The sequence below is a fragment of the Pseudomonas sp. GV085 genome (assembly GCF_003050925.1).
Classification (GTDB): domain Bacteria; phylum Pseudomonadota; class Gammaproteobacteria; order Pseudomonadales; family Pseudomonadaceae; genus Aquipseudomonas.
Genome location: NZ_QAOV01000006.1, coordinates 1 through 114,973, shown reverse-complemented (window position 1 = coordinate 114,973; position 114,973 = coordinate 1). Strand labels below are relative to the sequence as shown.

The window sequence follows — 114,973 nt, the reverse complement described above, 5'->3', positions numbered from 1 at the left end:
CATAAGCAATCGCCGCTTCGTCAGTGGTGTTCGGCCCGTCGAGGATGGCCATGGCCCGCATCTTGTCGCCCAACGCGACCAGCTCGGTCGCCACCGCCAGCGTCGCCGAGTGCCCCGGCGTCACCAACAGTCGCGGCTGGGCGTTGAACTTGCTTTTACCGTTGAGCAACGCCTGCATGCCGGTACGGCTGCCATCGGCCCAAACCCCGCCGATAATCGCGGACAGCTGCTCGGCCGGGTCTTCCAGCAGCGGCACGCCGACGGCGACAATCACCGCCTTGGACCGTTTGAAAATGGCTTTGCAGTCCTGGGTGATTGCGGCGTCCGGGCCCCAGGCCGCCACCGCTTCGCTTTCGCGGGTGATCAGCAGCAATTCGTTGGCCGCCGCAGTCGCCGGCAGCTCCACGGTGAAGGTGTTGCACAGGCCGATGATCGACGCGGACGGGGTGGCGATGTGTCGTGCCCCGGTGTCCACCAGGGTCACGGTAACGCCGTGAAAGAAACTCATAGAGTGATGCTCCAGAAACGAAAAAGCCCCGCATAAGCGAGGCTGTGAGTGACGTGACGCTTAACGGAAAAGAAAACGCCCCGGCAATGCGGGGCGTCAGGACGCGGTGTTGGTCGATCCGTCCGGCTTTAGCGGCCGTTTATCACTGGCCGGAAAGTCCGGCGATCCAGGCCAGGCTCGCAGCTCGTTACGGTAGGTGCGCCAGGCCAGCTCCGTGTTGAGCGCGGTCGGGTCCGCATCCAGATGCTTGTCGATCTCTCTGCCCGCCCAATGCAGTTCATTTTCGATCCATGACCGTTCTCGCTGGCTTTGAATCGCCAGATCGCGCGCGGCATCCAGTACCCAAACAAGACCATTCCAGACATAGGCCGCACTCGGTCGCGGCATGGTCGTCAGCTCGGCCGGTAACTCGCCAGGTATCGAATGCGTCACCTCGGCACCATCGGTGGTGCGGTAAGCCACGCCTCGGTAGTCGGGCACCACCAGCCACGTGCCATCCCTCCAGACCACCACCTCCCCGTCCCCGGCTTCGGGCGGTACTTCCAACGTGGCGCCCGCTGGCAGACCGCAGCCACAGCTGACATAGGTTTCGTGTTGGCCGAGGTATTCGGTGGTGGTTTCACTGAACGTGTAAACGTCGATACACCCACTCTCATCAAAAAAACCATTCACTAAAGTCGTCATCAATACATCCTGCAGATGTAGTTGTACGCCACGTTGCGCATACGGGTTTCCGTGCTCACACGGGCAACCGCCGATGGATTGAAAGTTACAGACATGTTGCCCGTTGTACTGACTCGTGGTGCAGCGGGTATATCACCCGTCATGTAACCAGTAGCCGTAAATACGCCGGTCGCGGTATTCACCAGCAACATCGAATCATCGTCCTGTAGCCTGAGTTCACCCGTCATGTTTTGTAGCGTGTCGAGTTGAAGGCTCAACACGGGCCGCCCAGAGTCGGGGTCTATTCCGCGCCCGCCATCCAAACCACGAATCGACTCGGCGCGCATGTCTGGCAGGAAGCCGCTGGGATACACGGCTGCCAATGCCGGGTACCACTCGACATTGAACGGCTGCCCCCCCATCAAAACGCATTTGTCGGGTGGTGTAGCGGTTGGCCATGGAAACGGCACGCCGACGGGAAGCGAAAATATGGAAGCAGGATCAAAATTGCTTTCGGTCCAGATCCCCCCGAAATCCTGCGCATCAACTTGTATTTTTATTTTGCCCGAGGCGTTTGCATAGCCAATGTAGATTTTATTGGCGTCCTGACCCGCCACTCCGCCTTGCTGTACGGGCGTGAAGCCCAACGCAGGTTGGTACGCAGCAGGGTCAAAGTTACTCGTGTCCCAACCCGTTACCCACGCACTGAATACGTATCCCTCTGGGGTCTGAACACCGCCACGAGTAAGCGTTGTACCGGTGTCATAGCCGATGATTTGTTGCCAGAGGGTGTCTTGACTGACCGCAACCAGCATGGGGGAGAATTGACCGCCCTCTGGAACGTTCGGGCCCGGGTTCACCCGGTAAATACCCACGGTGGTGACTGTATTTAGATCGGTGCCGTCGGGAAGGACAATCCCCCCGTGACCTATGCCATAAGCACCCGTGAGCAATACACGGCCTGGCGTGTCATCTTGGGGGTAGATTTGTTTAACCAGATTGCTGGAATCCCACAGGCTCTGCCAGTCACCCCAGGTTCCGGTGGCAAAGTCCCCGGTTCGGTAACGGTAGGCGCTCGCTCTGTTCGCCACCCGCGCCTCTTGATAGGCCAGGTTGCCAAACGATCGTTCGATGTGGACCACCAGCCCATGATCACTGCCGGAGATGTTCGGACGGTTCAGGGTGTCGGCCGTATAGGTATAGGTGCCACCAACCTGCGCGGCGTTGAAGTCATCGCCCGGTAAATTGGGGGCTACTCCTCCGACGCCAAATGCACCGTTGAGCAATACGCGTCCCGCCGTGGAGTCCCAGGCGTTCGACTGTTTAACCAGTGAGCCACTGTCCCACTGGGTTTTCCAGGCGGACCAGGTCGCGCCGGAAGCACTGCCACCGCGGGTGAACAACACCCCGGTGCTGTATTGAATGATCAACTGCAGCGTCACGTCGCGGCCCAACCCGACGATCATGACGGAGTTGGTTAGGCCTGTGGGACCATGTGTTGGAGAGCCTTCAATGCGATAAAAGCCGGCGGTGCGAATGGTGTTGAGGTCGGTACCGGCCACCAGGCTGATGCCCGCCCCGCCCAACCCGAAGGCCCCGACCTTCATCAACACATCCACCGTAACGTCATCCAGATCGGTCTGCACATCAGAGGTCGCGGCGGTTCCCAGCCCAAGGTTGTCGCGAGCCTCAGCCACATCCTCGACATCGGCGAGATTTTCACTCACTGCCAGGGCATCGGTGATGCCGTAGCCGTCCAGGGTGGTCGGGTTGGTGCCAGCGATCACACGCCCAAGGGCATCGACGGTGACACTGCGAAACGTGCCCACACCACCCCCACTGCCGCCCGCGATCATTTCAAACTGCAAACCGGTGGTGCCGAGGGTGATCGGCGCGTCGGTGACCAACTGCCAGAGGCTGTCGCCGTTGGTCGTGCCCTGCTCGACGTGGATAAACAACCCCGGTGTCACTTCCAGGCTGTTGTCGGCATCGGCGGCCCGCGTCCAGCCTTCGGCGCTGACCACATACAGGCCGTTGTCCTGGGCTTCTGTCTGGGCGGTCACCAGCACCCGGTCACCGACGACCACGGCCACGTCATCGATGGTCTGCACGTTGCTCAGGGTGATGGCGGCCGTGGCCGTCACCCGCGCTGACTGTTTGTGGTCCAGTTTGGCCAGTTCTTCCTGGATCTTAAGGTCCACGTATTCGCGCGTGGCCAGCACGACAGCCGGGTCGATCTTCAGCACGATGTTTGCCGAGCTGCTGACGATGAAATTCATCCGCACCACTTGGGTCTTGCCACTGCCTTGGTCCAGCAACGGTTTATAGCTCGGCGCGCAGTTGGCCACCGCCACCAGGTCGCCGTCGACATCGTAGAGGCCGATCTCGCGAATCCACTCACCACCCACCTCGGGCGGAATGATCTGTTCTGTGATCACGGTATTGGGATTGGCCGGATCGACGCGGATCTGGTTGATCGGCGCCCGACGCCATTCGTGGATCAGCTGGGTCTGCAGGCGATCGGGAATCGGGTCGGTGCCGTTGGCATCGCCCAGGCCCATCTCGGTGAACATCCAGTCCAGGCCCATGGCGATGGCATTGGCGTGTTTGGCTTCACCAACCGCTGTGAGAATGGCAAAAAACTGACTGGTTTTATCAATCATGGGGATAAACGTCCAAAGTATCGGTTTCATCGACGCAGAGCGTCGGGCCAAAAGTGCCGGTCACGTCGATGTCTTTCGGGGCCGGCGGGTACACGTCGATCTCTTCACCTTCTTGCACGCACACGGCAATGCCCAACACCCCCTCGGTCTGCAGGCTGAGCGCCAGATTGGTCATGTGCCGGCTGACCGGACGGGCGTCGTCGATCAACCACGCCAGTTCCTCGTACAGTTCCTCGGTGATGCCGGCGTCATTCAGCCCCACCTCCAGGGTGAACGTACCGGGCACGCCTTCCGGCACGGTGTCGAACCATTCCACAACGTCGATCAGGTAGCCCAAGGGCTCGACCACCCGACGCAGCGCACCGATGGTGCCTTTGCGTGCATGCACGTCGTACGCCGAACGGATCGCCGTGCGCTTGGCCTCCTGTGTCCAGTTGTTGTTCCAGCGGTCTACCGACCAGGCCGACGCCAGATACGGCAACAGGTGTTCCGGGCAGGTGTCGGCGTTGTACAAACTGCGCAGCGGAATGAGCGTGTTTTCATAGTTGGCCGCCTCGACGGCCAGCTCTAGCGGCGTGCTGTTGAGGGGCAGCTGACTGCTCATGTCAGACTGTCTCCCAATACCACGTTGTAGCTCGTGCAGTACGCCGCCTCGGCCTTGCTCGGTCTGACGTCCGTCCAGTCGAGCAGCTCAACCCGGGCGATGCCGGGAACGTGCAATTGCGCATCGATCCCCGAGCGCGCCACTTCCAGACCCAGGCGACGGCGCGGGTTGATCCACTCGCTCAGGCGTTTCTGGCTTTCGGCCAGATAGGCTTCGTTCTCCGGGCCGGGTGCCTGCGGATACAGCACCGCTTGAATGTTGTAGTCGATGACCACGGCACTCTGCACCGTAAGGCGGTCGGCCACCGGCCGCACGTCCTCGTCATTGAGGTGCAACCGGACCTGCTCCAGCAGTTCAGGCGAAGCCGCACCACTGCCTTCGAGGCTGAGCACGGTGACCATTACCACGGCCGGCGACGGGCTTTCCGCTGTGGCATCGGCCACCAAACCCGAGGCGTTACGTGCATGCAGGATGTAGCTATTGCGCGGCCCCGCGGTGGTCAGTCCCTCATACGACATCTGCACCCGCTCGCGCAGGGCATCGTCCTCTTCGAGCACCTGCGGCGTCGGCGGCACCGTGCTTGGATCTCCGGCCTGAATCACCAGGCGCTGCAGGTTGACGTTGGCGGCCAGGTGATCGAGGTCGGCCCGCTCGGCGTGCGCCAACAGCAAGGCCTTGCCCGCGTCGTTGACCCGCGCCCGGTTCTGTAAGGCACCATACGCCGCCTGCTCGATCAGCTTGAGCACCGGGTCGCTTTCCAGCTCCGCGCTCCAGTTGTCGCCCATGCTCAGGCGGAAGGCTTCCAGCTTCTCCTGGTAGACCGCTTCAAAGTTGAGGTCCTCCAGCACTTGCGGCGGCGGCAGGGCCGCCAGTTCCATGGTCATGCGGACACCTCCAAAGTCACGTCGCTGCCCAGGTACTGCCCGGTCAGCTCGAACGTGATACGCCCGTCGAGGATGGCCACGGCGCGCACCCGGCCCAGCTTCAGGCGTGGCTCCCAACGCCCCAGCGTGCTGGCCACCTCGGCCTGCACGGCGCTTTTCCAGCCGTCATTGACCGGCAGATCGACAAAGCGCCGCAGCTTGCTGCCGTACTCCGGGCGCATGCGTCGGCTGCCCAAGGGCGTGGACAAGATGTCCTCGATGGACTGGCGCAGGTGATCGAGGCCGGAAATGAGCTGGCCGGTGCGGCGATCCAGTCCGATCATCCCGATCATGGGATCAGCCCTCGACCGCGACAAAGTCCTTACGGCCGCGCAAATACTCGAGCGCGACCGTGTCATCCGAGGCCACCGCGACCTGGCCTTTTTCCACTTTCAAGGTGCGCTCGGCCTCCAGCAGAATCAGCACCCGCGAGGTATACAGCGTGTCGCGAAAGAGGCTCAGCGTGGCCGGCGCGGGCGCCTCACTGGCGGCTGATACTTCCTTGGTTTTGCTTGTCATGGATTTACTCCAGGTATAAAAAAACCCACACGCGGCGGGCTGAAGGTGAATGTTTCACTCAATGCGAGTGGTTGCTGCTGTTGCCCCCGGCGTCCATGATCGTGCCGGCGCCGGTAATGTCGCCGGATACACTCAGCGCACCGTCGATGCTCACCTCACCCGACAGCGTGATCTGGCTGGCCGTCACCCGGATTTGCTCCGGCGTCACTTCAAACTGCGAGCCACCGACCGTGATCGTCGCGCGGCTGCCGTCGGGTAACGCGATGCTGTAACTGCCGGCTTGCCAGTCGTAGACCATTGAGCCGCCATCGTCGAAGTACCAGGCCTCGACGTGATCGCGGTTGTCCGGCGGAGCCCCGGCATTGCCATACAGTCCCGGGATAAAGGTACCCATGGCCGGATCACCGCTCGGGCTGAACAGCGCGCCCTGCTCATTCAGGCTTGGCGCGCGCCAATGACGGGCCTTACCGGCTGCCAGACTGTGCCAACGCACCCAGGCACTGACCCAGGTTCCGGCCTTAACCCGCACCCGGCCGGCCATCAGATCGATGCCGACCACAACGCAAGGCATCAGCATCGCGGCAATCATCCGGTCGTGTTCGGCGCTGGCGTATCCCATGCCAGATCCTCCGGCTGAAAGTAGTGATCTTCATTGCCGGTACCGGTGCAGCCATCGACGTTCAGGTACAGGGTGCCCGGGGGCTCGACAGGCCAAAGCCACTCAACCTCACCGAGGTAGATCTGCTGGGTCCACTCCACCGTCCACACGGTGTAGCCATCCAGTTCCGGTTTGGTCCAATCCTGACGCGACGCCACAAACTGCGCCTGCTCCACGTTGTCCAGTCCCCAGGTTTGTGCCCGCAACAGAATGGCAAGTTGTGCGGCCAACTGGGCGCCGAGTTGCTGATGACGGGTCAACTCGGGCGCGACAATGACCCGCGCTTCAAAGCGCTGGATCAGCACGGTTTCACCGGTGCCGATATCGGGCCCGGGCTCAAACTCAACCGGCTCGAGAAATACCGCCGGCAACGCTATCCGGTCCTGAATGTCCGGACAGGTCGCCACAAACCGCACCGAGGGCAGTGCCTGGCGGATGTGGTCCTCGATGGCGGCGTACAACGCATCCAGCGAAAAGGCAGGATCAGACACTGGCGCTCCCCTTCAGGTATTTATGAAGTTCAAAGTTCATCTCTTGTTTGAACACGACCAGTAGTCGCTCATCGGCCTTGTTGGCCCAGGTGTAAAACGGACCTTCAACGTCTTCGAGCGAGACCTTGGCCTTGGCCAGCGGAAAGCGGTTGTCGTTTTCCGCGATCCAGCCCGAACTTGTGCCTCCACCCGCGGACGCGCTGCTGCCGGGATAGTCATCCGGGTTGAAATGTTTGCTGGAGGTGCGAATCCAGATATCCGCCTTGTTGCCATAGACGCGTTTATAAAACGCCCCCTGATAACGCCGCCCCGCCACTGAGACACCGGCCTTGCCCTGACGTGGATTCCCTATCCGGCTGGCCTCCATCGGGTTGGTGCCGAACCAGAGTTTGCCCAACTGCCCTTGGCCTTTGATGGGATAGCTGCGCAGGCGCTGGCGCACTGCCCGCACGGCAATCCGCTCCTGCTTGCTGACATCCCGCGCCATGTGCGTGGCCAGCCAGCCCAAGGTCTTGTTGATCGCCCGCCGTTGCGCCGCAGCAGCGGCCTTGGGCATCACCTTGGCCAGCTGTTTAAAAGCCTGCAAATCGTCTGCGGAAAACTGCAGCGAAACCGGCACGGCACTCATGCTTTTAACCTCAACGACAAGGCCACCAGACCATCACCCGCCGGTTCCAGGTGAATCAGGGTGTACTCGCCACCACCGTCCAGGACGGGCAACTCGATCTGTACCGTCTGCGTTTTTTCAACGCCCGCGGCGTCGGCCACCCGAATGTGAAAACACGGCTCGCGCAAGCCGGTGTTCAAGCGTCCGATTTTGGGCTGCAACCAAGGCGCCGAGAACATGCCCAGCACGCGCCGACCTTCAATGAAGCCAACATCGGCCAGGGTGTCGAACACCACGCTGTCGATCTCCGCGACCAGGTCTCGAAAGGCCATGGTCAGAGCGTCAGCAGGATCTGTGCCCGTGGACGCGTGCACAGGTGCAACGGGTTGGATTGGGCTTCACCGGCCATGCCCTTGTTGAACGGCAGTGGTTCCAGCTTGCTGTAATACGGCAGGCCTTGGGTGTTGGCCGTTTCCATGTAATCCGCCGGAGCAAAACAGGAGATGTACAATTCTGGTACGCCTTCCGGGATCAACAGGGCTGTATCGTCATGGATAAACGACACCCCGGCGATGCGCCCACGGTAACGCTCCCAGACGATGCCGCCCAGCTCGAAGCTGTCCCGCGCATCACCACGCAATTCCGCGGCCTGGATCGTATTAAGGTAGGTTTCTTCAACCGATTTGTGCGTGACCAGCTTGTTCCAGAAATTCTTGCCACAAAAGGCCCGCGCGCCCGAGCTGGTGACGCTACCCAGTTCATCGTCCTGCATGTCCAGCGCTTCGGCGCACTTGACCCGAACCTTGGTGGCTGAGTCATTCAGGCCCATGGACAAGCTTTGTTGTTCCACACCAAAAGCCTGATAGATATTCAGCAGGACCGTCGAGCCGTCCGCGTCCAGCACCAGGCCGTTGAGCGCGCCCATGCGCTGGAATTCATGGGTGGCGTCGAGCTGACGCTTGGCTTTGCTCAGACGGGTGTTCACTACGCTCTGTACAGCCTGCAGTTCGGTCGTTGTACCAAAGGCGCGAATGCCCTGAATCTCGTCGGCCTTGATGGTGAAACGCTGCGGCAGGTGCACGGTGTTGAACGGAATCATCTGTCGCTTGCTTGCACCCACGACCAGACCCGAGGTGCCGCGCTCACCCGCCGGCACTAGGGCCAGGGTGTTGCCGTCCTTTTCGATCTGCACGGTCAGGGTACTGATCCCTTCCTCGCGAAACAGGCCAAGGCTGCTGATGCGGCCCGGCAGGTATTCCTGCTCATTGATCGCCGCGGTCAGCGAAGATACGGAAAAAACATCGTCGGTAAAAATGCCAATGTCGGCCATGAAGGGACTCTCCAGAAAAGCAAAACCCCGCTCAAGGCGGGGTTGGGATATAGGGGACTGACTTAGCGGGCAATCACAAACTGAGCCGCCAAGGCACCCTCGGCCTCAACATCGAAACCGGTCAAATGCACCTCGCTGACCTCGGCCAGCCGCACCACGGCACTGGCGCGACGCTCTTCGGTCGATTCACCCAGTGGCCCGTAGAGGATGCAGGTCGCCACTTCGGTGCCGTCAGTAGCGGCGGGATCGTAGGGGGCAAACTCATTGGTCGCCGTGACCAGCCCCAGTACCTGACCAGCATTCAGTGCGGCACCAGCGGCCACCAGAATGGATTCACGAGAGATCTTCCCGGCCCCTTCGGAGAGCAGAAACTCGCCGGCGTGTAGCGTTTCGTACTTTACGGTCATGCTCGTGCTCCTTTTGCACTGTTGGATTGCCCCGCATGGACGGCCTGACGGGCTGCCCAGATCGAAGACGGATTCGGTTGTTTCGCCTGCACCTTCGGTGCTGGGTCCTCGTCGAGGGGCACGCTGTTGTCGATTTCGAAACCGTTGCCGCTACTGACGATCTTGTCGAACAGCCGCGCGCGTACCGCCGGCTCATCCAGCCCCGCTGCCACGTATTCGGCGCCCAGTTCTGGCAGCCTTGCCGCGACACACAGGTCATGCACCGCCTTGGCCCGGGTCAGTCCCGCCAAGACAATCTCTTCGCTTTCAAGTTGGGTCGAACTGAGCAACGGCGCGACCAGGTTGCTGATCCCCGCCTCCGCGCAACGTTGAGTTATCAGTAGCGCCAGCTTGGCCGAGTCGACCACGGGTGCGGGTGGATCGTTTGGCGCCGGCTCCGACTCCGGATCTGGGTCAGGCAACTCATCGAGCTGGGCCAGCAATTCAGCCGGGGTGTGCTGGTAACGCTGCATCACCCCGCCCTGCCCCAGACACGCTTTGACCTGCACCCCATCGCCCACCTCATCGGCCAGCCCCAAGGCAACCGCCTCACTGGCGGTCAACCATGTTTCGGCAGCCACCAAACCCCGTAACTCCACCTCATCAATGTTCGGTGCCTTGGCTTTGTAGGCCGCGATGATCGCCTCCATGGTTTGGTCGAGGACATCGGCCACTTTGCGAAAGCTATCGGCGTCGCCGGCCGCGTAGGTCCATGGGTTATGAATCATCAGCATGGCGTTGGACGCGATCACCACCTTGTGGGCACCACACACCGCGACACTGGCCGCGCTCGCGGCCAAGGCATCGATTCGTGCCGTGCAACGCTCGCCCAGCCGTGACAACGTGTTGTGCATGGCCAACCCGTCAAACAGGTCGCCGCCGATGCTGTTGAACGCCGCGATCACCGGCGACACGCCATCATCGACGGCGCGCAGATCCTGCATAAACTGACTGGCCGTAATGCCCCAGGTGCCGATCTCGCCGTACACAAAGACTTCAATCAGCCGCTCGGTGGCTTCACCGCTGGCATGCACGGCGTACCAGCTTTTGTCCTGCACCGGCACCCGCTGGCCGGCCTTGTTGTAAATGCGCGGCGGCGTTTTCTTGCTCATGTCTGCTCCTTGTCGTCGAACGCCTGGAGCAGTTCGACGAGCGTGCTGTAATTAAGACCTTTACCGCGAGCGCGCTCGGCATCGGCGGCGTTTTCTTCGTCCACCGTTTCGGCGTCATAACCGGTGCGCAGGACCATTTCGCTACGCGAGGCAAAGCCGGCGTTCACTTCCATCGTGCGTGACTGAACATCCTGAACCGGATGGATATACGCCCAGCCTTGTGGCACCCAGCGTGTACGCAGGTACTCACGGCGGCGTTTGGCGTAGTCCGGCAACAACACGGCGCCGCTGAGCACTGCCATGTCCATCCACGCGGCCCGCACCGGGCGACACAACTGGTGCACATACACACCAAATTGCAGCTGCTCCAGTCGACGCCGGAACTCAGTGAGCACCACCCGCAGCGCTCGGTCATTCACTTCGCGCATGTCGCCGGTGAGGATCTCGTACGGCATTCCGGCGCCGGCCGCCGCCGCCATCAATTGCTGACGCATGAAATCCGGGTAGTTGTTGCCGGCATCTGGCGGCGAGGAAAACTCGACCTCCTCGCCCGGCAGCAACTCCTGCATGGTCCCGGGTTCCAACGCCACCATGGGCGTGAAACCATCCGAAGCGAGGTTCAGCGGCGCACCGGTCACCGGGTCTACCGGGGTCTGGATGTCATCCGGTGAAGGTTTTTTAATAAAACCGGCGAACAGGTTGGCCACCTCCTGGCGGAACAACACCGCATCGTCATAGTTGTCCAGGCTGCGCAGGCGTTTGAGCACCGGTGATAAACGCGGCAGACCACGCAGCTGACCCGGTTCGACCGGCTCAAAAATGTGCAGCACTTGGCTGGCCGGTACGCGCACCAACTGGTTGTAGCCGCTGTTCAACGACGCGGCATCGCCGGGATGCGAGCGATACATCCAGTACGCCACCCGGCGACTGTCCGTGCTGAACTCAATGCCGGCGCGAATGACGTTGCCGTTACGGGCCATTTCGGATTTGTCGTGTGGCACAAACTCCGGTGCCAGCACCTGGAGTTGCAGCGGCACCACCAGCCCCTCATCGAGGCTGCGCGGGCGCAGGCGGACAAAACACTCACCGGCTGTTTCCACTGTCCGGGCAATCAGCGCCTGCTGTCCGTAAAAGTCGGTGAGACCATCGGCGTCGGATTCTTCGGTCCAGTCGGCCCAAAGTTCCTGCAGCAAATGCCGAAGCTCGTCATCCTGGGTTTTCGGCCGCGGCGTGATACCGGTGCCGATCAGGTTGCTGACCCGCTTGTCGATGATGTTGAAGGCGTACGGGTCGTTGCGCACCGCCGCGCGGGAACGTGAGCGCAGGTTGCGCAGCGCCGGAATGGCAATGCTGTTGAAGCCGGCGTCGGGCGCATCCCAGCTGGCGGAACGACGCCCTTCGGCCGCGCCTTCATAGCTGGCCTTGATGTTCGAGGGAATCAAGAATCCGCTGCGGCCCAAGGTGGGAAAGTGACGAGCCATTACAGTCCCTTGCCTCCATGGTAAAGCCGCACGATGCGCGAACGAGGTCCGGCCGCCGCGATCAACGAGCTACGAATTTCGTCGCGTGCCCTGAGCAATTCGTCGATGTCGCGGTACTCGACGTTGCGATCGGCGTAACGCACGATTTTTTCGCCACGCGCAATTGCCTTCTCGACCGCATCGAGTTGCTGTTGGGTAAAGGCCATGGGGATCGCTCTAAAGTAATAAGACAACGTGGGTTGCAACGGTGCGCCTTCACTCAGCGTCGTTTTTTGAGGTAGCCGCTGCTGGAGCTTCGACGCTGTGGCGGCCGTGCAATCGGCAGCGGTGCTATTACCGGCTTGGCCGGTGGAGACACGGGATCAGGCGGTTGCTGCGGAGATGGTGCCGGAGCGCGGACACGTTCGACTGCAATGACTTTTTCACCCGCAGGCGCCGCCTGCAACAGGGCGCTTCTCACTCGTTCCCAGTCGTGTTCCTTGTAGCGATTCAGGCCCAGGTAATGCGCCATCGCCAAGCTGTACACCATCAAGTCGAGGGCTTCGTTGCGCTCCGCCTTGCCCTTGACCCATTCGATTTTTTTGTAGCCTTTGATGTACCGAGTCACCTTGCGCTCGGCGACGCACTGGGCGAAGAAATCATCCGGCAGGTCGTTAGCAAAGTGCAGCGCACCGGGACCGTCCTCCACCGGATAGCGGTTGTAAATCCAGTCCTTGGCCGTGTCGGTACCGATGAACCACAGCTCGACACCTTTGCGTTCGGTCAAGCCTTTCCAGGTGACATCCATCATCGATGGCCGTTGTGCAATCACTGGCCGACCCGACTTGCTCGCGCCCTTGACGGCAAAGATGTTGCGCCAGCGCCGCAGCCGGCAGAACTGGTACACCTCGTCGGTGTGGTTGCCGCCGGAGTCAATGCCGGCTGCGCGGATTGTCAGGTCTGCGCCACACGGATGCGGATAACGCGCCTTGAGTTTGTCATCGAGCACCGACCAGGTGCGTTCGTCGGAAGGATCACCCCAAATCACCTGGTAATCGATGATCCAGCGCTCCATGCCGGCGCCCCAGCCCACCACCATGAACTCCAGCCGATTGGCTTGAACATCGACCGAGGCCGTGAGCATCAGCACGGCGAACGGCATCGAACCCAATCCATAAGTTTCCAGGCGGGCCCGAGCCATCAGCACATCGGCTTTGGTTTGCTCTTGGGCGCTGTCCCAAACCTTGGCCAGACGGGTGTTGTAGAACACCTGCATCGGCTCCAGATCACCGCGGGACATGGCGGTCTTGGCCTTCTCGAACTGTTTGGCCAGAGCGGCCCAACCGGTCCAGCCGGGCGGCGAGTACAACGCATTGAGGTTGAAGCCAACGGTTTCACCATCGCCCTGGGCATGGGCGCGCCATTCGCCCTTGGCCAACATCTCACCCTTGTGGTGTTCCTCGATCAGCACATCACAGTCAGACCCGGCGCACTCGTAGTGTGCCCGTTGGCAATCTGCCGAGTAATGCAGGCGTTCCCATTCCAGGACTTGCATGTGCCCGCAATTCGGGCACGGCACGTAGTAAAAACGCTGGTCGCTGGTCTCGAACAAATCGGCAATGCGCGAGGCACCCCGGATCGTCGGCGAACTGGAAAAGTAGAACTTGGCGTTGCGGCCAAACGTACTGCCCCGGGTTTCCGCCAGCTCAATCGGGTCACCCTCCTCGCCCACGTCCACCACCCAGCGATCCACTTCATCACCATAGATGTACCGGGCCGACAACTCCGACAGATTCGCTGCCGAACCGGCGGTGGTGACATACAGCGAACCACCTTCAAACTCTTTGGTGTCCATGGTGTTGCGCGCATCCCGCGAACGGTTCGCGGCCACTCGTTCGCGCAGCACCGGGGTGGCCTTGATGGTCTTGCCGATGCGCGACGAGACTCGTTTGGCCAACCCCAAGCTGGGCAACAGCGTGAGAATGTTGGACGGTGCCATATGGATCAGGCCGCCGATCCAGTTCAAGGCAATTTGGGTTTTCATTAACTGCGAGGCCACCATGGTCACCACGCGCTTACACGGATGTGCCGGCGACAGGCAACGCATGGGCTCGCGGGCATACGGTGTTCGTGCAGTGCGGTACTGTCCTGGCTCGGCAGCCCCTGCATCCCGCGGGATGCGCATGAACTCGTCAGCCCACTGATCGATCCAGACATCCGGCTCTGGCCTCAGCCCGCGGAAATAAGCCTCCCGGTACACCGCTGCACCGTCGGGCATTTCCGCTGACATGGATTAGCTCGCTGCAGTCAAAGAATGGATGAGATCTGTCGAGGACATCCGTTCGGCATCGTCCAACACCCGGCGCAATGCGGCAGTGAGGTGCTTCTCGATTTGCCAGTGATCACTCATGGCGGCCAATTCGGGAGCCAACTGTGGCGGCATACCCAGCAACAGATCCCGTAACATCCGCCCGGTCGTGTATGCCGCCGTTTTAACGGCCTCCAACTCGACGTGGGCGCCGCGATTTTTGTGAAATTCGCTCTCGGTCAGGCGTGACTCATAAAACTCGCGGTAGGCACGAGACTCCTGAAAGTCTGGAATACCCTCGATAGTCATTGGCGCCTGCTGCGAAAAAACGGCTGAAGGCTCGCATTCGATCTGGGGTGCCGGGGAATTTCCTTCCGGCCTACGCTGTAGTCGTTCGCGCTCGTGCCGCGCCGCCACGCTGGCTTTGCTCGGATCCGCGGTGCTGAACAGCAATCGGTCCGTGGCCTCGACATCCACCATGCCGTCTGCCAGCAAAACCAGGCGACCGCTCTTGGCCAACTTCGACACATAGGGTTTCGACCAGCCTTGGCGCGTGGCGAACTCCGCTTTGGTGAGTGCTGTCATGTCCATGCCTTTCGGTGAAGCCGAAGGAGCCGTGGGTTAACCCAGAGTTAACCAACTAAGTGACTCGGTTAACTCCGGGTTAACCGCTCTGCACGCCACGGTCTGCTTGGCTTTCAGGTTTTTTTACAACGACTGAAGGAGTTAACCAACGGTTTTACTTGGTTAACTCCTTAGTTAACCGCGCTGTAAGCCACGGCCCGCTTGGATTGCAGGCGAATCAGGGGAAAACCGAGTTAACCAGGTTAACTCCTTAGTTAACCGCCCTGTAAGCCGCAGTCCATAAGGCTTTCAGCCTGGTTAACCCAGCGAGTTAACCAGTTAACTAACGTTGGCGGGGTGCCGCTAACGCGTTTGCGCGAGTCTTATGCCCCGTGTTCCTTGGAAGTTGCCAGGGTCCCCGGTGGGTTTGGAAACCCTGATCCTGCGCTGATTGAAGATCGCGTTTGAAACGGAGGCAGTCGAGATTGCGGGTGTGATGCTCATGCTGGTAGCGCTGCAATCTGGCGGGCAATCTCGTCATGAATCAGTTTGGCTGACCAGGTATGCGCGACGAGGTCGGTACCGGCTTCCAGCATCGCGGCATCACCCTCGACTGGAATAGCTGGTTTGTCACTCAGGTCGTTGTAGCTGCCCGAGAAGTCCGAAGTCCCACTGCCTGTAGCGGCACGAGCAGCGGCGGCGTCGACACTCACCAATACGGCCTTACCGACATCCGAGGCGTCCGTGATGCTGTCCGAGGTGATGTCGCCTGGCGCACCACCGACATTGCTCGACCCCTTCACCACCGCCTGCAGCACTTGAAAGCCTTCAGTGATGGAGACAGGACTTCCGTATGGCTGCCAGCCATCGGCAATGGATTGTGCCAGCTTGGTCGTCAACTCCTCAGGAGTGTTGGCGACGACGCTTTCGTATTGGGTGTAGGCCATTCTCTAAATCTCACGATTGAATGATTGAGCGGCGAGCGGCTGACAGGGCGGCGAATCACCACAGTGGAGGTGGCCCGTGACGGCATAGGCCAGCAGGAGCACAAGAGGCAGCACCCAAGGGCAGCGTTTCATGGCGCCGAATCCGATTTAGGAAACTGGAAGTCCGCGAACCGATCGGCCAGATCGGCAATCTTCTTCACGCCAAGGAAACCGATGAACACCCCCGCCGCTGTGGCGAAGTTTTGCGGTAGACCGAAGTATTCCAATAGTGGAATCAAGCCAATGGTGATCAGCGTACACAGCGAAGCTTCAAGCAAGGCCTGTCGCCGCGTGCCACCGCCGTAAATGATCCGCAAGGCACCGACCACGAATGACAATGCTCCAGCGTAAATCGTCGGCGCATGCTGCCCCAGCCACGCGAGAACGAGCAGCCATATGTCTGGTTTGTCGGGCATGCTTGTCATCCGGTTTTGTCCCTTTCGGGAAGCTCAATAGATTGGTTCCAGCAGCACTTCCCAGCACGGAGCGAAGGGCGTGGCGGAACCAAAAACGAAAAAGCCCTGCTCGATGGCAGGGCTCATAAATGGGCACAAAAAAACCGACTCAATGGTCGGGTTCTTGGAAGGCGTCTCGCTGCGTTCACAGCAACACACGCTGCTATAAAAGCAGGTCTATTCCGCGCGGAAAAGGCTTTTCCGGAGCAAATGCGAAATTAGACCCGACTCGAGCATAGGCTTTGCATTTCGTGCCGGCCAACTGATGTAGGAAATTTTCCATCGAAGGGAACGAAGCTATGCAGTTAGTCGCCGAACGGACGGCCTTGAGGGCGCTGCAGGAGCATGGGAGGGGGATCTGTCGGCGAGTCGTAGGATTCAGGTTTAGCAATTCACATCTGAAGTAACAAGACTTAGAGAGCGCCAGTCACCCGGCAAAGGCCACCGCGCTTTGAGCGTAGTACTATCACTGTTCAAAGCAAGCCAGTAAACAAAAAGAATGACACTATTGCTAAATAACCCTTTGGTTGAGGCTCTGTCTTTTATCTTTCGAGCAATATATTTTTTTGAATTCAGAAGCTCGTTGATTTCCTTAGAAAGTCCAGGCTCTAATACATCACTGAATGCATCGATTATTAGGAGTGAAGTTTTACTGTCAGGAGCGATGTATTGCCCGCCTATATGATCTCTAAACATGTTTTCAAGATCTTTAGCAAATTCCGCTCTAGGCGCATTTGCATCATCAAGCAGTTTGATGGTGCGACTAAATAAATCATCGGTTGTTTCAATCAACGCCATGCTTCTAGCCACATGTCGCTCAGCGGAGGTGGTTACCAAGCCTTTTGGTTTGTAAATATTATCGTGAACCATCTCGGCATAAGCATGTTGCAACAAGGTTCTAATCTGAACCTCGCAGCATAAGTCTTTACTGACGTTAATGTCGTCAGTTACAAAGTCTTCTAGCGGTCGAATTTCATAATGCTTTGATTGGTAGTCGAAGCTCTTTGTATTGTTTTCAATCTCTAGAAGGAAATCTTTAGAAACTTCTGCCTTCCAAGAGGCTTCGGTAGAAATGATGTCGCATATGGTTTGTATGTCTTCAGTCAAGAGTACAACAAATCGAATCCCAACCAAATCTGTCATTTGCAAGATAGGGTTGTCATAACCCTTTCTGCCGATTTTGCCAACAGCCGAGGCCGTGTCTTTGACCCTAGGCAATACAGGGATTTTTATAAGTGCTGGGGAGTGGCCTGATTCAATAAGGCTTGATTGAATTCTGCTCGCAATAAACCGTCCCCACGCTTCAAGGGGAAAACGGTTTATTTCCAAGTATTCAATAAACGACTCAGCGCTCATTATTTCTGGCTTTCAAGTCTGCTGTTAATGGTCACAATTGTAGTACCTTTCTCATCAAGCGATTCAATTTTCAAAAGATTTTCATCACTATCCGACGGAGTGCTAAGCCATACCCCATTGGTGAAAACATATTTGCGTCGACGCTTAAGCTTGGCGTTTATATATTCGTTGTCTTTGATCACCGCATTCTTTGGAAAGCTTTTTGAGTCCATAAAGGATGAGTAGCTTTCTCTTAAACCGAGCGGAAGATGTTTTTCGGAAAAGTCAGTCACACTTATGGTTGCTGCTTGACTTTTTAAATCTGACCTAAGGGCTTCGTGCAAGTCGAGTTTTTGCTCCGTTGAAATAGGAGCAGTATCAATAAAAGTTCTCGTATGCTCAAAAAAGTCCTGCGTTAGTTTTTTTGACGAAGCTTGAATGCTCATGCCAAGAAAATTACCGTAAAAATATGCAGCAGCATTTCGGGTTTCTGTAGCTGTCATCAGATGATCAAAGAGAAATGCCCTATAATCTGAAGGTGAGTACAGATGATTAACGGGTGCTCGACTGTGCACAGGAGAAATCAAACCAATCTTGTACAGTCGTTGAGCCTCTGTTAATAGCAGTTCAGATATATATTCGACATTAACGTTATCATCGTCTTCGTTTGCTCTGAAACCATCCTGTATGTCTGCTTTTATTACAGCGAGAAAAGGATGATCCTTGTCTCCAACTCGACCTCGAATTACAGCTAGCATTCCGCCTGGAGCGTTTGTGCTTAATTGAGCTTTACTTAAGTCAAGTGCAAGACTCTGGGATTTCAGGATAAAATCTTGATCACTACATGCGAGCATGGTTGCTGACTTTTGGAAGAAGCTGTCAGCATCTTCAAGAGAAATGCTCATTTCTATGCCGTGTGATTTATTCCCTAAGGCTTTTTGAATTCGTAGTTGGAGTGTGTCGAGTGCTTCTTGAGGGAAAACGCTTAGTTTTTGGCTGGTTTTCGGCAGCACCAAATCCGACCCCGATCTAGGGTGGATTTTGTGAATTATTACTTTTTCAATAGACAGACCTTCAAAACTGAAAGCTGCTTGTTGCGGAGATTCGATTGACGTCATGATTTTGCGCTCCTTTGCTTTCATATGATCAGGTAGACACTTTTTTGCTTGACGCACTGCTCTTGTGACTACACGTCCATTGCATTGGATCGGGGGGCCTAGCCATTTGAGGAACGTCACTACCGTCCTCTATCATCAATCTTATCTGACGATTCGGTCTAGCCATCATCACGACATCATCTAAATCTCGTGAGGATATCAATCGGCCTTGGCGTGACCCCTTACAGAGTGCGTCGTGGCCTAAGATAAGGCAAAACGCCACCCTCGGAAAGCCATTCAGGCAATACGTGCAGTTGACGCCGATTGAGCGCAGTTTGTCGATCCTCTTCACATTTGCGGGCTCATTCTGAGATCTTCGGTCCAAAGCTCTTCGCATACCATGTGAGCTGGTCAGAATCTTGACGGTCTCCAGCCTCTCATCAATTTCTTCCGGTCTTACAGCGAATCTCAAGCTGTATGCACATACAGTACAGCAATATGTAAATTTGGGGATGCAAGGCGACGAGATGCATGTATACCCGACGCTCAGTCGAGCGTCGTGAGGACTGCTAGGGTGAGCTTGATGAACTCTTCATTCTGATCCTTGGTGTGCAGCGGACGTTCTCAACTACGTCGGCGGAGCGATTTAGCCAATCGGTTGCATCGACCTGGTGAATCCACAACCGATAGCAGCCCTTCACGATGGGCTGCTTTGGGTCTTATTTGCCGGGCGAAGCGTCGAAGCTTCGACGTCAAATCCGTTGCATACAGATGGTCGGGGCGACTACGCGGCTTGCCGCATATCATCGACAGCACAATCGATCCATGCCGCTCCTGATCTCGCCAGCTCCCGCGTTTTCCCTTCGCTTATGCCGTAGTACTTACCAACGCGGACCATGGCCCATTTAGCACCGTAGTACAGCCAAATAATATCGCCCATCTGTTGATCACGGTGCGCGAGTCTGGCCACAGCATGGTCGATGGCCATTGCCCAGTCGTCGGTGATGCAATAATTTTTACTTGGCGACACCTGCGACATCGCCTGACGCATCAACGCAAAGGTCGGTGAGGTGTAATGGGGTATCCCGGCACCATCCATTCGCCACAACCCCCACTGTTCCAACAAGTACTCGGTATCGCCCAATGGTCGGCCTGCCGGCTTACGAATCATCATGCGTTCAATCCCCTGTGTAATTTGATCCGCCGGCACCGCGACGGTTGCTCTGTTGGTAGTACTTGTCTAGGCCAGATGTCGACGGACCTCGCTGAAGCACTGCAATTTCGCGTTGCGCCTGCTGCAATTTAAAACTCAATTGAGTCACTAACTCGTCGGAAGACAGCACCAGCCTGCTTCCCAAGACTACCCAACCTGAGCCGTTGCAATCGGTGCAAATCCGCTCATATGAAATCCCCTGGACCACCGCCTTGCCTTTGCAGATCGGGCAGGGTTCCAGCTCGATCCGCTCTCTCTTAAAGCCAAGCCCCTGCCCTATCTGCATGTTTTAAATCCTCGCCTATGGTTGATTCTTGAGTGGCCGTGCAGCCCTTATTTTCTGTGGCTTCCAGCGCATTACCGGAATCTCCAGATCTAACGTTGGTCAACATATGAATCTGCTCAAATCCCTTCTGATCTAGATGCGCGTGCCACTGCTCCAGGGCATCACGCTTGCGCCCCATCACGTCCGACTGGATGTACACCTTCACGTTGTGGCCCATCGCGTGGTTGATCAGCAGCTCACCAATCAGGTGGTCAATGCCGAGGTCGGCCCAGCCGGTACGTGCCAACTTGCGCAAGTCGTGACTGGTCCACTCGCCCTGCCCCAGCCGAACGAATACGGCACTCGCCTGCCCTTCACTGAGTGCCTTGCCGTTACGAGACGGGAACAGGAATTGACCGTAATACCCTTTGGCCCGCTGAATCTCGCGATAGCTGATGAGCACCTTGCGCACCTGCTCAGTCAACGGCAGGCGATGCTCGACGCCGGTCTTGGTGTGCTCGGCAGGAATGAACCACTCGCGCTCGGCCAGGCTGATGTGTGACCAGCGTGCCTGCCGGGTTTCGCCGATCCGCGTGCCGTGGCAGAGCATCAGCAACGCCAACAGACCATCCCCCGGGTTGTTCGCCATCGCACCGAGCAAGCGCGTCATCAGGTCTTGCAGCTGGGTGCCGCGCAACCGAGACGGCTTGATGCCGACCTTGGCCTTGGAGAAGTCATTGAACTTGATGCCCGTCATCGGGTTTGACGAAATCAGACCCAGCTTGAACGCCTGCCGAAAGGACAGGGCCAGCAACTGGAACACCGAACGTACGTAGTCGATGGAAATGCTTTCTTGCAGCGGCCACATCAGGTCACTGTCGAGGGTGGCCTTGTCGATGTCGGTCAGTGGCAGATCACCGAGGCGCGGCATGAGGTGGCACTTGATCATCGAAGCGCCGGTCTTCTTGCGCTTCTCGGACAAGCTGCGATCACGTGCCATGCGCTCGGCGTACCAGGTCAGCAACTCACCGGTCGTGACCCACTTCGAAACGGTCGAACCTTCTTCGGCAGCAACTCGAAGACGGACAGTCGGCAGCGCCGCAACCACCTGCTTGGTACTCAGATCCGGGAATCCACCAATACGGTGCCAGGAGCGCTTGCTGAGCAAGTACCAAGAGCCACGAGAACGATTCTTTGCGAAGCGAAAATGCAACGCCGGATGACTCGCATCACGCAGATCGCGGACGTGCAATTTTTTGGCGTTTCGCTCGATCTCTGCGTCCGACAGCTTCACCGTCAGAGTCTTCACCACGGCCATCCGAATGCCCATTAGCCCCCCTTCAGCAGAGATTGTAGGAGCTTGAATTTGTCGAGTGCTTCAGCATTGACCTCGCGCTCTGCCTCAACGGACAACGCCACTTCCTCGATACGCGCGGCAAGCTTTTTCATGCGATTACCGACCTCCTCGGCAAAGCTGATGACCTCGCCAGACAGCGCCGCCAACGTATCCAGGGCGCTGGCATCGGCTTTTTTAATGGTCAATACGGCTGACTGGGTTTCCTTTGGCATGTTCTGCTCTCTCGGGGATTTGATGGTGACGGCGGTACGCTGAAAATGACCGTTAACGGGTTCGCGAATAAGACCTGCCTCCTTCAACTCACCTAAGCCGCGCCGGACAGCCGGGAACTGGGCTCCTGTGGCTTCGGAAACCATCAACGAATTGAAAATGTCGTGGACACTCCAACGCTCCTGGATTGGCACGACCTGGAACACCTTGCGGGCAAGTGAAGATTGCCCGGCGAGCATGTTTTGTTGCTTGGCTGCATTCATCAGAAGCCACCTGTGGGATGGATTGGATCAGGGAGGGAGTTCAAGCAGGTACCTGGAAGCGAGGCTTGTTGCTGCTCGCGCTTTCCCGGGCCATTGGCAAAACGAGCCAGCAACTGTGCACGGGCGACTTTGCCGTCAAGCGGGATCGACTGTTGCGACATGGTCATCAACAACCGCGCCTCGCCGTACTCTTCCGCAAGTTGCGTTTCGAGCTTTTGCGAGTCGTGGCCGATGCCAATGGCGATGTCTTCGAGCGGCTGTCGGCTGACCAACATCCGGATGGTGATGTCATAGGCGCGATCAAAGACCTTGCTGGCCTTCTCGGACACCAGGCTGTTTAGGTTATGCATCTCGCATTGAAGGGCGGCATGACGTACCGCCGGGTGCGACCACTCACGGGAAAATGCTCGGCTCGGGTCCAAATTGAGCAGAGCTTCACGAAAGGCCTTAGCGTGCGAAGGAATGCCCAGCATTTCAGGAGTTGGCTGACACCACTTCACAAACTTACCGACGCTCGGCGCGAAATCGCTGCCGTGCTGTCGGCAGTTCTGCAAGCCGTACCGAATCTGCTCGAGAGTATTGATCTCGGCGGCGACGAAAGCCTTGACCCAGCTGCGTTTTGCAGCGCGTAGGGCTTCATCATCGGGCCAAGCTTGCTTCCACGCGGGGAAGATCGCCTGTAATTCCTTGAACAGCGCGTTAACGACATCAGCGGTACCGGGCAGCAATTGTTTCCGCGGCTCCAGCGTCACGGGCGGCAGGTTGCTCATCTTGCTCAGCAGTCGGTTGGCGCTCTGAGGCACGCTTTTGGCTTGGGTCATCACAAATCACCAAGGTCATCAGACCAGGTCGTGTCGTTGAAATCTGGGCCATTGACCTGCTTCACGGGAAATTGCCGAATGTTTGAACTGGCCGTTTTGGCGACATCGCGCTTGATCCACTTCACGAGCAGGCTGACCCAGGCTGCTTGCGTCTCGAAACGACCACTGGCGGTGTAATGGCAAACGAAAGCAGCCGTGGCCTCCGCGGTGAACGTAGTTAACGGTAGGGCCATCCGTAGCGCGTAAGCCTGCAAGAGCTGTTGATCAGGCACCCACTCAAGCGACATCTCGACTGCCGCCGAACGATCGCTCGCGCCCAGAGTGTTGTGTTGATCTTTATTCTTCTCTACATCTTCTTTAGGTAACGCATTGCTAACGCTTGGAACGTTACCTTTGGCGTTAGCTGCTTTGTGGTTGGCTACCCTTTTTGCAGTGAGAAGCCTGTTTTTGGCGGTTTTCCCGTTATGACGCTCGAAATGCGGGAGGCTGATTACGCCATCCACTTCTTGCATCCATGCCACGGATTTCATGTGCTCGCAAAAACCGATAACGCCCACCAGCCGATCAAGTAACTTTTTGCTAACGCTCGGAGCGTTACCGCTCTCCGTCTGCTGGTCGAACCAACCCCATACCCGCATCAACTTGCCCACTACCGCGTCCGGATCGATGTCGGCAAGGTCAGCGATCTGGCAGACCTCTGGCTTATCTAGGGTAGTGAGTTCGAATTTGATCCAATCGCCGGCCATTACATGGTCTCCTGCAGAAGCTCAGCAAGGCGAACAAGGACTTTCGGGGAGACCATTGGGTCGAATGCAGCTCGCTGGATGCTGGCTTCCGGATCATGCTTCAGGGCTGTTACTTTGTAGGGGGTGTCATTTGAGGACGCGACTCCCTTGGTAGCCAGCGCTCGGACTGTCTTCCGGACATTGTCATGCGAACTGCCTATCAGCTCGGCAATATCGTGTGGCGACATGGTGAGGCATGAGATGTTTTGCGATTGACCGAAACGTGTCACGACATCGAGGGTATTGCTTGGGGCAATGTGGCTGTGCATAATCATCGCTCTCTAGTTTTGCGAATCAGCCGACCTTCTCCGTCGGCTTTTTTGTGTCTATAACTCAGGCGATCGACTTCAACGCTGGGCGAGACTTTTCAATCATCTCCTCGGCTTTCCGACCAAGCTCCCCTGCCCTTGCTTCAACTTGTCGACATTCCTTGGCGAACGCTGGTAGGTGCGGCATGTCCTTTTCGCTCATCACCTGATCGTCGAAAACTTCGCTTCCCGTGTCGATCACATCCCCCAAGGCGCGGATCAACGCACTGAAGCTTTTGTTCCCGCATTGTTCGGTCGCCATCTGGCGGGCACCAATCAAACCGTGACGGCTGGCCAGTTCATTCACGCAGTGATCACGGAACTCCGGCTCGAGTGCATTCACCCACGACTCTTCCAGCCAAGATGGCATCTCCTGCTCGCCCGACAGCCAGCGTTGAACGCGCTTGAGCCAGCGACCGGTTGCCTTCACGAACTCGCTGACATCGTTCAGCCGCGCCAACTCATCAAAATCAGGAACCTTCGCTAATTCAATCTTCGCGGCAGGGACGATTACGTAAATTTCCCGGCTCAGCGCCTGGGCGAAATCGTCCTGACTCAGGTTGGTGCGCGCGATCTGATTCGCCGCATGAGCGACTAGCACCTGATCCCGGGTTTGAATGCTGTGTCTTGGACTGGACGTTTCCATATGAACTGCTCTCTTCTAATCTGGCTTCAATGGAGCGCTAGATAATGTGTTGGTTAACCTGTGAAGCGCTGGGGTTGGCCGGGAAAGGGCTTCACCTCTTCCGCCTCGAAACGGCCGTCATCAAACACGGTCACATAAACCTCCCGCCCTGCCTTCAAGGCTTTGCTGATGCCGCCCTGGCTCATACGAAGCGCTGACGCCGCTTTTAGCTGACCAACTTTGGTCACAAAATCTTTGAGTGGTATGCGCTGCATACAGGACCTCTTTCACTGTGCATACACAAAAGTATTACCTGCGGTCTTTATTAAGTCAATATCGGCGGTCTTAGATTGATATTACCTGACGTAATACAGTGCGTTTATGAATAAACCTTTGAAAAAACGCCCCTTGAGCGACGTAGAGCAGCAGGAATGCGCCGCTCTGAACGCGCTCTATAAAGCGAAGAAAAAAGAACTCGGGCTTAGCCAAGAAAAAATTGCTATAGAAGGCCTCAAGGCCAATAGCCAGAGCGCTGCGAGCCATTATTTGACAGGGCGAAACGCCTTGAATATCGAGGCCGCTTCTGTTTTTGCGCGCTATTTGAAAGTCCCCGTTTCAGCCTTTAGCGAGCGCCTTGCTAAAGAAATCGACAAGCTTTCAAGCTCTGAGCCTTCAAATGTCGCTTCAACTCGACAACCTAATGAGTCATTCCGCTACCCAGTCATCAGCTGGGTTGCTGCTGGCGCCTGGGCGGAAGCAGTCGAACCCTTCCCTCCTGGGTTTTCAGATCGATACGAGTTATCGGACTACAACTCTAAAGGGCCGGCCTTCTGGCTTGAGGTTAAGGGCGACTCGATGACATCTCCGGTCGGGACAAGTATTACTGAAGGAACGCTGATCCTCGTTGATACCGAAGCTGACGTTCAGTCCGGAAAACTTGTTGTGGCCAAATTGGCTGACAGCGACCAAGCCACCTTCAAGAAGCTCGTAGATGACGGTGGTCGACGTTACTTAAGGCCCTTGAACCCTGCCTACCCTACTGAGATGTGTGCAGAGAACTGCCGAATCGTTGGAGTCGTGGTAAGGGCGCTGCAAAAGCTATAGGACATTGGTCTCCCATCTTGCCTGCCTTTAGAAAGCCCGCCATGCGCGGGCTTTTTCGTCTTTGGTCCTCACAAGTTCTTTCACTTTCGTAAGTTTTCGGCGTGTATTCCTCTTTTTTGTATAAAGATTTTTGCAGCTTGCCGAAATGGACTATCCCAAACCGTCAAATGTTTGACATTTTGTGGTGCCGCTTCCAAATGAAAAACTAAGGATCACCGTATGCATCGCCCACCTCCTGCAAACTCATCTGAGACTTCGTGTGCGATTCTGCGCCGACGAATCCAACGCCTGATCGCTGCGCCGCATGCGCAGAAGACCCAATCCGTTGTAGTCACCAAGTCAGAGAACGAATCTGCCGAAGCATGGCTCCAAGTTCTGGAGGAAATTGAAGAAACCGATGGGATCCGCATGGATCGGCTTGAGAGTGGTGCCATCAGGATCGGGTGGAGGGAGTACTGCGAAGCGTGAAGAGGACCCGCGATTGAGCGGGTTTTTTATTATCTGTCGTATTTTTTATTACCTGCGGTCTTGACTCATTTTATTATCGCTAGTAATTTGATTCTCAAGCCATCGGCTCAGCAGCGAAAGCTGCGCCACTCTTTAACAATCAGCGCAACAAACAACAGACCGCATTGCCTCTACCCGTGACCGGCGAACAGACAGGTCCAAAAGCCTACCAACGACAGGAACAACCTGGACGACTGATCGATGGTGAAACGCCAGAACCGCGTGAATGACCCGGCAAGCAATGCGCCCCGCCTCTCCGGCGGCAGTAAGACTGACAGCATCACTGCTGCACCTTGGTGACAGGGTGCAGTGGGATGTCACCCCACCCAGAGGAATCACCATGTTCGGAATGAAGAAGCTGTTCGGAAAACAAGTCGGCAACGCCCAAGCCGAGATGAAGAAAGTCGTTAACCGCGACTTGATGCAGGCCATTGTCGGTGGCGGCCTATTGGTCGCTGCGGCTGATGGTGAGATTGAAGCCAGCGAGGTTTCCAAGCTCGACGAACTGATTCGCTCCAACCCGAATTTGACGCACTTCGGCGGCGAGATCACCGAAACCATCAATCGTTTTACAGGCCAGTTGAACGCCAACTTTCAAGTAGGACGATTGGCGATCAAGCGGGAACTGGCCGACATCAAAAACGTTCCGGCCGACGCGGAGGAAGCCTTCGTCAACGTTCTTGCCGTTGCCCAGGCTGATGGTCAGATCGAGCCAGCAGAGTTGGTGGTGCTGAAGGAAATAGGCATGCACTTCGGTCTGCGCCTGGCTGACTACGGTATCGAGGCGTGAAGTACGCGACAAAGGTTCTGCTGATCCTGCTGACACTGATCGTGGGCTGCATGTTGCTGAGTGGTCTTGCCTCAAGGGCCACTTGCTCTTACTACGGCTTCCAGACTGACCGAGAGACCCGCTACGCCGCCTTTGTTGGCTGCATGGTTCTGGTAGACGGAGCGTGGTTCCCACGCAATGAAATCCGCGTAGTGCAGTGACGTTTCACTGATGCCGCTTCTTACAAGGCGGCATTGGGAAACCCACTCATGCAAGGAAATGGACAATGCTGATTTTGACTCGTAAAGCAGGTGAAAGCATCAACATAGGCAATGACATCACGATCACCGTACTGGGTGTGAGCGGTCAACAGGTACGCATCGGGACAAGCGCGCCCAAGGATGTCGCAGTGCATCGAGAAGAAATCACGCAGCGCATTCAGGCGGCTTTGTCGAAGTCCGCGATGCCAACACCTGCGCTCGCTTAAGCAGGTCTTCGTGACGCAAACAATGGCCCGGTTCCGATCGGGCTTTTTTACGCCTGCCTTTTATCAACTAGCACCCTTCTCTGCCCAATGGCCACCAGCAGGTGGTCGGAGTGCTGACGAATACACGCAACCAACTCCAAGGGATCAGCCATGCATCCATCATTTCAAGCGCGCGCCGATGAAGTCGCTGAACTGCTGCAACGAACAAAGGCCGCCCGCTCCGGGTTCTACAGTCGTACTGATCGACCAGCCCCAGCCAAACCGGTGCGCTACCAAGTCGTCGGCGGAAGCTTCGGCATGTATCAGGTTAAAGACCGCACCACCGGCAAGACTCGCGCCTTCCATAACGACTACAAGGCCACTCACGACCTTGCCATGCAGTTTGAAGCCAAGGTCAATCGCCAGATTACGGTGGCGCTATGAAAAAGCGAAAGCCCAACAACATGCGTACCCGGATAGAGCGAGCGAGTCGGGCACTGCTCAATGCCAATCACGTCGCGGTGGTCCACATCGACCCCAGCGGACGGCAAGGGATGATCAACAGGAAGAGCTGCAAGAGCATCCCGCCAGGACAACGCATGGCCGAAGCAGTCTGCGACGTTGCCCACCGCTGGACGATCTATCTCAGCGTCCAGTGTCGCGATCAACGAGGGCACCGCTACACTAAATCAGTAGAGGTTGCTCCCCAAGGCAACTATCTGGCCGTGCACCTCGAAAACGTGATCGAGGAAACCTACAAGGACTTGGTCGCCGAGAGCAATCCGAATCATCGGGTCGCTTCGGGCTGGATCGCCATTCCCGCCGAAATATCGCTGACTGAAGAACAGGCCGCCCGGGTGTTCGACGCCGTGGGTGTGTGGAATCAGCAGAGGGCTGCATGAGACTCATCAACAACCAGGTGCGTCAGCGCCGACGACAGACATGGCTGGATCTACCAGCTCACGGAATTGAAGAGACAGGCTATGGCCAAGAGCAACGCGGATACTCAGCGGAACAAGCGCGCCAAGGAGAAAGCCTTGCTGGACCGGATCGGTGCCGAGAAACGGTCGCCAATTGTGTCGAAGGCGCTGGCAGATGCGCTCCAAGTGCTGGGCGAGCGCCACGACTTCGAGGAATGGCAGGAGACGGTGTCAACCTTCATCCTTAACCTAGCAGCGGCTCCCACCGAGGAGTCCGCCCGATTCGCCAACATGTCGCGACACGAAATCACGATCAGCGAAAACGTGTCGCGAAAATTGGAACGGGCATACAGGCATGACGAGTTACGCGGCTGCAGCGATGACACCTGACGGTTATTCGGCATCGACTGGAGTGGGCGCCTCAATCACAGCGTGCATGATTGTGGTGAATATTTGGTAGCTGTAGTGATCATCTTGCGGATATACGAGAACCGAACCGTCGCTGCTTAAAATCGCTCCATCACGACGAACGCTAAATCGACCCAATTCCGATTTTGAACCTCCGACTTGGCGCAAGAACAATACAGCTTCTGCCAGCCCAGCTTTATCCAGGGAGATTGGGTTGATCTCGATGGAAAACTGTTTACCCAATACTTCTCCCTCGATGCTGCGCTCCTTCGCAGCTATTGAAGTCATACCTGTGAAATGCTTCATCGACAAGTCTTGCCAATGCTCAACGAGGTCGAGCAACTCAGAAGAAGCACGATCCCAGTCCCTTTTGACTGTGGTGATGTAACTGAGGAAATCGTTTGCGTCTCTTGTGAAATCCATTGCACATGCTCCGATTAAGTCCGTTATCGGACGAATTGAGACTATGTCTTTGTAGACCATGAACTATTATTTCGCCACTACGCTGCGCATCCGGTCACGGAGGGCGGCGCTGGTACCACGGCGGTAGTCGCCATGCAGGAGGGTCACAGGTCGATGCTGTGCGAACTCAACCCTGACGGCGGAACCTGGAACGATTGCATGCGTCGTGACATCGCCGCCCTGATGAACTGCGACACCGTGGCCATGCGCCCGGGTTGGGAGCATTCGAAAGGTGCACGACTGGAGGTGCTGATTGCCGACCTGTCGCGCCGCCATAGGATGAGCGCACGACGGTGATGAAGCCGGTCATCACCGCCGTGCGGTATGCACTTCGCCAGATCGAAGCAAGAACTTCTATCTAATCTGAAGTTACCGACTTTCTAGAACGATTCCGCAGGTTGGTAGATCTCTCTTCTGCATCCCGATGCAGTAAGGAAACGTTGTAATCGTAGGTCGATATCAATGGCACAGCCCCCTCATTCCGGGACATATCGAGCCATCGCCTTGTACGTTCGATATCGAAGCACTCCTTCTTGAACTTCATCTTCGCAACAAGGTTCGCTGAAACCCTGAAGTGTCCACAACCAGCTGAGCATTTGACCTCTGACCAGTCTCCAGGCGCTTGAACAATCCTGGCAGCAGCCTGACAGATTAAGCACTTCATATTCGATCTCCATATCAGTGACCTATCAACTGTAGCCGATCACCGGCGAAGGACACCCCGTGCCCACAGAAAACAAACCGACCGAACCGCTGAAGGTTGAGTGTTCGACAGTCACGAAGCTGGTGATCACTGGCGCACCGCTGCTTGGCCTGATCACCGTGCTCCTCGAAGACTTTGGCAGGCGCGACTGCCCTACCGAATCAAATCCGAACTACCAGACCGCCCAGGGCAAGATCACGATCAACTGCTGGGACAAGAGCTGGAACTCCTACTGGGGCGGCATGGGGCCGCGCAAAGTCGCGGAGTTCGTCACCGATTTCGGTTGGGATTACGTGCTGAACTGCTTGGACCGCGGTATCAGTTCCACCGTCTTCAGCCGTAACGCGCTGCACCCCCTTGCCAAGAAGTGCATCGTCCAGCGTCGTCGGCAACAGACCGGACGCCACGACTGGGAACTTGGCGAGCTGAGGAAAGGTGAAGCCTGCGAGCTTTGGCATGACATCGATGTTCTGCGCAGCATCGAGACACCCAACGAGACATGGCACCACGACAAGACCCTCAACGAGCTATTCGGTGATGAGTGGCACTACTTACTCAGTGACAAAGCCAACGAACCAAACCACGAATTCACGTACCTGCGCCGCGTTGTCGAGGCGGTTCAGCAAGCGCTGCGCCAGGAACAGCAACAGGTGGTCGCATGATCTTCCGACCGATAGCAGCGCCGCTCTACATGCTCTGGCTCGTCTACGAAAGACCACGGTGAAAGAAAGAGTTCACCCCGCCGGATGCCCGGGGGAAGGGAGCAGCATGCGAATATCGCCCCCCCCAGCGGGGTGAACTATTGGACATTAACTCACACGCCAAAATATTGCATCCCTGCTTCAAACTTCGCCGGTGCGGAGCCACGGCATTGAAGTAAGGGTCCACCCCACCAGTCACCTCAGGGAGAGAGCGTGTACGCAACTGGCGAGGTGAACCAATAAACCGTAGCTCACCTGTTGAGCTCGCCTGATGCCCCTCATCTGATTTCACAATTCACCTACCAGCCTGCCGATGAACGGCGGGCGAGGAGCTCTCATGCCTCTCGAAAACATGTCCGTCATGAAGTGCACCAACATCAAATCAATCCCCATGCGTTTGCTCATGCATTACGAAGAGCAGGCGCTACGCAATCACAGCCAATCTCTGCAGCGCCTTGCCGAGCGCGGCGGTATGGCCACCTGAGAAATTCTCGGGATCATTCGAGGATTACGTTGGAGCCAGCTAAAGGTCACACCGGACGACGAAGCAGAGCTGATCAAGTAGGTCGCCAGCAAATCCTAACCACCTTCTGCCGCCACGCGCGGCATGGAACGCTCATGAGCATCCAGTTTCTATCCCACGAGGAGGTTTGCGAGCTCACCGGCGCGCGGACCAAGGCAGGCCAGATCCTCAACCTGAAGAAGAACGGCATCAGGCACACCATCAAGGTGAATGGCTGGCCAAGCGTCACGGCGATGGCCGTGACCGCGGTCGGTATGTTTGAGCCAGAGAAACCCGCATGGACACCACGCAAGGCTAGCTGACATGGGACGACGACCAAGCAAACCCGGATCAATCGCCCGGCTGAGAGAACGCAAGAAAGCCAGCGGCCGGGTTTTCTACTACTACGACACCGGCGGCAAGGATCGCAAAGAAATTCCGCTGGGCAGCGATTACGGTCTGGCGATCATGGAGTACGCGAAACTCGAGCGTGATCGCACCGCCACCGACCTGGTGGCCAAGGTGATCACCTTCCGTTACGTGGCCGAGAAGTATTTGGTCGACGTGGTGCCATCAAAGAAACCAGCAACGCAAAAGGACAACGTCAGGGAGTTGAAAAACCTGATGTCATTCTTCGACGACCCGCCGGCCCCGCTCGAAACAATCCAGCCCCTGCACGTCCGCCAATACCTGACCTGGCGCAAGGCCGCGCCGGTGCGCGCCAACAGGGAGAAGGCCCTGCTCAGTGCAATCTGGAACTTCGCCCGGGATATCGGCTATACCGCGCTCGCCAACCCTTGCGCAGGAATCAAGGGAAACAAGGAGACGGGGCGGGACATCTACATCGAGGACGCACTGTTCAAGCGCGTGTACGAGAAAGCGGACGCCGGCCTACGGGATGCGATGGACCTTGCCTATTTGACTGGCCAACGGGTGACCGACACTCGATTGATGGATGAGCGCGACGTCCGAGAGGGTCAGATATGGGTGCTGCAGGGCAAGACAAACGCCAAGCGCCGAATCGAAATCACTGGGGAACTGAAGGTTTTGATTGATCGAATCATGTTCCGAAAGTCAGAACACAAGGTCCGCTCAACGCGGCTGATCGTTACAGAGGATGGCACACCAATGTCGGTGGCGATGTTGCGGGGAAGGTTTGACTTGGCCAGGGAAGCGGCCGGGGTCGCAAAGTCCGAGTTCCAAATGCGCGACTTGCGCGCTAAAGCCGGCACGGACAAGGCGGAGTCAAGCGGCGATATTTTGCAGGCCAGAGATCAACTTGGGCATACGACCGTCGTTATGACCGAGCAGTACATCCGCAATCGAAAGGGGAAAAAGGTCTCTCCAACGAAGTGAATTGCGGACCAGATCAATAATTGCGGACCAGAAACGAACAAGGGTTTGCTCAGCTTTCGCTCGCAAACCCTTGATATATATGGTGCCCGAAGCCGGAATCGAACCGGCACGCCCTTACGAGCGGGGGATTTTAAGTCCCATGCGTCTACCAGTTTCGCCATTCGGGCGGTAGCGCGGTGAAGCGTCCAGGTTCTGTCAAATAACGATCTGGCAGTCCTGACGCTTGTGCAGCAGAGGTGGAAATATATACATCCAGCCCCGGTGAAGCAAGTTCGCAAATACCCTTTTCAAGACTAAATCTTGCAGGCTACTGCAAATAAAAAAGCTCCGTAAATCATAGATCTACGGAGCTCGTTTATTAGTGGAGGCCGAGGTCGGAATCGAACCGGCGTAGGCGGATTTGCAATCCGCTGCATAACCATTTTGCTACTCGGCCTCAAAACATTTGTTGTCTAGTAGCGCGACATCAAATGCGTACAAACTTGGAGCGGGAAACGAGACTCGAACTCGCGACCCCGACCTTGGCAAGGTCGTGCTCTACCAACTGAGCTATTCCCGCGTCTTGGTGTGGCGCATTCTATAGATTCCAGAAGCCCCGTCAACCCTTTGATTCAAAAAAGTTTTATTTCTTTTCAACGTCGGTCTTCAGATGTGGCCAGGCAGCCCGCAAGTACTGGACCATCGACCACAAAGTCAGGCCAGCCGACACCATCAGCAACGTATAACCCAGCAAGACCCAGAAACTGAAATCCTTGGGATTGGCCAGCAGGATCACCAGCGCCAGCATTTGTGCGGCAGTTTTCCATTTGCCCAGGTTCGATACGGCGACGTGGGCACGAGCACCCAGTTCGGCCATCCATTCGCGCAGCGCCGAGACGACAATCTCGCGACCGATGATCACGGCGGCAGGCAGCGTGAGCCACAGGTTTCCGTGTTCCTGTACCAACAGTACCAGTGCAACCGCAACCATCAGCTTGTCGGCAACCGGATCGAGGAAAGCCCCGAATGGCGTGCTTTGCTCCAGACGGCGGGCCAGATACCCGTCCAGCCAGTCGGTGGCGGCAGCGAATGCGAAGACCGAGGCGGATGCCAGGTAGCTCCACTGGTAAGGCAGGTAGAACAGCAAAATGAAGATCGGTATGAGTAGAACGCGTAGAACGGTAATCAGATTAGGGATATTCATCGGCACAACTGGCTACGAGGTGAGGGGGCATTCTACTCGCTGTGCAGATTTGCATAAATCAACTCTGCGAGCTTTTTACTGATCCCGGGGGCTTTGGCAATTTCTTCGATGCTTGCACGAGACAGCTCCTGCAATCCACCAAAATGTTTCAACAAGTCACGCCGACGTGTAGGGCCGACGCCGGCGACGCCTTCCAGTGTAGACGTCCGACGGGTTTTTCCACGCCGGGCGCGGTGCCCGGTAATGGCAAACCGGTGGGCTTCGTCGCGAATCTGCTGGATCAGGTGCAACGCAGGAGAATCGCCGCGCAACGTGAACTCATGTGCAGCGTCGTTCAGGTACAGGGTTTCGAAACCGGCCTTGCGCGTCGCGCCTTTTGCCACGCCGAGCAGAATCAGGTCAGGCACGGCCAATTCATCGAGCACGTCGCGGGCCATGGACAACTGACCTTTACCGCCATCCACCAACAGGATATCCGGCAGCTTGCCCTCCCCGTCCTTCAGCCTGCTGAAGCGTCGGGTCAACGCCTGATGCATCGCCGCGTAGTCATCGCCGGCCGTAACGCCCTCGATGTTATACCGGCGGTAATCGGATTTGATCGGGCCTTCGGGGCCGAAGACCACGCAGGACGCCACCGTCGCCTCGCCACTGGAATGACTGATGTCATAGCACTCAAGTCGTTGAGGAGGCTCATCCAGCTTCAGTACTTGCGCCAGCGCATCGAAGCGTTCCGTAATGTGCTGACGATTCGCCAGCCGCGCACTCAGTGCCTGCTCGGCATTGGTCACCGCCAATTGTTGCCAGCGCGCCCGCGTACCCCGCACGCGATGGCTGATGGTCAGTTCACGACCGCGCAACTCGTCGATGGCGGCGATCAGCGTTGGAAAGTCGTCGTGGACCACATTGACGATCAGTTCACTTGGCAAGTCGCGCTCAGGACTGCTGATAAAGTACTGGCCGAGAAATGCAGCCATGACTTCGCTAACGTCTTCTTCAATACCCACCTGTGGGAAGAAGTTCTTGCTTCCCAGTACCCGCCCGCCCCGCACGCTGATCAAGTGAACACAGGCACCACCCGGGTTGACGAAGGCGGCAATCACATCGACGTCCCCGGTCCCGCCTTCCATGCTCTGCTGATCCTGAACCCGGCGCAGTAACGCAATCTGGTCCCGCAGCTCGGCTGCTCGTTCGAACTCGAGATTGATCGCCGCCTCTTCCATCCCGGCGGACAACTCGTCTGTCAGAGCATTGCTGCGCCCCTCAAGAAACATCACCGAGTGGCGCACATCTTCGGCATACACCTGGGGATCCACCAGCCCGACGCAGGGTGCCTTGCAGCGCTTGATCTGGTATTGCAGGCAAGGACGGGTGCGGTTCTTGTAAAAACTGTCTTCGCATTGCCGAACGAAAAAGGTCTTTTGCAGCAGGCTCAGGCTTTCGCGAATCGCGCCAGCGCTCGGGTAAGGACCGAAATATTTACCCTTGGCCTTTTTCGCACCGCGATGAATGCTCAGTCGCGGAAACTCTCCGTCGGAGAGAAAGACGTAGGGGTAGGATTTATCGTCGCGCAGCAGGATGTTGTAGGGCGGGCGCCATTCCTTGATCAGCGTCTGCTCAAGCAGCAAGGCTTCGGTTTCGTTGGCCGTGATCGTCGTTTCGATCTGGGCGATACGCGCTACCAGTGCGGCGGTCTTGGGGGCAAGCCCGGTCTTGCGAAAGTAACTCGACAGGCGATTCCTGAGGTTCTTCGCCTTGCCGACGTAGAGCAAACGCGCTTCGCTGTCGAACATGCGGTACACGCCGGGGCGCCCGCTAACGGTGGACAGAAAGGCGCTCGGATCAAAGGTGTCGTTCATTTTCAGAGGCTGGCGTCGACCATGCCATGACGAACCGCCAACAGCGTCAACTCGACATCACTGCTGATCGAAAGTTTTTCGAAGATGCGGTAACGGTAAGTGTTAACGGTTTTCGGGGACAGGCACAACTTATCGGAAATGATCTGCACTTTCTGGCAGCCGACGATCATCAACGCGATCTGGATTTCCCGCTCCGACAAGGCATCGAAAGGCGAATCGTTGGTGGGCTGGAAGGACTTGATCGCCAGCTGCTGGGCAATTTGCGGGCTGATGTAGCGTTGTCCGGCGAATACCAGGCGGATGGCCTGGACCATTTCCGGCAAACCTGCCCCTTTGGTCAGGTACCCTGCCGCCCCTGCTTGCAACAGCCGCGTAGGAAACGGGTCCTCTTCACACACGGTCACCGCGACGACTTTGATATCCGGATGACTGCGCAATAATTTGCGAGTGGCTTCAAGACCGCCGATACCCGGCATCTTGACGTCCATCAGCACCACATCGGGTTTCAGCTCACGCGCCTTGAGCAGGGATTCCTCTCCCGACTCGGCCTGGCCGACTACTTGCAGGCCATCGATGTCAGCCAGCATTCGTGTAATGCCTGTACGAACGAGATCATGGTCATCGACTACTAGCACCCTAATCAAGCAGACACCTCGCAATATGGTCTTATTGGAATGCCAGACACCTTAGCAAAAAGCATCTGGCAGACCTAGCGGAAAGCGTCAGATTAAAAGTTTCAATTCATCTTGAAAGGCTTGTTGCAAGCGTGTTGCAGCAATCCCGATCGGAGATATCCAGCTGCATCCTCAAGAAACATTCGTCCTTGCCCACCACCCTTAATCCCTTGCGCCTGTACAACGCTTGCGCCGGGTTGTTTTCGAAAACCGTCAGGCGCAACGCCGGACGCCGCTCCTTGCACGCCAGAGCCAGCACCTGATCGATCGCCCAGGTTCCAGCGCCCTGCCCACGAAACGCTTCGACAATATGCAATTCGCGGATGTACAAGGCTCTGGCATCACGGCTCAGACTGACATAACCCAGGACATTTTCGCCGCATACGATCAACCGGTTGTCGCGCCCGGCCCAGGCCACGTCAAACGCCTCGTCCTGCCACAAAAGATCATGCTGAATATAGTAGCGCAACATGCCTCTACAGGTCAGTTCGCGGGCGAATTCGAGGTCGTCCGGTGTTGCCGGACGCCATTGGCGTTCCATCATTCCAGCTCCACGGCGAGGGGCAGTACCGTCATGAGGCGCCCTTGTGACGATGTGTTTTTTATAGACGTGCAAAGTGTGTCACAACCTTCGAGGCGCTCAAGCGATAGAAAGTGACGTCGCTGGCCAATAGCATTTTCTGATTGAATCTGCGTGCCGGCCTCTAGTAAGCTCGGTCCATCCATCGGAGACAGACCATGTTCAACGCCCTCTTGCAGCTTCGTACCGCCAGCGCCCCGCGCTCGGTTGCGGCTGCCCGGGTAATCGACGGTTGTGCTCCGGTCAGCTTTTATTTTGGGTATTGGTTTAGCCACTGGCGCGCCTGATACCCACACGGCGCCCACTTTAAACGGGTCGCCACCAGAGAACTCTCAACCCCCGGTCGGCCTCCCGACCGGGGGTTTTGTTTTTTCAGTCCCAACACTTTTAGCGACACACCAGACATTTAGAGGATTCAGTACATGAACTACGCCACTTATTACCGTTACGACAGTTTTACCACCTGGCGATTTACCACCCTCCGCTCGGGACAGCCTGCCGCCTCCGATCGGTCACCCACAGGTGGCAAGCACACACACGCAGCCAATCTGGCCAATTGTCGAACACCCCAGTAGGGCCGAGCGCGCGGGCACGAACCCGCCGCCAGCCCAGGAAGCCTTGAATATGAACTCGTCCGTCTCTGCACTGCCGCTGTCCACCTTGAGCCCTGCCAATGAAGCGCTAACCCTGCGTCTGCCCAGCTCATTGCAACTCAAACAGCAATTGCCCCTCAGCAATGCCCTGTCCCGGCAAGTCACCACCCACCGCCAGGCGGTTCGCGCGATCCTCAACGGTGAAGACTCCCGTTTGCTGGTCATCGTCGGCCCCTGCTCGATACACGACCCGAAATCAGCCTTCGAATACGCCGGCAATCTTGCCCGCCTCGCCGCCGAAGTCAGCGACCAGATGCTGCTGGTGATGCGCGCCTACGTCGAAAAACCCCGCACCACGGTTGGCTGGAAAGGCCTGGCCTACGACCCGCACCTCGATGGCAGCGATGACATGGCCGCCGGCCTGACGCTGTCCCGCGAGCTGATGCGCGAGATGCTTCGCCTGGGCTTGCCTGTGGCCACCGAACTGCTGCAGCCGATGGCCGCCGGTTACTTCGACGACCTGTTGAGCTGGGTGGCGATTGGCGCACGCACGACGGAGTCGCAGATCCATCGGGAAATGGCCAGCGGCCTGGGCATGCCTGTAGGGTTCAAGAACGGGACTGACGGTGGTGTCGGTGTCGCCAGCGACGCCATGCGTTCCGCCGCCCACCCCCATCGCCATTTCGGTGTCGATAGCCAAGGACATCCGGCGATCATTCAAACACCGGGCAATGCGGACACTCACCTGGTATTGCGCGGCGGCCATCGCGGGCCGAACTACGACAGCGCCAGCGTTGCCCAGGTGAACAGCGACTTGACCAGACTCAGGATTCCGGCTCGGATCATGGTCGATTGCAGTCACGCCAACAGCGGCAAGAACCCGTTGAACCAGCCAGCCGTGTTCAACGATGTACTTGAACAACGCCTGCAAGGTGATCGTTCGCTGATCGGCATGATGATCGAGAGCCATCTGTTCGAGGGCTGCCAGCCGTTGAGTTCGTCATTGCAATACGGTGTGTCAGTGACTGATGGCTGCCTCGGCTGGGCCGGGACAGAACAACTGTTGCTTGAAGCGGCAGATCGGCTGCGAGTGTCAAACAACGCCCGATAATCAGCATTATCCATGCGCCCTCCGGCCTTCATGCGAAGACTGGAGGGCAAACGGCAATCAATGCCCCATCAGGGACTGCACCTGAACCAGTGTCACTCCGGATTGTTGGCGGGTGCCGTCAAGGCGCTCGACTGAATAGAAAACACGGATCGCGGAATCTCGATGCTCCCTCCAGAACCGGTAGGGAACGATGAACACCAATGGCTCGCCCGCAGTGTCTCTGGTTATTTCGCGCTCGTTACAGTGATTGAATTTCTCCCCGTCGCATCTCAGGTAAATCAGTTCACCTCTATCAGCCCTGGCGTTTTCGATGACGACGGTCACGCCATCCTGCGCATCATGCAGATCCACCCAACCTTCGTCGGCCTCCAGCACAATGGGCCCTGGCAGTGGTCGCTGTTCCAGGATGTCAACCATCAGTGCCGTGACTTCAGAGTAACGAGGCCCCTGACCTGCTTGCTTGACGCAATAATCGATGGAAACGGAGGAGCCCAGATTCGACGCAATGCACTCCGGGCTGACCCAAAACGACAGTTCCTCCCCCACAGCAAAGGACTCGACCTTGAGTGCATCACTGAAACTTCCTTCGACCGAGACGCCAGCCCAGGTCAGCAAAACCCAGTCGCCCGCCGCCATGCGTGCATAGGGTTTGATCGTAACGATCGCCCCTTCTTTCACCCGATCCGGATCAAGCGTTCTACCCACCGCGTCGTTCACTGTCGCAGGCAACAGGTCGGATTGCACATCACCCACACTCAGTTGCAAACGATGGGAGTGCACGGGCTCGGCAAAACGGGTGCTCATGAGTGAGTAACTGATTTCGAGTGAACCACCGTCAAGCGTCGCAATATGTGCGCTAACCACGGCAAAGATCATGTCCTCGCCGACCCGGTCCTCAGTGACAAAGCGCGCGACCTGATGGTTGCAGGCGACGCCATCAGCATCCAGACCCGCCCAACTCAATAGCAATTTGTCGCCGCAGGTCATGCCCGGATAAGGCTGGACCCTGATGACGGCTTTTCTGTCAGAGGGGTTCAGAACGCCGTTTTCCGCCTGTTCAAGTATTGGAGGTGGCAATGGTTGCTGCGCGAGATTCAAGGTATCGGGTTCATAAACAGTCATTCATTCGCTCCAGTCCTTGGAATAAACACCGAACAGGTGGCCGGCTTTGGATGACGACTATTTAACCCCACGGCAAACAGCCGTGATGTCGGCCTCTTACCCCGGCTCGCTCGGAAAATCGATACATACGAAGTAGGTCTTTGATCAGCAGCAACCTGATTGCCGTGAAAAGTCATCAATTTATTCCGACTAAGGCCTCAGCCGCTCTAGAGCATTCGCACTTGTTCTATTCCGCTTTCCGCAAGCTTCGGCGGACATTTCATACATCGCGCCAACCTCGAGTGTTTTAGAGTGAAACGCCATGCAGTCCCAACGAACTTCTGTGCAAAGGTATGAACATGCAAAGGAATGCAAGCACTTGTTATCCAATACTGCTGGTCCACGGCCTTTTCGGCTTCGAAAGAATCGGCAAATTCGAACTCTTTCACGACATCAGGCAGGCATTGAGGAACGCCGGAGCAAGGGTGCTCGTCCCCTACTTGTCGGCCACCCATGACAACGAGGTACGCGGTGACCAATTGCTCTCGCAGATCGAGCGGGTACTGGAAGGAACCGGTGCACGCAAAGTCAACCTCATAGGCCATAGCCAAGGCGCACTGACCGCACGTTATGCCGCAGCGATTGCGCCACACAGTGTGGCGTCGGTGACCTCCGTCAGCGGGCCGAACCATGGCTCGGAACTGGCCGATTTCCTGCGCAAGGCATTGATACCAGGCAGTCTGCCGGAACAGGTGGCCGAGACGGTGGTGACCCTGTTCGCCGACTTCCTCGCGACTTTAAGCGACAACCAGTACCGACCGCAGAACGCCATTGCGGCCCTCAATGCGCTGACCACCGAAGGCGTAGGCGCATTCAACGACAAATACCCGCAAGGGCTGCCCACCCTCTGGGGTGGCAAGGGGCGCGAACGGGTCAACGGTGTGCATTACTACTCGTGGAGCGGCGTGTTGCAGTCAAGTGTTCTCGAGGCAGGGCTCAATGCCTTCGATCCGCTCAACGCATTCTGCCGGGCCCTTTCCGGGTATTTCGTCACGGAAAGCGAGCAGAACGACGGGTTGGTCGGCCGCTTCAGTTCCCATCTGGGTACGGTTATCCGCTCCGACTATGCGCTGGATCATCTGGACACCATTGGTCAACCGATCGGCCAGTTGCGCACAGGTGTCGACCCGATCGAACTGTATGTCCAGCATGCCGAACGCTTGAGAGACGCCGGCCTTTGAGCTGCCACCTGCCGTGGATCCCGCGTGGAACGGAACTTTGAGGAGAAATAGCTCACTGAATCCGGTAGGCTCAGCACTTTATCGAGTATTGAAAGGAGTATTTTCCCATGGCTAAAGCCACTGCCCGTCACATCCTTGTTGCCTCGCAAGACAAGTGCAATGAACTCAAGGCCCAAATCGAGACTGGCGCCGATTTCGCCGAAGTTGCCAAGGCAAACTCCACCTGCCCTTCCAGCCGTCAGGGCGGTGACCTGGGTTCGTTCGGCCCGGGCCAGATGGTCAAGGAATTCGACACCGTGGTTTTCAGCGCACCCATCAACGTGGTCCAGGGCCCGGTCAAGACCCAGTTTGGTTACCACCTGCTGGAAGTGACCAGCCGTCAGGACTGATCGACGCTTGAGCTACGCTCACAACGGCCCGCCTTTTGGTGGGCCGTTGTGTTTCAGGTGCGTAATTCGGCTGGCGAGGGACGCGCCGCTAGCGTACAAATTGTCGTTAACGACCACCCGGCTCCAAGGCTGACAATGCGACTGGCTTTCCCTACCTTATTATTCACTGCCGTGGCCCTGCTGATAGGTGCCGCGGGTGTGAATGCTGAACCGCAGCATGCGTTGACCGTTTATGGCGAGCCGGCGAAATACCCTGCCGGCTTCAGTCACTTCGCCTACACCAATCCGCTGGCCCCCAAGGGCGGCACGATGCGGCGCTCGGCGATCGAAATCGGTCAATTCGACCATGTCTTGCCTTACATCGACAAAGGCATCGGCGTCACGCAAATCGATGGCCTGCTCTATTCACCACTGGCGCAGCGCTCGCTGGACGAACCATACACCGTGTACGGCCTGGTGGCAGAAAAGATGGAGCGCGCCGAAGACGGACTGTCCCTGCGCTTTTACCTCAACCCCAAGGCGTGCTTTGCCGATGGCAAACCGATTACCGCCGAAGATGTGCGTTACACCTTCGACCTGCTGATGACTCAGGGCAGCCTGCGTTACCGCACCCAGTTCGCCGACATCAAAGGCGTCGAAGTGGAATCGCCGCTGACTATCCGCTTTGATTTCAAGAACAATGAAAATCGTACCCTGCCTCTGGATATCGCGACCTTGCCGGTGCTTCCCGAACACTGGTGGAAGAGCCGCGACTTCGCCAATGGCGGCGGCTATGAAGCGCCGCTGGGCAGCGGCCCCTATAAAGTCGGCAAGATCGACTCCGGACGCAGCATCACCTTCGAGCGCAATCCCGATTGGTGGGGCAAGGACCTGCCCGTCAGTCGTGGCCTGTACAACTTCGATCACTTCAGCATCGAATACTTCGGCGATACCGACGTAGCGCGCCAGGTGTTGCGCGGTGGCGCCTATGACTACAACCGGGAATTTTCCGCCACCGCTTACTCCATCGGCTACGATAGCCCGGCCCTGAGCGACGGTCGCCTGCAAAAGGCCCATCTCGCCACCGAGGCGCCGCAGCCGGCCCAGGGTTTTGTGTTCAATCTGCAAAAGCCCATGTTCCAGGACCGTCGCGTGCGCCAGGCGCTGGCGATGCTGTGGGACTTCGAGTGGACCAACCGGCAGATGATGCGCGACATGTACATCCGCCAGCAGAGCTTTTTCTCCAATACCGATCTTGCGGCCCGGCAACTGCCGGATGCGGGTGAGCTGGCGATTCTCGAACCGCTGCGTGGGCGGATTCCCGACGAAGTTTTCACCAAGGTGTTCGAAGCGCCGAAGACCGATGGCAGCGGCGTGATCCGCGACAAGCAACTGCAAGCCCTGGACTTGCTCGAACAGGCCGGCTGGAAACCCGATGGCGATCAACTGGTCAATGCCGACGGCGAGCCGTTGAGCTTCACGTTCCTGGTCAGTCAGAACGGCATGGACCGTCTGCTGCTGCCCTATAAACGCACATTGAAACAGATCGGTATCGACCTGAACATCCGCCGCATCGACTCGTCCCAGTACGTCAATCGCCTGATGAGCCGCGACTACGACATGATCGTCACCGGCTACCCGGTCACCACATCTCCGGGAAACGAACTGCTCAATTATTTCGGTTCTGCGGCGGCTACCGACCCAGGATCAAACAACTACATGGTGTTGAAGAACCCGGCAGTGGACACCCTGATCACCGGGCTGATCCGTGCCAATACCAAGGCTGACATGCTGTATTACGCTCATGCCCTGGACCGGGTGCTGCAATGGAATTACTACTGGATTCCCAACTATTACCCGCCGGGCACCTCGACTGTCTGGTGGAACCGCTTTGGCATCCCGAACGTGCAGGCGAGCAATGACGAAGCCATAGAGAGCTGGTGGGAGATGAGCACCACGCCATTGACCAACCAACAGATGACGGCCGAGCGTATCAGCCGTAGCAAACCCGGAGGGCCGCACTGATGTGGGCTTACATATTGCGGCGCCTGCTGCTGATCATTCCGACGCTGGTGATCATTCTTCTGGTCAACTTTGTCATCGTCCAGGCCGCGCCGGGCGGGCCGGTGGAACAGGCCATCGCACACCTGCAAGGCATTGGCGGCGCAGCGGTTGGCGGCGGTTCCGGCGAAGCCATGAGCGGCAAGTCCCGGGCCAGTCGCGGGCTCGATCCGCAGCTGATCAAGGACATTGAAAAACAGTACGGCTTCGATAAACCGGCACACGAACGCCTCTGGCTGATGCTCACCAGCTACGCACGCCTGGACTTTGGCAAGAGCTTCTTCCGCGGCGCCACCGTCACCGACCTGATCCTCGAAAAAATGCCCGTGACCATTTCCCTCGGGCTCTGGGCGACGCTGATCACCTACCTGGTGTCGATTCCCCTGGGCATCCGCAAGGCCGTGCACCATGGCAGCCAATTCGACATCTGGAGCAGTACCGCGATCATCATCGGCTATGCCATGCCGGCGTTCCTGTTTGCGATGTTCCTGATCGTGGTCTTTGCCGGTGGCACTTCGCTGAACTGGTTCCCGGTTCGCGGACTGGTCTCGGACAACTTCGACTCGCTATCGACCCTGGGCAAAGTGGCTGACTACTTCTGGCATCTGGTGTTGCCGGTGACCGCCCTGGTGATCGGCGGCTTCGCCACGCTGACCATCCTCACCAAGAACTCGTTCCTCAATGAAATCACCCGCCAGTACGTGGTCACCGCCAGGGCCAAGGGTTTGAGTGAACGGCGGGTACTGTATGGACACGTGTTCCGCAATGCCATGCTGTTGGTGGTGTCAGGCATTCCCCAAGCGTTTATCAGTGTATTTTTTGCCGGTTCCCTGCTGATCGAGGTGATCTTCTCCCTCGACGGCCTGGGCCGCATGAGTTACGAAGCGGCGGTATCCCGGGACTATCCGGTGGTGTTCGGCTCGCTGTTCATCTTCACCCTGTTCGGCCTTCTGATAAAACTGGTCGGCGACCTCTGCTACACCCTGGTCGACCCGCGTATCGACTTTGCCTCGAGGAACGCCTGATGTTCAAGCTTTCACCGTTGGCGCGCCGGCGCTTCGAGCGCTTCAAGAAAAACCGGCGGGGTTGGTGGTCACTCTGGCTGTTTGTCGGCCTGTTCTTGATGACCCTGGGCGGCGAACTGATCGCCAACGACAAACCGCTGATGGTCAGCTATCAAGGCCAGTGGTACTTTCCGGTCTTCAAGCGCCACACCGAACAGGAATTCGGCGGGCAGCTGCCATTCCAGGCCGACTACCGCAGCGACTACGTGCAGAAGCTCATCGAGAAAGACGGTGGCTGGTTGCTGTTTCCACCGGTTCCGTTCAGTGACGACACACCCAACTATGACCTGAACATACCCGCCCCCAGTCCGCCCTCCAGCGTCAATTGGCTGGGCACCGACGACCAGGCACGGGACGTTCTGGCCCGGGTGATCTTCGGTGCCCGGGTGTCGATCCTGTTTGCCTTGATGCTGACGTTTGTCAGTGCCCTGATCGGCATCGCGGCCGGGGCCCTGCAAGGTTATTACGGCGGCTGGGTGGATTTGCTCGGCCAGCGCCTGCTGGAGGTGTGGTCCGGGTTGCCGGTGCTGTACCTGCTGATCATCCTGTCGGGTTTCGTCGAGCCGAATTTCTGGTGGCTGCTGGGGATCATGGCGCTGTTTTCATGGCTGGCCCTGGTGGACGTGGTGCGTGCCGAGTTCCTGCGTGGGCGCAATCTGGAATACGTCAAGGCCGCGCGCGCGCTGGGCCTGACCGACCGCAAAGTTATCGTACGGCACATTCTGCCCAACGCCATGAACGCGACCTTGAGCTACTTGCCGTTCATTCTCACCGGGGCGATTTCCACCCTGACGGCGCTGGACTTCCTCGGCTTCGGCATGCCTGCCGGCAGCGCTTCGCTGGGCGAGCTGATCGGCCAGGGCAAGCAGAACCTGCAAGCACCGTGGCTAGGCCTGACGGCGTTTTTCACTTTGGCGCTGATTCTTTCTTTACTGGTGTTCATTGGCGAAGCGCTGCGCGACGCTTTTGATCCGCGATCTTGATCCGCGATCTTGATGCACGCTCTTGAAAACGGGATGTTGATATGACCAACCTGATCGAAATCCGTGACCTCAGCGTGGCCTTCAGCGGCCAGGCCGTGGTGCGCAATCTGTGCCTGGACATCCGCCCTGGCGAATGCCTGGCGCTGGTGGGCGAATCGGGCTCGGGCAAGTCGGTGACGGCCCACTCGATCCTGCAACTGCTGCCGCAAACCGAGTCCGAGACGACGGGCAGCATCCGCTATCGCGGCCAGGAACTGGTAGGCGCCGATGTCGGCAAGTTGCGACAACTGCGCGGCAATCGCATCGCGATGATCTTCCAGGAGCCGATGACCTCCCTCAACCCGCTGCACAGCATTGAAAAGCAGATCGGCGAAACGCTGCTGGTGCACAAAGGCCTGGCGGGCAAGGCGGCGCAAGAGCGGATTCTCGAATTGCTGCACCTGGTGGGCATCCAGAAACCCGAGGAACGCCTCAAGGCCTATCCCCATCAATTGTCCGGCGGGCAGCGCCAGCGGGTGATGATCGCCATGGCCCTGGCGTGCGAACCGGAACTGCTGATCGCCGACGAACCGACCACTGCGCTGGATGTGACGGTGCAGCGCAAGATCCTGCTGCTGCTCAAATCCCTGCAACAGCGACTGGGCATGTCACTGCTGCTGATCAGCCATGACCTCAATCTGGTGCGCAGTATCGCCCAGCGCGTGTGCGTGATGAAGGCCGGGGAAATCGTCGAGCAGGCGCCTTGCGAAATCCTGTTCACCGAACCCAAGCACCCTTACAGCTGCGTATTGCTGCACGCCGAACCCGAGGGCGAAGCCTTGCCCCGGGACGAGCGCGAAAACGTACTGGAGGTGGACAATCTGCAGGTGCGGTTTCCCGTCGGTGGTGGCCTGTTTCAACGCAAAACCTGGCTGCGCGCCGTCGATGGCATCAGCCTGAATATTCAGCGCGGCAAAACCCTGGGCATCGTCGGTGAGTCCGGTTCCGGCAAGTCCACCCTGGGTCAGGCGATTCTGCGTTTGCTCGACTCCGAAGGCGGTATCCGCTTTCAAGGCCAGGCGCTGGACGGTCTAACGCAAAAACAGCTGCGACCGTGGCGCAAGCAGATGCAGGTGGTGTTCCAGGACCCTTTCGGCAGCCTCAGCCCAAGGATGTCCGTGGCACAAATCATCAGCGAAGGCCTGGAAGTGCACAGCCAGTTGAGCTCTGAAGAGTGCAATGCCGAAGTGATCCGGGCACTGAGCGAAGTCGGCCTCGACCCGCAAAGTCGCCATCGTTATCCCCACGAGTTCTCCGGGGGGCAGCGCCAGCGCATCGCCATCGCCCGGGCGTTGGTGCTGAAGCCGGCGCTGATCCTGCTCGACGAACCGACCTCGGCGCTCGACCGCACGGTACAGAAACAAGTGGTCGCCCTGCTCCGCCAGCTTCAGGAAAAACACGGTTTGACCTACCTGTTCATCAGCCATGACCTGGCGGTGGTGCGCGCCCTGGCCCACGACATGATCGTGATCAAGGACGGCAAAGTGGTGGAACGCGGCGCCAGCCATGAGGTGTTTGATTCGCCGCAGCATCCGTACACCAAGGAGCTGTTGGCGGCGGCGTTGTTGGGGCAGGCATAATCCGTTGCATTCAGTTAGACCGAGCCGCGGCCTTCGCGAGCAGGCTCGCTCCCACAGGAGATTTGTGAACGACGCAGATCAACTGTAGGAGCGAGCCTGCTCGCGAAGAGGCCGGCACAGGCAATACACAACCAGGATCATGTACCCATGAACACCACCGAAAGCCTCAAGGACTACCAGCGCGTTCGCCTGCTGGCGATCCGCTCGTTGTTCGAGATCATCGAGCAGTCGAGCGAGGGCACGGTGATTGTCGACCGCGACGCCAACATCGTCTGGATGAATGAGCGTTATGCCCGGCGCTTTGGCCTGCAATCGGCGCAAGGCGCAATCGGCAAGCCCTGCGAAAGCGTGATCCCCGGCAGCCTGTTGCGTGAAGTGGTGCGCAGCGGCCGGCCGATTTTGCTGGATATGCAAGACACCCCCAAAGAGCCGCTGGTGGTCATGCGCCTGCCGATTCACGATGACGCCGGCGTGGTGATCGGTGCCATCGGTTTTGCCCTGTTCGACGAATTGCGCAGCCTGTCGCCGATGCTCAAGCGCTACATGAGCATGCAGGAAGAACTGGCTTCCACCCGCTCGCTGCTGCGGGCGCGGCAGACCAAATACAACTTCGCCCATTTCATCGGCACCAGCGCCGCCAGCCTGGAAGTCAAACGCCGCGCCCGGCGCAGTGCGAGTACCGAATCGCCGGTGCTGTTGCTTGGTGAAACCGGCACCGGCAAGGAGTTGCTGGCCCAGGCGATCCACAATGCCTCGCCCCGTGCACACAAGGCGTTTGTCAGTGTCAACAGCGCGGCGATTCCCGAATCGCTGTTGGAGGCCGAGTTCTTCGGCACAGCCCCTGGCGCATTTACCGGTGCCGATCGCAAGGGCCGCGCCGGCAAATTGCAGATTGCCCAGGGCGGCACGCTGTTCCTCGATGAAATCGGCGACATGCCGCTGCCCCTGCAAAGCAAACTGCTGCGAGTGTTGCAGGAAAAGGAATTCGAGCCGGTGGGCTCCAACGAAGTGATCCAGAGCGATGTGCGGGTGATCGCCGCGACCTCTACGGACCTGGAAGCGGCGATCAAACGCGGCGAATTCCGCGCCGATTTGTACTACCGCCTCAATGTGCTGCCGATCCAGGTTCCACCCCTGCGCGACCGCCTGGATGACGTGCCGGCGCTCAGTGAAGCCATTCTTGAGGAACTGCGCAGCCAGCATGAATTGCACCACGAGGCCCTGGAACTGTTGGGGCAACACGCCTGGCCGGGGAACATCCGGGAACTGCGCAATGTGCTGGAGCGGGCCGCGCTGCTCAGTGATGACTTGCGCCTGACGGCGGCGGACATCCGCGCAGCGATTGGTAAGTTCACCCAGGTGGAGCGCGTGGCGCCCTTGACCATCGAGCCGCTTGCCCATGAAACGTTCAGTGCGGCGCGAGAGCGATTTGACCGGCAATTGATTGAAACCACCCTTGCGCAATGCGGAGGCAAGGTGGTGGAAGCGGCAGAGCGGCTGGGGCTTGGCCGGTCGACGCTGTATAAGAAGATGGTGGCGTTGGGGATCGCCGAGTCTCAATAAAGAGACATGCATCTCCATTGTTAGACAGATCTTCGCGAGCAGGCTCGCTCCCACAGGGAGACAGAGTAGTTCGGGAGAACACGGTCTACTGTGGGAGCGAGCCTGCTCGCGATGAGGCCAGCACTATCGCCAAAAGTCTCCGATTAGAGACAAAGCATTCGAATCCAGCCCACAAAAGTCGAATATATCCTTATATTTCAACAACTTAACAAGATGGCACAAAACTCGCTATACGCCTCTCCTACCAGGCTTCACCCAACAAAAATAACAACCCAGGAGAGACACACCATGAGTGTGATCATTGCCTTGGCAGCCCTCGCGCTGCTGATGCTGGCTGCCTACCGTGGCTACAGCGTTATCCTCTTTGCCCCGATTGCCGCGCTCGGCGCCGTTCTGCTCACCGATCCTTCCGCTGTCGCCCCTGCTTTCACCGGGGTGTTCATGGAAAAAATGGTCGGTTTCATCAAACTGTATTTCCCGGTCTTCCTGCTCGGCGCGGTGTTCGGCAAGCTGATCGAACTGTCCGGTTTCTCGCGCTCCATCGTCGCGGCGGCGATTCACCTGCTGGGCACCCGCCAGGCGATGCTGGTGATCGTGCTGGTCTGCGCCTTGCTGACCTACGGCGGAGTGTCGCTGTTTGTGGTGGTGTTCGCGGTCTATCCGTTTGCCGCCGAGATGTTCCGTCAAAGCAACATCCCCAAGCGCCTGATTCCGGCGACCATTGCCCTCGGTGCGTTCTCATTCACCATGGACGCCCTGCCCGGTACGCCACAAATCCAGAACATCATCCCCAGCACATTCTTCAACACCACCGCGTGGGCGGCGCCGTGGCTGGGGTTGATCGGCACGATCTTCGTGTTCTGTGCCGGCATGCTGTTTCTCCAGCGTCAGCGCAACAAGGCCCAGCGTGCCGGTGAAGGCTATGGTTCTGACCTGCGCAACGAGCCGGAAACCGCCGCCGACCTCAAGCTGCCCAACCCGTGGCTTGCACTCTCGCCACTGCTGGCGGTGGGCATCATGAACCTGCTGTTCACCCACTGGATTCCGCAGGTGTATGGCAAGACCCACAGCCTCGCGCTGCCGGGCATGGCCGCGCCGGTGACCACGGACATCGCCAAGCTCACGGCGATCTGGGCGGTACAGGCAGCCTTGCTGGTCGGCATCCTCATGGTGCTGGTGTTTGGCTACAAGGCGATCAGCCGCAAGCTGGCCGAAGGCAGTAAAAGCGCGGTGAGCGGTGCCTTGCTGGCGGCGATGAACACCGCCTCGGAATACGGTTTCGGCGCGGTGATCGCATCCTTGCCGGGCTTTCTGGTGCTGGCCGACTGGCTCAAGAGCATCCCCAACCCACTGGTCAACGAAGCGATTACCGTGACCCTGCTGGCCGGCATCACCGGTTCCGCCTCGGGTGGCATGAGCATCGCGCTGGCGGCGATGTCCGAGCAGTTCATCAGCGCCGCCCATGCGGCGAACATTCCGCTGGAAGTGCTGCACCGGGTCGCCGCCATGGCCAGCGGTGGCATGGACACCCTGCCGCACAACGGCGCCGTCATTACCCTGCTGGCGGTCACCGGGCTGACCCACCGCGAAGCTTACAAAGACATTTTCTGTATTACGCTGATCAAGACCCTGGCGGTTTTCGTAGTGATCGGCACCTTCTACGCCACTGGCATTGTGTGAGGTATTCATGACGACTCTTTCGGGCAAGACCGCACTGGTCACCGGTTCCACCAGCGGCATCGGCCTGGGGATAGCCCTCAGCCTGGCCAAGGCCGGGGCCAATCTGATCCTCAACGGCTTTGGCGATGCATCCAGGGTGATTGCCGAAGTCGAACAGTTCGGCGGCAAGGTCGGCCATCACCCGGCCGATGTCAGCGATCCGGCACAAATTGCCGACATGATCGCCTACGCCGAGCGCGAGTTCGGCGGCGTCGACATTCTGGTCAACAACGCTGGCATTCAACACGTGGCAGCGGTGGATGAGTTTCCGGTAGAGCGCTGGGATTCGATCATCGCCATCAACCTGTCGTCGGTGTTCCATAGCACCCGTTTGAGCCTGCCAGGCATGCGAGCCAAGGGCTGGGGCCGGGTGATCAACATTGCTTCGGTGCATGGCCTGGTCGGCTCGGTGGGCAAGTCAGCCTATGTCGCGGCCAAGCACGGGGTGATCGGCTTGACCAAAGTGGTCGCGCTGGAAACCGCGACCACCCAGGTCACCTGCAACGCGATCTGCCCAGGCTGGGTATTGACGCCGCTGGTGCAAAAGCAGATTGATGATCGTGCCGCCAGTGGGGTTGATCCGCAGCAGGCACAGCATGATTTACTCGCTGAGAAACAGCCATCGCTGGAGTTCGTGACACCGCCGCAACTGGGTGAACTGGTGCTATTTCTGTGTAGCGAAGCCGGCAGCCAGGTGCGTGGCGCGGCGTGGAATGTTGATGGTGGTTGGTTGGCGCAGTGATCAGCCGCTAAACCGCGTTATCGTTCTTCGCGAGCAGGCTCGCTCCCACATGGAAATGCGATCCCCTGTAGGAGCGAGCCTGCTCGCGATCGAGTGCACAGCACTCGCCAACAAGAAGAGGCAAACCATGTCCGACATCCTCTGGCAACCTGACGCCAAACGCATTGGCAAGACCCGCATGGAGGCCTTCCGGCGTTTCATCAATCAGCGGCATCACCTCAAGATTGACGACTACCCTGCCCTGCACCAATGGTCCGTCGAGCAACGCCCGGACTTCTGGCAGGCCATCGTCGACTTCTTCGACATCCGCTTCCACGAGCAACCCGACGCGGTGCTGCTCGAAGGTCCGCAGATGCCCGGCGCCCAGTGGTTCCCCGGCGCAACGCTGAACTTTGCCGAACACCTGCTGCAGCGTCGCGATGATGCGATCGCCGTGATAGCCGTTGGTGAAAACGGTCTGCGTGAACATTTGACCTGGGCCGATCTCGCGGAACATGTCGCCGGCTTTCAAAACGGGCTGATAGCGACCGGTGTCAGGGTTGGCGACCGGGTCGCCGCGTGCATGCCCAACACCTGGCAAACCCTGGTGGCCATGCTCGCCACCACCAGCCTTGGCGCAATCTGGTCCTGCTCTTCGCCCGACTTCGGCACCCAAGGGGTGGTTGACCGTTTCGGCCAGATCGAACCGAAAGTGCTGGTGACCTGCGCCGGCTACCGCTATGCCGGCAAGGAGATCGACCAGACCGCCAAAGTCAACGAGATCCTCCAGCGCCTGCCTTCGCTGCAACAGTTGATCGTCGTGCCTTACGCACGTCCGCAGGCGCACATAGAAGAATTCCACACCCAGGCCAACGTAACGCTGTGGAACGATTTCTATGAACCTGGCGGCGAGCCGGATTTCGTCCCCGTGCCCTTCGCCCATCCGCTGTACATCCTCTACTCCAGCGGCACCACCGGCGTGCCCAAATGCATCATTCACAGCACCGGCGGCGTACTCCTGCAACACGTCAAGGAACACGGCCTGCACTGCGATCTCGGCCCCGGCGAGCGCCTGTTCTACTACACTACTTGCGGCTGGATGATGTGGAACTGGCTGGTGTCGGCATTGGCGGTCGGCAGTGCGGTGGTGCTGTACGACGGCTCGCCGTTCCACCCCGACCCGCAACGCTTGATCGACCTGATCGACGACGAGGGCATCAGTGTCTTTGGCACCAGCCCCAAATACCTTGCGACCCTGGAAAGCAGCGGTATCAAGCCCCGGGAAAGCCATGACCTGGGCAGCCTCAAGATGCTGCTATGCACCGGCTCGGCGCTGTCGCCGCACAGTTACGACTTCGTCTATCGCGACTTCAAGGCTGACGTGTGTCTGGCCTCGATGTCCGGTGGCACCGACATCGTTTCGTGCTTCGTCAATGGCAACCCTGTGTCGCCGGTCAGGCGCGGCGAAATCATGGGCAAGAGCCTGGGCATGGCCGTCGAAGTGTGGAACGACGCCGGCCAACCGGTGATCGGCGAAAAAGGCGAACTGGTCTGCACCCGGCACTTCCCGGCGATACCCGTTGGCCTGTGGAACGATCCCGATGGCGAGAAACTGCGCAAATCCTATTTCAGCCTGTTCCCCGGCGTCTGGGCCCAAGGTGATTACGCCGAACAACTGCCCCATGGCGCAATGATGATCCACGGTCGCTCCGATGCCGTGCTCAACCCTGGGGGCGTGCGCATCGGCACGGCGGAAATCTATCGTCAGGTGGAGAAAGTCCCCCAGGTGCTCGACAGCGTGGCCATCGGTCAGCAGTGGCAGGATGACGTGCGGGTGGTGCTATTCGTACAGTTGCGCGACGGGGTCGAACTGGACGAGGCGCTGCAACAGCAGATCCGCCAGACGATTCGCGACAACGCCACGCCACGCCATGTGCCGGCGAAGATTGTCGCAGTCACCGACATTCCCCGGACCATCAGCGGCAAAGTCGTTGAGTTGGCGGTACGCAATGTGGTGCACGGGCAGAAAGTGAAAAACACCGATGCCCTGGCCAATCCCGAAGCGCTGGAACAGTACCGAAACAGGCCCGAACTCCAGGATTGAAATAGGGTCACCTGTAGGAGCGAGCTTGCTCCGGGCGGCGATCCGACGATAAACCTGAGAGCGCCGCGGAGCACCTGCCAACCAGCGTTATCGTTTACGACCATCGCGAGCGAGCTCGCTCCTACAGGGCCCTGTGTCGCCTTCGAATCAACCTGTGTCTGCCACCTGTGCAAGAATAGACGCCTGCTATAGCGAATTGGCGCAGGACTCCCGGATGAACGCAACACCAACCGCCAGCGATGCCCAGGCCTTGATCGCCCGAATCGACTGGGCAAGCAGCCCGCTGGGCGCGGCCAGCACCTGGCCACAAAGCCTGCGAACCGCCGTGGATATCGTGATTCACTCACCGATGCCGATGTTGCTGCTATGGGGCCCGCAACTGACGCAGATCTACAACGACGGCTTCGCCCTGCTCAGCGGAAGCAAACATCCACACGCTTTCGGCCAACCGACACACCTGATCTGGCCAGAGTTGAAAGACTTTACCGACCCGATATACAGCGCCGTCCTGCAAGGTCAGGTGCGAACCTACAGCGAGCAGCGCTTCACCCTGCAACGTGAGGGCCGGGAGACTGACTTCTGGCTCGACCTGACCTACAGCCCGATCCGTGACGAAAGTGCCAAGGTGGCCGGGATCCTGGTCACCGCCATCGAAACCAACGAACGCCGGCGCATCGCCCTCGAACTCGAACAGCGCTCGGCGGCCAGCCTCAAGGCCCAGCGTGAAACCGAGGAGCGCCTGCAACTGGCCCTCGCCGCCACCGATGCGGTCGGCACCTGGGACTGGGACATCAGCGAGGACCGTTTCATCGCCGATGCGAATTTTGCCCAACTGCACGGCATCGATCCGGCCATGGCCAGCCAGTTGCCGATCAGCGAGTACCTGCAAGGCGTACACCCGCAAGACCGCGCCCTGATCGCCCGCAGCATCAAGCATTGCATCACCCACGGCACTGAGTACGCCGAGGAGTATCGCCTGCTGCAAACCGACGGCCAGATGCGCTGGGTGTTTGCCCGCGGTCGCTGCTACAAGGATCACCACGGCCGGCCGATGCGCTTCCTCGGCGCCGCCCTGGACCTGACCGAACGCAAACACACCGAACAGGCCCTGCGCCAGAGCCAGACCGAGCTGCAACTGATCATCAACGCCATGCCGGTCCTGATCAGCTACGTCGACCGCGAAGAACGCTTTCGCCTGAACAATGCGGCGTACCTCGACTGGTACGGCCTGACGCCGCAAGAGCTTTACGGGCTTACCATTCTTGAAGTGCTCGGCGAAGAAGCCTATGCGCTATGCGCCCCGTACATCACTGAGGCACTGTCCGGCCGGCCCTGCAGTTTCAGCATCAGCACGCCACACCGCGACGGCAGCATCCGCCAGGCCTTGATGAATTACCTGCCGCGCCACGGCGCAGACGGCGCGGTAAACGGTTTCTACATCTTCGTGATCGATGAAACCGAAAGCAAAAAGACCGAAGAAGCCCTGCGCAACCTGAACGAAACCCTTGAGGAACGGGTTGCCGCCCGCACCCGCCAACTGGCCGAGGCCAACGAGCGCCTGCAGAACGAGATGGTCGAACGTGAGCGTGCCGAAGACACCTTGCGCCATGCCCAGAAAATGGATGCGGTCGGCCAGCTTACCGGCGGCATCGCCCATGACTTCAACAACATGCTCACCGGCATCATCGGCAGCCTCGACCTGATGCAGCGCTACATCGCGGACGGTCGTATCAGCGAGATCGGCCGATTCACCGAAGCGGCAGTGTCCTCGGCCAACCGTGCCGCCGCCCTCACCCATCGCTTGCTGGCGTTCTCCCGGCGGCAGTCGCTCAACCGCAAGCCGCTGAACCCCAACGAGCTGATTCACTCGCTCGAAGACTTGTTCAGTCGAACCAAGGGCGACCACATCGAACTCAAACTGCAACTGGCCGAAGACATCTGGCGGATCAGCACGGATGTCAGTCAGTTGGAAAACGCCTTGCTCAACCTGGTGATCAACGCCCGGGACGCCATGCCCGATGGCGGCGTGCTGCAGATCGAAACCGCCAATGTGTACCTCGACGGCAGCGACATCACGACCCTGGAACCGGTCAAGGCCGGCGACTACGTGATGATTACCGTCAGCGACAACGGCGCCGGCATGACGCCCTTGGTGCTGGCCAAGGCATTCGACCCGTTCTTCACCACCAAGCCCATTGGCCAGGGCACCGGCTTGGGCTTGTCGATGATTTACGGTTTCGCCCAACAATCGGGGGGCCACGTCAGTCTGTTCAGCCTGCCCGAACGGGGCACCAGCGTGCGTTTGTACCTGCCGCGCCTGCATTCGGTCGAGCCGGAAAAAGCCCTGTCGCCCCCCATCGGTGAGGCACCGGCGGCAATTGCCGGCGAAACCGTGATGCTGGTCGAGGACGATGCGGCGGTGCGCATGCTGGTACTGGACCTGCTCAAAGAGCTCGGCTACCGCGCCCATGAAGCCGAAGATGCCAAGGGTGCCCTGCCGGTGCTGGAATCAGACCTGCGGGTGGACCTGCTGGTGACCGACGTCGGGTTGCCGGGCATGAACGGCCGGCAACTGGCAGAAATCGCCCGCCAGCACCGCCCCGAACTGAAAGTACTGTTCATGACCGGTTATGCGGAAATCGCCGCCGAGCGCCAGGGTTTCCTCGAAGAAGGCATGGACATGGTGGCCAAACCGTTTTCCATCGACCTGCTGGCCAACAAGATTCGCACGATGATCGGTCAACCGCACTGACTTGAGGCATAATCGCGCGCCCCCGCTGTCACCCACATAACCGCCCACATAGCCACCACCGTTGCAAGGTACCGCCCATGAAAGCTCAAGCCCGCCATATTCTGGTGAAAACCTCGGAAGAAGCCGAGCAGCTCAAACAACGCATTGCCAAGGGTGAAGCGTTCGATGTCCTGGCCAAGAAGTACTCGACCTGCCCCTCGGGCAAGCGCGGCGGTGACCTCGGTGAAGTGCGGCCGGGGCAGATGGTCGGCGTGATCGATGCGGTAATCTTCAAGAAACCGCTGCGGGTGGTGCATGGGCCGATCAAGAGCAAGTTCGGCTATCACCTGGTGCAGGTGTTTTACCGGGATTGATTGGGGTGGTCTGAGGGCCCTATCGCTGGCAAGCCAGCTCCTACAGGTATCGCGCAGGTCTTGTAGGAGCGGGCTTGCCCGCGAACCGATGGCGCAGCCAACGGCCATTCACCGCTTATTTCGGAATCAACGCCCCCGGCACCTGAATCACCCGGCTCGCCAACCGATGCCCTGCCTCGGCGGCGTCCACCGGGCTGCCGCCCGTGAGCCGCGAAGCCAGATACGCCGCACTGAATGAATCCCCCGCCGCCGTGGTGTCCACCACCCGCTCGACCTTCTGCGCCGGCACCTCGAATGACTCGCCATCACAACGAATCAGGCAGGCTTGGGCGCCACGCTTGAGCACCACTTCCGGCGTACCGATCTGCTCATACGCGGCAAACACTGCGTCACAATCGGCATAACCAAACAACGCCTGTTCGTCATCCACCGTCAGCAACGCCAGGTCGACATACGGCAGCACACGACGATACGCCGCCCGAGCCTCCTCGACCGACGCCCACAGCCGTGGCCGGTAGTTGTTGTCGAACACGATTCGCGCATCGCGCTGGCGGGCTTCGATCAGAGTGTCCAGCAACTTTTCCCGGCCTTGCATGCCGAGTACCGCCAGGGTGATGCCGCTGAAGTACAGCACGTCGTAATCCGGCAGCGCCGCAAGGATCGGCGCGGCGGTCGGGGTGGTGAAGCAATCGCGTACCGCCGCTTCATTGCGCCAGTACAGAAAGCGCCGCTCGCCGACCGCGTCGGTCTGGATGCAATACAAACCCGGCAGACGCCCCGGCAGGCGCTGAACCATTCCGAGCCCGATATTTTCCGCTGCCCAACTCTGGCACATCGCGTCGCTGAAACTGTCATCGCCCAAGGCGGTGACGTAATCCACGGTGCCGTTCTCTCCCAGTTCCCGGGACAGGTACACCGCCGTGTTCAAGGTGTCGCCACCGAAGCTCTGTTGCAGGCTGCCGTCGGCGCGATGCTGCAACTCGATCATGCATTCGCCGATCAGGGCGATGCGTGGAGTGTTGGGGCCCAGGGTGTTGATGGTGTTCATACGCGGATTTCTCTTTTGTCTGGTAGGGCCTCTTCGCGGGCAAGCCCGCTCCTGCAGCGAAGGCCGCGCCTCGGTCCTGAACCTTAGAAACAGGTTTCCATGGTCTCGATGACGTTCAGTTGCTCATCGACCAGACACCCGACACGCCACTTGTCGAACGTCAGGCACGGGTGCGATGTGCCGAACGAAATGATGTCGCCCACCCGCAGATCAACCCCTGGCGCCACGGTCATGAACGCATGCTGGTCCATCACCGCGGTCACCTTGCACGCACTCACATCATCGCCTTTGGCCGGCACCACGCCGGCCTTGTACCGCAACAACGGCACCGGCAAGCCGGCGTCGTAGGCCACGTCGCGCTTGCCCAGGGCTATCACCGCAAACCCCGGCTCCGGCAACGACTGCACGTGCGCCCACACTTCCAGCGCCGGACGCAGGCCTTCGTGCAGATCGCTGCGACGGTCGAGCACGCAGCACTGCGCTTCCTTGTAGATGCCATGGTCGTGAGCCACGTAACTGCCGGGACGCAGCACGCTGAGGAAACGTCCACCGGCGTTCTGCGCTTCGAAGGATTCGGCAATCAGGTCATACCAGGCCGAGCCCGACGCGGTGATGATCGGCTTGGCAATGGCGAAGGCGCCGCTGTCCTGCAACTGCACCGCCAGGCGCACCAGTGACGCGGCGAAATCGCGGATACCGGTCACGGCGTGATCACCATGGATCACGCCCTCGTAGCCTTCGATCCCGGTCAGAGCCAGGGCCGGTTGCGCGGCGATGGCCTTGGCCAAATCGAGCACTTGCTGCTCGCTACGGCAACCGCAACGCCCGCCAACTACGCCGTACTCGATCATCACGTTCAGGCGCACGCCACGGGAGGTGAAATAGGCGCCGAGGTCGGCGACGTTGTCCGGATGATCGACCATGCAATAGAAATCGAACGTCGGGTCGGCCAGCAGGTCGGCGATCAGCGCCATGTTCGGCGTGCCGACCAACTGGTTGGCCATCAGCACACGACGCACGCCATGGGCGTAGGCGGCACGGGTTTGCGTCGCGCTGGCCAGGGTGATGCCCCAGGCACCGGCGTCCAGTTGGCGACGGAACAGCGCCGGGGTCATGCTGGTTTTGCCGTGGGGCGCCAGTTCCGCGCCGCTGTTGCTGACGAAGTCCTGCATCCAGCGAATGTTGTGTTCCAGCGCCTCGCGGTGCAGTACCAGCGCGGGCAGGCTGACGTCACGCACCAGGCTGGCACCGATCGGGGCAGCGCCTTTGTCCACGTTGGCAGTATGGGGGGAAGAAGGCATGGTCGAACTCCTCGTTCACGCGGCCGCAGGCAGCCGCTGTTATTCGTTGATGCGACGGGCCAGGCTGTTGGCGCTGTCGATCAGCACCCGGCGGTAGTCATTGTAGTTTTTCTTGGCATCGGCTCGTGGAGCGACAATGCACAGGGTCGCGATGGCCACGCCGCCAGGGTCTTTGACGGGTGCGGCGAAGCAATGGGTAAAGGTGTCGGCGACGCTATCGAAAGAAAAAAATCCATCGATCCCGGCCTGACGGATTTCCTTGAGAAACTGTTCCAGCGGCAAGCGTTCGCCGTCGGGCAGGATGAAGTCGTCGTGGTCGATCAGGTCGACGATTGCCTGGTCGCTCAGGTGCGCCAGCAACAGCCGCCCGGAGGCGGTCCAGGGGATGGGCGCGTTTTCGCCAATGTCCGAGGAAATGCGGAAATGCCGTTCCCCCTCCTTCATCAACGCAACGGTGTATTTGCGCCCGTTGAGCAGACACATCTGCGCCGTTTCATGGGTCTGGCTGACGATTTCCTGCAAGGCGTGATCGGCTTCACGGGTCAGGTCGAAATGGCGCAAGTGGGCCTGGCCGAGAAAGTACAACTGACGACCGAGGTAGACATGACCGTCCTTGCCCACCGGCTCCAGGATCCGCCGCTCCAGCAGCGAAGCCACCAGTTCGTAGACCGTGGATTTTGGGCTGCCGATGCCGTTGGCAATGTCGTTCGGGCGCAGGGGCTGGCCGATCTCCTTGAGGAAGTCGAGGATATCGAACGCCCGGTCCAGACCACGTGCCCGACGCTTGATGGTGTCTTCGGTCATTTCAGTGGTTCCCATTCAAAGTCGCCGGGAGTTTAACCAGAGTGCTGCGTTGACCGTTAGGCCGCCATCGCGAGCAGGCTCGCTCCTACAGGGAACGCATTCCAAATGTAGGAGCGAGCCTGCTCGCGATGCAGTCACCGCGGACTCAAGCCTTTTTCTTGTACGCAATGCAGTCGATCTCGACCTTGCAGTCGACCATCATGTTGGCCTGCACGCAGGCCCGCGCCGGGGCATGTTCCGGTTTGAAGTATTCGGAGAACACCTTGTTGAAACTCGTGAAATCCCGCGGATCCTCCAGCCACACGCCAGCACGCACCACGTCTTCCAGGCCATAACCGGCCTCTTCGAGAATCGCGATCAGGTTTTTCATCGTCTGGTGGGTCTGTTCGACAATGCCGCCAGTAATGATCTCGCCGTCCAGCGCCGGCACCTGCCCGGAAACGTGCAGCCAGCCATCGGCTTCAACGGCACGGGCGAATGGGCGAGGCTGACCGCCAGCGGCGGTGCTTCCGGTGCCGTAACGAGTAATGCTCATGGGCGTTTCTCCTGCTTTGAAAATGACGTTAAAAGCGAGTGCTTTTGAGAAATTCCGCCAGTCGTGGCGATTGCGGGCGCTCGAACAGGTCCTTGGGCGGCCCCTGCTCTTCGATACGCCCCTGATTCATGAATACGATCTTGTCTGAAACCTCGAAGGCGAAGCGCATTTCGTGGGTCACCAGCAGCATGGTCATGCCGTCTTCGGCCAGGCCCTTGATCACGCTCAGCACTTCGCCGACCAGTTCCGGGTCCAGGGCCGAGGTCACTTCGTCGAACAGCATCAGGCTCGGGTTCATGGCGATTGCGCGGGCAATCGCCACGCGCTGCTGCTGACCGCCAGACAACTGACCGGGAAAGTGATCGCGACGTTCCAGCAGGCCGACGCGCTCCAGCCATTTCTCGGCCAGGACCACGGCCTCGTCCTTGTGCAGTTTCTTGACTTTGAGCAGACCCAGGGTGACGTTCTGCAATGCAGTCAGGTGCGGAAACAGGTTGAACTGCTGGAACGCCATGCCGGTCATGGCACGATGACGGGCAATGACTTTTTCCGGGTGGCGAATGCGTTTGCCGTTGACCTCGTCATAACCGATGGATTCGCCGTCGAGCAGGATCTGCCCGCCCTGGAACTCTTCGAGCATGTTCACGCAGCGCAGCAGCGTGGTCTTGCCCGAGCCGCTGGAACCGATCAACGTCACCACATTGCCGCGCTGCATCGTCAGATCGACGCCCTTGAGCACTTCGAGCTGGTCGTAACGCTTGTGCAGGCCGCGAATATCCAGCAGCGGTTGGCCGTTTTGTGCATGGGTTTGAGTCTGAGTCATGGCAAAGCCACCCGCTTTTCAATATGCCGGCCGAGTAACTCGATGCCGTAGTTGATGACGAAGAACAGGAATCCGGCGAACAGGTAAAACTCCAGGGTCATGAAGGTCCGGGCGATGATCTGCTGAGTACTGAGCAGCAACTCGGCGACGCCGATCACCGACAACAGGGTCGAGGCCTTGACGATCTCGGTCGACGAATTGACCCAGGTCGGCAGAATCTGCCGCAGCGCCTGGGGCAACAACACGTAACCGAGGGCCTGGTAGAACGTCAGGCCGATGGCCTTGCTTGCCTCCATCTGCCCAAGCGGCAGGGCCTGCAAGGCACCGCGCACGATTTCGGCAACATGGGAGCCGCAGAACAGCGTCAGTCCCAGCGCACCGGCCTGGAACGCACCGATCTGCCAGCCCAGCGCCGGCGCCATGTAAAAGCACGCCAGCACCAGCACGAACACGGGCGTGCCGCGAATCACATCGACATAAAAACGAAACGGTGCGCGCATCCAGAATTTACCGTAGGTCAGCACCAGCCCGGCGACGACGCCAACCAGCGTGCCGAGCAAAATCGCCAGCACCGACACCTGGACGCTGGTCAGAAAGCCTTGCCACAGCACTTCCCGCGCCACCCACAACTCATGCAACCAACTGGGGGATTCGTACATGGGGCCTCCTATCGGCGAATCGCCAGACGCTGTTCGAGGTAACGCAGCATCATGGCAATCAGGTAACAGGCCGCCACATAAAGCGCCGTGGTCACCAGCCAGGTTTCAATCACCCGGTAGCTTTCGACATTGATCTTGCGCGCGTAATAGGTCAGCTCCGGTACGGCAATCGCCGCCGCCAGCGAGGTGTCCTTGAACAGCGAAATGAAGTTGTTCGACAGGGCCGGCAACACATTGCGCAGCATCACCGGCACGGTGACGTAGGCCTTGACCTGCCACTCGCCCAGGCCAATGGCCAGCCCAGCTTCGCGCAGGCCCTTGGGAATGCTCAGCAAACCGCCGCGGAACACTTCGGTCAGGTAGGCCCCGGCGTACAGCGACAGGGTGATGATGAACGAGGGAATCTTGTCCAGGCGTATCCCCAGGCTCGGCAACGCAAAGTAGATCAACAGAATCAACACCAGGATCGGCGTGTTACGAATCACCGTGACATACACCGACGCCAGCACCCGCAATGCGCGATGCCTGGACAGCAAGGCAAACGCCATCATCAGGCCGATCACGCAGCCGATGGCGATCGACACCAGCGCCAGTTCAAGGCCCATACCGAGCCCCGCCAGCAAGGTGTCGAAATCGCGCCACACGGCGGCAAAGTTCAACTGATAGTTCATGGTCAGCAGTACCTTGAGCGGGGCGCATTGGCGCGCCCCACTCTCACGGGATCATTTGAATTCGACGGGGAAGCCAATCGCCGGCGTTGGCAGATCCACACCGAACCACTGTTTGAACGATGCCGCGTAAGTCGGGAACTCAACGCCGGTCATGGCCTCATGCAGGGTGGTGTTGACGAAATTCAGCCAGTCCTGATCGCCGCGCTTGACCGCGCACGCATAAGTCTGCGGGCTCCAGGCATAGGCCGGGCTGCGATAACGGCCGGTGTTCTGCACCATCAGGTATTTCACCGAAGACTGATCGGTGGCCGCCGCGTCGGCGCGGCCGGAGTTCACGGCCTGGTACATCAGGTCCACGCTGTCGTACTGATCGACCTTGGCCTTGGGCAGCGCCTGGTGCACCAGCTCTTCGGCATAGACGTTTTGCAGCACCGCCACGGTGAGACTGTCACCGGCGGCCTTCATGTCATCGATTTCCTTGTACTTGCTGTTCGCCGGCAGCAGCAGGCCGACACCTTCCCGGTAGTACGGCAGGGTGAACGCCACTTGCTGGGCACGGCTAGCGGTCACGGTGATGAACTGGCAGCTCATGTCGACCTTGTCGGTCAGCAGGTTGGGGATACGCGCGTCGGACGACTGCACCACGAACTCGACTTTGCTCGGGTCGTTGAACAACCCCTTGGCCACCATGCGCGCGATATCGATATCAAAGCCTTGCAACTTGCCATCGGCGCCCTGGAAGTGCCACGGCGCGTTGGTGCTGCCGGTGCCTACAATCAGTTTGCCGCGGGCCAGGACGCTGTCGAGCTTGCTGTCTGCCGCTTGAGCGATACCCACGACAGAGGCCGAAGCCGCGAACAGAAAAACACACGCTTTAAATAAGGAAGGTCGGCGATGCATGGCAAGCACTCCAAGGCTAGTTTATTCCGCTATACCGGAATACGGTGTGTAACAACGGAATAGACAGCAGAAAGTGTGCCATAAGATATGGGCGGAATCCTGGGGGAATTGAAAAGTGTTTTGAATCAGATGGATGCGTCAGGGGAGGAAAAACCGTTACCAAACGCACGGGCAGGCAGACGCTACCGTTGGCTACAGGAAGCGGGTATCCGGTTCACAACCGGGCGCACATGAACCCATTCGAAGCAAGACCTTCGAGTCAGGGCCATTCATTGGACACCTCCCCATCCGACTGCATTATTCTATGCCCAAGAAATTACCGGTTTTAGCAGCCGCGACGTATCCGGCGTGTGCGGTCCCAGGAGAGTTAATGACATTTAAAGTCATGATGGTTTTCGGTACGCGTCCGGAGGCCATCAAGATGGCCCCCCTGGCGCGGGTCCTGCGTAATTGGCCTGGTATCACGCTGAACATCTGCTCCACCGGCCAGCATCGGGAAATGCTCAAGCAGGTCCTCGACTCGTTCGAACTGACAGTCGATGAAGACTTGCAGGTGATGACCCTGGGCCAGACCCTCAACGGTCTCTCCGAACAATTGCTGGGGCATCTCGACAAAGCCTACGAGCGAGTGCAACCAGATATCGTGCTGGTGCACGGCGATACCACCACCAGCTTCATGGCCGCTCTCGCCGCCTTCAATCGCCAGTTGCCGATTGGCCACGTCGAGGCGGGGTTGCGTACCGGTAACTTGCGCGCCCCCTGGCCGGAGGAAGCCAACCGGCAACTGACCGGGGTCATTGCCGACCTGCATTTTGCGCCGACCATCAATGACGCAGGCAACCTGCTGCGCGAAGGTGTGTCCAAGACCAACATTGAGGTCACCGGTAATACAGTGATTGATGCGCTGGTATGGATGCGCAATCACCAGCGGGAAATCCACTGGCAACCGGCCGCCGACTCGCCGCTGGCCGTGCTCGACGACAACAGGCGCATGGTGCTGATCACCGGGCATCGCCGGGAGAACTTCGGCAGCGGCTTTCGCAACATCTGCCTGGCCCTGGCCACCCTCGCCGAACGTTATCCCGATGTGCAATTCGTCTACCCGGTGCACCTCAATCCGCAGGTGCAAAAGGCGGTCTACGGCGTTCTCGCGGACAAACCCAATATCTATCTGGTGGCACCGCAGGATTACCGGCATTTCGTCTGGCTGATGGGCCGCGCGTATTTCATTCTCACCGATTCCGGTGGCATCCAGGAGGAAGCCCCGGCCATTGGCAAACCGCTGTTGGTGTTGCGTGATGTCACGGAGCGGCCATTGGCGCTCGAAGGCGGAACGGTGGTGCTGGTGGGTACCGACACCGACCGTATCGTCAAGGAGTCGAGCCTGTTGTTCGATGATGACGCCACCTTCCAGCGCATGAGCCGGGTCCATAGTCCTTATGGCGACGGACACGCCAGCGAGCGCATCGCCAATCGCCTCGTCATCTGGCTCAAACACCGTACGGCTGGAAAAGCCGTATGAGCCTGGTGTTTGTCGACCTCTTTGCCTATGCGTTGTTCGGACTCAAATACCTCGCGATTACACTGGCCCTGCTGATGTTCATACTCGGGCTCGATGACCTGTTCATCGACCTGGTGTACTGGACCCGCAAATTGATCCGGCGCTGGCGGATCTATGAAAAATTCGAGCGCGCCGATGAGCAACGGCTGTACACCATCAGCGAAAAACCCCTGGCGATCATGGTGCCTGCGTGGAACGAAGTCGGCGTGGTCGGCGAGATGGCGCGCCTGGCCGCCTCGACCATCGACTACGAGAACTATCAGATTTTCGTCGGCACCTACCCCAACGACGCCGAGACCCAGGCCGACGTCGATGCGGTGTGCCTGCATTATCCCAACGTGCACAAAGTGGTGTGTGCACGCCCCGGCCCAACCAGCAAGGCCGACTGCCTGAACAACGTGATTGACGCCATCCTGCGTTTTGAAAACGATGCAAAGATCCAGTTCGCCGGCTTCATCCTGCACGATGCCGAGGACGTGATTTCGCCCATGGAGTTGCGCCTGTTCAACTACCTGCTGCCGGCCAAGGACTTGATCCAGATTCCGGTCTACCCCTACGCCCCCGAATGGAATGGCTTTACTGCCGGGCACTACGTCGACGAGTTCGCCGAAAACCATGGCAAGGACGTCATCGTGCGTGAAGCGCTGACCGGGCAAGTGCCCAGCGCCGGGGTCGGCACCTGTTTCAGTCGCAAGGCCATCAGTGCCCTGCTCGAGGACGGTGACGGTATCGCCTTCGACGTGCAGAGCCTCACCGAAGACTACGACATCGGTTTTCGCCTCAAGCAAAAAGGCATGAAGTGCATCTTTGCCCGGTATTCGGTGACCGACCCGAAACTGGCACTGGAGCAGCCATGGGTGTTGGGCATGGACCGCGCCTTCTCCCAGGTGATCTGCGTGCGCGAACACTTTCCCCGGGACTTGCAGCACGCGATCCGGCAGAAGTCGCGCTGGATCGTCGGCATTGTGTTCCAGGGCACCAAGAATCTGGGCTGGAGCCCCAAGGGCCTGCTCAATTATTTTCTGTGGCGCGACCGCCGTGGCCTGATTGCGTACCTGTTGAGCTTCCTGGTGAACATTCTGCTTCTGCTGTTGCTGACGATGTGGCTGGTCACAGTAATCGCGCCGAATGCCTGGCGGTTTCCATCGATCCTAGAAGACAGCGCATTGTTGGTGACCCTGCTGTGGCTCAACGGTTTCATGCTGCTCAATCGCCTGTTTCAGCGCGCTTGGTTTGTCACCCGTTATTACGGTCTGGGCGAAGGGCTGCTATCAGCCCCCCGGATGATGTGGAGCAATTTCGTCAATTTCTTCGCCAACCTTCGGGCGCTACGCCAGGTGATGGAAATGGGCGATTCACGTCGCGTCGCCTGGGACAAGACCACTCATGAGTTTCCGGCCCTGGCCCTGGCCCAGCGCACCCCGCTGGGCCATCGGCTGGTGGAAAAAGGCTTGCTCACTGAGGATCAACTCGAAGCCGCGATCACCAACCCGGTACGCCGGCGCCTGGGTCACGAACTGCTGCTGCGCGGACACATCGACACCACTCAACTGGTGCAGACCCTGGCCGAACAGCTGCACCTGGAATGGGCGCCACTCAATCCGTTCAAACTCGACAAACGCCTGATCGACGCCGTGCCACGCAAAATCGCCACACACTACGGCGTGCTGCCGGTCGCCGAGGAAAACGAAACCCTGGTGCTGGCCTCCGAGGGTCCAGTGAGCCAGGTGTCTCTGGGGGCCATCAGCCGTCAACTGAAACGCCCGGTGCATTGTCGCCTCGCACCACAGGGCCGGGTTACCCTGGGGATCCGCTACTGGTACGCCAGCCCTCGTCAAAACGAGGAAGTACATCAGATGCTTGGCGTGCTTGAGCAACATCAGGACGACGAAGACTTGATTGAGCGCGTCAGCCATCACCAAGTACTGCTGGGCAATCTGCTGCAAGTGCGCGGCATGGTACCGCCAACCCTGTTCAATCAGGCGCTGATCGATTTCGATGCGGAAAAAATGTCTCTGGGTGAACACTTGATAGACCGCGGCATGATCACCCAGGAAATCCTCGAACAGGCCCTGGCCGATCAGGCGAGCGAGCAGCACGCTGCCTACCGCATTGCCAGGGAGGTCGCATGAAGCCTGTCCATCGTCAAACCTTGATGGCTGGCAGCCTGTTGCTCTGTCTGAACACGACGGCGTGGGTGCAGGCCGAACCATTGACCGATTTCGATCAGTTCCGCAGTTATCCCTATATGGACCGCAGTTACCGCGAAGCGAAAAACGGCAACTGGAAAGAAGTCGAACGGCTGATGCGCCACCTGCTGAGTAAAGTGCCAGAAAACGATGAAGCGCGGGCGCTACTGGTGCAATCGCTGGTCAAGCAGCATCGCTACGAAGACGCCGTGCAAGCGCTACCGGATACCCCGGCCAACAGCGACACCCTGCTCAACCTGCGCCTGGCCTGGATCGAACAGGATCCGCCGGAAAGTGAAAAGGTGGAGCAGTGGATAGCCACCAGCAATCTGGACCAGCGCGTGCGCCTATGGCAGGCCTACAGCGCCAGCCTGGCCAAGCGCGGCGGCGCATCCGCGGCCCATGACTGGCTGGCGCAACTGCCACCCAAAGGTGATGAGCGCGTTCTGCAACTGGCCCGGGCCAATTGGTCCGAGCAGTTGCGCGATTGGGATGGCACCATCAAAGAACTGGCACCCCTGGCCGCGAACCAACAACTCGATGCCCAAAGCTGGCAACGCCTGGCCAACGCCTACGTGCAACGCCTCGACGAGCAACCTTTGCAGCAATTGCTGCAAACAGCACCAAGCCCGGAAGCCGCGCGCAAGACTCGACAGGCCATGGTCGATCGGACGATTGCCATGGGCCACATTCAGCAGGCGCAACGCTGGATGCAATCGCTGCCGCCCGCCGATCTGGCCGATCCGACCCAGCGTCAGCGCCTGTGGGAACTGGCGCGGCAAACCGGCGACAGCGCAACGGTGCAACGCTTGAGTGGCGAGTTGCAGCGTCCCTGCCTTGAGACGGCCGAGTGGCTGTCCCGCCACGCACCGCAAGCCGCACTCAGTCAGTTGCAAAGCTGCCCGCCCGACGCAGATCCGCAGACCTGGCTGATACTCGCCCAGCGCCTGCAAGCCACCGAACTGCTGCAAAACACTCGTTTGCCGGAACCGTGGGACACGCAACGCCGTGAACGTCTACTGGACGCCTGGCAGGATGAGGGCCGCAGCGACAAAATCATGGCCTATCTCGCCAGCCAGCAGCAAACCGCCGACGTGGTCAAACGCCGCGCTGAACTGCTCCAGGCATCGGATCACGATACCCAGGCGGCGGCATTCTGGGAGCGGCATTACCAGCAGACCGGCAACCTGAACTCACTCAACCAGGCTACCTACCTGGCGCTGAAAGCCGGCCAGCGGGAACATGCGCAGCAATTGCTCGAGAGCGCCTTCGACCGCCACGGCGGCGAGCTGCCGACGCCCCTGCTGCAACGATTGGCGGGGTTGTATGCCGCGTCGACACCGACCCCAACACAACAGCAACGTATCGTTTCGTTGCTCAACCGCGTCGACCCCGCCACTCGCGGGCAACTGCTGGCACAACTGGCGGAAAACAGCCAGTGCCGCGCGGTTCAACAGGCGATTGGCGATCACCCGCAAGCCGGGGGCGACTACCGCGCCCTCGGCCGTTGTGCAATGCCCGAGCGTCCCGGTGAAGCAGTGGTGTATTACCAGACCGCCGAAAAAATGGGTGACCAGAACACTCGCCTGCCACTCGCCTACGCCCTGGAGGCTGCCGGAGACTCGGCCGGTGCCCTGGCCATCTGGCGCAGCATTGCGGATGCCGAACTCAGCGACAATGCCCGCCTCACCGCCAGCCGCGGCGCCCTGAATATCGGCGCCACGCAAACAGCTGAACGCTACTGGCAACTAAGCCGCACCCGTGGTGCCAATGAGTGGACGTTGGGCGCGGCGATTGCCGATGCCCAGGGCGATCACACCCTCGCGCTGCAACGCCAGCGTTCCGCCCTGCAGCTGGTACCGGATGCCGAGCATTACTATGCGGCTTCGGTCACTGCGCAAAAGGCCGGCGACCTGCAACAAAGTACCGAATGGCTGGCCGAAGCGGCGCGGCGCGAACCGGACAATCCCCGTTATCGTGCCGATTACGGCGTGCGCCTGGCCGGTGCCGAGACCAAGGCGGAACGCGCCCGCTCCATCCCGTATCTGCAACGCGCCACCCAGGATTTCCCGGAAGACTATCGCCTCGGCGAAACCCTGGCCTGGCGTTACGACGAGGTCGAGGACAGCGCCTCGGCACGCAAGGAACTGGAGCGCGTGATCGACCTGGAGCAGAGCCCGGTGGCCGCCGATGACGAGGATGGCAGCATGGAAGCGCGGCGCTATCGCCAGCGTCGCGCTCACGAAAGCCTTTCTCGTCGCGACTCAGTCACCATCGCAAGTACCTGGTCGCCGGCCGGGATATCGACCAACGACATCCTGCGTCCCGACGACAGCATCGGCACACAGCGACGCTCCAGTTCACAGAACGTGCAACTGGCCATGTGGGACCACGCACTGGGCGATGAACCCAGCCGCGCCGGCAGCACGCTGTCGGTCTATGGCCGGGTGTTGCTTGGCAGCGTGGGCCGGTCGAGCTACGCCGAATCCCTCGGCACCGGCGTCGGCCTGCGCTACAAGCCCTGGGGCACTGCCAACATCAACTTCTACGGTGAGATCTACAAGCAAAGCCAGTTCGATGATCAGGACAACCACGGCCTGAGCCTCGGCCAGATGCTGGCCCCGGAAAAGGTGTCCGATCAGGCGGACGATCATCGTGACGATGGGCACACCACCACCGACTATCTCCTGCGCGCCACCGCGTCGTTCCTCGATCAGGGGCGATATCGCAATGACTGGCGCGTCGACGAAAGTGATTGGGAGGAACGTTTCCTCTATCTCGACGCAGCGTGGTGGACCAAGGCCGGTGACCATCAATGGTTATCGCGCTTCCAGCAAGGGCACACCTGGAAGCTGCCGTTCAACAGCGCGCAAACTCTTATGCCGTATGGTTTTCTCGAATTCGCCAGTCAGGATCCGAGCAACGACTGGCGCCAGGACCTGCGCACCGGTCTCGGCCTGCGTTGGCAATGGTGGTTCAACGACAATATCTACAACGCCTATCGCGCGCACCTGACGGTCCGCACCGAGTATCAACAATCGCTGGGCGGCAATCTGTATGAAGGCGGCAACGGCGTGCTGCTGGGCGTGGAGTTGAATTTCTGATGAGGCGACTTCTTTTGGCGTTGTACCTGTTGCTGGGCGGCGTGGCGACCCATGCTGACGAGCGGATTTTCTATCAGCCACTCAATGCCGATGCCAGTCTGAGCCAGGCGCAATGGCAGCGAATCTGGCAGGAAACTGCCCGCCAAGGCACGCACACGGTGATCGTGCAGTGGACGGCCTACGGTGACTCGGACTTCGGCGGCGCCAACGGCTGGCTCGCGACCAGCCTGAAACTGGCCCAGGCCCAAGGCCTGAAACTGGTGCTGGGCCTGCGCATGGACCCGGCCTATTACCAGCGCATCGATGAGCTGGACAGTGCCGGGCTGGCGACCTACTGGCAGGCGCAACTGGGGCTGTCGCTGGCCCGGCAGCAGACGTTGCGCAAGGACTGGAAACTCCCGGTCAGCGGCTGGTATTTACCCATGGAACTGGATGACTCGCACTTTCTACCGCTCGATCGTCGGCAAACCCTGCAACGCCAACTCAAGGATTTCGCTGGCAAGCTCGACGCGCCGCTGCACATCAGCGTGTTCAGCGTCGGCAAACTTGCGCCACAGGTGAATGGCCAGTGGCTGGGCGAAGTGGCCAACGCCGCAATCCAGGTGTGGTGGCAGGACGGAGCCGGCACTGGACGCTTGCCACCCGTGGTTCGCAACGGCTACGCCAATGCACTGCCCTGCTCCATCGGTATCGTCAGGGAAGCCTTCCGGCAAGTCAGTGCTGCCGGACAACCTTTCCGCGCTGAACCGATGGCCCCGCAATCAACAACGCCGGGCTGCCACCCGACGTCGGTTTTCTCCTTGCGCTACCGACCCTGGGGTAAGGTGATTCTCGACAACCAGTACAACAGCAAGGTCGGCGATGTACAAAACCATTGAAGACGACGTGTTGAAAAAATCGGCGCCGGCTGAGCTTATGAACCGATCCATCCAATCCGCGAGCAGGCCTGCTTCCATGTCCAAGGCTGATCTAGTGCTTGAATGACGTCATCACCCGTTCGGCATTTTCATCGCAGCTCATGCCTTCGGGTCGGGCCTGAATAGTGTCGATCCACCCCAGCAACTGCGCCTTGCTATGGGCCAGGTGCCGTTGCATCTCTTCGATCTGCTCGATCTTGCGATGCAGGCCGGCCATCAACTCACTGTGCTTGAACGCGCCCGTCACAGTATCCGGCAGCAATTGCTTGAGCTCTTCCAGGCTGAAACCGGCCTGTTGTGCGCACTGGATGAGTTGCAGGGTCTGCAGCGCCTGTTGCGAATAACGCCGATAACCATTGGCAGAGCGCTCGACCTGGCGGATCAAGCCCTGAGATTCGTAAAAGCGGATGCGCGATGCAGTCAACCCGCTCAACTGTGCCAGTTCACCAATTTTCATCAGGGCCTCATTTATTCGCTTGGCATTAAAGTTAACTTTAAGCTTGGCCACTGCTCATCACTACGAGGAGTCAAGCATGTCGCCCTTCCGAACGTTGAAATTGCCCAACGGCCAGACCATCGGCAATCGCATTGCCAAAGCCCCTATGGAAGAGAACCTCGCCATGACCGGCCCCGGCGGAATCGCGCGGGAAGACGAGCGCCACCTGGAACGCTTCCGCCAGTGGGCAAGTGTCGGCCGGGCCGGCGGTGCGCATTTCTGAGTGCAGCTCAACCTTCCTGGCTGCCAGACCATGGCCAACCTCGGCCAGCAAGCCTTGGCGCCATCGGCGGTTGCGCTGGATCTCGGCCAGTTTTCGAAGATATTCGCCGAACCCAAACCCATGAACGAGGACGATATCCAGGAGGTGATCCGACGCTTCGCCACCAGCGCCGCACTGGCGGAGAAAGCCGGCTTTACCGGTGTGCAGATCCACGCCGCTCACGGGTACCTGATCAGCCAATTCCTTTCGCCGCTCACCAATCGGCGCACCGATCAATGGGGCGATTCGCTGGAAAATCGTGCGCGCCTGCTGTTGTCCGTCGTCGCGGCGGTTCGCCACGCGGTGTCGCCGCAATTTTGTGTGTCGGTAAAGCTCAACTCAGCGGACTTCCAGCGCGGTAGTTTCAATGCCGATGATGCACGGCAGGTGATCCCGTGGCTCAACGAACAACCGATCGACCTGCTGGAACTCTCCGGCGGTAGTTAGGAAGCACCGGCCATGCAAGGCGAAGCGCGTGACGGCCGGACCCTGGCGCGGGAGGCGTACTTTCTGGAAATGCATGGCGGTGGTCAAATTCCAGCTGCATCACTTGAGCCGTGGACGCAAAACCCGACCCAAGGTTTCGGCGTTGTTGGCGTTGATTATTGATCAGTTATACATCGCCAAACGCACGCGTCAGTATCGCCGGGCCATGAGCGCGGACTGATGGATCGCTATTGGCCGGTAAACCGCAGTCGCGACAACATCCGTAGATCCCCCGCGCGGTAATAGTGATCAGTCCAGCTGTTATCCGTCGCCAACGGCTGGACCTGCTTGAGCGCAAGTTTTTTCGCGAAATAACGAAAGCGGTAATGCTCGTAGAACCGCAGCAACTCCAGGCCATAACGGTCTGCCAGATCGGTATCGCCGCGAATGATCAGATAGTTTTCGTCATTGCCGTTGCTGGCTGCGTCGCTGAGGTTGTGGCTACCGCTTATGATCGTCGGCGCATCACTGGTGAAGTCAGTGACGATGGCTTTGGTGTGCACCAGGATATTGCCCTTCTGACCCTCCCTGCTTTCCTGGAGCCAGCCTTCCAGCCCTTTGTCGAGCAGGGCAACGGTGGTGAATTCAGCGGTGCGGTCGGCGTGAAACCCGGTGATTTCGCTGGCGGTGTTTTGCAGGCCATAGCGCAGGATGTCGTCATGGGGCAAGCCGAGCAAGGCGTTGAGGATGGCGTCGGGTAAGGCGAACGCAGTGACGAACAGCACGTCCTTTTTCGCGGCATCGATGATCGAGACGAACTCATCCAGGTCACCCCCGCCCGAGCGCGGCGAGAACCCGGCGAAAAGTGCCTGCGTCGGATCCATCGGGTTGTGCTGCGTGATCCATTGCCGCGTGGCGCCGACATCCGCCGGCGTGCTCCAGACCTGCTCGAAGGTTTGCAGATAACGGGTACTGAGCCGCGTATCGTCCAGCACATGCACCACGTTGGCCTGACGGTAAACGCCGTTGGGGGTGAAGTTGGTACTGCCGCAGAGTACCGCTTCAGGCTGATGCTGCCCCGCTGCGTCTAGCCGACTCAAGACCATGAACTTGTTGTGAAAGATATTGTGGGTGACCCGCCCGCGTTTGTTCGCCTGGGGGATATTTTTCAGGCTGACCTCGTTCAAGGCGGTAGTGTCTTCGCCCGGCTGCGCGTGATAAAGGACGCGAACTTTCACGCCGCGTTCCAGCGCAGCCTCCACTGCGTCGACTATCACCTGTAACTGGTACTCATAGATGGCGATATCCAGCGCCCACTGGCCATCGACAGCACGCGCGATAAACCCCAACAAGCGCCCGAGCAAACCGTTCTCCAACCATCTACGCGGGGCATCGGGCCAGGCTTCGATGGGCAGCTTGTTCTTTTTGCCAATGAGTGCATCGAGATCGGGAAACTTGCGCTCGAACGCCTGACTGGCGGCTACTGCGCGGTTGAAGTTGACGCTTTGGTTGCCGGGATGGCCATCGTCGGAGGTGACCGTTACCTCCAGGCACTCACCCAGTTGTGGCGCATTGTGGCTGCCGTAGACCGGGTAGACCCGATAATGGATCGTCATCCCCGGATTGACCGCGTAATCGGCCCAGCGGAATTTCTGTAACGGTGCGATATCGCTGGGCGTGGCGTGAAACCGGGGGAAGGTATGGTCCTTGTCCGGGAACGTCAGGCTATTGAACAGAAACATCCAGGGTTTGCTGCCCTGCTGTTTTTCAATGGCAAAACCCAACAGGCCAATGCGACGGGATTCGGCCAGGTCGATGGCCAGCAGCACACCGTTGGTGCCAGCGTAGGCTTTGACGCGAAAATCGTCCTGATCATTGCGGGCTAGAACGCGCATGGGTCACTCCTGTGACGATCTTTTCGGCTACAAATCATCGATATGCTGATAATGCGTTTGCAATTGATCCGCCAACACTTTAGCCCGTCCGAGGCGAATCGGCCCGCGCTCGATGTCGATCAGCAGCCCCGGACAATCCAGCGCCGGCAACGTTGACCATTCCTTCATCCGTCCATCGGTCACCAACAATAGCCGTTGCTGTTCTGCCGGAAAGCGCTTTTGCCGTACCGCCAGCCAACGCCCCGCCTCACCCACCGCCGCCAACATCGGCGTACCGCCGCCGGCACCGAGCCCTTCGAGCCAGTCGCGCAAATCCGCAGAGGCTTTCAACCCTTGCACCTGCCACTTCGGCACATGACCGTTGGCCGTCAGTAAAGCCAAGCGCGCACGCTGTCGATAGGCATCGTCGAACAGTTGCGCCAGCAGGCCCTTGGCATCGCTCAATGCCTGATGACGCCGGGTCGAAGCCGAGGCGTCGACGATCACCAGCCATAATTCATGAGGGCTGCGGGTGCGCAGATGAAACCGCACATCGTCGCGCTGACGAGGTCGGCCATTGAGCAAGGTGCCGGGCCAATCGATCGATCCGCTCAGGGCTGCGTGACGCTTGCCCTGTTTACCGCTATCCAGCCGTCCTGCACGGGGTCTGGCATTCGCCCCCGCGTCTGATCGAGGGCGAATGCCTAGGGCTTTTTTGGCCAGCTCGGCACTTCACGTCGAGCGCCGACCGGCAGCGCTTGAGCGGGCATTTCGCCCCACTGGCCCTGACCTTCGCTCGGGTTGGGGTTCTGACTGGAAGGCGGCTGTGCTACGGGTGATTGGTGCGGCATCGGTGGCGAATGTTCGCGACGACGATGACGCAAGGCAAACTCGGCGACTGCGTCGATATCTTTTTCGCCAATGGCATTCGCTCCGCGCCAGGCCGCATGAGCCCGAGCTGCGCGTAGCCAGACCAGATCGGCCCGCAGACCATCGACGCCGGCAGCAAAGCAACGCTCGGTGATCTGCGCCAGCGCGGCATCGTCGAGGGGGATGCTCGCCAGTGCATTGCGAGCGTTCTGGCAACGTTCGCGCAGAGACGCCTGCGCCGACTCCCATTCGGCGCAGAAACCTTGCGGATCGCTGTCGAAATCCAGGCGACGACGGATGATCTGACCGCGCTCGACGGGAGCTGTGTGGCCTGCGAGAGCGACGTTCAAGCCGAAACGGTCCAGCAGTTGTGGACGCAGCTCACCCTCTTCCGGGTTCATGGTGCCAATCAGCACGAATTTCGCCGAGTGCCGATGGGAAATGCCATCACGCTCGACCAGATTGGTGCCGCTGGCAGCCACATCGAGCAGCAGGTCAACGAGGTGATCGGGCAACAGATTGACTTCATCGACATACAACACGCCGCCATCGGCTTTTGCCAGCACGCCGGGAGAAAATTGCGCGCGACCTTCGCTCAGGGCCGCATCGAGGTCGAGGGTGCCCACCAATCGTTCCTCGGTGGCACCCAATGGCAATGTGACGAACTGACCGCTGGCCAGCAGGTCCGCCAGACCACGGGCCAGGGTCGACTTGGCCATGCCCCGCGGGCCTTCGATCAGCACGCCGCCGATTTTCGGGTCGATGGCGGTCAGGCACAGGGCCAGCTTCAAATCGTCGGCGCCGACCACGGCGGAGAGCGGGAAATGCGGAGTGTCGGTCATTGTTCTATCTCGGTCATGGTCGGTGATCTCACAGGCGCCCCAATCCCTGTAGGAGCGAGCTTGCTCGCGAAGTGGCAATTACATTCAACATCATCGTTGGCTGACAAATTGCCTTCGCGGGCAAGCTCGCTCCTACAGGATTTGCGGTGATTAGCCGTCTTCTTCTATGTCCAGCAACAAATTCTCCAGTGCCTCGCGGTACTCGCCTGGTTCCTTCCACATCCCCCGTTGTTGCGCCTCGAGCATGCGCTCGGTCATGTCGCGCAAGGCATGGGGATTGTGTTCGCGAACAAAATCCCGGGTGTCCGGATCGAGCAAATAGGCATCGGCCAGCAACGCGTACTGGTGATCGTCGATCAGCTGCGTGGTGGCGTCGAAGGCGAACAGGTTATCGACCGTCGCGGCCATTTCGAACGCACCTTTGTAGCCGTGACGTTTAACGCCTTCGAGCCACTTTGGATTGGCCGCCCGGGAACGGATCACCCGGTTCAGCTCTTCCTTCAAGGTGCGAATCTTCGGCAGGTCCGGCTGGCTGTGGTCGCCATGATAGCTGGCCGCGGCCTCGCCTTTCAGGCTTTCCACCGCCGCCAGCATGCCGCCCTGGAACTGGTAGTAATCGTTGGAGTCGAGCAGATCGTGCTCGCGGTTATCCTGGTTTTGCAGCACCGCCTGTACCTGGCTCAGGCGCTGGGTGAACTGTTCACGAGCAGCGGTGCCCTCATCAGATCCACCGTAAGCGTAGCCGCCCCAGTTGAGGTAAACCTCGGCCAGGTCCTCGCGGGTTTGCCACAGCCGACCGTCGATGGCGCCCTGCACACCCGCGCCGTAGGCACCGGGTTTGGCCCCGAAAATCCTCCAGCCGGCCTGACGTCGCGCCGCGTCTTCATCAAGACCCGTCTGCAGCAAGGCTGCACGCTCGGCGCGCACCTTGGCCGCCAGTGGATTGAGGTCGTCCGGCTCATCGAGGTCGGCCACCGCTTGCACCGCCGCGTCGAACAAGCGAATCAGATTGGCAAAGGCATCGCGGAAGAACCCGGACACACGCAAGGTCACATCCACCCGCGGACGGTCAAGCAAACTCAACGGCAGAATCTCGAAATCGTCGACCCGCTGACTGCCGGTGGCCCAGACCGGACGCACGCCCATCAACGCCATCGCCTGGGCGATGTCATCACCGCCGGTGCGCATGGTCGCGGTACCCCACACCGACAGACCGAGCTGGCGCAAATGATCGCCGTGGTCTTGCAGGTGTCGCTCGAGAATCAGGTTGGCCGACTGGAACCCGATGCGCCACGCCGTGGTGGTCGGCAGGTTGCGCACGTCCACCGAATAAAAGTTGCGCCCGGTGGGCAGCACGTCCAGACGCCCACGGCTCGGCGCGCCGCTGGGACCGGCCGGAACGAAGCGACCGCTCAGGGCGTCGAGCAAGCCGCGCATTTCTGCGGGGCCGCAGGCGTCCAGGCGCGGGGCGACCACCTCGCGCAGGCTATCGATGATGGTGCTCACCTCTGCCCAGCCTGCCCCCTGTAGGAGCAAGCCTGCTCGCGATGGTGTATCAGTTGACATCAATGTGGCTGACACACCATCGCGAGCAGGCTCGCTCCTACAGGTGCTATTCAAAACGTCCGAAATCAACTGTGCGGCGAACAACTCCAGGCGTTCGCGGGTATCGCCCGCCGTGCGCCAGGTCTCTTCGCTGATGTTCTCAAGAGCCTCGGGGCGCGGCCCTGTCCACGGTTCGGCCAGCGCACAATCGAGCGGGTCGAAGCCCAACGCAAAGGCCTTGGCCAATGCACGCAGCAGGCTCGACTGCGCACCACGGCCATCGCCCCGTGGAATGCGCAACAACGCCAGCAGGGTATCGATACGCAAACGACCGGTGGGCGACTCGCCAAACACATGCAGGCCATCGCGGATCTGCGACTCTTTCAAGTCGCACAGGTAAGTGTCGAGTCGCGGCAACCAGATCGCCGCGTCGGCATCGCTGTTGAGCTGTTCGTCCAGCTGCAGTTCACGGTCGATGTGGGTGTCACGCACCAGTTGCAGGATGTCGCGCTGCAACTCGCGGGCGCGTCGCGGATCGAGCAGCTGCGCTTCGTAATACTCGTCGGCCAACAGTTCGAGGTTGCGCAGTGGGCCGTAGGTTTCGGCGCGGGTCAGCGGTGGCATCAAGTGATCGATGATCACCGCCTGGGTGCGCCGCTTGGCCTGGGCCCCCTCGCCCGGGTCATTGACGATGAACGGGTAGATGTTCGGCAGCGGCCCGAGCAGTGCATCCGGCCAGCAGTTTTCCGAGAGCCCCACGCCTTTGCCCGGCAGCCATTCGAGGTTGCCGTGCTTGCCGACGTGGATCACGCCGTGAGCGCCGTAGGTGTTGCGCAGCCAGAAGTAAAACGCCAGGTAACCGTGGGGCGGGACCAGGTCCGGGTCGTGATACACCGAGCTCGGGTCGACCTGGTAACCCCGCGCCGGTTGAATGCCGACGAAGGTCAGGCCAAATCGCAAGCCGGCGATCATCATCCGTCCGCTGCGGCACATGGGGTCGTTTTCCGGTGCGCCCCAACGTTCGAGCACCGCCGCGCGATTGACTTCGGGCAGTGCATTGAACATCGCCAGATAATCATCCATCCCCAGGCTTTGCTGGCACGGACGCAGGTCGAGGGTATCGAGATCGTTGCTGACACCGCCCAGCAACTGCTGGATCAGCGCGGTGCCGCTGTCCGGCAATTCGGCCGGCAATGGGTAACCTTCAGCATGCAGCGCCCGCAGAATGTTCAGCGCCGCCGCCGGAGTATCGAGGCCGACGCCGTTGCCGATGCGGCCGTCGCGGGTCGGGTAATTGGCGAGGATCAAGGCAATGCGTTTTTCAGTATTGGGCACCCGCGCCAGATCGACCCAGCGCCGCGCCAGTTCGGCAACGAAGTCCATACGCGCAGGTGCAGGCCGGTAGCAAACCACATCCGACTGACTGCGCTCACTGCGCCACGCCAGGTCCTTGAAACTGATCGGGCGGCTGATGATGCGCCCGTCCAGTTCCGGCAAGGCAATGTGCATCGCCAGGTCGCGAGGACCAAGCCCCTGTTCACTGGCACGCCAACCCGGTTCGTTGTCCTGGGCGCAAATCGCCTGGATCACCGGAATATTGCGACGGAACGGCCGCAGATGCGGCGCTTCGGGACTGGACTGGGCGAAACCGGTGGTGTTCAGGATCACCGAGACGCTGGCCTCGTCGAGCCAGTCCTCGACCATGGAAAGGCAAGCTGGCTCTTTCAGACTGGCCAGCGCAATCGGCAACGGATTCAACCCCGCCGCCTGCAAGCGCTGGCAAAAAACATCAATGAAAGCGGTGTTCGCCGCCTGCAAATGCGAGCGGTAAAACAGCACCGCCGCCACCGGTTGACCCGCGTGCCAGTCGGCTTGCCAGTCGCTCAGCGCGACAAAATGTTGGTGCGGATGGTAAATCGCCGTGCGTGGCAGGGTTTGTGGCTCGCCCCAGGTGTAATCACGGGCCAGCCAGCGGTTGGCCAGGCAGCGGAAAAAGTCCAGGGCGTTGCCCATGCCACCCTGACGCAAAAACTGCCAGAGCCGGTCACGATCCTCCGCGCCGATTGTGCTCAGGTCGCTGAGCTCCGGGTCCGGGCGATCATCGCCCGGCACCAGAATCACCTGCACACCGCGCTGCGACAGTTCAACCAGGCGTTCGATGCCGTAACGCCAATAGGCGATGCCGCCGTGCAGCGAAATCAGGATCACCTTGGCGTGACGCAGCACTTCATCGACGTACAAATCGACCGAAGCATGGTTCTGCACCTGCATCGGGTTGGCCAGGCGCACGCTCGGGTAATCGCCGGGCAATTGCTGCGCCGCTTCGGCGAGCAGCGCCAGGCTGGAATCGCCGCTGCACAGGATCACCAGCTCGGCGGGGGTTTGTCCAAGGTCGGCAATGTTGTCATCCGACACGAAACCGCCGGGCTGGGTCCTTAGCAGGTGCATGGCTTACACGCTGAGCGCGGCGCGCAATTGCGCTTCGAGAACCGTGGCGTCCAGTTCCTGGCCGATCAGCACCAGGCGGGTGACTCGCGCTTCTTCAGCACCCCACTGGCGGTCGAAGTGCTTGTCGAAACGTGTGCCCACGCCCTGGATCAGCAGGCGCATCGGTTTGTTCGGGACTGCCGCAAAACCCTTGACTCGCAAGATGCCGTGCTGGACCACCAGTTGGGTCAGCGCGTCCATCAGCAGGCTTTCGTCAGCTTGCGGCAATTGGATGGAGATCGAATCGAAGGCGTCGTGATCGTGGTCGTCATGATCGTCGTCGCCATCGTGATGATGGTCATGGTGACTATGACGGCTGTCGATGTGTTCTTCGGAGCCGGCACCCAGACCGATCAGCACGTCCAGCGGCAGGCGACCGCTGCTGGCTTCGACGATTTTCACCGCTGGCGGCAACTCTTCGGCGACTTCCAGGCGCACCCGGGCCAGGTCGGCCGGGTTGATCAGGTCGGTTTTGTTGAGGATTACCAGGTCAGCGCTGGCCAACTGGTCGGCGAACAGTTCGTGCAGCGGCGATTCATGGTCCAGGTTCGGGTCGAGTTTGCGCTGGGCGTCGACCTGATCCGGGAAGGCAGCGAAGGTGCCGGCGGCGACGGCCGGGCTGTCGACCACGGTGATTACCGCATCCACCGTGCAGGCGCTGCGGATTTCCGGCCACTGGAAGGCTTGCACCAGCGGTTTGGGCAGGGCCAGGCCGGACGTTTCAATGAGGATATGGTCAAGATCGCCGCGACGGGCCACCAGTTCGCGCATCACCGGGAAGAACTCTTCCTGGACGGTGCAGCACAGGCAGCCGTTGGCCAGCTCATAGACACGGCCGTTGGCTTCCTCTTCGGTGCAACCGATGGAGCATTGCTTGAGGATTTCGCCATCGATACCCAACTCACCGAATTCGTTGACGATCACCGCGATGCGGCGACCCTGGGCGTTGTCGAGCATGTGCCGCAGCAGCGTGGTTTTACCCGAGCCGAGAAAGCCGGTGACGATGGTGACGGGGAGTTTGGCCAGTGTTTTCATCGGATGCCCTATGGCTAAGGTGGCGGGCATACGGGACGACGACCGACAACGCGGACGCGCGTGCCTGAAGAGTTCGCCACCGGATCACCCCGCCCGGTTGAAAGTGAGAATCTGTGACGAGGCAGGTCTCCTGGCTGACGGTGTGCCGGTCTTGAGCCTGGCATTCGCTGCGCCTTCCCGCCGGCCTCATGGATTGAGTCAGCAGTGGCGTGGCAACGAACATCACCGTTCACAGTTGCGGGGGCAGCCGCGGCATCGACCGCGTTCCCTTCTTAGCTTCGACAAACGCCGAAGAACCTCGAAAGCGCAAGGCTACGCATGGTATTGGGGCGGGTCAATGTCTTGTAGCGCCGCCACCGGCCCCATCGCGAGCAGGCTCGCTCCCACAGTTGATCGCATTCCCCTGTAGGAGCGAGCCTGCTCGCGATGAAGTCACCTGGGTTTCGAGTTGAGAACCCTTGCCAATTGACGCCCAGCCCCCGCCCATGCTCTCCTACGCACCTTGTTACGGGTGCCCTTCACAGGGTGAAACGGGAAACCGGTGAATCATGTGCTTTACTCTTAAGCCATGTCAGTCCGGTGCTGCCCCCGCAACGGTAAGCGAGCGAAGCGTCAGATCCACTGTGCTACTACGGCATGGGAAGGTGGCGCTTGCAGGATCAGGCAAACGCCTGCCCCCTCGTGAGCCCGGAGACCGGCCCGCAACACAAAGTGACCAGTACGATCACTGAACCAACAAACCCGCGGTGGGCGGGCGCTGTTTGAACCTCTGCGTGCTGGTCGCGAGGGGGTTTGCATGCGCTCTTATTCCCCACTGACAGACCAGAGGGAAACGCCATGTCGATCATCAGCAGCGCCGAACACACAGCCGCGAGCACCACTTCAACCCTGACCCAACGTCTGACCGCCGCCGTCTGCGCGTCGATCCTGGGTGCGTGCCTTGTGTATTTCGCCGGCTTCTCGCACATCGAAGCGGTGCACAACGCCGCCCACGATACCCGTCACAGCTCCGCGTTCCCGTGCCACTGAGAGCTGTCGACATGATCAAGCGTATTGCGCAAACCGCAGGCTTCACCGGGCTGCTGGCCGCCCTGCTGCTGACCCTGCTGCAAAGCTTCTGGGTCGCTCCGCTGATATTGCAGGCCGAGACTTACGAACAAGCCGAACCGGCCGCTGTTGAAATGCATCAGCACGCCGACGGTGCGATGGCCGCCCACACTCACGATGCGCAAGCCTGGGAGCCGGAAGACGGCTGGCAGCGCGTGCTGTCGACCACCGGCGGCAATCTGGTGGTAGCGGTCGGTTTCGCCCTGATGCTCGCCGGCCTGTACACCTTGCGTGCGCCGACCAAAACCTCCCAGGGCCTGCTCTGGGGCCTGGCCGGTTATGCGACGTTCGTGCTCGCGCCGACGCTCGGCCTGCCACCTGAATTGCCCGGCACTGCCGCAGCCGATCTGGCACAACGGCAACTGTGGTGGATCGGCACCGCCGCCTCCACTGCCGTCGGTATCGCGCTGATCGTATTCAGCCGTCACTGGCTGATGAAAGTCCTCGGCGTGGCGATCCTCGCCGTTCCCCACGTGATTGGCGCCCCCCAGCCGGAAGTGCATTCGATGCTCGCTCCAGAGGCGCTGGAAACCCGGTTCAAAATCGCTTCGCAACTGACCAACGTGGCGTTCTGGCTGGCCCTGGGCCTGATCAGCGCCTGGTTGTTCCGTCGCAAAAGCGAAGGTCAATATCAGGCATGACTGACGTCAGCACAGCGCCGACCCTGGTGGTCGGCCTGGGCTGCCAACGGGGCTGCCCCGTCAGCACGTTGCTGGCGCTGCTCGATCAGGCACTGGAGGCGCACCAGATCGCTCGTCATGAAATCAAGGCTCTGGCGAGCATCGACTCGAAGCGCGACGAACCTGCGCTGATCGAACTGGCTCAGCAGCTTGGCCTGGAATTGATGTATTTCAGCAGTGAACAACTGGCCGCTTATGAACCGCAACTCAGTCATCAATCGCAAATAGCGTTTGAACGTACCGGCTGCTACGGCGTGGCGGAAAGCGCCGCCCTGGCCCTGGCGGAACAACTGGCCCAGGCCCCGGCAAAACTGCTGATTCCACGACAAAAATATGCTCAGGCGACCCTGGCGTTGGCCGGCGCGGCATAAAAACCCCGATAATCCCCACCGTTGATCATGAACACTCTTCATCTGAAGCCCTGTTCAGCCCCTTTTTTTCCCCACAGGAACCGACGATGACCGTCTACTTCATTGGCGCAGGTCCCGGCGACCCCGAACTGATTACCGTCAAGGGCCAGCGGCTGATTCGCAGCTGTCCGGTGATCATTTATGCCGGCTCCCTGGTGCCTGCCGCCGTACTGGAAGGTCATTGTGCCGAACAGGTGGTCAACAGCGCCGAACTGCACCTGGAACAGATCATAGACCTGATCAGGACCGCCCACGCGAACGGTCAGGATGTTGCCCGGGTGCACTCCGGCGATCCGAGCCTTTATGGCGCCATTGGCGAGCAGATTCGCTATCTGCGTGAACTGGACATTGCGTTCGAAATCGTCCCTGGCGTGACGGCCACAGCCGCTTGCGCTGCGCTCTTGGGCGCGGAACTGACGCTGCCGGACGTTTCCCAGAGCGTGATCCTGACTCGCTACGCCGACAAGACCGCCATGCCTCCCGGAGAGGAGTTCTCCAGCCTGGCGCAGCACGGCGCGACCATGGCGATCCATTTGGGGGTCAATCACCTGGCGAAGATCGTTGAGGAACTACTGCCGCATTACGGAGCCGATTGCCCGATTGCGGTGGTGCACCGCGCGAGCTGGCCGGATCAGGATTGGGTGGTGGGAACACTTGAGGATATTGCCGGGAAGGTTGAAGCCAAGGGCTTTCGCCGTACGGCGTTGATTCTGGTGGGTCGGGTGCTGGGCAGTGACCACTTCAGCGAGTCATCGCTGTATCGCGCGGGGCATGCGCATCTCTACAGGCCCTGAAGCAACTGTGGCGAGGGAGCTTGCTCCCGCTGGACCGCGAAGCGGTCCCAATATCAGCCAACGCATTCATCACGGGAAAATGCATTGACTGATTTTGTGATGGCTATGCCATCAAGCGGGAGCAAGCTCCCTCGCCACAGCGCCGCTTTTTGATTTCGCAGCGAACACCTTAGTAGTAGGCGTTTTCTTTCTGCGTGTGGTCGGTCACGTCGCGAACGCCCTTGAGCTCAGGGATGCGCTCGAGCAAGGTGCGCTCGATGCCTTCCTTCAGCGTCACGTCGGCCTGGCCGCAGCCCTGGCAACCACCGCCGAACTGCAGGACGGCGATGCCGTCTTCGACCACGTCGATCAGGCTGACCTGACCGCCGTGGCTGGCCAGCCCCGGGTTGATCTCGGTTTGCAGGTAGTAGTTGATGCGCTCGTTGACCGGGCTGTCGGCGTTGACCATCGGTACTTTGGCGTTTGGCGCCTTGATGGTCAGTTGGCCGCCCATGCGGTCGGTGGCGTAGTCGACAACCGCATCGTCCAGGAAGGCTTCGCTGAAGTGGTCGATGTACGCGGTGAAGCTTTTCAGCCCCAGCGCGGTGTCTTCGGGTTTTTCTTCGCCCGGCTTGCAGTAGGCAATACAGGTTTCGGCGTACTGGGTGCCAGGCTGGGTGATGAAGACGCGAATGCCGATGCCCGGGGTGTTCTGCTTGGACAGCAGATCAGCCAGATAATCGTGGGCGGCGTCAGTGATGGTAATAGCGGTCATGGAAACTCCTCGCAGGCTTGGACGCAGTTTACGCCAATCAACGCGCCGGACAAAGTCCTAGTATTTTTGTCGGGAAAGATTTTGATATCCCCCTGGTTTTCTGTAGGAGCGAGCTTGCTCGCGATGGTCGCCAACGATAACGCGCACTCCCGGGTTTGCGCGGCGGACTTGAGAGCATCGTCGGAACGCCGCCCGGACCAAGCTCGCTCCTACAGGGGATCGGCGATTATTCAGAGGTTCTCGTAGCGGTTCATGTCCAGCACGCCCTCTTCCACCGGATCGGTTTCGTGGATGTAGCGGCTCAGGTCATGGAAATAAACCCAGAATTGCGGATGACTGCGCCGTATTCCCCAACGTTCGACGATTTTCTCGAAGCTGTCGGTATCCTTGGCGCTTTCCATCGCATCCACAAACGCCGGCACTTGCCCGGCCGGGATGTTGAACATGAAGTTCGGGTAGCTGCTGAGCACACCCGGAAAAATCGTCAGGGTGTCGAGCCCCGGTTGGTAGCGCAGTGATTCACCGAGCAAAAACGCCACGTTGCTGTGGGCTCGGTTAAGCAGCAGGCTGTAGACCTCACGCTTGCCGCTGCTGGTTTCGATACGCAGCAGGGTGGCTTCAGGCAACTGATCGATGACCTTCAACCCGGCGGCCGGACGCGAAGTCAGGCGGCTTAGCGTCTGTTCGGCACTTTGCAGGTCCGGATCAATGTTCGGCCGCGAGCAGTAGGCGCCGTCGCAGCGATTGATCGGGTCGGGCCTGGCATTGAGATCGCCGTAACGGGCCAGCAATTGCCGGGCGAAATCCCGCTTGGGATCCTGCGAATCAAGGCTCAGCGCAGTCGGCTTGTCATCGTCGATGGACTCATAGTCCAGCCACATCTTGAATTTGCCACTGTTCTGATACCAGTCGTCGAGGTAGCCTTCCCGGGAATCGGCAGGCATCAGGCGCAGGAAATTCTGCTCGGCGCCGTTGCGGATCAGGTCGAAATACAGCCGCGTCTGGGCCTGGTGGGACACGTTGCCGAACACATCGAAGTTCACTGCCAGTTGATAGTAGGTGCGCTCCAGCAGCGGATAGTCGAACAGCCAAATGGTTTGCGGCACGTCGCCGATCAGGCCTTTGGTCACCGAAGCACTGTCGAAATGGCGGAAGATGCTCAGCAACGCATTGTCATTGCCCGCCCACAGGGTCGACCAGCTTGGCGCCGGCAGGTCGGCGTAGCTGTCCCGGCGCAAGGCTTCGTATTCATTACGTTTGTCGCGGTAGTCGTGCCACAGGCTGAGGACGCTGCCGACGTCGTCGTTCTGCCCCGGCATCGCCAGCAACGGCGTGGCCTGCCCGCGATAGTTCGGATCGGTGACATACAGGTCGTGCTCGGGCGCCTGGAACAGTGTCCAGAAATTATCGCGGATCACGTCGGTGGCGATCTGCCCGCGGCACACCGGGCCGCGGATAAACGTGCGTACAAAGTACTCGGCGTTATCGAGCATGAACTGATAGCGCGCCTGGGCCGGGATCGCTTCGAAGGTGGCAAACGGGTTGGCCCGGCTCTGCGGTCCGTAGCCCGGCAATGCGTCGACCTGCCAATTGCCGCTGTAGAACAGGCTCTTGACCCGCGCCAGCTTCGCCGCACTCAGCGGATAAGTGATGTGGGTCTTGTGCACGATCACGCCCTGCACCGGCCACAAGCGGTAGTAGAACTGCGTGCCCGGATCATCGTTCGGGCGACGGGTGTTGATCAGGTCAATCGGCTGGCCGGTCGGAGTGCGTGAGCGTACCCACTGGAAGAAATGCCCTGGCTCGCCATCCTTGAAGTAGAGATGGGCAAGGAACCAGTGCTCGAACAGCCAGCGTCCCACCAGACTTTCCCGGGCGCCCGCCGAATTGAGCAGGTTTTCCCATTGCACCACCTGCAAGGCTTCCCCGGTGCTGGGCGCCAGCGCCTGCTGATCAATCGGCGCGCCTGCCGCCAGCCAGCGTTGCAGTGTCTGGTACTGTTGGTCGGTCAGGCCGGTCACTGCCAGCGGCATACCTTCTTTCGGATGCTTGGCGGCGTAGCCGTCGAACTCCGCGGGCATGGCACACATGTTTTCCCGGTTCAGGCCCAGGACGATGTCTTCCGGCAGCCTGGCGTTGGGTTGCAACGGAGTCTTGTGGCCAAGCTCCAGCATCCGCGCCATCAATGCGGCCTGGCTGCCCTGGGCATCGAGCACCGAATAGAAGCCCTTTTGCTGCCAGGCCTGTTTGCCGGAGGCGTCATAGAATAGCCGGGTCGGCGCAACGGCCTGGCGGCGGTCTCCGTCGTAGACCGGGACTTTCGTCGCGCCCCGCGCCGCGCCCTCGCCGCTGCCCAGGTTGAGCTGACAGGCGGCGTCGTTACAAGCATGGCAGGCCACGCACTTTTCAGTGAAGATCGGTTGAATATCACGGCTGTAGGAAATGGCAGGGGAAATCGCCGGACTTTGCGCCACAGCGCCCCAGCTTGAAAACAACAGCAATGTACCGATGACGAAGCGATACGACATGTCCCTGGTCCTGAATCCTGAAAAAACGCCGCGATTCTACCGGTCTCTGTCATCCTTACCAACATGAACGATATTCATGCAAAAACCAGTCATGCTCCAAAAGCGCACAGGTTTGCTATCATCCCGGCCCTTCGTCATGGTCTTACCGAGTAGTCCAAATGTCCGATCGCAGCGTTCGCCTTCAAGCTCTCAAGCACGCCCTCAAAGAGCGCATCCTGATTCTCGATGGCGGTATGGGCACGATGATCCAGAGCTACAAGCTCGAAGAGCAGGATTACCGTGGCAAACGCTTCGCTGACTGGCCAAGCGATGTCAAAGGCAACAACGATCTGCTGGTACTGACTCGCCCGGACGTGATTGGCGGCATTGAAAAAGCCTACCTGGACGCCGGCGCCGACATTCTGGAAACCAACACCTTCAACGCCACCCAGATCTCCCTGGCTGACTATGGCATGCAAGGCCTGGCGTATGAGTTAAACGTAGAAGGCGCACGTCTGGCGCGCAAGGTCGCCGACGCCAAGACCCTGGAAACCCCGGACAAGCCGCGCTTCGTCGCCGGCGTGCTCGGTCCTACAAGTCGCACCTGCTCGTTGTCCCCGGATGTGAACAACCCCGGCTACCGCAACGTGACCTTCGATGAGCTGGTCGAAAACTACACCGAATCCACCAAGGGCCTGATCGAAGGCGGCGCCGACCTGATCCTGATCGAAACCATTTTCGACACCCTGAACGCCAAGGCTGCGATCTTCGCCGTCCAGGGCGTGTTCGAGGAATTGGGCATTGAGTTGCCGATCATGATTTCCGGCACCATCACCGACGCCTCGGGCCGCACCCTGTCGGGCCAGACCACCGAAGCCTTCTGGAACTCCGTGGCCCACGCCAAGCCGATTTCCGTTGGCCTTAACTGCGCCCTCGGCGCCCGCGAACTGCGCCCGTACCTCGAAGAGCTGTCGAACAAAGCCAACACCCACGTTTCCGCGCACCCGAACGCCGGCCTGCCGAACGAATTCGGCGAGTACGACGAACTGCCATCGGAAACCGCCAAGGTCATCGAAGAGTTCGCCCAGAGCGGCTTCCTCAACATCGTCGGCGGTTGCTGCGGCACCACGCCGGGCCACATCGAAGCCATCGCCAAGGCGGTGGCCGGTTATGCGCCGCGCGAGATTCCGGACATTCCCAAGGCGTGCCGCCTCTCGGGCCTTGAGCCGTTCACCATCGATCGCAGCTCGTTGTTCGTCAACGTCGGCGAGCGCACCAACATCACCGGTTCCGCCAAGTTCGCCCGCCTGATCCGTGAAGACAACTACACCGAAGCCCTGGAAGTCGCCCTGCAGCAGGTCGAAGCCGGTGCCCAGGTGATCGACATCAACATGGACGAAGGGATGCTCGATTCGAAGAAGGCCATGGTGACCTTCCTCAATCTGATTGCTGGCGAACCGGACATCTCCCGCGTCCCGATCATGATCGACTCCTCCAAGTGGGAAGTGATCGAAGCCGGCCTCAAGTGCATCCAGGGCAAGGGCATCGTCAACTCGATCAGCATGAAGGAAGGCGTCGAGCAGTTCATTCACCACGCCAAACTGTGCAAGCGCTACGGCGCCGCGGTGGTGGTGATGGCCTTCGACGAAGCCGGCCAGGCCGATACCGAAGCGCGCAAGAAAGAAATCTGCAAACGCTCCTACGACATTCTGGTCAACGAAGTGGGCTTCCCGCCGGAAGACATCATCTTCGACCCGAACATCTTCGCCGTGGCCACCGGTATCGAAGAACACAACAACTATGCTGTGGACTTCATCAACGCCTGTGCCTATATCCGCGACGAACTGCCGTACGCCCTGACCTCCGGCGGCGTGTCCAACGTGTCGTTCTCGTTCCGTGGCAACAACCCGGTGCGCGAGGCGATTCACTCGGTGTTCCTGCTGTATGCGATCCGTAACGGCCTGACCATGGGCATCGTCAACGCCGGCCAGCTGGAGATCTATGACCAGATCCCGGTGGAGCTGCGCGACGCCGTGGAAGACGTGATCCTCAACCGCACCCCGGAAGGCACCGACGCCCTCCTCGCCATCGCCGACAAGTACAAGGGCGACGGCAGCGTCAAGGAAGCCGAGACCGAAGAGTGGCGCAACTGGGACGTCAACAAGCGTCTGGAGCATGCGCTGGTCAAGGGCATCACCACTCACATCGTGGAAGACACCGAAGAGTCGCGCCTGTCCTTCGCTCGCCCGATCGAAGTGATCGAAGGCCCGCTGATGTCCGGCATGAACATCGTCGGCGACCTGTTCGGCGCCGGTAAAATGTTCCTGCCTCAGGTGGTGAAATCTGCCCGCGTGATGAAGCAGGCCGTTGCCCACTTGATCCCGTTCATCGAACTGGAAAAAGGCGACAAGCCGCAGGCCAAGGGCAAGATCCTCATGGCTACCGTGAAAGGCGACGTGCATGACATCGGCAAGAACATCGTCGGCGTGGTGCTGGGCTGTAACGGCTATGACATCGTCGACCTCGGCGTGATGGTGCCGGCGGAAAAAATCCTGCAAGTGGCCAAGGAACAGAAGTGCGACATCATCGGCCTGTCCGGCCTGATCACCCCGTCGCTGGATGAGATGGTCCACGTTGCCCGCGAAATGCAGCGTCAGGACTTCCACCTGCCGTTGATGATCGGTGGCGCGACCACCTCCAAGGCGCACACGGCGGTGAAGATCGAACCCAAGTACAGCAATGACGCGGTGATCTACGTCACCGACGCCTCCCGCGCCGTGGGCGTGGCAACCCAGTTGCTGTCCAAGGAACTCAAGGCCGGTTTCGTCGAGAAAACCCGCCAGGACTACATCGAGGTTCGCGAGCGCACTGCCAACCGCAGCGCCCGCACCGAACGCCTGAGCTACGGCGCGGCCGTCGCCAAGAAGCCGCAATTCGACTGGGCGAGCTACACGCCGGTCAAACCGACTTTCACCGGTACGCGGGTGCTGGACAACATCGACCTCAACGTTCTGGCTGAATACATCGACTGGACGCCGTTTTTCATATCCTGGGACCTGGCCGGCAAGTTCCCGCGCATCCTCCAGGACGAAGTGGTCGGTGAAGCCGCCACCTCGCTGTACAAAGATGCCCGGGAAATGCTCACCAAACTGATCGACGAGAAACTGATCAGCGCCCGCGCGGTGTTTGGCTTCTGGCCGGCCAACCAGGTGCATGACGACGACATCGAGCTCTATGGCGATGACGGCAAGCCAATGGCCAAGCTGCACCACTTGCGTCAACAAATCATCAAGACCGACGGCAAGCCGAACTTCTCCCTCGCCGACTTCGTTGCGCCCAAAGACAGTGAAGTGACCGACTACGTGGGTGGTTTCATCACCACCGCCGGGATCGGTGCCGAAGAGGTCGCCAAGGCCTATCAGGATGCGGGCGACGACTACAACTCGATCATGGTCAAGGCCCTGGCCGACCGCCTGGCCGAGGCCTGTGCCGAGTGGTTGCACCAGCAGGTGCGTAAAGACTACTGGGGTTACGCCAAGGACGAGACGCTGGACAACGAGGCGCTGATCAAAGAGCAATACACCGGCATCCGCCCTGCTCCGGGCTACCCGGCCTGCCCGGATCACACCGAGAAAGCCACGCTGTTCAAGCTGCTGGACCCGGAAGCGGAAGAACTCAAGGCCGGCCGCAGCGGCGTGTTCCTCACCGAGCACTACGCCATGTTCCCGGCGGCAGCGGTCAGCGGCTGGTACTTCGCTCACCCGCAGGCGCAGTATTTCGCCGTGGGCAAGATCGACAAGGATCAGGTGCAGAGTTACACCTCGCGTAAAGGTCAGGAGTTGAGCGTGACCGAGCGTTGGTTGGCGCCGAACCTGGGTTACGACAACTAAGATCAAAAGATCGCAGCCTGCGGCAGCTCCTACAGGTGTACACAAAACCCTGTAGGAGCTGCCGCAGGCTCGGGCCGCGTTCGGACGATCTTTTCTGTATTGTCTATGCTTACCTCTTACACATAAGTGACGGGGGATTTATGGACGATCCAGTCGACAACAACAAACCGCCGACCTTCTGGCAGATGCTGCACAGCGTGCTGGCTGCCGCGTTCGGGGTACAGAGCGGGAAGAACCGGGCGCGTGACTTCACTCACGGTAAGCCGAGTCATTTCGTGATTCTGGGGATTCTGTTCACCGCAGTGTTCGCGTTGACACTGTTTGGCATCGTCAAACTGGTGTTGCACCTGGCGGGTATCTGAACCGACTCAGTGCATCAGGGCTTGCAGGCTGAACGGGTAGCGCCAGGACGTCGGCCGCCCCTTGGCCGAGAGTTTCCGGAAATCCACACCGTAATCCTGAGTGGTGCTCAACGCCAGCAATCGCTTGGCTTGTGCGTGATCGATCAGCTGCAACAACGGAATCTGCCGGTCGCGTCCACCGTACTGGCTGACATCCACCCCCTGGTCGTAGTCATGCAGCTGCACCAGCGCCCAACCACCCAGAGTGAAGTGGCCGCCCAACAGCACACTCAACCGCCCATCCAACAGCGCCTGTAACGCGGCCGGTGAATTGTTGATGGCGCTGAACAGCACGTCCTTGCCGGGCTGGCCTCCGGTTTCGGCATAAGCCTGCATGGCGCCAAAGGCCATTTCATCGTTGGCCGACCAGACCAGCGACGTTTGCGGATAACGCTTGAACAATAACCTGGCCTGTTCATAGGCGCGCTCGCGGGTCCAGCTGCCATAGACCAACTGGCGCAACCGCACTTCAGGGTGTTCGGCCAATGCCCGCATCATGCCCTTCTCACGCTGTTGCGCGGCTGGCGTGATCTTCAGGCCGGAAAAGGCCACCAGATCAATGACCTGACCGGGCGCGACCGGGCGATGCAGGCGAATCAGCTGCTTGAGCATCAAGTAGCCGCCCTCCTCATTGTTGGGCACCAGGCTGCCTAGCCAGTTGGAATACTTGTCCGGTCGGGCGCCGAGCAAGCGCACCTGGTCTGCGGTCAGGCCGTTGTTGACCAAAAACAGCTTCACACCGCTGCCTTGAGCCAGACGCAGGATTTCGGGCGCAACGTACAGTTCGTTGACGAACACCAGATAGTCCGGTCGATTCGGCCCTTGCAGGGCTTCGCGGGCCTGCTTGAGTGTGGTTTCAGCGTTTCGCTCGGAATACTGGATGCGCAAATCCATGCCCAGGTCGTTGGCCGCGGCCTGCATGAATTGCGAGTAACTGACCCAGAACGTCTCCTGGGTGGTCCCTGGATTGAGGAACAATACGGACGCCGCCTGGACACACGATCCCCAGACCGTAGCCAGCGCCAGCACTGCACCACAGAAGAACTTCAACATTGATCGTCCGAGCCCCCGGAAATTCGCCGCGCATTATAGCCAGCGAACCTCCGTAAAACGGCGATTTTTCCGGTTTTTGTCAGACAATCCTCGGAACCGGGCCCGGACGGGGTCGTTTACTGATGGCTGACCCAGAAAACCGCCGTCCCCACGACCAGAATGATCAGGAATAAAATTGCCCAGGCATCAACGGTGCTATCGCTTTTCCGTGCTTTGGTTGGGTTGCTCATTGCATCGCCTCTTGTCGGTTTTATCGGTGATTGCATAAAGACTCGAGCAGAGTAAAGACGACGATTGCCCGCACCACAAACAGGGGCTTTGCAACAACAATTCTCATTAGGCGATTTGGTTCTTTACATATGCTCAAACATCACTTTTACGCATAACTGCAAACTGTTATCTTGCCCCGGCTCCTAATGGAGTGCGCGGCCGTGCGCGCAGAATTGCCGAGGTTTCATCGGACGCCAGCAAGCCAAAAAACGCCGCTGTTTCCGACCGGCCCAAGCCTGAGAACAGGACTTATATGTACGTATACGACGAATACGATCAGCGGATCATCGAGGACCGCGTCAAGCAGTTCCGTGATCAGACCCGACGCTATCTGGCAGGCGAGCTGAGCGAAGAAGAATTCCGCCCCCTGCGCCTGCAAAATGGCCTTTATATCCAGCGCTTCGCACCGATGTTGCGAGTCGCCGTGCCTTACGGCCAACTGACTTCGCGCCAAGTGCGAATGATGGCCAAAATTGCCCGCGACTACGACAAGGGCTACGCCCACATCAGTACCCGGCAGAACGTGCAGTTCAACTGGCCGGCCGTGGAAGACATTCCGGACATCCTGGCTGAACTGGCGACCGTGCAGATGCATGCGATCCAGACCAGTGGCAATTGCTTGCGCAACGTCACCACCGACCAGTTCGCCGGTGTCGCCTTCGATGAGCTGATCGACCCGCGCCCATGGTGCGAGATCGTGCGCCAGTGGACCACGTTCCACCCGGAATTCGCCTACCTGCCGCGCAAGTTCAAGATTGCCGTCAACGGTTCGACTTCCGACCGTGCCGCCATCGAAGTCCATGACATCGGTCTTGAGCCGGTGCACAACGCCGCCGGCGAACTGGGTTTCCGCGTGCTGGTCGGTGGTGGCCTGGGCCGTACGCCGGTCGTGGGCGCGTTCATCAATGAATTCCTGCCGTGGCAAGACCTGTTGAGCTACCTCGACGCCATCCTGCGGGTCTACAACCGCTATGGTCGTCGCGACAACAAGTACAAGGCGCGGATCAAGATTCTGGTAAAAGCGCTGACGCCTGAAGTCTTCGCGCAAAAAGTCGATGCGGAAATGGAACACTTGCGCGGTGGCCAGACCACGTTGACCGAAGCCGAAGTCCTGCGCGTCGCCAAACACTTCGTCGACCCGGACTACAAGGCACTGGACAACCAGACCGCCGCCCTGGCCGAGCTCGACCAGCAACACCCGGGCTTTGCCCGTTGGCGCGTGCGCAATACCCTGGCCCACAAGAAGCCGGGCTACGTGGCCGTGACCTTGTCCCTCAAGCCTACCGGCGTTGCACCGGGCGACATCACCGACAAACAGCTCGACGCCGTGGCCGACCTGGCCGACCGCTACAGCTTCGGTCAACTGCGCACCTCCCACGAGCAGAACATCATCCTGGCCGACGTCGAGCAGGACAAGCTGTTCGCCCTGTGGGGCGAGCTGCGCGAGCAAGGTTTCGCCACGCCGAACATCGGCCTGCTGACCGACATCATCTGCTGCCCGGGCGGCGACTTCTGCTCCCTGGCCAACGCCAAGTCAATCCCGATCGCCGAGTCGATCCAGCGCCGCTTCGACGACCTGGACTACCTGTTCGACATCGGCGAGCTGGACCTGAATATCTCCGGATGCATGAACGCCTGTGGTCACCACCACGTCGGCCACATCGGGATTCTCGGGGTGGACAAGAAAGGCGAGGAGTTCTACCAGGTGTCCCTGGGTGGCAGCGCCAGTCGCGATGCGAGCCTGGGCAAGATCCTCGGCCCGTCCTTTGCCCAGGAAGCCATGCCTGACGTGATCGAAAAGCTGATCGACGTGTACATCGAACAACGTACCGAAGACGAACGCTTCATCGACACCTATCAGCGTATTGGCATCGACCTCTTCAAGGAGCGTGTCTATGCAGCGAATCATTAAGAACAACGAGGTCGTCGACGAAACCTGGCACCTGCTGCCCAAGGATTTCAACATCGACGAGATCAGCAACTGTGACGACCTCATCGTGCCGTTGCAGCTGTGGCGCGAACACAGCCGTATGCTCAAGGCCCGTGACGGCGGCCTGGGCGTGTGGCTGGATGCCGATGAAGAAGCCGAGGAAATCGGTGAAGACGTGGCGCAGTTCCAGGTCATCGCCCTGAACTTCCCGGCCTTCACCGATGGCCGCAACTACTCCAACGCCCGCCTGCTGCGTGACCGTTACGGTTTCAAGGGCGAGTTGCGGGCCATTGGCGACGTACTGCGTGACCAGTTGTTCTACATGCATCGCTGTGGTTTCGACGCGTTTGCCATTCGCGCCGACAAAGACCCGCACGAAGCCCTTGAAGGTCTCAAGGATTTCTCGGTGACCTATCAGGCCGCCACCGACGAACCACTGCCGCTGTTCCGTCGCCGTTGATGCCCAGGCCTTGAACTCTTTGCGGGGTTCAAGGCCATCCTCTAGGCCTGTTCGGTGATCACCGGAAACGGCCGCCCCATCGTTACCCAATCGCGGTAAAGCCTGGCCCGATCTTCCAGCGCGGTGAAAATTCCCAGCGGATTTTCGACATCGGTCGCTGTGCCTTCGACAAACCGGTTCAGCCAGCCCCACAACTCATCCGACGCCTGCGCCTCGCTCAACAGTCGCCAGACCCTCGCTTGCAATTCCAGATAATCGACCTGAAAGTCCGCCGTCAGACTGAGCCCGTCGATGACCCTCAGGAAACGACCGCCTGACGGTTTGACCGCCAATTGCTGCCAAATCGTTCGCCTGGCTAGCCGCAGTGCTTCGTCACCCTCGCGCAACCACGCAACCGGATTGCCATAGTCGGCTCCTGGTGTACTCAACCACAGGTTGATCCCGGTGCGTTGCCGATGATCGATCAAGCGCCGCAACGTGCCCTCGTCCGTCAGCGGGTTGCCCCAGAGTTTCACCCGATCCGGGGCGACGGCCTGGCTCAGCACTGCTGGCGGAACCCGGGTGATTCGGTTATCGCTCAGGTCCAGCAGCATCAGGTAGGGATCGTCCCGAATTCCGATCGGGCATCTACTGATCCCTGTACTCCTCAGGTTCACCTGGCGCAGTTCGTTCATCCCTAGCAACACCGGCGAAACACCCAAGGGGTTTCCACTTAAATCCAGTGATTGCAAGTTGATCAAGTCACACAGTTGCGACGCCGTGTTCTCTCTGAATTGCAGAAACGTGGCTTTCAGATTCAGGGTCGTGAGATGGCGCATTCGCGCAATCGCCGGCGGCAGAACACCACCCTCCAGCCCCCCTATTGCATCAGGCAGCCGCAGATCGACTTTTTCCAGATTCAAGACGCGCAGATTAGGGAAAGACTCAAGGAAGCCGTTCAAGCTCTCACGTTCAATCAGATGGAATCCGCGCATCGACAATTCGATCACCTCGTTGAACCTGACGCTCATGAGCGGCAAGCGGTGGAAGTCCTCGAAGTCCAGATCCAGTTTGTATCCCGTTAACGTCTCCCCGGAATAAAGACGATTGGCCTGCGGCGGGCACTTTCGCCAGATTGACACCAACTCGTCAGCCAGTTCCATCCGGGTCTCGCGCTCGTACTCCATCGTGTGCTGCAGCAACGCGACGTTATGCGCCGCGATTTGTACATGATTCATGTCCGCGGCGTCCTCGTCGTCAGCGGCCAGAAAGTCGATGTCCATGTCATCGACATCCTGCAGGGCCTGGTCGATCCAACCCGTCAAATCCGTACTCAATTGCTCAATTTGTTGCTTCAATCCATCGAGCTGCGACTGAACGCTTTCTCCGGCCTGTTGCAGCCATTCATCGGCCTGTGCGTTGCCAAAGTCGGGATAGAGGTCCCTGACTTGCAGCCTCAGCATTTCGTGGGTCAACGCTGCGGCCTGCGGGGTCGTCGGGAAGCCGCCGCCCCTCAAGCCTTGCATTTCGAAGGGTAGCCCCCCGTCCATTCTGCCCAGGCCCAGGCTGAATTCGGAGCGTGATAGCGCACGGTCACGGAGATTGAGCTTCAGTTCATTGGCCGGGTTCAGCGACTGCAATTGCAGCGCCGCACGCTCGTCCTCGGACAATGCACCGATGACAGCCCCGTAAAAATCTGTATGCAAGAGGGTTTGGGTGGGTATGTCGAAGTATTGATAATGGTTGCCGACTTTGATCAAGCGTCGACAATAAGCGGCATCGAGGGAACCGCAACGATCCAGCACCCGTCCTTGCGGCGAGCCGTCGAGCACCTCGAGTCGCAGGTTTCTCGGCCATCCGGGCAGGTCCCTCAGTGAGTGCAATGCCAGCGTGTCTGAATCGGAATGGGCCACCGACCGCAGATAAAGGCCTTCGTAAGCACGAGTGAGGCGCACATGCCGCTGGTACTGGCGGGCTTTGCTATCCAATTGCCTGAATAGTTCCCTGGCCTGGATCTCATCCGGCGTCGCCGTCAGTTCTACTCCATAGCGATCGAGCATCTGCTCTACCGCACTTTTCGGCAGGCCGGGATATTGCTGTTGAAACAATCGGATCCATTCATGCTCCGAATACTGAAGTGCCTGATAACGACTGTCGAACAACTCCACTCGCCGGGCCTGCAACGCCTCGTGCATATCACTGCCTTCGACCGCAGGGGCCGCGCCAGCCTGGGTTTTATCGATGACTTGCACGACTTCCTGATCGATCCTGAACCGATTGATGGTGTCGGCCAACACTGGGGTGGGTCGACGACCGGCCTGGATCATCCGCAGCATGTCGTCATCGACGTCGCAGACCTTGCCGACCTGCATAAGGACCTCATCGCTGAAAGCGTCCACCGGGGCGCCTATCCCTCGCAGCAGGCTCAGACGGCTCGGTATCCGCGTGATCGGTTCCGGAGCAGCGATATGAGCGGACGGATCGCCAGCCGGTCTGCCGCCGGGTTGCACATCGGGCTCGCCAGTCTCGTGCCCGGTCCTGGTCAGCGCGGCGACCTCCGCGCCTTCGCGTTCTAACGAAGCGACAGCCCCGACCAGCGGCAATGCATTGAGCAAGCCGAACACAGTTCGCGTCACGCCTTCGGAACGCTCACTGGCTGTTTGCCCCTCGACGGCCTCATCCAGACCGTAACCGGCATCAATAAGCCCGGCCAGCACCAACAATCCCTCACCTCCAGGCACAAACAACGCCAGTGGCCCGAACCGGTTGATCCATTGCACGATCGGCTTGACGAAAGCACTCAGATTGTCACGGTTGACCTGAGCATCGTCGCGGATGGCCTTGGTGCTGCCCTGGGCAGCCTGCTTCATGGATTTCACCAACTGCGCAAAAGGGTCGGTTGCGCTGGGGGAACGATCAAACTCGATGTAGTCGCCCGGATCCCAATAGCCATCATCGTTGAAGAACCCTGCACTTTTCGTCAGCCTGTGTATTTTTGGATAAATCGCCATGCCCTCCAGCGCGGTCAGTACACCCGCATGAAAGGTGCCGTCCTCGCGATCCTGTTCGGTGAAGTGAGCCGCCAATGCATGTTTCGTATCGGCGCCCCTGCCCTGAGCCACGATCCATTGGCGCAACTGCCGACTGTCGGTGAATTCGTGCAATGGCGAAGAATTGCCGGGGATGTACAGCAACACCCTGGGCACTGATCGCTCTTGAAAGCACCAGATATCCGTCGCTGTATAACGGTACAGTTTCAACCGACTCGCCTCGACACCCGGGGGCATTTTTGTCGGCGCTTGCAGTTGCTGGATCGTCAGTGCTTCCCAGGTCTGCGCGGCGGGCAACCCGGCGGCTTGCATGGCAAGTTCCAGCCCCTTTCTGGACAGGCACCGTTCTTGATATTGCAGCCGGGCCGCCATGACGAAAGCGGCCTTGACCGATGTCCTCAGCGCATAAGGACCGGGCGCAGTGATGACCGCATCCGACGGCCAGGCCTGATCGAGATAAGCCTGGTATCGATCAGAAAGAAACACCCCCCAGACCCACTGCTTGAAATCGGCAGGCCGTAGATTGATTTGCGTGTGCGGGCCATAGGATTGCGGAACCGTTGCGCGGTAAATGCCTTCATAGGTGTCGTGGTTGCCGCTGCCCACATAAGCAAACTCATCGACCTTCTCGACAATGCGCACCGACGGCCCGATGTCGGGCGGTGTGTACAGACCAAACAGCGTTTCGCCGAAGCGCCCGTCGCCCACCGTCTGATAATTGCCAAGCAGGGCCTGGATCAGGGTGCGGGAACTCCCCACCTGCCCCTGATGGATACCGTTCTCTGGAGGATGCCCATGGTAGTTATAGTCAAGTGTTACCAGCAGGGCTGTCTGCGGATCAATGTCGGCGCCCCACTTTTCCTTGATCAAGCGCTCGCCAAACTGAGCGGGAGTTTGCGGCAGTGCGGTCTCCACCGCGGCCTTCAGCTCGTTGCGCATCAGGACATTGGGTGTTGGGGCATCGCCATGGGCGTGATCATTCATGTGCATTCCATTGCAAACTATTGGGAATCACCAGAATAACCAGCGGCGACTCAAGCGTAAGTCGGAAGGGTCGGCTCATCAGTTAGGACATTTCGCAGCGGCCACGGGAAAATGACAAATCTGGAATTTCGGGCGAAAAAAAACCGCGGAAAATCCGCGGTTTGATTTTTTTTGCAGACGCCCGCTAAAGGCTTACCAGAAGCGTTGCTGGGTCAAACGGCTCCACCAGCTCAGTAGCATGCGATCGACCGAGCCGCTGGCGGCCATGCCAATGCGCTCTGGCAGGCTTTTGCGTTCGGTGTAATGCAAGTGATAGAGCTCGGACTGCCTGGCGCGCTCGGCGAGGTATTCATCGCTGGTCTTGAGTTCGTCGACTAGGTGCTTTTCCAGCGCTGCGACGCCGAGCCAGATTTCGCCGGTGGCCACTTCATCGATTGCCAGCTGCGGGCGATAGCGCGACACGAAGTTCTTGAACAGTTGATGGGTGATGTCAAGATCCTGCTGGAACTTCTCCCGCCCCTTCTCGGTGTTTTCGCCAAACACGGTCAGGGTGCGCTTGTACTCACCGGCGGTCAGCACTTCGAAATCGATGTCGTGCTTTTTCAGCAGGCGATTGACGTTGGGCAACTGCGCCACCACGCCAATCGAGCCGAGGATCGCGAAGGGTGCGCTGATGATCTTCTGGCCGATGCACGCCATCATGTAGCCGCCACTGGCCGCGACCTTGTCGATGCACACGGTCAAGGGCACGCCAGCTTCGCGGATGCGCGCCAGTTGCGAAGAAGCCAGTCCGTAGCTGTGAACCATGCCGCCGCCGCTTTCCAGGCGCAGCACCACTTCGTCCTTCGGTGTGGCGAGGGTCAGCAAGGCCGTGATTTCGTGGCGCAGGCTTTCGGTGGCCGAAGCCTTGATATCGCCGTTGAAATCCAGCACGAACACCCGGGGTTTGGCCTCGGTTTTTTTCTTCTGTTTCTTGTCGGTTTTAGCCTGCGTCTTGCGCAGGGCCTTGAGCTGGTCCTTGTCGAGCAAGGTTTGCTCCAGGCGCTCGCGCAGCCCTTTGTAGAAATCATTGAGCTTGCTGACCTGCAACTGGCCGGCGGATTTGCGTCGACCTTTGCTGCGCAAGGCCGCAAAGCTGGCCAGGACCACCAGAATGGCGATCACCAGGGTCACGGTCTTGGCCAGGAAAACGGCGTACTCGGAAAAAAACTCCACAGGGACTCCTTAATCGTTGCGCGGCATGCAAGCGCGCGGGATACCACCAGCATACCCATGCGCCGCCCTTGCGACCAGCCGTGAAACCTCTGGCAACAGGCCTGTAACGGGCATTTCAAACAAGCGTATGTTTTTTCATTGACAGTACACCGCCATCCTCATAACCTCGCCAAACCTTCAACGCACCGGGATGACGCGGACGTGGGCAGCATCTATCTGATTCGACATGGCCAGGCCTCTTTTGGTGCAGACGACTACGACGTCCTGTCGCCGACCGGCATTCGACAGGCTGAAATCCTTGGCCGGCACCTGGCCGAACTCGGCATCAGCTTCGACCGTTGCCTGGCGGGCGACCTGCGCCGCCAGCAGCACACGGCCAGCAGCGCGCTGGAACAATTCGCCGCGGTAGGCCTGCCGGTGCCGCTCCTGGAAACCGACTGTGCCTTCAACGAGTTCGATGCCGATGCGGTGATCCGCGCGCTGTTGCCGGCCATGCTGCCGGACGAACCCGAAGCCCTGAACATCCTGCGCAACGCCGCGCAAAACCGTGGTGAGTTCCAGCGTATCTTCGCCCTGATCATCGAACGCTGGCTGGCCGGCACCTACGATACACCGGGCCTGGAAAGCTGGCTGGGCTTTGTCGAACGGGTCCAGGCCGGCTTGCACCGCATCCTCGACCAGGCCGACAACACCCAGAAAATCGCCGTGTTCACGTCCGGCGGCACCATCACCGCCCTGCTCCACCTGATTACGCAAATGCCTGCCCGGCAGGCCTTTGAATTGAACTGGCAAATCGTCAACACCTCGCTCAACCAGCTTAAGTTTCGCGGTCGCGAGGTGGCCCTGGCTTCCTTCAACGCTCATGCGCACCTGCAACTGTTGAAGGCCCCGGAACTCATCACGTTTCGCTGAGTCCGGACTATTGTGACCCTGGCTTTAATCACCCAGCTCTTATTACCCAAGAAAGGATCGAACCATGACCTCCGTAGCAGATGCCGTACAAGCAATGAAAGCCAAGTTCAACCCAGCCGCTGCTGCAGGTCTGGATCTGGTCTTCGGTTTCCGCATCGACGACACCAAGAGCTTCTCGCTGATCGTCAAAGACAGCACCTGCGAGCTGCAGGAAGGCGAGAACCCGGACGCCCAGGTGACCCTGGTGATGGACGGCGAAACCCTGGAAGGCATCGTCGACGGTTCGACTGACGGCATGCAAGCGTTCATGGGCGGCAAACTGCGCGCTGAAGGCGACATGATGCTGGCGATGAAACTGTCCGAGCTGTTCCCGTCGTAAGCACCTGGCTCCCGGGCTTCGGGAGCGTGCAAGGTCGCAAACGAATCCCGCCCTTAGTGGCGGGATTCGTCGTTTTTGCCCCCTCGCCACAGGTTCAGCGGTGCTCTTACAATGCGAGCACTTACACCACCGGCCGCCCCATGGACATCGACCTCGCCCGCACCTTCCTCGAAATCGTCCGCCATGGCAGCCTGGCTGCCGCCGCGGAAAAACTCCATGTCACCCAGACCGCGATCACCGCGCGGGTGCAGAAACTCGAAAGCCAACTGGGCAGCACCCTGTTCGTGCGCAACCGCGCCGGAGCCCGCCTGACACCCAACGGTGAAGCCTTCGTGGTGTATGCCAATCAACTGGTGCAAACCTGGGAAGCCGCGCGGCGTGATCTGCCATTGCCCGAGGGTTATCGCGATGTGCTGCACATCGGTGGCGAGGTGAGTCTGTGTAACCCGCTGATGCTCGGTTGGGCCGGCGAAATCCGTAACAACATCCCCAGCCACGCCTTGCGCATGGAAATCCGTGACGGTGAAAACCTGCTGCGTCAACTGGAGTTGGGCGTTCTGGATGCCGCGCTGGTGTATCAGCCCGAGTATTGGCCGCGTTTGCAGGTCGAGCAGATTCTCGAAGAAAAGCTGATTCTCGTGCGCCTGGCCGGCAAGCCAGATCCTTATGTGTACATCGATTGGGGCGCTGACTTCCGACGCCAGCACGACGCCGCCCTGCCGGAAAAAGCCAAGGCTGCGCTGAGTTTCAATCTTGGCCCGCTGGGCCTGCAGTACCTTCTCGAAAACGGCGGCAGCGGCTACTTCCGCACCCGCGTCGTGCAGAGCTATCTGGATAGTGGCGCCCTGGAACGGGTGCCCAAGGCGCCGGAATTCAACTACCCGACCTATCTGGTCTATTCGCGCGATCGTGACTCGCCGACACTGCAACGCGCCTTCGACCTGCTGCGCAAGGTTATCGATTCCGACGAAGACTGGTCGCAACGCTGGGACCCGCTGACTTGAGACCGGCTTGCACCGGATCATGGCCGTTGTGGCCTCAAGGTTCGGTCCGTCAAATCACCGGGATCGGCTAATCTGAAAGAGATAACAATAACGACAGGTGATTGCAGTGAGGCAGACCACCGAAGGATTCCGCAGCCGTTACCGCGCCGACATTCATCCGCTCTACAATCCCTGGCTGCACGGCGCGTTTGTCCTGGCGTTCGGGGCACTGGCGATCATCGTCTTCTGGAGCAACGTACATCAGGTGCGGCCAGCGGAATGGCTGGCGGTGCCCGTCACGCTGCTGTTGTTCAACCTCGGTGTGTACAGGGTGCATCGCCACCTGGGGCATCATAAAAAGACCTTCGCCCGGCTGTTTTATGCCCGTCACGCCGTCGACCACCACAGCTTTTTCACCCCCGGTCACATGACCTACGACAGCGCCAGCGACTGGCGGGTGATCCTGTTTCCGGCGTGGCTGATCGTGCTGCACACCTTCGCCGTCGCCCTGCCCCTCTGGTGGCTGCTCAAGCACATCAATACCAACGTCGCCGGATTGGTCGGCGGCCTGCTTGTCCTCGGTTACCTGGCTTATGAAGTGTTTCATGCCTGCGAGCACCTGCCGTCGCGCAACCCGGTCACACGACTGCCGTGGATCCGCCAGATGCGCCGGCTGCACGAGCTGCATCACCGCCGCGAACTGATGCAGGAGCGTAATTTCAACATCGTTTTCCCGCTGATGGACTACCTGTTCGGCACCCTCTATTGGGAGCCGGAACCTGCGCCGTTAAACACGACGAGAACGCCCATGACCCGCATGCAGCATCAGATTGTCATTGCCGGAAACCCGATCGATGTACTGGCCTACGCCAGCACCGTGACCCTTTGGCCGCAATGGCATCCGTCGTCGCTGCATATCGATGGGCCGAAAGGCCCGTTGCATGCCGGCGCACGTTTCGAAGAGGACATCCGCGCTGGTGGCCGTGACGGGCACTTGCGCTGGGAGGTGGCGGAGTACCTGCCCGGACGGCGCTGGAGTGCGTGCGCACAGGGGGATCATGGCCTGTCGCTGGTGGTGACCTATGAATGCGATGCCGAGGGCAACGACACACGTTTCGTCCGCACCCTGGAGTATCAATTCAGCGGTCTGGCGATGCGGATTGCCAACCGGTTGTTGCTCAAGCGGCGCATCGATCGGGAATCGGCGGCGTCGATGCGGGCATTGCGCGAAATGGCGCCGAAATACCTGACGGCGACAGGGGTCAGCGCGTGAGCAGAGCCTTCAAATGCCTGTTGCTGATCATCTTCGTCATCGGCGCCTTCCTGCTGCTGATGCCGACCAAGGTGCGACCGGTGGCCTGGGCTCCACAACTTGCGCCATCCCTCTCCAGCGGAATCTACGCGGACAATCAGCGGCTCAAGGGGGTGGAACGCGTCGGTGCCGCCGACATCGACGGGCCGGAAGCCTTGTTGCTGGAAAACGACACACTCATTACCGGTCTGCACGACGGTCGTCTGATCCTCACGAGCCTGGACGGCAAGACCACCAAAGTCCTGGCCGATACCGGAGGCCGGCCATTGGGTCTGGCCCGTCATCCCAATGGTCTGCTGGTGATCGCCGATGCCGTCAAAGGCTTGTTGGCCCTCGACGCCCAGGGGCGCCTGGTGGCCTTGAGCACAGAGGCCGACGGCGTTCCCTTCGGCTTTACCGACGATGTGACCATCGACAAACCCGGTCACTACGCCTATTTCAGCGATGCTTCGAACCGCTTTGGCTATGGCCACGACGGTGAGGCCGTAATCGAACATGGTGGTGGCGGTCGCCTGCTGCGTTACGACTTCCAGACCGGCAAAACGTCGGTTGTGCTGGATAAGCTGGAGTTTGCCAACGGCGTGACCCTGGGGCCGGACGATGCTTATGTACTGGTCAATGAAACCGGCGCCTACCGCATCAGCCGTTACTGGCTCAGCGGCCCCAAGGCCGGCACCCATGACCTGTTCATCGACAACCTGCCGGGGCTGCCGGACAACCTGTCGTTCAATGGCCGCGACCGGTTCTGGGTGGCGCTGTATGCCCCCCGAAACGCTTTGCTCGATGGCACGGCGGCCCATCCGTTCGTGCGCAAGATGATCGTGCGAGCCATGACCGTATTGCCCAGGCCCGTGGAAAAACGCGGGTTTGCCCTGGGCCTGGACCTTGAAGGCAAGGTGATCGCCAACCTGCAGGACGGCAGCAGCGACAACTACTCGCCCATCACCACGGTACGCGAGTATGGAGACTGGCTGTATTTCGGTTCGCTGAAAGCGCAGAACATGGTGCGGTTGCCTTTGAGCAAGGCATTGCAATAAGCAGCCTCTTTTTCTGAATTCACTGAAGAACTACTGTGGGAGCGAGCCTGCTCGCGAAGACGTCAGCACATTCAACATCGACATTGACTGTCAGGCCCTCTTCGCGAGCAGGCTCGCTCCTACAGGGGACGGTGTTCATTCTGAATCGACGTCGACACCTTCATCTCCCGGTCACTCATCAATACCAGGCTCTTCCTCGGGATTGACCGTGGTGTGTTCGGGGCTCAGCGGTTCGGGATGAGTGGGTATAGGGTCGTAGCCACCCGGTTGTTCTCCGGGGTATTCGGGCTGGGTCATGAGGCACCTCGTCGAGAGCCATGACATTGGTCTGCGAGCATTCGAGGTGCCGGTTCTGGTTGCCGTTCCAACGGTTCAGCCACCGGTCATTGGTGGCACTGGCGGGTCAGGACGACGAGCCCAACTGCCTGACGATCTTGTCCTTGACCTGAAGACGTACCTCCTTGAGTTTCCTTACGGTGTCATCGTTGGACTTGGCCTCCTCTGCTTTCACCACTTCGGCATCCGCCTGGGAATACTTGTTAAGCAGTGAATCCAGTAACGGATCCTTGGTGCGTTTCTGCTGGATTTCTTCCTTTGAGCGTTTCAGATCCTGATAAAGGTCATGGGGCACCGGCATGGAACACCTCCGTTTGTTGATCGGCAGCGAGACGCGATCAATTGCGTTCACCAACTATCAGAATGGCCTCGGTTAGCCTGTTCTGTCGACCACCTGTCAGACCAGCGGTGTCCGTTCGTCGTCCTGTCGCAAGCGCGATAAAACCTTTGCCTGCACCCGCGCCGTCACCGGTTTCAGCCGTTAAGCACCATGCGCACCATTTGCCTGAGTGCTTCGGGATTGTAGGGTTTGCTCAGCAGGTGGGTGTCGGGGCTGAGCTGGTGATTGCGCGAGATGATGTCGCGGGTATGCCCCGAGGTGAACAGCACGGCCACCGGTGGTTCCTGCACTTTCGCCCAGGCCGCCAGGTCCGAACTCTTGATCAGGCCGGGCATGATCACGTCGGTGAATATCAAGTCCACCACTAACCCTTCCAGCAACATTTGCATGGCGACGTCACCATTGGTGGCCGTGAGGATCTGATAGCCCTCTTCGCGCAACAACTCCACCACCGACACCCGCACGGCCTCATTGTCTTCGACCACCAGGATGCGTTCGTGCCCGCCCCGTTGCGGCACATCAGGGCTCAGCGTTTCACTGGGTGGCACGCGCAGGGTGCGCGGGAAATACAACTGCACCCGAGTCCCCTGCCCCAGACTGCTGGAGATTTCGATATGACCGCCACTCTGTTTGACGAAACCAAACACCATGCTCAAGCCCAATCCGGTGCCCTGACCGTCGGCCTTGGTGGTGAAGAACGGCTCGAACGCCTGGGCCAGCACCTGCGGCGGCATGCCGACGCCGGTATCCGCTACGGACACCCGCACATAGTCCCCGGCGGCAATGCCTTTTCCCGCACAAAATTCGCGATCAAGGACGATGTTTTCTGCACAAATGTCAATCCTGCCCTCGCCTTGAAGGGCGTCACGGGCATTGATTGCCAGATTGAGAATGGCGTTTTCCAGCTGGTTGCGATCGACAAACACGCTCCACGAATCTTCGGGCGCCGACATGTGAACCTGGAGCGTTTCACCCAAGGCGCGCAGCAACAGTTCCGCCAGGCCATCGAAAATCTGCCGCAACGTGAAGACCGCGGGCGACAAAGGTTGGCGCCGGGAGAATGCAAGCAATTGCGAGGACAGCTTGGCACCGCGCTCGACTGCGGCAATCGACGCCGATACCCGGCGCTGCACATTGGCGTTTTTCGGCTCATGGCGTGCCAACAGGTGCAGGTTGCCGGCGATCACTTGCAACAGGTTGTTGAAGTCGTGGGCCACACCGCCGGTGAGGCCACCGATGGCTTCGAGTTTCTGTGACTGGCGCAGTTGTTCTTCCGCCACCAACCGCGCCTCGACCTCATCAGCCACCCGCTGCTCCAGGTTGCGGGTGAACTTGAGCAGGGATTCTTCGGCGGTCTTGCGTTCGTGAATATCGATCAGCACGCCGGGGAAACGAAATGCCTCCCCTTGCTCATCGAATTCGCAACAACCGCTGGCGAGCACCCAGAAGTAACTGCCGTCGGGACGCTGGATCCGGTACTCGACGTTGTAGGGTTCGCCCGTCTCGACCGACAGTTTGACTCGTTCCTGGACCCAGCTGCGGTCGTCCGGATGGATCCGCCCTTTGGCGATTTCCTGTGACAGGTGGCTCAGGTCATGCCCGGGTGGATAAGAGAGCGTGCGAGCGAATCGCTCATCACCCGACAACACGTTGGTCTTGATGTCCCAGACAAAGGACCCGAGCAAGGCACCGGCGTTCAATGCCAGGCGCACCCGCTCGTTATCCGCACGATAAGCGTCTTCAGCCACTTGTCGCCGGCGCTCGGATATCACCCGCTCCGTGGTTTCCACAACCATGGACATGACCCCGGCCGGACGTCCGTCATCGTCAGCCACCGGGCTGTAGTAGAGGTCCATCCAGACATCTTCCGGAACCCCGTCACGCAGCAGCACCATTTCTTTGTTGCGATAGGACAAGGTGCCGCCCGCCAGGCAGGTATCCACCACGTGGCGATTGAAATCGGCGACTTCGGGCCAGCCCAGCTCCACCGTGGACCCCAGCAGATAGGGATGACGCCCACCGGCGAATTTCGAGTAGGCGTCATTGTAAATCATGTACCCGGACTGGCCCCAGTGCATCACCATCGGCAGCGGCGACGCAAGCATCAGCTGCACCGCACTGCTCAGGCTCTTGGACCATGAGTCGAGTGGGCCAAGTTCGGTCTGGCTCCAGTCGAACGCACGAATGCGCCCGGCCATTTCGCCGTTCCACCCGGCACACCCGTGGCTATCCGCTAGAAACTGCATCGGCTGGCTCTATCCCGGTAAATTGCACCCGTTTGTTTCGAGCATTCTGGACGCTATTCGTTTCATAGAGGTATAGCTGATTCTTGCGAGCCACTGCAGATCCCTTGTGGGAGCGAGCCGGCTCCGGGCGGCGTTCCGACGAAAGCGGTGGCACAGTCAACATCAATGTCTTCTGACACACCGCCTTCGCGAGCAGGCTCGCTCCCACAATTTGTGTCCTCAGCACGAGGGACCGTGCACTACACCTCAATCAAGTGCTTTAGCGGGTTGTAACTGCTTTTCAGGGTGGCCGCGACATCCAGGATCGCCTTCTCTATCCCATTCAAATGCATGCAGGTCAGCTCGATGGCTGCGCTCTGGTTGCCCGCTTCGATGTACTCGATCAGCCGCAGGTGTTCGTCGTCGCGGCAGACTTCGTGGCTGTCGTCATCCAGTGCGGCGGCATACAGCGACGCCCGGGAAATCAGCTTCTGGAACCAGTCGAGCAACACCGGGTTGTTCAGGCTGCGGGCCAGCTTGATGTGGAACTCGCCGAGCAGGTGAATCAGCCGTTCGTGATCACCACTCTGATGCGCTTCATCTTCCAGCAACAAATGATCGCGCAGGTCCTGTGTCACCGTCGTATCGCGACGACGGCACAGTTCGCTGACGATACCGATCTCGACCAGACGCCGGGTTTCGAACAACGAGCGAATCTCTTCGTCACTCGGCAACGACACCGATGCACCTTTATTGGGCTCGGTGGTGACCAGTCCATCGGCTTCCAATTGCTTGAGCGCGGCCCGAACGGACGTGCGGCTGACATTGAATAGCTCGGCCAGTGAGGCTTCGCCGAGCTTCATGCCCGGACGCAACGAGCGTTTGCTGATCGCCTCGTAAACCCCTTGGTAGACGCGGTCGACCGTGGTTTCCAGTTTCTTTTCCGTCATTCATCAACTCCTCGCGCCCTGTGCAACCAACCCTGGCGAATGAAGCCTTTGAAAAAGGGGCTTGCACGGGCAGATTAATCCGGGCATTTCTAAATTGCATCCAGATTTTGCATACAGTAATTATAGAAATGCACCATAATGGCCCGCGTGCGTGATGAACTGATCGATCCGAAAACCCTGTACATCGATCAGTTGGGGCTGGATGCGATCGGACGCATGGGCGGGCATGGCTATGCGCGCACGCGGGATTATTTCGAATTGCCGACGCGATCGTTACAGGCGTGGACGGATGCACCGGGGGGGTGGCGAGCGGTTTGGGCCTGTCATCAAATGACGCCTGTTTACACATGACCTGTAGGAGCTGGCTTGCCAGCGAAGGCGGCCTTGAGACGTGCAGCGCCATCAAAAACGCCTTCGCCGGCAAGCCGGCTCCTACAGGGGGATGGGTGACGGCTGGCGTCAGTGAAAATCCCGGCTGCGCACATTGATGCCATCGAGCAACGCACTCAGATCACTCAAGCGCCCGGCAATCAGATGCCGCACCTCGCCCTCCTTCTCCCAGCGGCCATCGACCTTGAGCAACTGCGAGCCGACCAACACCTGGCGCTGCCGCTCGGCCAGGTCGCGCCACACCACCACGTTGACGTTGCCGAACTCGTCCTCAAGGGTGACGAAGGTCACGCCGCTGGCGGTGGCCGGGCGTTGTCGGCCCGTGACCAGCCCGGCGATGCTGACCGGCCGACCGTGTTCGACGTCCAGCAACTCCTTCGAACTGCGGCAGCGCCGCGCCTTCAATTCACCGCGTAACAGGGCCAACGGATGCGGCCCGAGGGTGGTGCCGACACTGGCGTAATCGGCTTGCAGGTCCTCGCCCACGGTGGGCTTGGGCAACGCCACCGCGTCCTCCTCCTGGCTCGGCAGGCCGGCGAACAAACCCAGCTGCTTATGTACCCCGGCCACTTCCCAGTGCGCTCGATGGCGATCACCGGCCAGCCCGCGCAGCGCACCGGCATCGGCCAGTTGCTCCTGGGCGCGGGCATCGAGTCGCGCCCGCTCGCCCAGATCGGCGATGTCGGCAAACGCGACTTGGGAGCGGGCCGCCTCGATGCGTCGGGCATCGTCCTCGCGAAAGCCCTTGATCATGCGCAGGCCCAGGCGAATCGCCGGTTGCGCACCGGCGATCGGCTCCAGGCTGCAATCCCAGTCACTGGCGCGCACGTCCACCGGGCGAACCTGCAAATGATGACGCCGAACGTCCTGCAGAATCTGGTCCGGGCTGTAGAACCCCATCGGCCAACTGTTGATCAGCGCACAGGCGAAGGCCGCCGGTTCGTGGCATTTCAACCAGCAACTGGCGTAGGTCAGCAAAGCAAAACTGGCCGCGTGAGACTCGGGAAAACCGTAGCTGCCAAAGCCCTTGATCTGCTCGAAGATCTGCGCGGCGAATTCGGCGGTGTAGCCGTTTTTCTTCATCCCGGCGGCCAGCCTTTCCTTGTGCGGTTCGAGCCCGCCGTGGCGTTTCCACGCGGCCATGGAGCGACGTAGCTGGTCGGCCTCGCCGGGGCTGTAGTCGGCGGCGACGATGGCGATCTGCATCACCTGTTCCTGAAACAGCGGCACACCGAGGGTGCGCTTGAGCACCACTTCCAGTTCCGGCGACGGATAGGCCTCCGGTTCTTCCTTGTTCCGTCGCCGCAGGTACGGGTGCACCATGCCGCCCTGGATCGGCCCCGGCCGAACGATGGCGACCTCGATCACCAGGTCGTAGAACGTCTTCGGCCTGAGCCTGGGCAGCATCGACATCTGCGCCCGGGATTCGATCTGGAACACGCCGATGGTGTCGGCCCGACCGATCATTTCGTAGGTGGCCGCATCTTCGGACGGGATGCTCGCCAGGCTCAGGTCCAGACCCCGGTGCCGACGCAGCAGATCGAAACATCGGCGAATCGCGCTGAGCATGCCCAGCGCCAGGATATCGACCTTGAGCAAACCGACCGCATCGAGGTCATCCTTGTCCCACTGGATAATGGTGCGCTCGGCCATGGCGGCGTTTTCCACCGGCACCAGACTGTCCAGCGGCTGCTCGGAAATCACGAAACCGCCGGGGTGCTGGGACAAATGCCGGGGGAAGCCGATCAGTTGCCCCGTCAGGCTCAACACCCGGCGCAGCACCGGGCTTTCAGGGTCGAAACCGCCTTCACGCAGGCGTTCAACGGGGGGCGTTTCATCGCTCCAGTGACCGCAACAATCGGCCAAGGCGTTGATCTGGTCCGGCGGCAAGCCCAGTGCCTTGGCTACATCCCGTACCGCACCGGCCGCATGATAGGTGCTGACCACTGCCGTCAGCGCGGCGCGGGCCCGGCCGTAACGCTGGAACACGTACTGCAAGACTTCCTCGCGGCGTTCATGCTCGAAATCGACGTCGATGTCCGGTGGTTCGTTGCGTTCTTTGGATAAAAAGCGCTCGAACAGCAACGTGGTGCGATCCGGATCGATTTCGGTGATGCCCAGGGCGAAGCACACTGCCGAGTTGGCGGCAGAACCACGCCCCTGACAAAGAATCCGTTGCTGGCGGGCAAAGCGGACGATGTCGTGGACCGTCAGGAAATAGCTTTCATAGCCCAGCTCCGCGATCAGTTGCAGCTCCCTGTCGATCTGCACCAGCACTTCGCTTTTCGGCCCTTTTGGCCAGCGCCACTCGATGCCCTCCTCGGTCAAATGACGCAGCCACGAGGTGGCCGAGTGCCCTTGCGGCACCAGTTCGCGGGGGTACTGGTAACGCAACTGACCAAGATCAAAGGTGCAGCGCCGGGCGATGTTCAGCGTTTCTGCCAGCAAGGCTGGCGGGTACAGCGCCTGCAGCACATCGAGGCTGCGCAGATGGCGTTCGCCGTTGGGGTGCAGGCGCAACCCGGCATCGGCCACCGGCAGGTGATGACGGATCGCGGTCATGGTGTCCTGCAAGGCGCGCCGGCCGCGAGCGTGCATGTGCACATCGCCGCAAGCGACTGCAGGAATACGCAACTCCCTGGCCAGAGTCAGCAGATCGTCCAGGCGCCGGGCATCGTCCTGACCGCGATGCAACTGCACGGCCAGCCACAGGCGCTCGGCGAAGACCTGCTTGAGCCAGTGGCCCTGTGCAAAGGCATCGACAGCGTCCGGAACCCACAACGCCAGCAATCCCGGCAACGGTTCGCTGAAGTCTTCGCGCAGCACCTGATACTGGCCTTTCTGCGTGCGGCGCCGGGCGCGGGTGATCAATCGGCACAGCGCCTGATAGCCCTCGAGGTTCTCCACCAGCAGCACCAGTTTCGGACCGTTCTCGATGCGTATCTCGCTGCCGATGATCAGCGGCAACTCCACGGACTTCGCCGCTTGCCAGGCGCGAACGATGCCCGCCAGGGTGCATTCGTCGGTGATCGCCAGGGCTTGATAACCCTGATTTTTTGCGCGCTGGAACAGCTCGAGGGCACTGGAGGCACCGCGCTGGAAGCTGAAGTTCGACAGGCAGTGCAATTCGGCATAGTCGATGCTCATGCGAACCACCCCTGCAACCACAACGGGCCGTCCTCACCGACCGCCCGGTAGGCCCAGCCCTGTTGGCCGGCACGGGTTTCGATCAGGTAATAGTCGCGGCGTACGTCGTCGCCGTCCCACCAGCCAGACTCGATACGTTCCGGCCCCATGAGGATGCGCGCCGTGCCCTGATGCACGGCCAGCGGTTCAGCCAGTAGCCAGCCCGGCCGTTTCACCGCCGCCGGCACTGCACAGGGCTGGCTGTCGGCACTGGCCTGCCACGCACACTCGGGGCGGTGATCAGCCTGGAAGCGCAGGCCATGCACCGCGTCATCCCCCAGCCGTGCACGCAGGCGCTCGCGCAGTTGCTCCCAAGGCAAGGACTGCTGCGGACGGTCGTCGAACAGCTCCTGATGCTGGGGCACGAAGGTCGGCAGGTCTTCGGCACGCAGGCGAAAGCCGCGCACCGGCGCCTCGACCTGGACCTGCTCCAGCCGCCCCCGGGCCAGTTCGAAAAGCATCGCCGCATCCCGCTCGGCGCTGAGCAGGCCGACCTTGATGAGCGTGTCCGGCAACCCGGCGTGTTCCAGATGCAGGTCGAAACGTTGTACGCCGCTGTCGCGACCGCAGAGGAACGCTGACAGGTCGCCGGTCAACCGGCGCAACGGAAACAGCAAGGCCTGATGGGACTGCACATCGAAATTGAGCTCGATGCGCACATCGAAGCGGTCCGGCGGCAGGTAAAACGCCAGCGCCAACCGCCGCAAACCCAAGAGGGCATCCAGATGCTTGAGCACCTGGGCCTCGAAACGCCGGGCCAGGCTATGCCGGGGCAGCGCCTGCACCTGGCTCAAGGTGCGCAGGCCCATGCGCGACAAGGCCGTGGCGACCGAGGCTTCGAGGCCGATCCGGTCGACGGGCATTTGCCCCAGGTGATGCTGCAAGGCTTGATCGTCCGGGACCACCAGACCGTCATAGGCGTTGGCCAGCACCCGCGCCGCCACCGGGTTTGGCGCGGCCACGATGCGGTGCCGAAACCCCAGTTCGCCGAGTTCACGGCGCAAAAGCGCTTCGAATTGCGGCCAGGCGCCGAACAGGCCGAGGCTGGATTCGATCTCGAACACCAGGGTCCGGGGGTAATGCACGCTGACCTGGGAACTGAAGCGATAGGCCCAGGCGGCGAGAAACTGCTGCCAGTGTTCGATTTCAGCGGCGTCGTATTCGGCCGTGACAAAACCTTTGCTCAAGGCCTGTGCCGCACTCATGGACTGGCCGGGACGCAAACCCAGCGCCCGCGCCGCACCGTTGACGGCCTGCAGCACCCGGCGCTGGGCCGGGCCGGTCAGCAACGCCAGGGGTTCATCGGGATCGGCGCGCTGACGCAGTACCGCGTCCAGCGCCAATTGCGGGAAAACAATGCAGACCCAGCGCATGGCAACCTCAATGCCCCACGACGAAGGCAATCGGCGCCGAACGGGCCAGGCCGCCGCGGCACTTGAGCACGCGCAGTTGTGCCGGCCGGGCATCGATGGCAATGCGCAGGGCCGCTGGCGAAGGGTTGATCGCTTCGCCAAGGGGGCGATAGGCGAAGGCCAGGGTCTGGCCGGTTTCCGCTGCCACCTGCAAGCGGCGCAAGGCGCGGTCATCGGCCTTGTGCGGCCAGCACAGCACCGCGCCGCAACTGCCCGAGCGCAAGCATTGTTCCGCGGCCCACAGCGCATCACGCTCGCCGGCCTGGATGATCGACAATTGACGCAGATCGACCCCGGCGCCCTGCCACGCCTGGGGGTACGGCACATAAGGCGGCGCCACCAGCACGATGCGCTCGCCCGCCGCCGACAGCCGTGCCAGCGTCGGCCACACCAGTTGCAATTCGCCCACGCCCTGCCCGGCCAACAGGATTTCCGTCAGCGCCGCCTCCGGCCAGCCACCGCTGGGCAACGCGGCGTCCAGCGCGGCATGCCCGGTGGGCTGCGGGCTGGCGGCCGGTGGCGCAGGCCGGCCCCTCCAGACCTGGCCGCCATTGAACAGCGTATCCAGCGCAACGACGGCACCCATCAGCCTTGCCTCACCAGGCCACAGAACACGCCTTCGATGGCCAGGTCCCGGTCGGCCTCGACAATGATCGGCTGGTAGGCCGGGTTGCGCGGCAGCAGGCGAACCACATCGCCGACCCGCTCGAAGCGCTTGATGGTGACTTCACCGTCGAGCCGCGCCACGACGATCTGGCCGTTGAGCGCCTCGGGGCTGCGGTGCACGCCCACCAGGTCGCCGTCGAGAATGCCGTCCTCGATCATCGAATCACCCCGTACCCGCAACATGTAGTCCGGCACTCGCGAAAAGATCGACGGATCGAGCAGCAAGCGGCTGTGTACCTCGGCATCGGCACCGATCGGCGCACCGGCCGCCACCCGGCCGAGCACAGGGATGTCCAGCAACTCGGGACGCGGCGGCTGCCCGAGCAGGCGAATGCCCCGGGCCTGATTCGGGTTGACCTCGATAAACCCGGCTTCGGTCAGCGCCAGCACATGCTTGCGCGCCACGCTGCGGGAGGCGAAACCGAACGCCTCGCTAATCTCGGCGAGGCTCGGAGGCTGACCGTGCTCGGCGATGCGATCGCGGATAAAGGTCAGGATGGCGGTACGGCGGGGAGTCAGAGTCGTCATGGAGTACATTTGTACTCTTTTGGCTTTTTCCTGGCAAGGACTTGTAGGAGCTGTCGAGTGAAACGAGGCTGCGATCTCTTGAGACCAGAGCAAAAAGATCGCAGCCTGCGGCAGCTCCTACAGGAGGCCGGTTCAAACGTAACGTCCAGCGCTCCTTACTCGAACAAAACGAGCGATCAAAAAACAAGGTCTACCGTTCGTCGCATTTCTAAAAAAATCGGCATCTAAAGAAAATAAAAATTCATAAAAAAGTACGAAACGCACATTTACTCTTATCAAACAAAAAATAACCCATTGTTTTTGCTCTAAAAATTATCCAGCCATCACCAACTGCATGCCCAGCTTGCGCGCCTTGTGTTCCAAG

General features: G+C 59.6%; 107 protein-coding genes, 3 tRNA genes, 2 pseudogenes and 2 riboswitches (1 of these 114 cut by a window edge). Of the genes and pseudogenes, 45 read left to right on the top strand and 67 right to left on the bottom strand.

Annotation, left to right across the window (positions count from 1 at the left end):
* The 31 genes from C8K63_RS14605 to C8K63_RS14455 form a co-directional block, all read right to left on the bottom strand.
* Positions 1–508, bottom strand: partial view of a phage tail sheath family protein gene (locus tag C8K63_RS14605; RefSeq protein WP_108217349.1) — the 5' end (the start) only. The gene continues 656 nt to the left of window position 1, outside the view; the window shows 508 of its 1,164 coding nt (coding positions 1–508); it begins with the start codon at positions 506–508; its stop codon lies off the left edge, out of view.
* 96 nt (positions 509–604) lie between these two features.
* On the bottom strand, positions 605–1,192 hold the full coding sequence (locus C8K63_RS14600) for a hypothetical protein (RefSeq protein ID WP_108217348.1): 588 nt from the start codon (positions 1,190–1,192) through the stop codon (positions 605–607).
* A complete protein-coding gene (locus tag C8K63_RS31240; protein ID WP_108217347.1) occupies positions 1,192–3,834 on the bottom strand; it encodes a phage tail protein in 2,643 nt (880 codons plus the stop codon). The genes C8K63_RS14600 and C8K63_RS31240 overlap by 1 nt, the downstream gene beginning before the upstream one ends.
* On the bottom strand, positions 3,827–4,438 hold the full coding sequence (locus C8K63_RS14590; RefSeq protein WP_108217346.1) for a phage tail protein I: 612 nt from the start codon (positions 4,436–4,438) through the stop codon (positions 3,827–3,829). The genes C8K63_RS31240 and C8K63_RS14590 overlap by 8 nt, the downstream gene beginning before the upstream one ends.
* Complete coding sequence (locus C8K63_RS14585) at positions 4,435–5,322, bottom strand: baseplate J/gp47 family protein (RefSeq protein ID WP_108217345.1); 888 nt, start codon at positions 5,320–5,322, stop codon at positions 4,435–4,437. The genes C8K63_RS14590 and C8K63_RS14585 overlap by 4 nt, the downstream gene beginning before the upstream one ends.
* Positions 5,319–5,645 (bottom strand): GPW/gp25 family protein, encoded by a 327-nt coding sequence (locus tag C8K63_RS14580; RefSeq protein WP_043302559.1) that lies wholly within the window; start codon positions 5,643–5,645, stop codon positions 5,319–5,321. Before C8K63_RS14580 ends, C8K63_RS14585 begins: the two co-directional genes overlap by 4 nt.
* A gap of 13 nt (positions 5,646–5,658) precedes the next feature.
* Positions 5,659–5,880 (bottom strand): hypothetical protein, encoded by a 222-nt coding sequence (locus tag C8K63_RS14575; RefSeq protein WP_108217344.1) that lies wholly within the window; start codon positions 5,878–5,880, stop codon positions 5,659–5,661.
* 58 nt (positions 5,881–5,938) lie between these two features.
* Entirely contained in the window at positions 5,939–6,499 is a 561-nt protein-coding gene (locus C8K63_RS14570) for a phage baseplate assembly protein V (RefSeq protein ID WP_108217343.1), read from the bottom strand.
* The gene (locus C8K63_RS14565) at positions 6,466–7,029 is read right to left on the bottom strand and encodes a hypothetical protein (protein ID WP_108217342.1); all 564 of its coding nucleotides are present in this window, start codon (positions 7,027–7,029) and stop codon (positions 6,466–6,468) included. The genes C8K63_RS14570 and C8K63_RS14565 overlap by 34 nt, the downstream gene beginning before the upstream one ends.
* Complete coding sequence (locus C8K63_RS14560; RefSeq protein ID WP_108217341.1) at positions 7,022–7,657, bottom strand: hypothetical protein; 636 nt, start codon at positions 7,655–7,657, stop codon at positions 7,022–7,024. The genes C8K63_RS14565 and C8K63_RS14560 overlap by 8 nt, the downstream gene beginning before the upstream one ends.
* A complete protein-coding gene (locus C8K63_RS14555; protein ID WP_104449526.1) occupies positions 7,654–7,968 on the bottom strand; it encodes a hypothetical protein in 315 nt (104 codons plus the stop codon). Before C8K63_RS14555 ends, C8K63_RS14560 begins: the two co-directional genes overlap by 4 nt.
* A gap of 2 nt (positions 7,969–7,970) precedes the next feature.
* Complete coding sequence (locus C8K63_RS14550; RefSeq protein WP_108217340.1) at positions 7,971–8,966, bottom strand: major capsid protein; 996 nt, start codon at positions 8,964–8,966, stop codon at positions 7,971–7,973.
* Positions 8,967–9,028: 62 nt separating this feature from the next.
* Positions 9,029–9,373, bottom strand: coding sequence for a head decoration protein (locus C8K63_RS14545; RefSeq protein ID WP_108217339.1), 345 nt, complete (start codon positions 9,371–9,373; stop codon positions 9,029–9,031).
* The gene (locus C8K63_RS14540; RefSeq protein WP_108217338.1) at positions 9,370–10,524 is read right to left on the bottom strand and encodes a head maturation protease, ClpP-related; all 1,155 of its coding nucleotides are present in this window, start codon (positions 10,522–10,524) and stop codon (positions 9,370–9,372) included. Before C8K63_RS14540 ends, C8K63_RS14545 begins: the two co-directional genes overlap by 4 nt.
* Positions 10,521–12,005 carry a phage portal protein gene (locus C8K63_RS14535; protein ID WP_108217337.1) on the bottom strand — a complete coding sequence of 495 codons (1,485 nt, stop codon included), beginning with the start codon at positions 12,003–12,005 and terminating at the stop codon, positions 10,521–10,523. The genes C8K63_RS14540 and C8K63_RS14535 overlap by 4 nt, the downstream gene beginning before the upstream one ends.
* A complete protein-coding gene (locus C8K63_RS14530; protein ID WP_027923826.1) occupies positions 12,005–12,211 on the bottom strand; it encodes a phage head-tail joining protein in 207 nt (68 codons plus the stop codon). Before C8K63_RS14530 ends, C8K63_RS14535 begins: the two co-directional genes overlap by 1 nt.
* Positions 12,212–12,264: 53 nt before the next feature.
* The gene (locus C8K63_RS14525) at positions 12,265–14,274 is read right to left on the bottom strand and encodes a phage terminase large subunit family protein (RefSeq protein ID WP_108217336.1); all 2,010 of its coding nucleotides are present in this window, start codon (positions 14,272–14,274) and stop codon (positions 12,265–12,267) included.
* Between the two features lie 3 nt (positions 14,275–14,277).
* Positions 14,278–14,877, bottom strand: coding sequence for a terminase small subunit (locus tag C8K63_RS14520; protein WP_108217335.1), 600 nt, complete (start codon positions 14,875–14,877; stop codon positions 14,278–14,280).
* Between the two features lie 479 nt (positions 14,878–15,356).
* The gene (locus C8K63_RS14515) at positions 15,357–15,803 is read right to left on the bottom strand and encodes a DUF1737 domain-containing protein (RefSeq protein ID WP_108217334.1); all 447 of its coding nucleotides are present in this window, start codon (positions 15,801–15,803) and stop codon (positions 15,357–15,359) included.
* A 128-nt stretch (positions 15,804–15,931) separates the two neighbouring features.
* Positions 15,932–16,267, bottom strand: coding sequence for a phage holin, lambda family (locus C8K63_RS14510; protein ID WP_108217333.1), 336 nt, complete (start codon positions 16,265–16,267; stop codon positions 15,932–15,934).
* Positions 16,268–16,681: 414 nt separating this feature from the next.
* Entirely contained in the window at positions 16,682–17,653 is a 972-nt protein-coding gene (locus tag C8K63_RS14505; RefSeq protein ID WP_108217332.1) for a GTP pyrophosphokinase family protein, read from the bottom strand.
* Positions 17,653–18,750 carry a nucleoid-associated protein gene (locus C8K63_RS14500; protein ID WP_108217331.1) on the bottom strand — a complete coding sequence of 366 codons (1,098 nt, stop codon included), beginning with the start codon at positions 18,748–18,750 and terminating at the stop codon, positions 17,653–17,655. Before C8K63_RS14500 ends, C8K63_RS14505 begins: the two co-directional genes overlap by 1 nt.
* Positions 18,751–19,513: 763 nt before the next feature.
* A complete protein-coding gene (locus tag C8K63_RS14495; RefSeq protein WP_178086786.1) occupies positions 19,514–19,903 on the bottom strand; it encodes an antiterminator Q family protein in 390 nt (129 codons plus the stop codon).
* 4 nt (positions 19,904–19,907) lie between these two features.
* Positions 19,908–20,228, bottom strand: a complete 321-nt coding sequence (locus C8K63_RS14490) for a hypothetical protein (protein WP_108217329.1) — start codon at positions 20,226–20,228, stop codon at positions 19,908–19,910.
* Positions 20,200–21,537: a site-specific integrase gene (locus tag C8K63_RS14485; RefSeq protein WP_256594950.1), complete on the bottom strand. Its 1,338-nt coding sequence runs from the start codon at positions 21,535–21,537 to the stop codon at positions 20,200–20,202. Before C8K63_RS14485 ends, C8K63_RS14490 begins: the two co-directional genes overlap by 29 nt.
* Complete coding sequence (locus C8K63_RS14480) at positions 21,537–22,037, bottom strand: hypothetical protein (protein ID WP_108217328.1); 501 nt, start codon at positions 22,035–22,037, stop codon at positions 21,537–21,539. The genes C8K63_RS14485 and C8K63_RS14480 overlap by 1 nt, the downstream gene beginning before the upstream one ends.
* Entirely contained in the window at positions 22,037–22,858 is an 822-nt protein-coding gene (locus tag C8K63_RS14475; RefSeq protein ID WP_108217327.1) for a replication protein P, read from the bottom strand. Before C8K63_RS14475 ends, C8K63_RS14480 begins: the two co-directional genes overlap by 1 nt.
* Positions 22,858–23,604 (bottom strand): DnaT-like ssDNA-binding domain-containing protein, encoded by a 747-nt coding sequence (locus tag C8K63_RS14470; protein WP_108217326.1) that lies wholly within the window; start codon positions 23,602–23,604, stop codon positions 22,858–22,860. Before C8K63_RS14470 ends, C8K63_RS14475 begins: the two co-directional genes overlap by 1 nt.
* Positions 23,604–23,912 (bottom strand): hypothetical protein, encoded by a 309-nt coding sequence (locus tag C8K63_RS30805; RefSeq protein ID WP_256594949.1) that lies wholly within the window; start codon positions 23,910–23,912, stop codon positions 23,604–23,606. The genes C8K63_RS14470 and C8K63_RS30805 overlap by 1 nt, the downstream gene beginning before the upstream one ends.
* Before the next feature lie 64 nt (positions 23,913–23,976).
* Positions 23,977–24,597 (bottom strand): hypothetical protein, encoded by a 621-nt coding sequence (locus tag C8K63_RS14460; protein WP_108217325.1) that lies wholly within the window; start codon positions 24,595–24,597, stop codon positions 23,977–23,979.
* Between the two features lie 53 nt (positions 24,598–24,650).
* A complete protein-coding gene (locus tag C8K63_RS14455) occupies positions 24,651–24,851 on the bottom strand; it encodes a Cro/CI family transcriptional regulator (RefSeq protein ID WP_108217324.1) in 201 nt (66 codons plus the stop codon).
* A gap of 106 nt (positions 24,852–24,957) precedes the next feature.
* Here C8K63_RS14455 and C8K63_RS14450 point away from each other — a divergent pair, with 106 nt between their 5' ends.
* The 8 genes from C8K63_RS14450 to C8K63_RS14415 all read left to right on the top strand — a co-directional run bounded on the left by C8K63_RS14450 (position 24,958) and on the right by C8K63_RS14415 (position 28,732).
* A complete protein-coding gene (locus tag C8K63_RS14450) occupies positions 24,958–25,680 on the top strand; it encodes a S24 family peptidase (RefSeq protein ID WP_108217323.1) in 723 nt (240 codons plus the stop codon).
* 219 nt (positions 25,681–25,899) lie between these two features.
* Entirely contained in the window at positions 25,900–26,148 is a 249-nt protein-coding gene (locus tag C8K63_RS14445) for a DUF1654 domain-containing protein (protein ID WP_108217322.1), read from the top strand.
* 265 nt (positions 26,149–26,413) lie between these two features.
* Positions 26,414–26,977: a tellurite resistance TerB family protein gene (locus C8K63_RS14440; protein WP_256594948.1), complete on the top strand. Its 564-nt coding sequence runs from the start codon at positions 26,414–26,416 to the stop codon at positions 26,975–26,977.
* Entirely contained in the window at positions 26,974–27,177 is a 204-nt protein-coding gene (locus C8K63_RS14435) for a hypothetical protein (RefSeq protein WP_108217320.1), read from the top strand. The genes C8K63_RS14440 and C8K63_RS14435 overlap by 4 nt, the downstream gene beginning before the upstream one ends.
* A gap of 65 nt (positions 27,178–27,242) precedes the next feature.
* Positions 27,243–27,443 (top strand): carbon storage regulator CsrA, encoded by a 201-nt coding sequence (csrA, locus tag C8K63_RS14430; RefSeq protein ID WP_108217319.1) that lies wholly within the window; start codon positions 27,243–27,245, stop codon positions 27,441–27,443.
* A gap of 150 nt (positions 27,444–27,593) precedes the next feature.
* On the top strand, positions 27,594–27,866 hold the full coding sequence (locus C8K63_RS14425) for a hypothetical protein (RefSeq protein WP_108217318.1): 273 nt from the start codon (positions 27,594–27,596) through the stop codon (positions 27,864–27,866).
* On the top strand, positions 27,863–28,324 hold the full coding sequence (locus tag C8K63_RS14420; protein WP_108217317.1) for a hypothetical protein: 462 nt from the start codon (positions 27,863–27,865) through the stop codon (positions 28,322–28,324). Before C8K63_RS14425 ends, C8K63_RS14420 begins: the two co-directional genes overlap by 4 nt.
* Positions 28,325–28,405: 81 nt before the next feature.
* Positions 28,406–28,732 carry a hypothetical protein gene (locus C8K63_RS14415; protein ID WP_108217316.1) on the top strand — a complete coding sequence of 109 codons (327 nt, stop codon included), beginning with the start codon at positions 28,406–28,408 and terminating at the stop codon, positions 28,730–28,732.
* 3 nt (positions 28,733–28,735) lie between these two features.
* Here C8K63_RS14415 and C8K63_RS14410 read toward each other — a convergent pair whose 3' ends face one another.
* On the bottom strand, positions 28,736–29,173 hold the full coding sequence (locus C8K63_RS14410; protein ID WP_108217315.1) for a hypothetical protein: 438 nt from the start codon (positions 29,171–29,173) through the stop codon (positions 28,736–28,738).
* A gap of 132 nt (positions 29,174–29,305) precedes the next feature.
* Between C8K63_RS14410 and C8K63_RS14405 the strand changes: the two genes are divergently transcribed.
* From C8K63_RS14405 to xerC, 5 genes are all read left to right on the top strand, one after another.
* Entirely contained in the window at positions 29,306–29,509 is a 204-nt protein-coding gene (locus tag C8K63_RS14405; protein ID WP_256594947.1) for a DUF4406 domain-containing protein, read from the top strand.
* A 426-nt stretch (positions 29,510–29,935) separates the two neighbouring features.
* Entirely contained in the window at positions 29,936–30,577 is a 642-nt protein-coding gene (locus C8K63_RS14395) for a hypothetical protein (RefSeq protein ID WP_108217313.1), read from the top strand.
* A gap of 376 nt (positions 30,578–30,953) precedes the next feature.
* A complete protein-coding gene (locus tag C8K63_RS30340; RefSeq protein WP_158273942.1) occupies positions 30,954–31,100 on the top strand; it encodes a hypothetical protein in 147 nt (48 codons plus the stop codon).
* A 134-nt stretch (positions 31,101–31,234) separates the two neighbouring features.
* Entirely contained in the window at positions 31,235–31,441 is a 207-nt protein-coding gene (locus C8K63_RS14390; protein ID WP_090455600.1) for a DUF4224 domain-containing protein, read from the top strand.
* Between the two features lies 1 nt (position 31,442).
* The gene (gene xerC, locus C8K63_RS14385) at positions 31,443–32,474 is read left to right on the top strand and encodes a tyrosine recombinase XerC (RefSeq protein WP_108217312.1); all 1,032 of its coding nucleotides are present in this window, start codon (positions 31,443–31,445) and stop codon (positions 32,472–32,474) included.
* Positions 32,475–32,554: 80 nt separating this feature from the next.
* On the opposite strand, the gene C8K63_RS14380 is transcribed toward xerC, so the two are convergent.
* The 7 genes from C8K63_RS14380 to C8K63_RS14350 all read right to left on the bottom strand — a co-directional run bounded on the left by C8K63_RS14380 (position 32,555) and on the right by C8K63_RS14350 (position 36,728).
* Positions 32,555–32,641, bottom strand: a tRNA-Leu gene (locus C8K63_RS14380).
* 195 nt (positions 32,642–32,836) lie between these two features.
* Positions 32,837–32,910, bottom strand: a tRNA-Cys gene (locus tag C8K63_RS14375).
* A gap of 47 nt (positions 32,911–32,957) precedes the next feature.
* Positions 32,958–33,033 (bottom strand) — tRNA-Gly (locus C8K63_RS14370).
* Between the two features lie 63 nt (positions 33,034–33,096).
* Positions 33,097–33,657: a CDP-diacylglycerol--glycerol-3-phosphate 3-phosphatidyltransferase gene (pgsA, locus tag C8K63_RS14365; RefSeq protein WP_007992985.1), complete on the bottom strand. Its 561-nt coding sequence runs from the start codon at positions 33,655–33,657 to the stop codon at positions 33,097–33,099.
* 32 nt (positions 33,658–33,689) lie between these two features.
* Entirely contained in the window at positions 33,690–35,513 is a 1,824-nt protein-coding gene (gene uvrC / locus C8K63_RS14360) for an excinuclease ABC subunit UvrC (RefSeq protein WP_108217311.1), read from the bottom strand.
* Positions 35,514–35,515: 2 nt separating this feature from the next.
* Positions 35,516–36,157, bottom strand: a complete 642-nt coding sequence (uvrY, locus tag C8K63_RS14355; RefSeq protein WP_008015884.1) for a UvrY/SirA/GacA family response regulator transcription factor — start codon at positions 36,155–36,157, stop codon at positions 35,516–35,518.
* A 97-nt stretch (positions 36,158–36,254) separates the two neighbouring features.
* Positions 36,255–36,728: an N-acetyltransferase gene (locus tag C8K63_RS14350; protein WP_108217578.1), complete on the bottom strand. Its 474-nt coding sequence runs from the start codon at positions 36,726–36,728 to the stop codon at positions 36,255–36,257.
* Positions 36,729–37,391: 663 nt separating this feature from the next.
* Here C8K63_RS14350 and C8K63_RS14345 point away from each other — a divergent pair.
* Positions 37,392–38,471, top strand: a complete 1,080-nt coding sequence (locus C8K63_RS14345) for a 3-deoxy-7-phosphoheptulonate synthase (protein ID WP_108217310.1) — start codon at positions 37,392–37,394, stop codon at positions 38,469–38,471.
* A 57-nt stretch (positions 38,472–38,528) separates the two neighbouring features.
* On the opposite strand, the gene C8K63_RS14340 is transcribed toward C8K63_RS14345, so the two are convergent.
* Positions 38,529–39,593: a hypothetical protein gene (locus C8K63_RS14340; protein ID WP_108217309.1), complete on the bottom strand. Its 1,065-nt coding sequence runs from the start codon at positions 39,591–39,593 to the stop codon at positions 38,529–38,531.
* Positions 39,594–39,931: 338 nt separating this feature from the next.
* On the opposite strand from C8K63_RS14340, the gene C8K63_RS14335 reads away from it, so the two are divergent.
* The 12 genes from C8K63_RS14335 (at position 39,932) to C8K63_RS14280 (ending at position 56,120) form a co-directional block, all read left to right on the top strand.
* Positions 39,932–40,813: a triacylglycerol lipase gene (locus C8K63_RS14335; RefSeq protein ID WP_108217577.1), complete on the top strand. Its 882-nt coding sequence runs from the start codon at positions 39,932–39,934 to the stop codon at positions 40,811–40,813.
* 107 nt (positions 40,814–40,920) lie between these two features.
* A complete protein-coding gene (locus C8K63_RS14330; RefSeq protein WP_108217308.1) occupies positions 40,921–41,202 on the top strand; it encodes a peptidylprolyl isomerase in 282 nt (93 codons plus the stop codon).
* Positions 41,203–41,337: 135 nt separating this feature from the next.
* The gene (locus C8K63_RS14325) at positions 41,338–43,206 is read left to right on the top strand and encodes an extracellular solute-binding protein (RefSeq protein ID WP_108217307.1); all 1,869 of its coding nucleotides are present in this window, start codon (positions 41,338–41,340) and stop codon (positions 43,204–43,206) included.
* The gene (locus tag C8K63_RS14320; RefSeq protein ID WP_108217306.1) at positions 43,206–44,267 is read left to right on the top strand and encodes a microcin C ABC transporter permease YejB; all 1,062 of its coding nucleotides are present in this window, start codon (positions 43,206–43,208) and stop codon (positions 44,265–44,267) included. Before C8K63_RS14325 ends, C8K63_RS14320 begins: the two co-directional genes overlap by 1 nt.
* On the top strand, positions 44,267–45,289 hold the full coding sequence (locus C8K63_RS14315) for an ABC transporter permease (protein WP_108217305.1): 1,023 nt from the start codon (positions 44,267–44,269) through the stop codon (positions 45,287–45,289). Before C8K63_RS14320 ends, C8K63_RS14315 begins: the two co-directional genes overlap by 1 nt.
* A 41-nt stretch (positions 45,290–45,330) precedes the next feature.
* Entirely contained in the window at positions 45,331–46,908 is a 1,578-nt protein-coding gene (locus tag C8K63_RS14310) for an ABC transporter ATP-binding protein (protein WP_108217304.1), read from the top strand.
* Between the two features lie 147 nt (positions 46,909–47,055).
* Positions 47,056–48,471: a sigma-54-dependent Fis family transcriptional regulator gene (locus C8K63_RS14305; RefSeq protein WP_108217303.1), complete on the top strand. Its 1,416-nt coding sequence runs from the start codon at positions 47,056–47,058 to the stop codon at positions 48,469–48,471.
* Between the two features lie 288 nt (positions 48,472–48,759).
* Complete coding sequence (locus tag C8K63_RS14300; RefSeq protein ID WP_108217302.1) at positions 48,760–50,151, top strand: GntP family permease; 1,392 nt, start codon at positions 48,760–48,762, stop codon at positions 50,149–50,151.
* A gap of 7 nt (positions 50,152–50,158) precedes the next feature.
* Complete coding sequence (locus tag C8K63_RS14295; protein ID WP_108217301.1) at positions 50,159–50,932, top strand: 3-hydroxybutyrate dehydrogenase; 774 nt, start codon at positions 50,159–50,161, stop codon at positions 50,930–50,932.
* Between the two features lie 127 nt (positions 50,933–51,059).
* The gene (locus C8K63_RS14290) at positions 51,060–53,015 is read left to right on the top strand and encodes an acetoacetate--CoA ligase (protein ID WP_108217300.1); all 1,956 of its coding nucleotides are present in this window, start codon (positions 51,060–51,062) and stop codon (positions 53,013–53,015) included.
* Between the two features lie 214 nt (positions 53,016–53,229).
* A complete protein-coding gene (locus C8K63_RS14285) occupies positions 53,230–55,767 on the top strand; it encodes a PAS domain-containing protein (RefSeq protein ID WP_108217299.1) in 2,538 nt (845 codons plus the stop codon).
* A gap of 77 nt (positions 55,768–55,844) precedes the next feature.
* Positions 55,845–56,120 carry a peptidylprolyl isomerase gene (locus tag C8K63_RS14280; protein ID WP_007898282.1) on the top strand — a complete coding sequence of 92 codons (276 nt, stop codon included), beginning with the start codon at positions 55,845–55,847 and terminating at the stop codon, positions 56,118–56,120.
* A gap of 115 nt (positions 56,121–56,235) precedes the next feature.
* On the opposite strand, the gene C8K63_RS14275 is transcribed toward C8K63_RS14280, so the two are convergent.
* From C8K63_RS14275 to C8K63_RS14240, 8 genes are all read right to left on the bottom strand, one after another.
* Positions 56,236–57,168, bottom strand: a complete 933-nt coding sequence (locus C8K63_RS14275; protein ID WP_108217298.1) for a sugar kinase — start codon at positions 57,166–57,168, stop codon at positions 56,236–56,238.
* 83 nt (positions 57,169–57,251) lie between these two features.
* Complete coding sequence (locus tag C8K63_RS14270) at positions 57,252–58,469, bottom strand: amino acid deaminase (protein ID WP_108217297.1); 1,218 nt, start codon at positions 58,467–58,469, stop codon at positions 57,252–57,254.
* Positions 58,470–58,508: 39 nt separating this feature from the next.
* Positions 58,509–59,273 (bottom strand): IclR family transcriptional regulator, encoded by a 765-nt coding sequence (locus C8K63_RS14265; protein ID WP_108217296.1) that lies wholly within the window; start codon positions 59,271–59,273, stop codon positions 58,509–58,511.
* Between the two features lie 145 nt (positions 59,274–59,418).
* Positions 59,419–59,808: a RidA family protein gene (locus C8K63_RS14260; protein ID WP_108217295.1), complete on the bottom strand. Its 390-nt coding sequence runs from the start codon at positions 59,806–59,808 to the stop codon at positions 59,419–59,421.
* Positions 59,809–59,836: 28 nt separating this feature from the next.
* Positions 59,837–60,631, bottom strand: coding sequence for an amino acid ABC transporter ATP-binding protein (locus C8K63_RS14255; RefSeq protein WP_108217294.1), 795 nt, complete (start codon positions 60,629–60,631; stop codon positions 59,837–59,839).
* Positions 60,628–61,290, bottom strand: coding sequence for an amino acid ABC transporter permease (locus C8K63_RS14250; RefSeq protein WP_108217293.1), 663 nt, complete (start codon positions 61,288–61,290; stop codon positions 60,628–60,630). The genes C8K63_RS14255 and C8K63_RS14250 overlap by 4 nt, the downstream gene beginning before the upstream one ends.
* Before the next feature lie 8 nt (positions 61,291–61,298).
* On the bottom strand, positions 61,299–61,961 hold the full coding sequence (locus C8K63_RS14245) for an amino acid ABC transporter permease (RefSeq protein ID WP_108217292.1): 663 nt from the start codon (positions 61,959–61,961) through the stop codon (positions 61,299–61,301).
* 51 nt (positions 61,962–62,012) lie between these two features.
* Positions 62,013–62,861: a transporter substrate-binding domain-containing protein gene (locus C8K63_RS14240; protein ID WP_108217291.1), complete on the bottom strand. Its 849-nt coding sequence runs from the start codon at positions 62,859–62,861 to the stop codon at positions 62,013–62,015.
* A gap of 370 nt (positions 62,862–63,231) precedes the next feature.
* Between C8K63_RS14240 and wecB the strand changes: the two genes are divergently transcribed.
* From wecB to C8K63_RS14220, 4 genes are read left to right on the top strand one after another with little or no spacing between them, the layout of a single operon-like run.
* Positions 63,232–64,383 (top strand): non-hydrolyzing UDP-N-acetylglucosamine 2-epimerase, encoded by a 1,152-nt coding sequence (gene wecB, locus C8K63_RS14235; RefSeq protein ID WP_108217290.1) that lies wholly within the window; start codon positions 63,232–63,234, stop codon positions 64,381–64,383.
* Complete coding sequence (gene nrfB / locus C8K63_RS14230; protein WP_108217289.1) at positions 64,380–66,554, top strand: cyclic di-3',5'-guanylate-activated glycosyltransferase NrfB; 2,175 nt, start codon at positions 64,380–64,382, stop codon at positions 66,552–66,554. The genes wecB and nrfB overlap by 4 nt, the downstream gene beginning before the upstream one ends.
* A complete protein-coding gene (locus C8K63_RS14225; RefSeq protein ID WP_108217288.1) occupies positions 66,551–69,715 on the top strand; it encodes a phage receptor in 3,165 nt (1,054 codons plus the stop codon). The genes nrfB and C8K63_RS14225 overlap by 4 nt, the downstream gene beginning before the upstream one ends.
* Positions 69,715–70,593, top strand: a complete 879-nt coding sequence (locus C8K63_RS14220) for a DUF4434 family protein (protein WP_108217287.1) — start codon at positions 69,715–69,717, stop codon at positions 70,591–70,593. Before C8K63_RS14225 ends, C8K63_RS14220 begins: the two co-directional genes overlap by 1 nt.
* Positions 70,594–70,684: 91 nt before the next feature.
* Here C8K63_RS14220 and C8K63_RS14215 read toward each other — a convergent pair whose 3' ends face one another.
* Positions 70,685–71,089, bottom strand: coding sequence for a MerR family transcriptional regulator (locus tag C8K63_RS14215; RefSeq protein ID WP_108217286.1), 405 nt, complete (start codon positions 71,087–71,089; stop codon positions 70,685–70,687).
* A 76-nt stretch (positions 71,090–71,165) separates the two neighbouring features.
* Here C8K63_RS14215 and C8K63_RS14210 point away from each other — a divergent pair.
* Positions 71,166–72,057 (top strand): annotated as a pseudogene (locus C8K63_RS14210) (hypothetical protein).
* A gap of 7 nt (positions 72,058–72,064) precedes the next feature.
* Here C8K63_RS14210 and C8K63_RS14205 read toward each other — a convergent pair.
* The 5 genes from C8K63_RS14205 to cobW form a co-directional block, all read right to left on the bottom strand.
* Positions 72,065–73,711 (bottom strand): phospholipase D-like domain-containing protein, encoded by a 1,647-nt coding sequence (locus C8K63_RS14205; RefSeq protein WP_108217285.1) that lies wholly within the window; start codon positions 73,709–73,711, stop codon positions 72,065–72,067.
* 27 nt (positions 73,712–73,738) lie between these two features.
* A complete protein-coding gene (locus C8K63_RS14200; RefSeq protein WP_108217284.1) occupies positions 73,739–74,275 on the bottom strand; it encodes a VWA domain-containing protein in 537 nt (178 codons plus the stop codon).
* A 119-nt stretch (positions 74,276–74,394) separates the two neighbouring features.
* Positions 74,395–75,402 carry an ATP-binding protein gene (locus C8K63_RS14195; RefSeq protein ID WP_108217283.1) on the bottom strand — a complete coding sequence of 336 codons (1,008 nt, stop codon included), beginning with the start codon at positions 75,400–75,402 and terminating at the stop codon, positions 74,395–74,397.
* A 150-nt stretch (positions 75,403–75,552) separates the two neighbouring features.
* Positions 75,553–79,395 (bottom strand): cobaltochelatase subunit CobN, encoded by a 3,843-nt coding sequence (cobN, locus tag C8K63_RS14190; RefSeq protein ID WP_108217282.1) that lies wholly within the window; start codon positions 79,393–79,395, stop codon positions 75,553–75,555.
* Positions 79,396–79,398: 3 nt separating this feature from the next.
* Complete coding sequence (cobW, locus tag C8K63_RS14185; protein WP_108217281.1) at positions 79,399–80,469, bottom strand: cobalamin biosynthesis protein CobW; 1,071 nt, start codon at positions 80,467–80,469, stop codon at positions 79,399–79,401.
* 102 nt (positions 80,470–80,571) lie between these two features.
* Positions 80,572–80,785, bottom strand: a riboswitch (cobalamin riboswitch).
* Between the two features lie 176 nt (positions 80,786–80,961).
* Positions 80,962–81,187, top strand: a riboswitch (cobalamin riboswitch).
* 119 nt (positions 81,188–81,306) lie between these two features.
* Between cobW and C8K63_RS14180 the strand changes: the two genes are divergently transcribed.
* From C8K63_RS14180 to cobM, 4 genes are all read left to right on the top strand, one after another.
* A complete protein-coding gene (locus C8K63_RS14180) occupies positions 81,307–81,498 on the top strand; it encodes a CbtB-domain containing protein (protein WP_095941889.1) in 192 nt (63 codons plus the stop codon).
* Positions 81,499–81,509: 11 nt separating this feature from the next.
* Positions 81,510–82,217 (top strand): CbtA family protein, encoded by a 708-nt coding sequence (locus C8K63_RS14175; protein WP_108217280.1) that lies wholly within the window; start codon positions 81,510–81,512, stop codon positions 82,215–82,217.
* Complete coding sequence (locus tag C8K63_RS14170) at positions 82,214–82,627, top strand: cobalamin biosynthesis protein (RefSeq protein WP_102671349.1); 414 nt, start codon at positions 82,214–82,216, stop codon at positions 82,625–82,627. The genes C8K63_RS14175 and C8K63_RS14170 overlap by 4 nt, the downstream gene beginning before the upstream one ends.
* Positions 82,628–82,713: 86 nt before the next feature.
* Positions 82,714–83,460, top strand: coding sequence for a precorrin-4 C(11)-methyltransferase (gene cobM / locus C8K63_RS14165; RefSeq protein WP_108217279.1), 747 nt, complete (start codon positions 82,714–82,716; stop codon positions 83,458–83,460).
* Between the two features lie 169 nt (positions 83,461–83,629).
* Here the strand turns inward: cobM and nfuA are convergent, their stop codons facing one another.
* Both nfuA and C8K63_RS14155 read right to left on the bottom strand, forming a co-directional pair.
* A complete protein-coding gene (gene nfuA, locus C8K63_RS14160; RefSeq protein WP_007912592.1) occupies positions 83,630–84,214 on the bottom strand; it encodes a Fe-S biogenesis protein NfuA in 585 nt (194 codons plus the stop codon).
* A gap of 230 nt (positions 84,215–84,444) precedes the next feature.
* Complete coding sequence (locus C8K63_RS14155) at positions 84,445–86,742, bottom strand: fatty acid cis/trans isomerase (protein ID WP_108217278.1); 2,298 nt, start codon at positions 86,740–86,742, stop codon at positions 84,445–84,447.
* Between the two features lie 158 nt (positions 86,743–86,900).
* Between C8K63_RS14155 and metH the strand changes: the two genes are divergently transcribed.
* The gene (gene metH / locus C8K63_RS14150) at positions 86,901–90,611 is read left to right on the top strand and encodes a methionine synthase (protein ID WP_108217277.1); all 3,711 of its coding nucleotides are present in this window, start codon (positions 86,901–86,903) and stop codon (positions 90,609–90,611) included.
* Between the two features lie 140 nt (positions 90,612–90,751).
* On the top strand, positions 90,752–90,973 hold the full coding sequence (locus C8K63_RS14145; RefSeq protein ID WP_108217276.1) for a DUF2970 domain-containing protein: 222 nt from the start codon (positions 90,752–90,754) through the stop codon (positions 90,971–90,973).
* Between the two features lie 6 nt (positions 90,974–90,979).
* Here the strand turns inward: C8K63_RS14145 and C8K63_RS14140 are convergent, their stop codons facing one another.
* A complete protein-coding gene (locus C8K63_RS14140; RefSeq protein ID WP_108217275.1) occupies positions 90,980–92,065 on the bottom strand; it encodes an ABC transporter substrate-binding protein in 1,086 nt (361 codons plus the stop codon).
* A 523-nt stretch (positions 92,066–92,588) separates the two neighbouring features.
* On the opposite strand from C8K63_RS14140, the gene C8K63_RS14135 reads away from it, so the two are divergent.
* Both C8K63_RS14135 and C8K63_RS14130 read left to right on the top strand, forming a co-directional pair.
* On the top strand, positions 92,589–94,247 hold the full coding sequence (locus C8K63_RS14135) for a nitrite/sulfite reductase (protein WP_108217274.1): 1,659 nt from the start codon (positions 92,589–92,591) through the stop codon (positions 94,245–94,247).
* Complete coding sequence (locus C8K63_RS14130; RefSeq protein ID WP_108217273.1) at positions 94,231–94,725, top strand: DUF934 domain-containing protein; 495 nt, start codon at positions 94,231–94,233, stop codon at positions 94,723–94,725. The genes C8K63_RS14135 and C8K63_RS14130 overlap by 17 nt, the downstream gene beginning before the upstream one ends.
* Positions 94,726–94,766: 41 nt before the next feature.
* Here C8K63_RS14130 and C8K63_RS14125 read toward each other — a convergent pair whose 3' ends face one another.
* Together C8K63_RS14125 and sohB are read right to left on the bottom strand one after the other, a co-directional pair.
* Entirely contained in the window at positions 94,767–98,738 is a 3,972-nt protein-coding gene (locus C8K63_RS14125; RefSeq protein WP_108217272.1) for a dermonecrotic toxin domain-containing protein, read from the bottom strand.
* A 192-nt stretch (positions 98,739–98,930) separates the two neighbouring features.
* Positions 98,931–99,953 carry a protease SohB gene (sohB, locus tag C8K63_RS14120; RefSeq protein ID WP_108217271.1) on the bottom strand — a complete coding sequence of 341 codons (1,023 nt, stop codon included), beginning with the start codon at positions 99,951–99,953 and terminating at the stop codon, positions 98,931–98,933.
* A 201-nt stretch (positions 99,954–100,154) separates the two neighbouring features.
* Here sohB and C8K63_RS14115 point away from each other — a divergent pair, with 201 nt between their 5' ends.
* The 5 genes from C8K63_RS14115 (at position 100,155) to C8K63_RS14095 (ending at position 104,576) form a co-directional block, all read left to right on the top strand.
* Positions 100,155–100,865, top strand: coding sequence for a histidine phosphatase family protein (locus C8K63_RS14115; RefSeq protein ID WP_108217270.1), 711 nt, complete (start codon positions 100,155–100,157; stop codon positions 100,863–100,865).
* A 64-nt stretch (positions 100,866–100,929) separates the two neighbouring features.
* Positions 100,930–101,244, top strand: coding sequence for an SCP2 sterol-binding domain-containing protein (locus C8K63_RS14110; protein ID WP_108217269.1), 315 nt, complete (start codon positions 100,930–100,932; stop codon positions 101,242–101,244).
* Between the two features lie 140 nt (positions 101,245–101,384).
* On the top strand, positions 101,385–102,248 hold the full coding sequence (locus tag C8K63_RS14105; protein ID WP_108217268.1) for a LysR family transcriptional regulator: 864 nt from the start codon (positions 101,385–101,387) through the stop codon (positions 102,246–102,248).
* Positions 102,249–102,354: 106 nt separating this feature from the next.
* The gene (locus C8K63_RS14100) at positions 102,355–103,500 is read left to right on the top strand and encodes an SRPBCC family protein (protein ID WP_108217267.1); all 1,146 of its coding nucleotides are present in this window, start codon (positions 102,355–102,357) and stop codon (positions 103,498–103,500) included.
* On the top strand, positions 103,497–104,576 hold the full coding sequence (locus C8K63_RS14095; protein WP_108217266.1) for an SMP-30/gluconolactonase/LRE family protein: 1,080 nt from the start codon (positions 103,497–103,499) through the stop codon (positions 104,574–104,576). Before C8K63_RS14100 ends, C8K63_RS14095 begins: the two co-directional genes overlap by 4 nt.
* 171 nt (positions 104,577–104,747) lie before the next feature.
* Here C8K63_RS14095 and C8K63_RS30800 read toward each other — a convergent pair whose 3' ends face one another.
* The 4 genes from C8K63_RS30800 to C8K63_RS14075 all read right to left on the bottom strand — a co-directional run bounded on the left by C8K63_RS30800 (position 104,748) and on the right by C8K63_RS14075 (position 108,427).
* The gene (locus tag C8K63_RS30800) at positions 104,748–104,873 is read right to left on the bottom strand and encodes a hypothetical protein (protein WP_256357299.1); all 126 of its coding nucleotides are present in this window, start codon (positions 104,871–104,873) and stop codon (positions 104,748–104,750) included.
* 106 nt (positions 104,874–104,979) lie between these two features.
* Positions 104,980–105,213, bottom strand: coding sequence for a DUF465 domain-containing protein (locus C8K63_RS14085; protein ID WP_108217265.1), 234 nt, complete (start codon positions 105,211–105,213; stop codon positions 104,980–104,982).
* A gap of 173 nt (positions 105,214–105,386) precedes the next feature.
* The gene (locus C8K63_RS14080) at positions 105,387–107,498 is read right to left on the bottom strand and encodes a PAS domain-containing sensor histidine kinase (protein ID WP_108217264.1); all 2,112 of its coding nucleotides are present in this window, start codon (positions 107,496–107,498) and stop codon (positions 105,387–105,389) included.
* Positions 107,499–107,737: 239 nt separating this feature from the next.
* Entirely contained in the window at positions 107,738–108,427 is a 690-nt protein-coding gene (locus C8K63_RS14075; protein ID WP_108217263.1) for a GntR family transcriptional regulator, read from the bottom strand.
* A 135-nt stretch (positions 108,428–108,562) separates the two neighbouring features.
* On the opposite strand from C8K63_RS14075, the pseudogene C8K63_RS14070 reads away from it, so the two are divergent.
* Positions 108,563–108,761: pseudogene (locus C8K63_RS14070) on the top strand (flavin reductase family protein); the annotation flags it as partial.
* A 125-nt stretch (positions 108,762–108,886) separates the two neighbouring features.
* Here the strand turns inward: C8K63_RS14070 and C8K63_RS14060 are convergent.
* Genes C8K63_RS14060 through lexA form a run of 4 tightly spaced genes read right to left on the bottom strand, consistent with a single transcriptional unit; the run spans position 108,887 to position 114,618 of the window.
* Entirely contained in the window at positions 108,887–111,985 is a 3,099-nt protein-coding gene (locus C8K63_RS14060) for an error-prone DNA polymerase (protein ID WP_178086785.1), read from the bottom strand.
* Positions 111,961–113,376, bottom strand: coding sequence for a DNA polymerase Y family protein (locus C8K63_RS14055; RefSeq protein WP_108217261.1), 1,416 nt, complete (start codon positions 113,374–113,376; stop codon positions 111,961–111,963). Before C8K63_RS14055 ends, C8K63_RS14060 begins: the two co-directional genes overlap by 25 nt.
* 7 nt (positions 113,377–113,383) lie before the next feature.
* Positions 113,384–114,001, bottom strand: coding sequence for a translesion DNA synthesis-associated protein ImuA (gene imuA, locus C8K63_RS14050; protein ID WP_108217260.1), 618 nt, complete (start codon positions 113,999–114,001; stop codon positions 113,384–113,386).
* Complete coding sequence (gene lexA, locus C8K63_RS14045) at positions 114,001–114,618, bottom strand: transcriptional repressor LexA (protein ID WP_108217259.1); 618 nt, start codon at positions 114,616–114,618, stop codon at positions 114,001–114,003. Before lexA ends, imuA begins: the two co-directional genes overlap by 1 nt.
* Positions 114,619–114,973: the final 355 nt, after the last annotated feature.

Excerpts from the sequence above, each read along its gene's own strand:
- C8K63_RS14600 (WP_108217348.1), bottom strand. The coding sequence starts at position 1,192 with ATGACGACTTTAGTGAATGGTTTTTTTGATGAGAGTGGGTGTATCGAC.
- C8K63_RS31240 (WP_108217347.1), bottom strand. The coding sequence starts at position 3,834 with ATGATTGATAAAACCAGTCAGTTTTTTGCCATTCTCACAGCGGTTGGT.
- C8K63_RS14590 (WP_108217346.1), bottom strand. The coding sequence starts at position 4,438 with ATGAGCAGTCAGCTGCCCCTCAACAGCACGCCGCTAGAGCTGGCCGTC.
- C8K63_RS14585 (WP_108217345.1), bottom strand. The coding sequence starts at position 5,322 with ATGACCATGGAACTGGCGGCCCTGCCGCCGCCGCAAGTGCTGGAGGAC.
- C8K63_RS14580 (WP_043302559.1), bottom strand. The coding sequence starts at position 5,645 with ATGATCGGACTGGATCGCCGCACCGGCCAGCTCATTTCCGGCCTCGAT.
- C8K63_RS14575 (WP_108217344.1), bottom strand. The coding sequence starts at position 5,880 with ATGACAAGCAAAACCAAGGAAGTATCAGCCGCCAGTGAGGCGCCCGCG.
- C8K63_RS14570 (WP_108217343.1), bottom strand. The coding sequence starts at position 6,499 with ATGGGATACGCCAGCGCCGAACACGACCGGATGATTGCCGCGATGCTG.
- C8K63_RS14560 (WP_108217341.1), bottom strand. The coding sequence starts at position 7,657 with ATGAGTGCCGTGCCGGTTTCGCTGCAGTTTTCCGCAGACGATTTGCAG.
- C8K63_RS14555 (WP_104449526.1), bottom strand. The coding sequence starts at position 7,968 with ATGGCCTTTCGAGACCTGGTCGCGGAGATCGACAGCGTGGTGTTCGAC.
- C8K63_RS14550 (WP_108217340.1), bottom strand. The coding sequence starts at position 8,966 with ATGGCCGACATTGGCATTTTTACCGACGATGTTTTTTCCGTATCTTCG.
- C8K63_RS14545 (WP_108217339.1), bottom strand. The coding sequence starts at position 9,373 with ATGACCGTAAAGTACGAAACGCTACACGCCGGCGAGTTTCTGCTCTCC.
- C8K63_RS14540 (WP_108217338.1), bottom strand. The coding sequence starts at position 10,524 with ATGAGCAAGAAAACGCCGCCGCGCATTTACAACAAGGCCGGCCAGCGG.
- C8K63_RS14535 (WP_108217337.1), bottom strand. The coding sequence starts at position 12,005 with ATGGCTCGTCACTTTCCCACCTTGGGCCGCAGCGGATTCTTGATTCCC.
- C8K63_RS14530 (WP_027923826.1), bottom strand. The coding sequence starts at position 12,211 with ATGGCCTTTACCCAACAGCAACTCGATGCGGTCGAGAAGGCAATTGCG.
- C8K63_RS14525 (WP_108217336.1), bottom strand. The coding sequence starts at position 14,274 with ATGTCAGCGGAAATGCCCGACGGTGCAGCGGTGTACCGGGAGGCTTAT.
- C8K63_RS14520 (WP_108217335.1), bottom strand. The coding sequence starts at position 14,877 with ATGACAGCACTCACCAAAGCGGAGTTCGCCACGCGCCAAGGCTGGTCG.
- C8K63_RS14515 (WP_108217334.1), bottom strand. The coding sequence starts at position 15,803 with ATGGCCTACACCCAATACGAAAGCGTCGTCGCCAACACTCCTGAGGAG.
- C8K63_RS14510 (WP_108217333.1), bottom strand. The coding sequence starts at position 16,267 with ATGACAAGCATGCCCGACAAACCAGACATATGGCTGCTCGTTCTCGCG.
- C8K63_RS14505 (WP_108217332.1), bottom strand. The coding sequence starts at position 17,653 with ATGAGCGCTGAGTCGTTTATTGAATACTTGGAAATAAACCGTTTTCCC.
- C8K63_RS14500 (WP_108217331.1), bottom strand. The coding sequence starts at position 18,750 with ATGACGTCAATCGAATCTCCGCAACAAGCAGCTTTCAGTTTTGAAGGT.
- C8K63_RS14495 (WP_178086786.1), bottom strand. The coding sequence starts at position 19,903 with ATGATGATTCGTAAGCCGGCAGGCCGACCATTGGGCGATACCGAGTAC.
- C8K63_RS14490 (WP_108217329.1), bottom strand. The coding sequence starts at position 20,228 with ATGCAGATAGGGCAGGGGCTTGGCTTTAAGAGAGAGCGGATCGAGCTG.
- C8K63_RS14485 (WP_256594950.1), bottom strand. The coding sequence starts at position 21,537 with ATGGGCATTCGGATGGCCGTGGTGAAGACTCTGACGGTGAAGCTGTCG.
- C8K63_RS14480 (WP_108217328.1), bottom strand. The coding sequence starts at position 22,037 with ATGAATGCAGCCAAGCAACAAAACATGCTCGCCGGGCAATCTTCACTT.
- C8K63_RS14475 (WP_108217327.1), bottom strand. The coding sequence starts at position 22,858 with ATGACCCAAGCCAAAAGCGTGCCTCAGAGCGCCAACCGACTGCTGAGC.
- C8K63_RS14470 (WP_108217326.1), bottom strand. The coding sequence starts at position 23,604 with ATGGCCGGCGATTGGATCAAATTCGAACTCACTACCCTAGATAAGCCA.
- C8K63_RS30805 (WP_256594949.1), bottom strand. The coding sequence starts at position 23,912 with ATGCACAGCCACATTGCCCCAAGCAATACCCTCGATGTCGTGACACGT.
- C8K63_RS14460 (WP_108217325.1), bottom strand. The coding sequence starts at position 24,597 with ATGGAAACGTCCAGTCCAAGACACAGCATTCAAACCCGGGATCAGGTG.
- C8K63_RS14455 (WP_108217324.1), bottom strand. The coding sequence starts at position 24,851 with ATGCAGCGCATACCACTCAAAGATTTTGTGACCAAAGTTGGTCAGCTA.
- C8K63_RS14450 (WP_108217323.1), top strand. The coding sequence starts at position 24,958 with ATGAATAAACCTTTGAAAAAACGCCCCTTGAGCGACGTAGAGCAGCAG.
- C8K63_RS14445 (WP_108217322.1), top strand. The coding sequence starts at position 25,900 with ATGCATCGCCCACCTCCTGCAAACTCATCTGAGACTTCGTGTGCGATT.
- C8K63_RS14440 (WP_256594948.1), top strand. The coding sequence starts at position 26,414 with ATGACCCGGCAAGCAATGCGCCCCGCCTCTCCGGCGGCAGTAAGACTG.
- csrA (WP_108217319.1), top strand. The coding sequence starts at position 27,243 with ATGCTGATTTTGACTCGTAAAGCAGGTGAAAGCATCAACATAGGCAAT.
- C8K63_RS14425 (WP_108217318.1), top strand. The coding sequence starts at position 27,594 with ATGCATCCATCATTTCAAGCGCGCGCCGATGAAGTCGCTGAACTGCTG.
- C8K63_RS14420 (WP_108217317.1), top strand. The coding sequence starts at position 27,863 with ATGAAAAAGCGAAAGCCCAACAACATGCGTACCCGGATAGAGCGAGCG.
- C8K63_RS14415 (WP_108217316.1), top strand. The coding sequence starts at position 28,406 with ATGGCCAAGAGCAACGCGGATACTCAGCGGAACAAGCGCGCCAAGGAG.
- C8K63_RS14410 (WP_108217315.1), bottom strand. The coding sequence starts at position 29,173 with ATGGATTTCACAAGAGACGCAAACGATTTCCTCAGTTACATCACCACA.
- C8K63_RS14405 (WP_256594947.1), top strand. The coding sequence starts at position 29,306 with ATGCAGGAGGGTCACAGGTCGATGCTGTGCGAACTCAACCCTGACGGC.
- C8K63_RS30340 (WP_158273942.1), top strand. The coding sequence starts at position 30,954 with ATGCCTCTCGAAAACATGTCCGTCATGAAGTGCACCAACATCAAATCA.
- C8K63_RS14390 (WP_090455600.1), top strand. The coding sequence starts at position 31,235 with ATGAGCATCCAGTTTCTATCCCACGAGGAGGTTTGCGAGCTCACCGGC.
- xerC (WP_108217312.1), top strand. The coding sequence starts at position 31,443 with ATGGGACGACGACCAAGCAAACCCGGATCAATCGCCCGGCTGAGAGAA.
- pgsA (WP_007992985.1), bottom strand. The coding sequence starts at position 33,657 with ATGAATATCCCTAATCTGATTACCGTTCTACGCGTTCTACTCATACCG.
- uvrC (WP_108217311.1), bottom strand. The coding sequence starts at position 35,513 with ATGAACGACACCTTTGATCCGAGCGCCTTTCTGTCCACCGTTAGCGGG.
- C8K63_RS14350 (WP_108217578.1), bottom strand. The coding sequence starts at position 36,728 with ATGGAACGCCAATGGCGTCCGGCAACACCGGACGACCTCGAATTCGCC.
- C8K63_RS14345 (WP_108217310.1), top strand. The coding sequence starts at position 37,392 with ATGAACTCGTCCGTCTCTGCACTGCCGCTGTCCACCTTGAGCCCTGCC.
- C8K63_RS14340 (WP_108217309.1), bottom strand. The coding sequence starts at position 39,593 with ATGACTGTTTATGAACCCGATACCTTGAATCTCGCGCAGCAACCATTG.
- C8K63_RS14335 (WP_108217577.1), top strand. The coding sequence starts at position 39,932 with ATGCAAAGGAATGCAAGCACTTGTTATCCAATACTGCTGGTCCACGGC.
- C8K63_RS14330 (WP_108217308.1), top strand. The coding sequence starts at position 40,921 with ATGGCTAAAGCCACTGCCCGTCACATCCTTGTTGCCTCGCAAGACAAG.
- C8K63_RS14325 (WP_108217307.1), top strand. The coding sequence starts at position 41,338 with ATGCGACTGGCTTTCCCTACCTTATTATTCACTGCCGTGGCCCTGCTG.
- C8K63_RS14320 (WP_108217306.1), top strand. The coding sequence starts at position 43,206 with ATGTGGGCTTACATATTGCGGCGCCTGCTGCTGATCATTCCGACGCTG.
- C8K63_RS14315 (WP_108217305.1), top strand. The coding sequence starts at position 44,267 with ATGTTCAAGCTTTCACCGTTGGCGCGCCGGCGCTTCGAGCGCTTCAAG.
- C8K63_RS14310 (WP_108217304.1), top strand. The coding sequence starts at position 45,331 with ATGACCAACCTGATCGAAATCCGTGACCTCAGCGTGGCCTTCAGCGGC.
- C8K63_RS14305 (WP_108217303.1), top strand. The coding sequence starts at position 47,056 with ATGAACACCACCGAAAGCCTCAAGGACTACCAGCGCGTTCGCCTGCTG.
- C8K63_RS14300 (WP_108217302.1), top strand. The coding sequence starts at position 48,760 with ATGAGTGTGATCATTGCCTTGGCAGCCCTCGCGCTGCTGATGCTGGCT.
- C8K63_RS14295 (WP_108217301.1), top strand. The coding sequence starts at position 50,159 with ATGACGACTCTTTCGGGCAAGACCGCACTGGTCACCGGTTCCACCAGC.
- C8K63_RS14290 (WP_108217300.1), top strand. The coding sequence starts at position 51,060 with ATGTCCGACATCCTCTGGCAACCTGACGCCAAACGCATTGGCAAGACC.
- C8K63_RS14285 (WP_108217299.1), top strand. The coding sequence starts at position 53,230 with ATGAACGCAACACCAACCGCCAGCGATGCCCAGGCCTTGATCGCCCGA.
- C8K63_RS14280 (WP_007898282.1), top strand. The coding sequence starts at position 55,845 with ATGAAAGCTCAAGCCCGCCATATTCTGGTGAAAACCTCGGAAGAAGCC.
- C8K63_RS14275 (WP_108217298.1), bottom strand. The coding sequence starts at position 57,168 with ATGAACACCATCAACACCCTGGGCCCCAACACTCCACGCATCGCCCTG.
- C8K63_RS14270 (WP_108217297.1), bottom strand. The coding sequence starts at position 58,469 with ATGCCTTCTTCCCCCCATACTGCCAACGTGGACAAAGGCGCTGCCCCG.
- C8K63_RS14265 (WP_108217296.1), bottom strand. The coding sequence starts at position 59,273 with ATGACCGAAGACACCATCAAGCGTCGGGCACGTGGTCTGGACCGGGCG.
- C8K63_RS14260 (WP_108217295.1), bottom strand. The coding sequence starts at position 59,808 with ATGAGCATTACTCGTTACGGCACCGGAAGCACCGCCGCTGGCGGTCAG.
- C8K63_RS14255 (WP_108217294.1), bottom strand. The coding sequence starts at position 60,631 with ATGACTCAGACTCAAACCCATGCACAAAACGGCCAACCGCTGCTGGAT.
- C8K63_RS14250 (WP_108217293.1), bottom strand. The coding sequence starts at position 61,290 with ATGTACGAATCCCCCAGTTGGTTGCATGAGTTGTGGGTGGCGCGGGAA.
- C8K63_RS14245 (WP_108217292.1), bottom strand. The coding sequence starts at position 61,961 with ATGAACTATCAGTTGAACTTTGCCGCCGTGTGGCGCGATTTCGACACC.
- C8K63_RS14240 (WP_108217291.1), bottom strand. The coding sequence starts at position 62,861 with ATGCATCGCCGACCTTCCTTATTTAAAGCGTGTGTTTTTCTGTTCGCG.
- wecB (WP_108217290.1), top strand. The coding sequence starts at position 63,232 with ATGACATTTAAAGTCATGATGGTTTTCGGTACGCGTCCGGAGGCCATC.
- nrfB (WP_108217289.1), top strand. The coding sequence starts at position 64,380 with ATGAGCCTGGTGTTTGTCGACCTCTTTGCCTATGCGTTGTTCGGACTC.
- C8K63_RS14225 (WP_108217288.1), top strand. The coding sequence starts at position 66,551 with ATGAAGCCTGTCCATCGTCAAACCTTGATGGCTGGCAGCCTGTTGCTC.
- C8K63_RS14220 (WP_108217287.1), top strand. The coding sequence starts at position 69,715 with ATGAGGCGACTTCTTTTGGCGTTGTACCTGTTGCTGGGCGGCGTGGCG.
- C8K63_RS14215 (WP_108217286.1), bottom strand. The coding sequence starts at position 71,089 with ATGAAAATTGGTGAACTGGCACAGTTGAGCGGGTTGACTGCATCGCGC.
- C8K63_RS14205 (WP_108217285.1), bottom strand. The coding sequence starts at position 73,711 with ATGCGCGTTCTAGCCCGCAATGATCAGGACGATTTTCGCGTCAAAGCC.
- C8K63_RS14195 (WP_108217283.1), bottom strand. The coding sequence starts at position 75,402 with ATGACCGACACTCCGCATTTCCCGCTCTCCGCCGTGGTCGGCGCCGAC.
- cobN (WP_108217282.1), bottom strand. The coding sequence starts at position 79,395 with ATGCACCTGCTAAGGACCCAGCCCGGCGGTTTCGTGTCGGATGACAAC.
- cobW (WP_108217281.1), bottom strand. The coding sequence starts at position 80,469 with ATGAAAACACTGGCCAAACTCCCCGTCACCATCGTCACCGGCTTTCTC.
- C8K63_RS14180 (WP_095941889.1), top strand. The coding sequence starts at position 81,307 with ATGTCGATCATCAGCAGCGCCGAACACACAGCCGCGAGCACCACTTCA.
- C8K63_RS14175 (WP_108217280.1), top strand. The coding sequence starts at position 81,510 with ATGATCAAGCGTATTGCGCAAACCGCAGGCTTCACCGGGCTGCTGGCC.
- C8K63_RS14170 (WP_102671349.1), top strand. The coding sequence starts at position 82,214 with ATGACTGACGTCAGCACAGCGCCGACCCTGGTGGTCGGCCTGGGCTGC.
- cobM (WP_108217279.1), top strand. The coding sequence starts at position 82,714 with ATGACCGTCTACTTCATTGGCGCAGGTCCCGGCGACCCCGAACTGATT.
- nfuA (WP_007912592.1), bottom strand. The coding sequence starts at position 84,214 with ATGACCGCTATTACCATCACTGACGCCGCCCACGATTATCTGGCTGAT.
- C8K63_RS14155 (WP_108217278.1), bottom strand. The coding sequence starts at position 86,742 with ATGTCGTATCGCTTCGTCATCGGTACATTGCTGTTGTTTTCAAGCTGG.
- metH (WP_108217277.1), top strand. The coding sequence starts at position 86,901 with ATGTCCGATCGCAGCGTTCGCCTTCAAGCTCTCAAGCACGCCCTCAAA.
- C8K63_RS14145 (WP_108217276.1), top strand. The coding sequence starts at position 90,752 with ATGGACGATCCAGTCGACAACAACAAACCGCCGACCTTCTGGCAGATG.
- C8K63_RS14140 (WP_108217275.1), bottom strand. The coding sequence starts at position 92,065 with ATGTTGAAGTTCTTCTGTGGTGCAGTGCTGGCGCTGGCTACGGTCTGG.
- C8K63_RS14135 (WP_108217274.1), top strand. The coding sequence starts at position 92,589 with ATGTACGTATACGACGAATACGATCAGCGGATCATCGAGGACCGCGTC.
- C8K63_RS14130 (WP_108217273.1), top strand. The coding sequence starts at position 94,231 with ATGCAGCGAATCATTAAGAACAACGAGGTCGTCGACGAAACCTGGCAC.
- C8K63_RS14125 (WP_108217272.1), bottom strand. The coding sequence starts at position 98,738 with ATGAATGATCACGCCCATGGCGATGCCCCAACACCCAATGTCCTGATG.
- C8K63_RS14110 (WP_108217269.1), top strand. The coding sequence starts at position 100,930 with ATGACCTCCGTAGCAGATGCCGTACAAGCAATGAAAGCCAAGTTCAAC.
- C8K63_RS14105 (WP_108217268.1), top strand. The coding sequence starts at position 101,385 with ATGGACATCGACCTCGCCCGCACCTTCCTCGAAATCGTCCGCCATGGC.
- C8K63_RS30800 (WP_256357299.1), bottom strand. The coding sequence starts at position 104,873 with ATGACCCAGCCCGAATACCCCGGAGAACAACCGGGTGGCTACGACCCT.
- C8K63_RS14085 (WP_108217265.1), bottom strand. The coding sequence starts at position 105,213 with ATGCCGGTGCCCCATGACCTTTATCAGGATCTGAAACGCTCAAAGGAA.
- C8K63_RS14080 (WP_108217264.1), bottom strand. The coding sequence starts at position 107,498 with ATGCAGTTTCTAGCGGATAGCCACGGGTGTGCCGGGTGGAACGGCGAA.
- C8K63_RS14075 (WP_108217263.1), bottom strand. The coding sequence starts at position 108,427 with ATGACGGAAAAGAAACTGGAAACCACGGTCGACCGCGTCTACCAAGGG.
- C8K63_RS14055 (WP_108217261.1), bottom strand. The coding sequence starts at position 113,376 with ATGCGCTGGGTCTGCATTGTTTTCCCGCAATTGGCGCTGGACGCGGTA.
- imuA (WP_108217260.1), bottom strand. The coding sequence starts at position 114,001 with ATGGGTGCCGTCGTTGCGCTGGATACGCTGTTCAATGGCGGCCAGGTC.
- lexA (WP_108217259.1), bottom strand. The coding sequence starts at position 114,618 with ATGTACTCCATGACGACTCTGACTCCCCGCCGTACCGCCATCCTGACC.